This window comes from Nostoc sp. (genome assembly GCF_036917575.1).
Lineage (GTDB): Bacteria > Cyanobacteriota > Cyanobacteriia > Cyanobacteriales > Nostocaceae > Nostoc.
The window spans coordinates 57,672-173,014 of record NZ_JBALDC010000039.1; the positions used below are offsets into that span (position 1 = coordinate 57,672).

Genomic DNA, 115,343 nt, shown 5'->3' on the forward strand with positions numbered 1-115,343 from the left:
ATATCTAAACCAGCAGTTCTAGCTTTATCTTCTGCCCTTACCAGCATATAGGGTGATAAATCCAAACCAATAACTTCCGCTTGGGGGAAAGCCTGTTTTAACATTAAAGTAGTGGAACCTGTGCCACAGCCTAAATCGAGTATGCGTCGTGGTTTTACCTTGATGGCATCAACTAAAGCTTGACGGACAATAATTTCATTCGGTGGCACAACATATTGGGTAATCGGATCGTAAGTAACTGCTGCACCGTAATTGAGATATCCGCCAGCAATACCGTGAAAGTTTTGATTACTGTAGTACCACGGAATTATGACATCATCTCGTCGATAGCGATCGCACTCTTTCTCCCAATCAATACTATCAGCGTAACGCCGTAATCCATCTTCATCAATCAAAAGACGCACTACTGGTGATAAAAAACGTTCCCAGATTGTATCTTGACGCACTGCCATATTGTGTCAGAACTTTAAGAAGCTATTTAAACAAACTCATTTTCTTTACAAATTTTAATACATCTGGCAATTATCTGCTTTCTCTGTGTGGTGATGGCTTGACTTTTGTAAGATTATACACTACATTTATACTACAAACAGATTATTCTTATGAGTAGTTCTTCAGCTTCAGGAAAATTGAGAGAGCCAAATGAAAAACAATACAACATTTAAATTGCTACAACTAACTAAGTAGTGAGTTATAAACTATAGCGATAATTATCGGTGCCATATACTTAATCATTACGAGTGACGCTCCTTTGTCGCTAGCGCTGCGCTAACGGTAGTTGCTCATCAGGGAAACCCAGACATTCTCTACGAGACGCTATACCGTTGGCGTACTTTTACAAAGAAGCAAGCTACGCGCAGTGTGTCGCAGACAAGCCTCTTATTCGCGTTAGCGTCTTTGTTCGCGCAGCGTCTCCAACAGAAGAAGGAGAAAAGAAGGTTTTACGCTGCGCTATCGCCAAGAAATAAGACCGTACTGCCTCACCAAAATCTAAAATTTAAAATCTAAAATAGAAACGATTATGCCCTACGAAAAGTTAGAAATTACCACACCAGCACCCGTCTTATCTTGGGCAAATCACTCTTTGGGGCCAGAAGAAACCAAGATGGCCAAGAATGTAGCATCATTACCATTTGTATTTAAGCACGTAGCTTTGATGCCAGATGTTCATTTAGGAAAAGGTGCTTTAGTGGGTTCTGTAATTGCGACCAAAGAGGCAATTATCCCTGCTGCTGTCGGCGTGGATATTGGTTGTGGGATGAGCGCTATCAAAACAGCATTTACTGCCGAACAACTAGAAGGTAAACTTAAGAAAATCCGCCTGGATATTGAAGCAGCAATTCCGACTGGATTCAACGAAAATAAAGACATTGAAAAATCTGTCAGCAACTGGCAACACTGGGATGATTTTAAAGACTTGCATCGTGGTGTGCAAGACTTACAAACTAAAGCAATGAAACAGATGGGTTCTCTCGGTGGAGGAAACCACTTTATTGAAGTGTGCCTTGATACAGAGAATCAAGTTTGGCTAATGTTGCATTCTGGTTCGCGTAACATCGGTAATAAACTTGCCCAGTGTCATATTCACACAGCTAGAGAATTAGCAAAGATGGCAGGTAATAAATTGCCTGACCCTGATTTAGCTCATTTTGTCGCTGGTACACCAGAATTCCAAGCATACTGGCACGATTTGCAATGGTCACAAAACTATGCGCGTGTCAACCGCGATGTGATGATGGCGCGTTTTAAGCATATAGTTGAGAAGCATCTCGCAGGTGGGAAAGCAACTAAACCTTTATTGCAGGTTAATTGTCATCACAATTACGCTGAAAAAGAAGTGCATTTTGACGAGGATGTATACGTTACTCGTAAAGGTGCAGTCCGTGCCCAAACTGAAGATTATGGGATTATTCCTGGTTCGATGGGGGCAAAGTCTTTCATCATTAAGGGTAAAGGTAATGCCCACAGCTTTTGTTCTTGTTCTCACGGTGCAGGGCGTTTGCTGTCTAGAAAGAAGGCCAAAAATGTCTATACACTTGATGATTTGATAGAGCAAACAAATGGTGTAGAATGCCGCAAAGATGAGGGTGTGTTAGATGAGATTCCTGGTGCTTATAAACCGATAGAACAAGTGATGGAAAATCAAGCAGATTTGGTTGAGGTTGTAGCAACACTTAAGCAAGTTCTTTGTGTAAAGGGATAAATAAGTAGGGTGGGCAATGCCCACTTTTTTCTTTTATAAACGCAGAGGTACGCTGAGTAATAAATAAGTATAGCGACATAAATAATTGTAATTATGACAAGGCAGGAGGCATGAGGGAAGAGGTTTTTAGCTATTTTTACCTTAATTGATATAGTTAAGTTTATTTGTCTCTTCCTACTTAATTGTTTGAAGTGAATCGACTGAGCAAATTAGAGTCATTTACTAGCGCTAGCGAAAATAAATTAATAGTGTAATTTGTCACGCATTAGTTTACTATCTTTTTTGTAGTAGCTCAAAAGTTAGTAAGCAAGATGAAATCTGAACAACTTTCAGCCATTGATGTGGCAAGCGGAAATATTGTGCCGATGAGTAGCAAACCTCCTAATAGCAAAAGAGTATCGTCAAAAAATTGAAGCAGAGGCAACAGAGCAAGGTGCTTGGTATGAAAATCTGACTTTTTTTGTAACTGGTCGAAAGGTTTAGACAAACTCTAATTTTCTATTGTATTTAGCCAATCCATTAAATCAGCCTCACTGGCAAAATCTAGTAATACTTCACCCAAGTCCTCTAACTGAGCCAAGGACAACTCTTGCAATCGAGATTGTAACTGAGAATTAATTGAACCAAGCCGACGAGTTAATAAACGTATCACTAGCCTTAGTTCTGATTGTCTTCCTTGTTCAATGCCTTGTTCAATGCCTTGTTCAATGCCTTGTTCAATGCCTTGTTCAATGCCTTGTTCAATACCTTGTTCAATGCCTCGTTGTCTACCTTCTTGTAGTCCTTCTTCAAGAATTTCTTGATAAATGGCAGATTCTCTCATATCTTGTCTCCTCAAAAACTGACGAATTAGTTCTGGCTCGAATACCAACCCTGCTAGAAGTTGGGTACATACCGAGATACTCTGCTTGGTGGCTTCTTCTTCAATCATACTCACTTGAACTGCTACCTGTTGGAGTAAGCTTTGAGGAGAATCTGTTCGCGCCAAAGTTGCCAGAGGTAATAAACCAGGAGATAACAATAAAGGTTCTGGATCTTGTTCCCAGATTCGGATAATACGGTAACGGTGGGTTGTATTGCGGGTAGTAAATTGATTTACAAATACAGCTTCTGAAGTTGTAGGTTTAAGGAAAATCACCACCTGCTCGATATCACAATTGTATTGTCGATATAGCCGCACCCAATAGTCCAACATCCTTAGTGGCAAGGGTGGAGTCGATGCTGGTAAGGTTTGAAACTCTAAATGCAGTATTTGATTAGCAGTTTGCAAAAAGGTTACTGAATCAGCACGAATTGGTTCTTGATTTAATTCTGTTTTGAGAATCTGGATATCCGTTACCTCAGATGCAAGTAAGTAGCGGATAAAATCTTCTGGATACTGCTCAACCAGATATTTAAGAGTATTGTCGTATGTCACTTTGATATCAGTTTAGACATAAACTTATGTAGAGATATGATATCGATACATAGTTTGTCCATCAAAAATTTAAGTCTACGTATTGTTTATTGTTAGCGCTACTTTGCAAAAAACTGCTGCTCGCTAATAGCGCTAACGTTTAAATTTGGTGTCTTTTCAAAACTACAGTGTCAAAGATTGAGGATTTGTCTCAATCAATTTTGCCAAATCTTGCAAGAACGCCGCAGCATGGGCACCATAAATAATTCGGTGATCTGAAGTAATATTGACTTGCATTTGTTGGCGCACGCCAAATAAACCATCGGGTGTTGCTACCACTTGCGGACGGGATGCCCCGATCGCTAAAATTGAACCTTGTCCAGGCGGCAAAATTGCATCAAATTTATCCACACCAAACATCCCCAAATTTGACAGGGTAAATGTACCGCTGTTGTATTCTTGTGGCTGTAATTGTTTTGCCCTGGCACGTTCTACCAAAGACTTCCAAGTACGCGATAGAGAATATATATCCACTGCGTCTGCATTTTGCAGCACAGGTGTAATCAATCCGCCATCATCCATCGCTACTGCTACGGAAATGTTGATATCAGAATGATAAACAATACCCTGGTCTGAGTAGCTAGCATTTAACAATGGGTGTTTTTGCAATGTCACTGCTACAGCTTTCGCCAGTAGCGCTGTCATTGTCACGCCTTTGGATTTAATTTGTTTATAAAGTTTGTCTAATCCATCAGTGGTAATTGTATAACCGACACGGAAGACGGGCACGGATATGGTGGCTACCATGTTCCGCACGACAGCATTTTGGAAGGTAGTTAGAGGCACAGTTTGACCAGGAACAGCTGCCACCACTGGTGTAGGTGTGGGTGCTGGTGTCCGAGGTGCTGGGGGTGTAACTGGGGCGCTGGTTGGTACGGGTGCTGGTGGGGCAACTGGGGCAGGGGCGGGTTGTTTGCCTTTATTAGACAATGCTTCTACATCTTCGGCGACAATGCGCCCGTGGGGGCCACTGCCTTGGAGTGTAGTTAAATCAACTTTGAGTTCTTTGGCTAACTTGCGGGCACGGGGTGAAACCACAAGCCTTCCTTCTTTGTGGTTAGAACCGTTTTGAGACGCTAAGACAGGTGTGGCGGCTGAGGCTGTGGCGGCGACTGGTTCAGGGGAAGAGGTTGGAGTAGCCGCTGCGCCGCCGGAATTAGCAACAGATTTGGCAGTTTCAATTTCAGCTTCCGTTTCGGCGATAAAGGCGATCGCAGATCCTACCGGGGCAGTTTCACCAGCTTCAACTATGATATGGGCAAGAAATCCCTCATAGAAGGTTTCTACATCCATATCTGCCTTATCTGACTCTACAACCACCACTGTTTCGCCTTTTTCCACTTTGTCCCCTGGTGATTTCACCCAAGAAACGATTTTGCCTTCCGTCATGGTGGAACTCAGCGCCGGCATAAATACTTCGTGAATGCTCATAGGGTGGTTTGGAAATCAATGGTTTATGGACTTTAACAGCTTTTGTCAGATCGAATTGTATCTTGATGGGAGAGTTTTAGACTGTTTATATTTTAGGTTGGAGATTAGGAATTGGGCATGGAGCCAAACAGTTACGTTTGCGGATAGCTAAGGTTTAGTCTGTTCTGAGTTATCAGTAAATAAGTAAAATTGCTTACTCAATACATCACTCTTGAAGGGCATAGGGTATTAGCTTTTGACTAATGACCAATCGATTGACTTTAGGAACCTAAATATAGCTTAGAGGTCTATAATACAGAGCTATCCTCTATGGTTAACCAATATCTCAATATCGTTTTAGTCATTGACTTGCAAAAACCACTACGAGTTTCTCACAGATTAAATGGGATTGCTATTTAATATTCCTCATAACCACTACTTAAGATACAGCAAGCGAATCAAAGGTTAGGACATCTTGAAAGCCTGGATGTTAGGAATAGTAATGTTTTACCTCCTGCCTTCTGCCTCCTGCCTTCTGCCTTCTGCCTCCTGCTATACAAGAGCTTTTCACGGATAGAGGATATAGGATGTAGTTCAATCTAGAATTCAAAACTGGTAATAAACCTATTTGAAATTCCTGTTTATTTTTATGTCGGCAAAGCTGAAATTCTTTTTGATTGTGATAGTGAGTATCTCTGCCACGGCTGGTGCAGGAGTTTATATTATCCAGCACCAGCAATCTGCAACGATTGTTGAGGCTAATGATGAGCAAACTCAGCAGATAAGAGCAATACATCAGTCTCAGGAAGTTGCAACATTCTCAGAGCGTTCTGATTATCAAACTATACCTTTAGAAAAGCTCGACTCATCTCTCCAAGGCAGTAATCCTACTACCCTAGCTCTGAATGCCTTTGAGGATATAGCAGTGGGAGGAACGCGAAAAATAGATGTAGTTTATCCGCAACCAAATCAAGCGTTAGTGACGATTACGCAAATCAAGCGGGGTAATAATTCAGTTGGGACGGTTAAATATCGAGTTGAGATGACAACCTTTGGGCGATCGCTTTTTATTAGCTCACCTCCAGTGTGGGAAATTGTTTGGGCTGGCTCCCAGGCAGAATGTTGGGCTGGGAGCCGCTCTCACACTAAGTTAAATCACATCTGTCATTAATCATTGGTTATTGGTAACAAAACAAATGACTAATGACTAATGACAACGGACAAGTTAAAAATTTAAATGTCGCCGCGAATTTCTTCGACAACGCCATCGCGTAGAACGATTTCGACTTGCATTTTGCTAATCAGGTTATCACCGATTTCTACTCGGAAAAAGCCTTCCATTTGAAATTGGTTGACTTCTTGATCTTGCTGGAGAAACTGTACTTGCTGGAGGTTTTGCAGCAACTGGTTTTTTTGCTCCAAAAATTCACTTTTCTTTTGATTGACTTGGAGTTGGATATTGTCAATTTGTTGGAGAGTCTGGGGGCCAGGTGGTTGCAGACTCTGCTTTTGAATTGCCGCGATCGCTCTTTGTCCTTCAACGTCTAGCTGTTGCAGTTGCTGATCGAGTTGATTGATCTGGGTTTGCAGCTGCTGTTGTACTTCCTCTTTCCAGAGGGGAGTCACAATAACTTTGACGTTAACGACGCGTTTGAGAAGCAAATTAGATTTGGAGACATCCATAAATATTTCACGTTCACTCTTTACAGTTAGCAGGTGGAATGATCAAGCAAACATGCCGTCAATAATATCGCGATAGCGTTCCGTGACGATATGTCGGCGAACTTTTAGTGTTTGTGTCATCAAGCCATTTTCGATGGAAAATGGTTCCAAGATGAGTTTAAACGTTCCGATGCGGTCATCCGGTCGATAGCCTGGACGATTTTGGACTTCCCGATTCAATTCTTGGCGAAATAAATCCTGGATCATTCTACTCTCGAAGTCAATTTTTTGACTATCTGAGGAAATTTCTTGATCGTTGGGCGTATCCAGCGTTAGATTTTGACTTGCTGCCCATTTTTCTAAGGCTTCGACATTGGGGACAATTAAGGCTCCCAGGGTGCGCCGATCTTGGCCGATGAGCATAATTTGATCGATGTATGGCGATCGCAAACACGCATCTTCGATCGGCTGTGGCTCGATATTTTCCCCGTTAGTCAATACAATCGTATCCTTAGACCTGCCAGTCAGCACTAAGTCGTCTTGTGGTGTCAGCCAACCCAAATCGCCGCTATCAAACCAACCTTCAGCGTCAATTGCTTTCGCTGTCGCTTCAGGATTTTGGTAATAGCCTTGCATAATCTGCGGGCCCTTCAACAATACTAAGCCCCGCTTCTCTATTGGTAAAGGCACTTTTGTCTCAGGATCAACGATTTTAGCTTCTGTTGCTGGAAGTGGTTGTCCTGATGCGCCAATCAAATTCCGCCAAGGACGCCGCACATGGGTGACAGGAGAAGTTTCTGTCAAGCCATAGCCTTGCAAAATCTGCACGCCAATAATTTCAAAGAAATTATCTATGTGTCTGGGAAGCGCACCACCACCGCTAATCATCTGCTTAACTTGTCCTCCTGTGGCTTCCCGAACTTTGGCGTAAACCAGTCGTTCTCCCAACGCATGGAGGGGTAATAAAGCCGATGCTTGTATCCTAGCTGCTAATTGTTCGCTACCTGAAGCATGAAGATTATTTAAGCTCAACCCTTGAGCAACTCGCCGCGCTTTGATATATTTCTCGCTACTGCCCAATAAAAAGTTAACTAGGCGTTGCTTATTCGCCGGTTGTTCGCGGAATTGCTTTTGCACTCCTTCATAAATCGATTCCCACAGGCGGGGTACACCCACCATGTAATTGGGTTTAAATTGTCTCAAATCCCCTTTTACAGAGCGCAAATTCGTATAAACTTGGGTGCAACCTTGAGATAGTAGGTAATATTCAACAGTTCGTTCATAGCTGTGCCACGAAGGTAGAATACTAAGAACAATATCACCAGTATTTGGTTGCAATACTGTCCCAAATGTTGTTACTTGGTGCATCAAGTTACTATAAGACAGCATTACACCCTTGGGTTTACCCGTAGTACCAGAGGTATAAATTAGGGTTGCCAGAGCGTCACGATTTTGCTTGACTGGCACAAAATGATGACTTTTTCCAATTTCGAGCAACTGTGTAAAGTTGAGTACCTTTAGAGTTTCGTTTGTTGGTGGTGCTTCATCCGAAAGTAAGATCACCACTTGAATTGGTAAATCTTTGAGACGATCTTGTAGTTTTTTAAGTGTTTTTAAATCTTCTAATATGATCGCTGTACTGCCGCTATTAGTGATAATAAATAGCAATTCTTCTTTTTCGGCTTGGGAACTACGCACTGCATCAACGCCTCCAGCAGTCATTATGCCTTGATCGGCAATAAACCACCGAGGACTATTGTCAGCAATTAGAGAAATGCGATCGCCTACCTTTACTCTCAACGCCTGTAAGCCAGCAGCAAATAGTTGCATTTGCTCTGCCAACTGGGTATAAGTAATCACTACTTCTGGTTTAACGTGAGGATTACGCAGAGCGACAATATCACCAAATCGTTGAGCTGCCAAAGGCCAAATTTCTGGTAGCGATTCCACATTTGTGTAATCTACCAATCGCTTTAATGCCTGTTGTTCTCGCTCACTGATGTTAGATAAAAAAGAAGATGTGGTTTGGGTTGTTGACATAATACCTTACTTAAAGATTTTAAACTGATCGTTTTCCAGCTTATTTTGTTATTACGCTACAATATCCAACCTTATTATCCACATACTCTTCTGTGTATGATAATTCCAGGAATTCCACGTTTATATTTACAAAAATTTATGTTAAACTTAATTTATATAGAGTGCAAGCAATGATTGTGTTTGCATCAAAGAACAGCGATCGCCTATATTTTACAGGAGATGATTACCTATGAATTTTATCGACGCCATAATGCTAACGTTGCTCAATATTGCTGTTTGCATGGTGTTACCAAAGCTTTTAGCTATCCTTTTGGATGATAAAACCAAACTTACTGAAGCGTTGGTGAATACTTCCAAATTACAAACAGCCAAAATTGAACTTACAAGTTTTCCTTATTGTACAGCTTACCAATTGACAGGTAGCCAATACTGTAAATTCAGTCCTGATTTTTGTGCCAGGTGTTCTCCGAATTGATGGACTATTCACTAGGAAAAATTCCTCAGCACTTCCGACAACCAGTAATTAAATTAATTCTTCAGCACATATTCATTCTCATTTCAACAGCTTGAAATCCCCGACTTCTTGAAAAAGTTGGGGATATTTTTGTTCCTAACTCCTGCAAAAATTACTAAACTTCGTTCATATTTATAGTTAAACTTGTCTCTGTAGTAGGCTCTTTAGGAAACTCGGAGCAATCTGCTTCAGCATCAAATACTAGTACAGCGGGCGTATAAATAAACATACCCTACCCTTCGGGAACGCCAAGGGCGAACGGGTGACGCTCTCTACGAGACGCTGCGCGTAGCTTGCTTCTCTGTAAGAGTACGCAGGCTCGCTAACGCTACGCTAACGGCAGTTCCTCATGGGGGAACCCCCTTTCTGCGGACTGCCAAACCATTTCAAATGGCGCAAGAGCTTGGAATACAATTATGGGTGACTTTTTACTTCCGCCTTGCGGTACTAGCGGAACATGACGTTAGTCGATAACCATAAGGCGCGCATTGCTCGAAGGTATTAGGATTTTCATTACTACGAGAAAGTTTAATTAAATTTACATTGCGTAATATAGGCTCTATTATTCTTGCCTACTTAGTTAAATTCAAGTAATTTTTTAACAGAGTCAGTATAATTACTAATTGAAATAAAGCTACATATATAACTAATATAACAATTATCAAATCTATTACATGACGGTCAAGCAGCTTGTGATGCCCAAGCAGCAGGAAGTTGGTCAGTTCATTTAGAAACTTCACAAACTTCTAGTAGGCTATCAAGTCAAAGATGCTGGGTAAATCAGTTTGTAGTCAAGACCTTAGTTCTGTGTTGATCACTTAAGTGTTTACTACGTAGCAGGCAAAGTTAGCTTAATAAATTACTAGAGTTCATGTCATTAATTCTGATAGGTAAGGGCTAGGAGCTACTCGACTTTTTGAAGAAGTCGGGGATTTCGCAACCCCGCAAAATTAATCAGACACATTCTATTAGTCTGTCAAGCGAAGTTTGAAGGGTAAAAGGACGAACCACAAAGACACGAAGTATACATAAGGAAGAAGAGAAATTGAAGAATTTATCTACTTTTCAAAGTTAACTTGACAGACTATGAGTAAGCTGTCCATCAATAAATTATAGGTAAGAAGAGTATTGACAGAAGCTTAATGAAATGGGAGAAAAAAGTAATAGATTGCTAAAGAAGTATTTAACGAGTTAACCATTAAATTAAAATAAGATTGCAAAATCTTCGGTAATTTTTTTTGATAGCCAACACATTAACCTATTAGTTCCAAATAACAGGTTTCATTATGAATCAGAAGCAAATCGCAGAGTTTTATCTCAAAGATGGTACGAAGTTTTTAGCTGAAGTTGATGAGCCAGAAAATAGCAATGCTCTTGTACGTGTTGCTAGACCAGATACAGGACAAATGGTAGTTGAAGCTAAAAATAAATTTGAGGACGTATTAGATCAAATACAACCTGTAGCTTCAGCAATTATTATCAAACTGAGTCAGCTTAATACACCTGCTAATGAAGTAGAGGTTAAGTTTGGTATTAAGTTAAATGCGGCAGCAGGTGCAATTTTTACCTCTGTAAGTGGTGAAGCTAACTACGAAATTACCTTGAAATGGAAGCAAGACAAGGCATAGTATGGTAGCGAATACAGATAATTATATTCAAGCTTTTAGGTCAGCGATCGCCCGGATTTTTCATGTCAATGGTGTGGTAGTTGGTGTAGGTTTTTTAGTCTCTGGGCAAACTCAAAATTACATCCTGACGTGCGCTCATGTTGTCACCTCAGCCCTATCTTTACCAGAGGATATAGTTGAAGCTCCTAGTAATGATATTTATTTAGATTTCCCCCTAATTGCATCAGGGCAACAACTAAAAGCTAAAGTTATTTTTTGGCAACCCGTTGTCAGCAATGCATCAACCTCTGAGCCTGAAGATATTGCCGGGTTGCAAATTGAAGGGCAGTTGCCTAAAGGAGTCCAACCTATCCAACTAATAAGAGCTAACAATATTTGGCAGCATCCTTTCCGCATATTCGGTTTTCCTAACGGACATAATGATGGCGTTTGGGCCACAGGCGTGTTGCGAGACGGACAAGGAAAAGGATGGGTGCAACTGGAAGATAGTAAAGTAACTGGCTACAGAATAGAACCGGGTTTTAGTGGTGCGCCGATATGGGATGAAACTCTTGTAGGAGTGGTTGGAATGGCAGTAGCAGCGGAGAAGCGGCGAGAAGATATCAAAACTGCTTTCATGATTCCTGCGGATGTATTGATTGAAGCATGGGATGAAATCGGCTTGTCGATTTCGTCAAATACACATATCCAGACTATTTCCAGCAGAGTGCAACAACTCAAAATCAAAACTTTGCAACAACGTTTTGACGTTCTAAGTAGTGATTATGAGGCGGCTTACAATCAACTTAACTATACACTCAGTGCAAGCGATCGCAATATTATTCAACGGCAAATCAACACCATACTACAAGAAATTGAGCAAGTAGAAAGCGAACTTAATGCTATAAGCTATTAATTCAATACCTAAATAAAATGAAAAGCTCTTTAGATTTACAAAAGAACTATCTAGAACAGTTAATAGCTGATTTAAAAACTGAGATTCAAAGTCTCAGCAATCAAATAGGGTGGACGCTTAATGATGTAGATAAAAGTAAATTGCAAAGACAACTTAAGGAAAAATTCGATGAAGTAGGAAAATTTGAATCAGAATTAAGCAAGATCAATCAACAATCTCTAGAGCTTGAGCCGGATAAAATCCCATTCACTAATCGTGATGCCGCAATCAATGAGATTACAGCAACTAATTCTCCTCCTTATCGTCTGGTGACAGCCCCGGAAGGTTATGGTAAAACAGAATTTCTCAAACAGATAATGGGACGATTTCAAAAATTACAATGGTCTTGTGCTTACGCTTCTATCTCTGGCTATGAAAATATTGAAGATTTAGAAAAACGATTAGCAAATTCTTTGCAACTTACGCTCCCAGAAGGGCATGATTTAAGTTGGGGAGAACGTTTAGGCTCACTATTGCATAGAAATTGGGCTAAATGGCAATCACAAGGCAAAAAAGGTATTGTGCTGCTAATCGATCTGAATGGCAGTGCCCCACAAAAGCAACGTTTAAATGAACTTTTTAATGACTTTAAGGAATTTGCATGGAGAATTGAAAAATGTTTGAAGGAATTACAGTTTTTTAAAGATAATTCTCGGAGACTTCGAGTTGTAATTGCAGCTCGCTGTTTGATCGATCTCCCATTAGACCGAATTTTTCCTAAACTAATACTGTCTCCTTTTAACTGGGAAGTGATTCAAGATACAGCAACAAATTATCTCAAGCCTATAGAAATGACTTCTGAAAGTCTTGCTTTACTGGCAGGACACTTACTCTATTTAACTGGTGGACATCCAGGAGGAATTGCCGAAGCACTAAAAGTTTATAGAGATGGTTGTTACACAGTTAGTTGGCTTTTAAATAGTTATGGCAACCAATTATGGGAAAAACACCTCAAAAAGTGTAGAGATCAGATTAAAGAAAGTTTGACAAAAGAAAATAATCATTTATACGAATCTATTGAAAAATTGAGTATATTTCCCATACTCAATGGGACTTGGATATTAAAGGAAGCCGTTCGGAGATTTAAGTTACCTTTTAGTGATGATAGTTTTAAATTAAATGCTGAATTGACAAAGACATCTATTTTTACTCGTGATAAAACGATTATCAAAGATGGTATGACACGGCGGCTGCTAGTTATTGGTCTTCTCCGAGAAACCTCGCCTGATAACTTTCGCTCACTTTGTAGCGAAGCGGCTCAAATATGTTGGGAATATATTCACGAACTGAAATCAAAGAATAATTCTGCTATTGCAGGTACTTGGTCTATGCAGTATTTTTTTCAAAGTCTTCAACAACACGCTGGATTTATCAACTATGGCCCTAATAGTCTGGCTTATCGACAAGAACTCCATAATAATTTCTTTGATAAAATTGTTGAAGAAACTCTAGGAATATTCCGTAATACAGATAAAGAGCAATTTCATGAATTTATTTATACGCTAAAATCTGAAGTGGAAAATGACTGGGAATTTCAATTTTTGATCAATTACTATCTACATAATGAGGAATATAATGACGCACCATATCGATATTTAATTCAGAAGCTTGATGAAGCAATTCAAAACAACTAACTAGAGAATAGATGTGTACTGATTTTTCAACAATTAAATAGGAGTCTATGATGTCTGAACTAAATAAATTAGAATTTGTTGGTCGTGCAGAACATCTAAATCGAATTATTTCCCTTATTCAGGAGTCTAATAAACTGCGTGTAGTTTTAGTAGAGGGTAGAGGTGGAATTGGCAAAACTTGGTTGCTTCATGCATTAAAATCTCGTTTAAACCAAGTTCAAATTGGAACAACTGAAATTATTGATTGCGATATTCCTGTTTTTAATGATGCAGGAGATTTATACACTCAAATTGCCAAACAATTATACGATTATACATATAAAGAATGGTTGATCCGGTTAAGACAACTGCGAGAAGATGAAAACCGCCTCAGTCAAATTGCATACGAACAAGAACGCAGACAACTTGAAAAGTTCTTAGTCGATGAAATAAATCGAAAATCTAGCCAACAGAGATTAGTATTTTTAATTGATACAGTTGAGAAGTTAGGACAAGTAGATATCAGAGAGCAAGTTTGGGAGTATATTAGCAATTTATGCCATAAACTAGATAATGCCATATTTATTTTAGCAGGTCGCCCTAGTATTGCTCGCAATATTTTAGAAAAATCATTTAAAGAAGAAGAATTAACTTATTTAGAATTAAATGAATTTACTCATGAAGATGTGCAAACATACATTCGTTGCAAGGAGGAGCAGCTACACTTTACCTTGGGACAAGAATTGGTTAAAAAGATCATAGTTCTTTCTGGTGGTAGCCCGATTATGATTGAATTTGGAGTAGAGTATGCTTATCGGGAAGTCATACCAGATTGGTTAGAGATTGAAGATATAAAAACTATTCCCAGTAGGTTAGAAAAAACTGGTGGATTTGAAGCTGAGATGGTTCGACATATTACGCAACTTCGGACATCAATGGATCGGCTAACCCTGTTGCTTTCACGTATCTACCCATTAGATAGTTCTGATATTGGTAATTTATTAGAACTATCTACAGAAGAGGCTCAAAGATTATTTATTGATGCACAAAGCTACTTTTTTATAAAACCAGTAATAGGTGGTTCGCAAATATCATTACATGATATTGTGCGAGACTTGGTTGAGAAATATGTATGGAAAGATATTGACCCAGATTTTGAATGGAGAAAACGAGATAGTCGAATTGCTGCCAAATATTTTGAGCAAAAAGATTATCAGCTAGGCCCACAAAAAAGAAGATTGGAGACTCAACGTCACTTTGATGATTCTCATCAAGTCGCTAATATCGAGTTTCTGATTGAAGAAGTTAAACATCTGCGGGAATTCAATACTACGCGATGGCTATGGAATGCTTTATATGCCGATTTTACAACAGGCTTTAAAACTTGGTATGAAGTAACCAACACGATTCGCACTCAAGCCAAGAAATTTAGCTTCGTAAATCAACTATTGGCAATTGCAAAGCAGTTTGAAAAAGAGTTAAACGCAGGTCAAAAACTTCAACTGATTATTTTTGAATCAAAGATTGTTCACGCCCTTAAAGACAAGAGTACAACAGAAGATGAGGTGAGAAAGTTAGAGGGAATACTATCAAAACAATCTTCTAATTCTTTCCATCAAGCAGATATATACAACGTCTTGGGAATGCTAAATACTAAGTTACACCTTTATGAAGAAGCTTTAAAATATCAGCAAGAGTGTTTGTCCTTAGTTCAAGGCAACAACCTATCATCTATTCCTGGTGTAGCTAATCTAGTTGGTTATCTGTATCGACAACTCAACAACTTTCAAGAAGCCGAGAAATATTACAAACTAGGTTGGGAGGCTGCTATGGAAATTGATACTCCTGACAAAGGCTTAACTCTAATTATGGCTAGCATTCAGAATAATTTGGGATTCTTGTACGGACTACAAAAAGATTATGTAAAGGCTGAACAATGTTTTAAGGCTGCTATTGATATGTGGTTGAGTGTTGGGAGTGAGCGCGAAATAGCTAACGCTGAAATTGCCTCTGCTACGATTTCGGTAGATAATGGTAACTATGTTAAAGCTAAACAGCTACTTGAACAAGCTTTAAGCCGTTGCGACAATGAAGAAAACGATAATCAAATATTATGTAGGGCATACTTTCAGTTAGGCTTAAATCAGTGGTTTAGTGCTGAGGTTGTAAATGAAGCCGTTTGGGATGTAACACAGGTAGAGTGGGATCTTAATTTGCTCAGTCTTGCTCAAGATGCTTTAGAAAAAAGCCTGAAACTGGCAGAGAAATATGGACTTGAAGAGGAATTACCTAGAATTTTGCACCAAACTGCTAGTGTCTATTGGCATCTTGGGTTTCAAAAGTGCGATCGCACGCTACAAGACCAAGCTTTAAAACTCAACGATCGCTCTTATCAGACTAGTTTAGAGTACAATGACATGCGGTATGCCATCGATAGCCTAGTAGGTAAAGCTGAGTTTGATTATTATGCAAAAGCCTACGAGCATATTTCAGATTATGCACAAGAACTTAGCGATCGCTTTCAATCATATCAAAATATCCATACACTATACTTTGGCCGCATGTTACGCATAGAAGGTGATGTTGCATTTCAACAAGCTAACTACAATTTTGCTTTTAGTAAATACGCTCAAGGAATACCCCAAATCTTTCAACATGGAGGTTTCGGGCCGTATTCAATCAAACATGAGCTAAATCTGCTCCAAAAGAAAATTGAACGGTTGCCTATAGAACTTTCTAAAACTTTGATTCAACAACTAAAATCTCAGTGGAAAGATCACAAAGCTCTCAAGGAATGGTGCGATCAACAAATGTTTTTGACTAGAATACGTGCCACAAAACAGCCCTCTTCTCATGCTTAGTAAAAAAATCGACCGGCCCCAAATTTTAGTTTCTTTTAATTCTACTTATGTACCAACTGGGCAATGTGACTGTGATGGAGGAGATTGTGCCTGTGATTTATCACCTTTAGCAAAATTAAGCTCAGAAATTCGATTATCTTTAGGGATGTTGGACACAGAATTTGTGAGAGTTCCCAACTCGCAGATAATGAATTTAGATGATACTTATTCTATTTGTTATGGTACACATCATAAAGTAGTAGTTTTGAATCAATCAGCGATATTTTTACTCGAAAAATTTACAAATCCTCATAAATTAAATGATATTGCAATCGAGCATCCTGACATTGACCCAATAGACTTACAGTCAGCTATTCAGGAACTATATCAAGCACGTTTAATTGCACCCAATAATTATTCATCATTTAACTTAAATGAAATACCAGAAACTTTAACAGCATGGTTGCATATCACCGATCGCTGTAACTTAAGATGTGACTATTGCTATCTTCCGCACGAAGCCAAGGATATGTCAATAGATATAGGTAAAGCAGCTATTGAATCTACATTTCGCTCTGCAACCTTAAATCATTACCGCCGCGTCAAACTGAAATATGCAGGAGGAGAAGCATTACTCTGCTCTCCTTTAATTAAGGATCTCCATTTGTACGCTCAATCTCTTAGCAAAGAAAGAGACATTATATTAGATGGAGTGGTTCTCAGTAATGGAACATTGATTACGCCTGAGATTATTGAGATGCTACAAATCTTGAATCTGCGTCTCATGATTTCACTAGATGGATTATCAAATTTCCACAACATCCAACGTTCTTATGCAAGCGGAAAGGGATCGTTTGAAAATGTTGAACGAGGTATTAAGATTGCCTTACAAAATGGTTTAATACCAGATATTTCCATCACAATTAGTGGGCGGAATGCAGAAGGATTACCCGATCTTCTGGAATGGATATTAGAATATAATCTGCCATTTAGTTTAAATTTCTATCGAGAAAACGAACTGTCAGCTTCTTATGAAGACTTGCAACTAGAAGAATCTCGGCTAATTGAGGGAATGTTGGCAGCATTCAAAGTTATTGAATTGAAATTACCTAATCGAAGCTTACTAGGTTCATTGATTGATCGTGCTAATCTAGCGTCTCCTCATAAACGAACTTGTGGAGTTGGGCAAAGCTATCTCGTCTTTGATTACAAAGGGCAAATTGCTAAATGCCAGATGCAGCTACATAAAACTATATCTTCATCTAACACTCAAGATCCTTTAACTGTTGTGCGACAAGATAAAGCAGGTATTCAAAATTTGTCAGTTGAAGAAAAAGAAGGCTGTCGTACATGTGAGTGGAAATATTGGTGTACAGGTGGTTGTTCTCTGGCAACCTTTAGAGCTACAGGTCGTTATGATATTCAATCTCCAAATTGCAATATTTACAAAGCTCTCTATCCTGAAGCTCTCAGACTAGAAGGATTACGCCTAATCAAATATAGTTCTCCAACTAAGTTATAACTAATTATATGGACATGATATGATTTGAATTTTTCAGGTTTTGATAAATATATAACGAAGAGATTGTATTTAAATCTACTTCTTTTTGCTCATTTTCATCCTCATTAGTATTTTTAAATAGGACTGTAAATGCACCAGCCCCTAACCTATCTTGAGGAAATATCCGATAACAAGGCATTGTTGTTAAATGCGATTGATATTTGGCTAAATTACTAATTTTTATGGCTTGAAACTGGGGAAAACGTTCTAAAAACCATTCGCAAACTTGCTCATTTTCTTCAGGTGAATATGTGCAAGTCATATAAGCAAGATAGCCTTGTGGTGAAACAAGTTTAGCAGAATTAGCTATAATACGCTTTTGCCGATTGGCACTTTTATTAATAGCAGTTGGGTGAAAACATCCTGGTGCTTTTTCACCTTTGGCAAGTAAAGATTGTCCAGTACACGGAGCATCTACTGTTACTAGATTGCTAGAGCCAGGAAACATTTCAGCAAATATGCTCGAATCTCGATTAACCACTGCACTAGGGCTAACTTGGCAACGTTTCAAATTAGAAATTAGCATTCCCAGGCGTTTACCAATTACTTCATTACTAACGAGCAATTCAGGTTTTAAAGCTCTCCACGCAAAGATGCTTTTACCTCCTGGTGCAGCACACATATCAAAAACTAAATGAATTGACTCAGGAATAGCTAACAAAGTAGTAGCTGCAAACACCGAAGAAAAATCTAAACAATAGAAATATCCTTTTTCATGCAAAGGATGCTGACCAGGTTTTTCTCCCAGAGATAAGCGGTCTATAAATTGTGGTTGCCAAGAGGTTGGTGTTTCCACTGCAAAAGGTAAAATATCTGGCTTTTGTTGACACCAAAGAATACTAGGTGAAAAAGGCTGAGGATTTATCAAAGCCTCGATAAATTTTTCTTGCTCATCTAGATTGGCAAACAAACGCCGCGAGACTTTAAGTAAGAAATTAGAAGGTTTTTCCATAAAAATTATTAATTACGAATTACGAATTAGTACGTTGTATTTGAATCAAAATCAAACTGTTACACAAGAACAATGTAATTAAGGCTTTTGGCTTCATACTCAAAAGATAATGACCGCCATTGGGATCGCAATGGCCAAGCTACCCCACTGCACCGGAGAAGGTCATGTTCTTAGATAGTTTTCGGCAAAAATTACGCAAAGAAGCACAATTATGGAGGGATGAAGGATTAATTAGTTCTTCGCAGTATGAGCAGATAGCAGAACGTTATCAATTTAAAAACCTGGAAGCTGCTGCACGCGATCGCAATAAAGCGATCGCAATCGCTATCGGCAGCATACTTTTATGCTTAGGCATAATTACTTTTATATCAGGAAACTGGCAGGGAGGATCGCGAGAAATCAAAATTATTTTGATGATGAGTTTATTTTTTGCGATCGCCATCACAGGATTTTACAGCTGGAGGCCACCTGACGGAAAGAAGCCAGAACGAAGCAAACGCCTACTGGGAGAGGGATTACTAATTTTAAGTGCCTTCATCTTCGGTGCAAATTTACTGTTGATGGCCCAGATGTTCAATATTGTCGGTTCAGTTTCCCAACTGTTTCTCGCTTGGGGATTCGGTGTTGTGGTCATGGCCTTCAGTTTATCCTTAAATTCTTTAGGAATTCTGTCAATTGTCCTCGTGGAAATCGGCTACTGGACTGGACTAGAAGACTTGTGGTACGCAACAGGTGAGTTAACTTGGTCGCGGCTAGTAGTGCAGCATATGCCTTTGTTGGCATGGCTGGTATTTGTACCCTTAGCCTACTTCTGTCGATCCCGTTGGATTTTTGGTCTAGCAGCCTTTGTTTTTGCTAGTTCCTTACAAGCTAATCTTAATCCACTGCCACTGCTGAATTATGCTGATATAGCTCCTTGGGTGGCATCTTTTGCTTTTGCACTGCCACCTGCATTATTCTGGAGTTATGATGACTTACTGTTTCCAACCATAAATTACAGATTGTTTCAATTTTTAGCTCGTAATTTAGCGTTGGTATGCTTTGGTGTTGTCTTTTACGTTTTGTCTTTTCGTTGGGTCTGGGAATCTCCAAATTATAGTTATAATCAGCCAACGAATTTAACAAACTTATTCGAGTCTCTGCCGATTATCGATTTGGGGATTCTTAGCGGCTTGGCAGTGTTACAATGGTTGTTCCTACTGCGCCAAAGAAATAACCCTCCGCGCCGCGAAGTTGTTTTTACAACTGCTGTCATTAGTACATTTCTTGTCTTTATTGCAATAGTACCTTTTTGGCATCAAACTATCAGCCGGATTGATGAACTTGGCATTTTTATTTTCAATGTACTTCTTGCAACATTAGCTTGGGGACTAATTCAAGAAGGATTGAAATTAAGCAACAGAAGTTCCTTTTGGAGCGGTATGCTGTTAGTAACACTGCAAATTATCAGTCGCGTACAGGAGTACGACACCGACTTACTTTTTAAGTCGCTGGTTTATGTCCTGTGCGGTTCTGCTTTAATTAGCGCTGGACTCTGGTTTGAACGCCGCTTACCTGGTGGCTCTAGCTCTACAAGTAAAAGGTAGGGCAAATTTCGCATTCAGAATTCTGAATTCAGGAGTCAGAATTCAGGAAAAGTTCACTAAATCTAAAATTGAATGATTCCTAACTCCTAACTAAAAATCTCTGTGCGTCAAAATTTTTAAAGTTTCTCTGCGTTAGTCCTAATATCGTTACTTTTGAACTCCTCAAGACCTTTGTTTTTTAGGACTACGCTCATGACTAATACCTCTTCTGAATCTAAGAATAAACCCTTGTCTCCCGAAGCCGAATTTTCCAATAAGGTAACTTTTCGGGATTACTTGATTGCTACTGAACAAAAATCGAATAAGCCCTTACCTTTTTGGCGGTTACTTGCTCCCCTGGCGCTGCAAACAGGGTTAATTATGGCAGTACCAGCCCAAGCAGTTTATACAGACGTAACAGGTAAGACGGTGATTTTGCAAACTGTACCTGTAGACCCTAACAATGTACTAGAAGGTAATACCTTAGCGTTAGATTACAACATATCTCGGATCTCAAATTTGAGCAGACTACCTGGCTGGCAAACAACAGTTAGCAAAGGTCGTGGAAGTGGCCGAATATTGCCTGAAGGAACCAATATCTACGTGACTTTGCAAGAGCAATTCTCTACTGGTGGCGGTGTTCCGAGAGCTTGGAGACCGTTACGAGTAAGTAGCGATCGCCCCACAACTCTTAGAGCTAATCAAGTAGCCTTAAAAGGTGTTTATCAGGATGGTTCTGTTAACTACGGCTTAGAAACATATTACATCCCAGAAAACCAACGGCAACAGATTCGGAACGACTTACAAGCCCAACGCGCCCGCAGAGGACAAGTACCACCGATTGTAGTAAAGGCGAAAGTAGATCCCCAAGGTAAGGCAGTGCCGGTTAGTATGTGGGTGCGCGATCGCAACTATCGCTTTTAAGTAAAGCGTGAAAATATGCAAGCTTTGTCTCTAAAGTTCTGAGCGCTGACTTCCGGCGCTCAGAATTTTCTGTTTATCATTAGATATTTGATGCGTGGTGTTCAGCTCCCCGACTTCTTTGAAAAGTCGGGGAGCTAATTTTTCAATAATTTTTTTAGCGATCGCACACAAATTTACTAGTATTCCAAAACACACTGCTAAGGCACAATCAGCACTGGGCAAGGTGAAAGGTTAATCACGCGACTTGTAACACTATCATCCGCTCCCTCTTCAGTCAAACCTAGCCCGCGACAGCCCATGATAATTAAATCTGCCCCGATTTCATCAGCGACATCGCAGATCGTAAAAGCTGGTTTGCCTCGCCTTTCCAAGATTTCAGATTGAATTCCTTGTCCAGAAAATAAAGATTGGGCATTTTCCAGTAATTTCGCAACTACCTCTGGCGACCCCATCGGATCGTCTGCGCTAGGCGCATCTGGAGGCGGTTCTTCTACCACAGACAGCAGCACCAAGCGACTGCTGTACTTTTTAACTACGTTGGTTACAACATCAGCAGCTTCCCGCGTTTCCCGGCTTTGATCGATAGGAAATAATACTGTCTTAAATATATCTGTCACTTGGGTACCCCTGACTCCGGTAAAATCTTGATGGTTCTACTTTCAAAACAATAACAAAAAGGCAATCAGGAGAGTTTGGTGTGTCCAAAAAAAGTTTAGCAAGTTTATCTTCGGCTGATATCTCTGGGAAACGTGCCTTAGTGCGGGTTGACTTTAATGTGCCTGTGGACGATCAAGGCAACATTACCGACGATACTCGCATTCGCGCCGCTCTACCAACCATCCAAGATTTGACGCAGAAGGGAGCTAAGGTCATTCTCACTAGCCATTTTGGCCGTCCCAAGGGTGTGGATGACAAATTACGCCTAACTCCCGTTGCCAAGCGTCTGTCTGAGTTACTGGGGCAAGAAGTTGTTAAAACTGATGACTCCATTGGCGATGAAGTTGCAGCTAAAATTGGCGCGTTGCAAAATGGCCAAGTGCTGTTACTCGAAAATGTGCGTTTTTACCCAGAAGAAGAGAAAAATGACCCAGAATTTGCCAAAAAATTGGCAGCTAATGCTGATTTTTATGTAAATGATGCTTTTGGTACGGCACACCGCGCTCATGCTTCTACTGAAGGCGTAACTAAATTCCTCAGTCCTTCTGTGGCTGGATATTTGGTTGAAAAGGAATTGGAATATCTGCAAAACGCCATTGAAAAACCCCAACGTCCTTTGGCGGCAATTATTGGTGGTTCCAAAGTTTCCAGTAAAATTGGCGTAATTGAAACGTTGCTGGAGAAGTGCGACAAGCTGATCATCGGCGGTGGAATGATTTTCACATTTTACAAAGCCCGTGGTTTAAATGTTGGTAAGTCGTTGGTGGAAGAAGACAAGCTAGAACTAGCGAAATCTTTGGAAGCTAAAGCCAAGGAACGGGGCGTTACCTTCTTGTTACCCACAGATATCGTATCAGCAGATAAATTTGCTCCCGATGCTAATGCGACAACCGTCAGCATTGAGAACATCCCCGATGATGGTATGGGTTTGGATATTGGCCCAGACTCAATAAAAGTTTTCCAAGAAGCCCTTGCAGATACCAAAACAGTAATTTGGAATGGGCCAATGGGTGTGTTTGAGTTTGATAAGTTTGCCGCAGGTACAGAAGCGATCGCTCATACCCTCGCCGAAATCGGCAAAACTGGCACAACTACCATCATTGGCGGTGGCGACTCAGTAGCGGCTGTGGAAAAGGTTGGTTTAGCCGATCAAATGAGCCACATCTCCACTGGTGGCGGCGCTAGCTTGGAGTTACTTGAAGGCAAGGAATTGCCCGGAATTACAGCTTTAGATGATGCTTGAGAAAATTAGCTCTTAAGCTACTGAAAAAAATCTGGTAGTTTTTGACAATTGTGGTGAGGGTGCGGTATATCGTACCCTTACTATATTTATTAGCATTTTTGGCAACCATACCACCAAAATTGTGGAGGTGAAAGTGTAATGGCAAGAATTGAAGAAATTTCTGTCAAAAACTATAGGGTTATGCAAAATATTACCCTAAAAGATATCAAACCTTTTTCTGTTTTCCTTGGGCCTAATGGTAGTGGCAAGACTACTTTTTTTGATGTGATAGGTTTTCTTTCAGATTGCCTTACTACTAATGTTCGCAAAGCTCTAGAAAAGCGAGGAAGATTTCAAGAAGTTATCTCCCGTGATTGTCAAGGTCAAGAAATTGAAATTGTAATTAAGTATCGGGAAGATAATAAATCTCCTAAAATCACCTATACAGTTGCTATTACTTTACAAAATGGAGCGCCAATTGTTTCAAGAGAAACTCTTAAATGGAAGCGCGGTTCTCATGGAAAACCATTTGATTTTCTTAAGTTTGAAAATGGTGGAGGTGAAGTAATTAGTGGTGAAGATCCCGAAATTAATGACAAAAGAATTCATTATCAAATGGATGATCCCAGTTCCCTGGCTATTAAAACTATAGGTCAATTATCAGATAACCCACGCATTGCTAGTTTGCGCCGTTTTATTGAGGAATGGTTTCTCTCTTATTTCATACCAGATCAAGCTCGTCAGCTGGCGACTGCTGGTGCAATGGAACATCTCTCTCGTGAAGGAGATAATATTGCCAATGTAGTTCAATACCTTGCTGATGAACATCAAGAAACTTTATCCAAAATTTTGAAGTTATTAGCTAGCCGTGTTCCCCAGTTAGAAAAAGTGGAGTCAGAGCCAACAATTGATGGCAGACTGGCTCTTTTATTTAAAGATGCACCTTTTAGTAAACCATTTTTAGCAAGGTTTTCCTCAGACGGGACACTAAAACTACTAGCGTATTTAATATTATTAAATGACCCTAATCCTCCTCAGTTACTTTGCATTGAGGAGCCTGAAAATGGACTGCACCATCGACTTCTTGATTCTTTAAGTGAGGAAGCTCAGGCTTACTCGCAACGTGCACAAGTATTTGTTTCTACCCATTCGCCATTTTTTGTTAACACAATAAAAGATGCTAGACAACTCTGGATTTTCCAACGTGATGATAAGGGTTATGCAACTGTTACAAGGGCTGACCAAATCCATGATGCTAAACATTTTATAGAATCTCAAGCAGGCTTAGGTGATCTCTGGTCTGAGGGATATCTTAGAGGATTACCTTACTAGTAGTAGCAATTATGCATATAGAGTTTTTAGTAGAAGAACCTTCAACTGAAGTGGCTTTAAATTTTATTGTTCCTAAAATTATAGGTGAGACTCATACACTGAAAATTCATAACTTTCAAAATAAAGATAGACTTTTAAAAAGACTGCCAGAGCGGATGAAATCTTATGCTAACTTTGTGCCTGATGACTGGCGAATCGTGATTCTAGTAGATGAAGATAGATGTGATTGCCAAGAATTAAAGAGGAAACTTTGTGATGCTAGCAGTGTTGTGACTAAACACAAAGGAAATATTGTTCTCCATAGAATTGCTGTAGAAGAACTGGAGTCATGGTTTATAGGTGATGTGACAGCAATTAGGGCTGAATATGAAAAGATTCCTGTTTCTTTATCCCAGCAAGCCAAATTTCGGAATCCAGATACTATCAAAGGTGGTACATGGGAGCAACTAGATAAGATCCTAAAAAAATATGGCTATGAGACAGGCTTACAAAAAATCGACTTTGCTGAGAAAGTTTCTCCACACATGGATGTAGAAAACAACCTCTCTAGAAGTTTTCAGATTTTTCGAGATGGATTAAGAAGCATTGTCAAATAAAATTTATTAATCATGTACTTGCTTGCACTAACTTACATAAATTTGGTAAAAACTGTGGAACCAAAATGGCTGGAATGGGGACAGAAGTTACAAGCGATCGCTCAAAATGGTCTAACCTATTCTGAAAACCCTTTTGATATCGAACGTTACAAACAATTACGAGCGATCGCCACGGAAATCATGGCGAGTTATTCAAATGTAGAACACAGCTATGTCCTCGATTTATTTAGCCGTGAATTAGGATATGCAACTCCCAAAGTTGATGTGCGAGGAGCAATTTTTCGTGATGATACTATATTGTTAGTCAAGGAACGAGTAGACGGCTGTTGGACTTTACCTGGTGGATGGGCTGATGTTGGTGAGTCGCCCAGTGAGGTAGTTGTGAAAGAAGTATATGAAGAATCGGGATATCTAGCACGCGCTATCAAACTCTTAGCAGTCTATGACAGAAACAAACAGGGACATCCACCATTACCGTTTTATGTCTACAAGCTGTTTTTTCACTGTGAACTTATTGGTGGTTCTCCATCATCAAGTATTGAAACTGAAGAAGTAGGTTTTTTTCCTGAAGGTGCGTTACCAGAACTTTCTCTCGGACGTGTGACACCAGCACAAATAAATCGACTTTTTCAACATTATCGCCAACCATATTTACCGACAGACTTTGATTAATAGCTGCTTTAATATTTAATATATTTTGCCAACTGTTTTAGGTAAGATACTACTACCCAAATTTCTTATTTACACTGATTAACTATATAGTTTGCTCCCAAAATAAATGTATAACAATGACTCAAATTACTACTCAACAACAGCCAATCCAGCATCACCCAAGACTCGGAATTGAAGTCCTGTACGGTTGCAATCTTAACTGCCTCACAAATCTAGAGTCGTGTGAATTAAAAGAATCACTTTGGAAACATGGCGTTGTAGTCGTCAGACAGCAACAGCTTACCGCACAACAATTAAAAGAATTTGCCAAGCAGACCTTTGGCGATTTTATGTTTGGCGGCCCTCCGAAAACGTTAGATCCTGATATTAGTCCAGACTTACAAAGCCAACATGTTTATATATTGGGCAATCCTAAGGGGCCAGTTCCCGATGCAGCCGGGAAATATGCGTGGCAATGGCATCATGATAAAGATGGTCTCCCCAGTACAGAGGGACTAGATATGAACGCATTATATGTTGTAATGCTTTATGGAATACAAGTGCCGGAAGGTGTAGATGGGCAACCTCACACTACCGAGTTCCTTGATATGGTAGAAGCTTACAATAATCTAGATCCTCAACATCAGCAGCAATTAGAGCAGATGTCGATGTATCACTCGCCACCAATGTTTTCTAAAAAACCCAATGTAGAGACTGATATACCGAAGAAACTGCATCCGATTGTGTCCACTCACAAAGTCACTGGTAAAAAGGGATTATATTTAGGTTCGGACACTGCGATCGCAGTTGATATGGAAGATCGACCAGAAGAAGCAAAACGTTTCTGGGAAGATTTGTTTGCGACTGTTTTAGACTGCACCCCAGTCTTCTCCCATGTTTGGCAGCCAGGAGATATTCTTTTTTGGGACAACTCCCAGGTGATGCACAGAGGCAGACCCTACGATCCAATGAAGCACCAGCGAATTGCGTTGCGTTTAGGTGTAGTAGAGACAGGTTGAAAGACACTACTATAGAAAGGGACTGGGAATTAGGGACTGGGGACTGGGTCGAAAGTCTTTTTGTGTCTAAGTTTTACCATCTGTTGATGTCCTATTTAAACAAGCAAAAGCCTTGATATACAAACTTTTGACTTCCGCCTTGCGGTACTAGGGCGTTGTCTCAGGAGTTGGTATTGGTGTAGGTTCAGGTGTGGAGGTTTCTGTAGGCGTAGGTATTGGCGTTGGCGTTGGCGTGGGAGCTGGTGTTGGCGTGGATGTTACCGTGGGGGTTGCTGTTGGAAATGGGAGAGGAGTGGGATTTTCTGCTGTAACAGTGAGTTGATAATCTATTGGTTTGGTTGCTGTAGAAACTACGACAAATTCATAAAATCCATTTTCTGTTAGTTTAGTTGACAAACTACGCTTAGTAGAATCTTCTAAAAATCGAATTTTGCCAGAAGGTGAATAGACTGATAACAAAACTTGAGAATTTGCTTCTAACTTCAAGTCTAGAGATTGGTCTTTAGCAAGTCCAGCAATGAATACTTTACCGCCACCAGGTTGGAGAGTACCGTTGACTGTTTTGCCAGTAGCCCCCGGATCGAAGACAAGTTTCTCAAAAGCGCTACCGTCAAGGATTGCACTGAGTCGATCGCTAACAAATCCGTACCAAACTTGTCCAATGGGTTGACTTTGGAAACTTTTACCCTGTTGCTCAGGAAATACACGTAAAAAAGCCGCATCTCCTAAATCATACAAAGAACGACTACCAACGTTGACTTTCTTGACTTCCCCTTTCCAGCGATCGCGTTCAGCAGTTGTGTAAGTTCCCAGTTTTTGGCGTGCATTATTACTCAGTGGTGCAAGCTTTTCTAGCAATTCCGAAGCTGTTTTATCCCATTCTGCGCGTAAACTTTCATCTTCTGGGCCATTGCTGATAGTACGTCCCCGTAAACTGGGATTTCTGTCCCAAAAAACTTGATTCACCAAGTTCACGTAGAAGTTAGAGTCAATACCCAACTGTTGACGGCGATCGCTTAATCTTTCTTTGCGTTCTCTTTCTGCTGGCGAATATTGCGCTAAAGGATCGGTTGATTGTTCGCTAGTTGGAGTCGGGCTGGCTGTAGGGTTAGGTTGGACTTGTCCGACATCTCGCCTGTTATTCAATCCCCACCAAATTAATCCCACACTACCAACTACTAGCGCCGTCACCAAGAAGGTTTTTGTTGGTGTCCACCAGGAGGAAGAGGGGGAAGATGAGGGATATGAGGGATATGTAGCTTTAGCTTCCTGCGGGGTAGGAGTTGGGGAAGGTGGGGAGACGGCGACGGTGGCGGATGTGGGTTGTGGTGGAGTGGGATATTGAGTTGGCGGATAGTTAGCCGAGGGCGGGTTGAGGGCTTGGAGTACTTGACGGGCTGATTGATAGCGATCGCTTGGTCTAGGAGATAGCATTTTATCTAATACCTGTGCCAAATTTTCACTCAGATTAACTTCCCGTCGCCATTGCCAACTGAGAGTATAAGTATCAATTAATTCTTGAGGTTGTTTCCCTGTCAGTAAAACCAACATTGTTGCGGCCATTGCATACAAGTCGCTGTGGGGAGATACTAACCCTGTTTGCATTTGTTCTGGGGGCGCAAATCCGATTTTACCTAATAAAGTTGGTGCTGGCGGAGGTGCAACCATACCGGGTTGGTAATATTCGGAAGCCACGGTTGCTACTACTTGTTTGACACCGCCAAAATCAATTAAAACTGGCAGTTTGTCAACAGTGCGAAGCATTAAATTATCTGGAGAAATATCTCGATGAATTACCCCTAGAGAGTGAATATATTCCAATACTGGCAAAATTGAAAGCAGAAGAAAGCGTATTTCCGTCTCTGTAAAGCGCAAACCCTGTTGTATCCGGGCATTTAACAAAGAATTGTAAGTTTCCCCTTCTACATAATCTTGCACCAAAAACAGATATTCTTTGCCCCCTAAATTTAGCCGTAGCAGTTCCCGAAAGCGGGGAATTTGAGGATGTTGCAGTTTATAAAGAACACTCGCTTCTCTTTCAAAAAGTTCTTCAGCTTTTTGGACAACGTAAGCGGTTTGAACTTGCGGTGAAAATTCTTTTAAAACACAAAGTTCGCGGAAACGGTTGATATCCTCAGCTAAATAAGTACGTCCGAAGCCACCTTGGCCAATTTGACGCACGATCGCATAACGATCGCCTAAAGTCTGTCCCGGTTGTATACTATAACTCATGGGCGCATCCAACAAATTTTCACCACACTGAAGACAAAAGCGACTTTCTGGGGAATTTTTATGTCCTTTAGAACAATATATTTTAGTCATTTGTCATTTGTCATTTGTCATTTGTTACTATTCCCCAATTCCTAGTCTTCTGTCATTTGTCATTTGTTACTCTTCCCCAGTCCCTAGTCCCCAGTCCCCAGTCCCCAGTCTGCTTATTTGCCAGATTGTACTTTACTGACTCGATCGGCTGCGATCGCATACCAAATTTGACCAAAAGTCTGTTGATTGAGTTTCTTACGCTGCTGATTGGGAAACAAGCGATCGAATTTTTCATTTGTGTCTTTGGTCAACTGATCGATTGTATAGTCCCCAAACTGCCCCGTTCGTGCTTGTCGTCTCCATGTATCGTAATCTTTTTGAGTATAGTTACCCAATTTCTGACGAGCTGCTGTACTCAAGTTAGCCTGTTCTAATTTATCCAATAAATCGTCAGCGATACCAGACCATTCATCTCGTAAACCAGTGTCTTCAGGTTTAGATGTCAGGCTTCGTCCTTTTAATTCTGGTTTATTTGTATAAAATAAATCATCTACTGTGCGAATAAAAAATCCTTCAGTAATTTCTAACTCTTGACGACGATTGATAATTTTCTGGAGGTTGCTATTTTTTCCTTTGTCGCTACCTGGTTTACCACTGGGATTGGGAAACTGAGGAATTTGCGGTAATGAAATTGACGGGATAGTAATTGAAGTTACACTCTTAATCACTGCATTTACCACCGCCCAAGCACCTGCACCAGTTAAGACAATTAAAGCCGTTCCCCCTAAACTCATCATAAAAGGGCGAATCCATACAGGGAAAGATGCTGGTTTAGCAATCGCTTGCGTTTGCCTCTGGAATCTACTTACAACAGCACTGGCGCGTTGTCTTCCGGGAGCAACTACCATTGTTTTAATCTTGGTGGTAATATGATTACCTGAAGATTTAATCGCAGTTGGCGATGGTAAATCTCTGAGGATTTGCTCGGCTCGTTGGTAGCGATCGCTCGGTCGATAAGCCAGCATCTTTTTTAACACTGCTTCCAGTTGGGGACTAACTTGGATTTGCTTTCCCCAGCCCCAAATTCCCTGATAGCTGTCGTATAGTTTCTGCGGTTGTTCACCTGTGAGCAACACTAATGTTGTCACCGCCAAAGAATATAAATCACTACTAAAAAATGCTTTTCCCTGCCGTAGCTGTTCTTCTGGAGCGTAGCCTTTTTTACCCAGCAGAGTATTATTTTCAGCCAACTTGGTACGCCAAAAGCCTTGAGAAGCTGGCAATTGCTTAACGCCACCAAAATCAATTAGCACTGGCAAATTATCAGAACGCCGCCAGATTAAATTATCGGGAGAGATATCACGGTGAATTACATCTTGTGAGTGGATGTATGATAAAACAGGTAAAATTTGTTGCAAGAGGGTGATTACTTCCTCTTCACTAAAGGTTTTTCCTTGACTTTCACGCTGTTCTAATAACTGGTAGTAATTGTCACCATCCACATAATCTTGCACTAAAAAGAAAAAATCTTTAGTGCCTATCTTCACTTGTAACGAGGCGTGAAAACGGGGGATCTGTGGATGCTGGAGTTTTTTTAAGACACTCGCTTCTCTCTCAAATAACTCTTTAGCTTTTTGTAAATCTTGATTTTCTTGTACTTGGGGTGCAAATTCCTTCAGCACACAAATTTGATGGGATTTATTGATATCTTCCGCCAAATAGGTGCGTCCAAAGCCGCCTTGTCCTAGATGACGGATAATTTGATAGCGATTATCCACAACCTGTCCCACAGCAAGAGGTAATGGTTCACCACAATGGGTACAAAAGCGGTTACTATCATTATTCGTGTGTTGTTTACTGCAATAGACCTGCATGGTGCTGAAGGATAAATTAAGGTTTTATTGAATGATTACAACGCGCATATCCTCATTTTCGGATATTCTACAAATTACGAATTACGAATTACGAATTATTTTAACGGTATTGGTTCTACTTAAGGATAAATAAGCAAGCGTCATGAACGGCAAATTAAGACAGCAGGAAGTAATTAAAGCATTTGAAAATTTTTTGTCTACTCCTCTAGAAACCATACTGCAACGGCATCTCAAAAAACAAATTCCGTCAGCTTTAAGTTTATTTTACGATGTGGCGGAGAATGTACCAGCCTACAAGGCGTTCTTAGCAGAAAGGGAAATTAATCCCGCGACTATTCAAACCTTAGAGGAGTTTCAGAAATTACCAGCGATCGCTAAACAAAATTATATACTGCGTTATCCTCTAGCTGAGTTGTGCCGTAACGGCCAACTCCAAGAGTGCGACATGATAGCTGCTTCATCAGGTTCTAGTGGGAAACCGACATTTTGGCCTCGTTTTTTCACAGATGAACTCCAAATCGCCACACGCTTTGAACAAATTTTTCACGATAGTTTCTATACAGACACCAGACGTACCTTAGCAGTGATTTGTTTCGCTTTAGGCACTTGGGTAGGTGGGATGTTTACCACTAATTGCTGTCGTTATCTTGCTAGCAAAGGTTATCCCATCACTGTAATTACTCCTGGTAACAACAAAGAAGAAATCTTGCGAGTTGTGCAGGAACTAGGCTCAGGTTTTGAGCAAGTTGTGTTATTGGGATACCCGCCATTTTTGAAAGATGTGATTGATACTGGTATCGCTCGTGGTGTGGAGTGGCAGCAATATCAGATTAAATTAGTGATGGCGGGAGAAGTATTTAGTGAAGAATGGCGGAGTTTAGTTGGCGAAAGAGTTGGTTCGCGAAATCCTTGCTATGATTTTGCATCACTCTACGGGACTGCGGATGCCGGAGTTTTGGGTAATGAAACACCGTTAAGTATCTGTATTCGCCGTTTTTTGGCAGAAAATCCCGATGCAGCGAGAGCTTTGTTTGGGGAATCGCGTTTACCCACATTAGTACAATACGATCCCTTCACTCGCTTTTTTGAAGTTCAAGATGGCGGATTGCTGTTTTCAGGAGATAACGGTATTCCCTTAGTGCGTTATGACATCTTGGATACTGGGGGGATAATTAGTTATGATGCCATGCTGCAATTTTTAGCAGAATGGGGATTTAACCCGCTAGAAAATCTGCGTTCTGATATTCAAGAATCACCTAGAGGTATTCATCAGCTACCTTTTGTTTATGTCTTTGGGCGTTCTAACTTTACAGTTTCCTACTTTGGCGCAAATATCTATCCCGAAAATGTAACGGTGGGATTAGAACAACCAGTAATTCAAGAATGGGTAACAGGTAAATTCGTGTTGCAGGTAAAGGAAGATGCTGACAAAAACCGATTTTTATCTGTAGTTGTGGAATTAGCAGTAGGGGTAGAGGGTAGCGAAGCTCAAAGAGAAGCGATCGCATCTTCGATTCTTTCACAACTGTTACGCCTCAATAGCGAGTTTGCTAATTATGTTCCAGTAGAATATCAAACACCACAAGTTACATTAGCGCCAATGGGTGATTTTGAATATTTTCCCATTGGGGTGAAACATCGTTATACCCGTCAATAAAACAATAGTTTTTTGTTAGAGGTAATACGCGATAGTATTATACAGATTTCCTACTGCAAAATTAAATTTCAAACCACTTCACAAACTAACGTCAAAGGTAATGTAAATGTATGCCGAAAACGTCAAAGTTAAATGAGTTATTTGTGCAATAAAACAGCACTAACTACAAATTGAAAACTGAAATTAACTGAAAAAATCGATTTAGGTAGGTAAAAAGTTATGGCAAATATCAATGGCACTAACGGTAATGATACCCTCTATGGGACAACCAGTCGTGACTTGATTAATGGTTTAGCAGGTGACGATAAACTATATGGCAATAGAAGCTACGACATCCTTAACGGTGATGCTGGTAACGATTACTTGAATGTTTACTATTCATCAGGCAATACTACCCTCAACGGTGGCACTGGTGATGATACCTTGAATGCTGAATATTCATCAGGCAAGAACTTGCTCTTGGGAGGCGATGGCAATGATACTCTCTTGACCTCTGGCGTGACCTCTAACTCCGATATCATCTATGGTGATAACACCCTCAATGGGGGGAATGGAAACGACACTTTTTATACTAAAAATAGTCGCTTTTATACTACCTTTACGACTGGTGGCGGCGGCAAAGATAAGTTTGTTTTCGCTCTCGACAAGAACAGTGGTGATATCATTATCACTGATTTTGGTGGCATTGGTAAAGACTCAAACCCGTCAGTGGCGGTGATTGCTGAAGTGGATACCTTGCAATTTACAGAATCTGAGCAATTCACTGCCAGAAATTTGCAATTAACTCAAATTGGTAACGATTTAAAAATCACCTTTGAAGGGGAAAATTTGGCCAAAGTGGTCTTGCAGAACTTTGCCTTGGAAAACCTAGACAATTTAGCCCAGGTTGGTAATATCGTGTTTAATGGGCAAACTAGCATCAGTGACAGCTTTGATGTCTTTAATGCCAACTCCACTCAAAGCACTATCTTTAACAAGAACACAGTCACCTTCCTTAACGACCTCAACAACAATGTCAACGGCTTTGACAACTCAGACGATGTAATTAATGGTCAGGGAGGTGATGACATTATTGACGGTAGGAGTGGCAACGACTTGCTTAGGGGTGGGCTGGGCAATAATACTCTCATTGGTGGTGCGGGCAATGATACTCTCGACAGTGGCACGGAGAATAATACCCTCAACGGTGGCGATGGTGACGATTTCTTAAAAGTTAACGATCCACTATACCAAAATGGTTACGATTCTCGCGATCCAATAGTTGAGAACTTGCTCTTCGGAGGTGAAGGCAATGATACTCTCTTCGCCTATGAGACCTATAGTAATAATACTCTCAACGGTGGCAATGGAAATGACACATTTTATAGTAGTGGGTATTTCTATCAAACTATTGGTTTGGACAATCAAATTTTAACTGGTGGCGGTGGCAAGGATAAATTTGTTTTCAAGCGGGATTATTTTGATAGTGGTGTTATTACCATCACGGATTTTGATGGCATTGGTCAAGACTTAAATCCATCAGCGGCGGTGATTGCTGAAGCGGATACCTTGCAATTTACAGGAGATTATTCTGATGGATATTTTCCTGACCCATTAACTGCAAGAAATCTACAATTAACTCAAAATGGTAACAATACAGAAATCTCTTTTGAAAAGGCGCTTAATTTCAAAGTGGTGTTACAAAACTTTGCCCTGGAAAACCTAGACCATTTAGCCCAGGTTGGCAATATCCTGTTTAATGGGCAAACTAGCAATAGTGACAGCTTTGATGTCTTTAATGCCAACTCCACCCAAAGCAGCATCTTCAAAAAGAACACAGTCACCTTCCTTAACGACCTTAACAACAATGTCAACGGCTTTGACAACTCAGACGATGTAATTAATGGTCAGGGAGGTGATGACATTATTGACGGTAAGAGTGGCAACGACTTGCTGCGGGGTGGTCTGGGCGATGATACTCTCATCGGTGGTACTGGTGACGATATTCTATTGGATGATTCTAATGGCAATTATTTAACAGGCAATAATTTGCTCTCTGGGGACGATGGCAATGATTTTCTCTCTGCCTCTAGCTCAACTATTTACGCATACTTGTATGGTGACTATATCTCTGGCAATAACACTCTCAACGGTGGTGCTGGTAGTGATACCTTGCTTGCTGACTATTCAAGAGGCAATAATTTGCTTTCCGGGAACGATGGCAATGATTCTCTCTCTGCTTCTGGCTACTACCAGTTTGAACAAACATTCATTGAGGTTTATGGCAATAATACCCTCAACGGTGGCACTGGTAACGATACCTTGCGTGCTGACTACTCAACAGGCAATAATTTGCTCTCTGGGGACGATGGCAATGATTTTCTCTCTGCCTCTGTAGCTATCGCTAGCGACCTCTCCCCAGAATATGCTGCTTTCGTCGCGGCCTCTGGCAATAACACCCTCGACGGTGGCGCTGGGAACGATTATTTAAATATTGACTATTCAAAAGGCGATAATCTACTCTCTGGGGGCGATGGCAATGATTCTCTCTTTGCGTCTGGCTACAAGGATGACTATGAGGGCAATAATGCTTCTGGCAATAACACCCTCAACGGTGGCGCTGGTAACGATTACTTAAATATTGACTATTCCAGAGGCAAGAACCTACTCTTTGGGAACGATGGCAATGATTTTCTCTCTGCCTCTAGCATAATTATTAACGGAGCCTTGTATGATGGCTATGAGTCTGGCAATAACACTCTCAACGGTGGTGCTGGTAGTGATACCTTGCTTGCTGACTATTCAACAGGCAATAATTTGCTCTCTGGGAACGATGGCAATGATTCTCTCTCTGCTTCTGGCTACTATCAAGCTGAAGCAGGATCCGTTAAGGTTTATGGCAATAATACCCTCAACGGTGGCACTGGTAACGATACCTTGCGTGCTGACTATTCAACAGGCAATAATTTGCTCTCTGGGGACGATGGCAATGATTTTCTCTCTGCCTCGGTAGCTAGCGACGTCTCCTCAGAATACTCTTCTTATAACGCTGCCTCTGGCAATAACACCCTCGATGGTGGCGTTGGGAACGATTATTTAAATATTGACTATTCAAAAGGCGATAATTTACTCTCTGGAGGCGATGGCAATGATTCTCTCTTTGCGTCTGGCTACAGGGATGACTATGAGGGCAATGATGCTTCTGGCAATAACACCCTCAACGGTGGCGCTGGTAACGATTACTTAAATATTGACTATTCCAGAGGCAAGAACCTACTTTTTGGGAATGATGGCAATGATTTCCTCTCTGCGGTATCCGCCTCAGAGAAGAACACGCTTGATGGTGGTAATGGTAATGATACCATCAAGGGTGGCAATGGTAATGATATCATAAAGGGTGGTAACGGTAGTGATAGCCTCTATGGAGGGGATGGTATAGATACCTTTATTTTCAATAATTACAATGAAGGTGTTGATACTATTTATGACTTCAACGCCACTAATGAACTGATTCAATTATCGGACAATGGTTTTGATCATCAATTAAAACCTTCACTTTTAGATAGTCAATTCACCATTGGAATATCTGCAACAACAAGCAATCAGCGATTGATCTACGACTTTGACACAGGTGCACTGTATTTTGATCTTGATGGAAGTGCGAGTACCTTTACTCAGGTAAAATTTGCACAATTATCTGCTGGATTATCACTAACCAAAAACAATTTTGTGGTTGTTTAATCGTGATTAACGCTTTGCCATTATTCTAAATATGGGTTGCGAGGTGCTATTCTAAGCACTTCGCAAACGATAGTACTCAATACAAGTCATTTTGTTGAGTAATTCAGATGTTACGCCATTGTTTTATTGTCCAAGCAATTGAGCCATTTGAAGACAAACTGCCGCGATCGTGTCTGCTAACTTTTGTCTACCATACTTTCACTAATCTCAGGCGATCGCTTTTAATAGGCGATCGCAATTATCATGAGATTTATAGCAAGGACTAGGGATTGGATGAAAAATCACCTGTTGATGTCCTAACCACTTTGGCTATTGCTATACTTTTAGTCTACGTCCTAATCAACTAGACGGTTGCTATACTATCGCCGTAGTCACATAGGTTAGGACATTTTAAAAGAGTGAAAGCTAGGAATAGTAATAGTTTTATCTCCTGCCTTCTGCCTCCTGCCTCCTGCCTCCTGCCTCCTGCTATATGACCCGGTTAAAATCAACCGCAGACTCAAAAACAGCTTCTACACAGACAGCGTAACAAGCAACAAATAGGCATCATTCACGGTGGAATGATGCCCATGTTTGGCGTAGGCGTAGCCCGTCGTAGACATCGCTGCTGACTATATGCGGATATAAATTCTAATACAAAACCTGCTGCTGAGAAACCACTACTGGCAATTGCTAGTTTTTCATTTTACCAATATTACGCTTGAGAATGCGGATTGGTATCACTCTATAAGCTCGCCCATATTAAAGTCTATTCTTATCCAACCTTTGAGTTTTCGTAAATTATCAAGAATGAGTATGGGAATCTGCCAGTGATGTACTATCAAAAAGGGTAAAGGATCGCTCACTTCAAAAACTGCTTCTTTCCCTCGCCTGATGTTTCTTACCCAAGTTTGCAGTTGCTTAAACGATCTAATTTCATTCAGCCGCCAAACTTCGTGGTACAGCCAGTAGGTTGGCTTACTATCAGCAAGAGGCTGCAAAGATTCAGCTAGAGGCTCATTACCAAGATAGGCATCCGCTACTCCTGGATGATTGTAAAACATCGTAATGGCGGAGTGAGTCCGAGGATTACACTCAATTGCGTAAACAGTTCCGTCTTCTGCCTGGATGAAGTCAAAGGAAAGTTGCCCAGTTTTTCCCAGTTCTTTGGTAAAATGACTCGCCCATTGCATAATTTCTTCCTGCTCAACGTTTTCGTAGTTGACTTGAAAGGCGGATGACTCACAGCAGCAGTACATTCTTGATTCTCCATCTCGCGCCGTAGTATGAGTGCAGTATTCCTTTCCAGGAATAAATTCCTGCATAATCCAGGGATTCTCCTCACTGATAGGCAGACTATTGACAAATGCTGCTGTTTGTAATTCTGTATCGCAAGGTAGCTTGGTGAGATTCAAGCGACGTATTTGATCGTAGGGGATACTTTTAAGAATGTATTTGCGCTTCTCCTGAGAAAAATCGAAGTTGAGGACTTGTTTAGGATCGGTAATTTTGAAGGATTTAGGGACAGATAAACCGAACGATCGCGCTGTTTCGGCAAAGGCAAATTTGTCATCCAGGCTCTTGGTGACATCAGCATCGAAGTGGAAGAACTCACAAAACTCTGGTAATGGTGGCTTGCCTCGATCGTAGTGGATGACGGAAAAAATCGCTACCGGAATAAAAAAGTCGATCTTTTCTTTTTTGGCGATCGCGTGTAAACTTTCAACGTAGCCTTCTAAATCTTTGCTGGGATCGGGAACGGTATAAAAGCCTGCAACAGAGTTGGAATATTTATTACCACTTGACCAGAATTTCTCAATGTCAATTATAATAACCCGATGCCCTGCTGCATGAAATGAACGCGCTAGTTGAAGGGTTTTAGTCATTCTAGCGCCAGCAATCAAGATATTTTTAGAATTGGGGTTAACAACAGTTGACTTACTGAATGGTTGCTTAAGAAAGCTCCACAGTAGCGATGTTAAGACGACGATGCAGTTTAAGGGAAATGCGATCGCTAGTAATACAAGAGTGCCCAAGTTTTGGAACACTACAAAAATATGCTTTCTCATAATTATAATTGTGACATAATAGCGTAATTACTGGCTGGTAGATAGGAAAAGGTTAAGGAGACAGGCAGATACAATTGTGCCCTTGCTTGCAAACTTTCCTACACTTGCATATTTGCTCCTCAAGCCGTCTAAAATTTGCGCCGAACACTTGCTCAAACTCTGGAATAATCTTTGACGATGCGATTGTAACAAGCGATCGCCTCTCTATTTTTGGCTTGCTCCTTTGAGCGCAAGTCTACTTGCACTTGAAGCAATGTGTCGTCTACCCAGAAGAATTTATAATAGACAACATATTGTCGTTTTCATTAATTCTCTAAAGTTCGCGCTCAAGCAAATAATTTTGGTTCTTATTACTTAGGGGTTGTAGAAGTAGAGGTTTTATATTTTACGTCTTCTCCAAACTGTATGAGTTTCCCGATACAAAAATCAATCCTCACCCAAGTTCTTAAGGAGCGCAAACTATCGAGTAACAGTAAAGGAATGTGCCAGTGATGTACCATTAAGAACGGTAGTGGATCGTTAATTTCAAATATTGCATCTTTTCCTCGCCAAATATTTTTAAACCACTTTTGCAACTGCTTTAACGATCTAATTTCATTAAGTCTCCAAAGTTCGTGATAAATCCAATAAGTAGGCTTACTATCACTCAGGGGTTGCAGAGGTTCAGCCGGAGGCTCTGGACTGAGATAGGCATCCGCTAAACCGGGATGGTTGTAATACATTGTAATTGCAGAGTGAGCGCGAGCATTGCACTCGATTGCATAAATTGTCCCATCTTCTGCCTGAATGAAGTCAAAAGAAATTTGTCCAGTCAGTTGTAATTCTTTGACAAAATGACTCACCCACTCCTGAATTTCTGGGCAATCAACGTTTTCGTAATTGACTTGAAAAGCAGATGATTTGCAGCAGCAGTGTACCGTTAATTCTCCATTTCTGACTGTACTGTGAGTACAGTATTCTGTTCCGGGAATAAACTCTTGCAATATCCAAGGGTTATCTTGACTTATTGGCTTACTTTTAAGATGAAGCGCCATTTTTTCGGGAGACTCCATTGGTAGCTTAGTCAGATCCAAGCGTAAAACAGAGTCATAAACAATACTTTTGAGAATATATTTGCGCTTTTCGTTGGCAAAGTCGAATTTCAGAACTTGTTCGGAATCTGTTATTAGGAAAGTTTTCGCGACAGATAGCGAGAGTGAGGCTGCTTTTTCTGCAAAGGTAAACTTGTTATCCAGCATCTTCATTGTCTCAGCATCGAAGTGGAAATTCTCGCAATAGCCTGATAACACTGGTTTGCGCTCAGAGTCAAAGTAGCTGGCTGCAAAAATGCCTACTGGAACAAAAATGTCTATATTTTCTTTTTTGGCGATCGCTCGCACGGCTTGAGTATAATCTTCTAAGTCTTCTTGCGAGTCAGGAACTGTGTAAAAGCCAGCCACAGAGTTGGAAAATCGATAACCACTGAACCAATATTGGTGGAGATCAAATAAAATAACTCGATGCCCAGCAGCGTGAAACGATCGCACTAGCTGAAGGGTTTTGGTCATTCTACCACCACCGATTAAGATATTTTTCGGATTCTCGTTCAAAACTACTTGCTTGGCATCCGATCGGCTGAAAAAATTCCACAGCAACGATGCAAGTACGAGGGTGCAGTTAAAGGGAAATGCGATCGCCAGTAATGCAAGAGTGCCCAAGTTTTGGAATATTGCAAAAATCTGCTCTCTCATAGTTGTAATTGTGACATGATAGTGGAACCTTTAGCTGATGGCGAATCAGAGGTTAAAAGAACAAGGTGAGGCGCGATCGCAAAACGTCGAATACTCAACTAGCTTCCAAGATAATTCTTGAAATAGCAAGCATCTTTATCAATCAAATACTCAATGACCAGTACCGAATCAGTAGATAAATTTAAATCTTTACTAGATAAGCTATTGAATCAAAGAAAGTTAGTGATTAAGTGGCATCGCTGGATAAAATAAAGGAAATAAGCAATATGTTGTAGCTTCAAAGCTTATTAGCTTCTTCTAAGTTAGAAGAAAGCTAAAAAGGTGATTTCCCCGACATCAGTTCATGCTCAACGCTTGATTGATCATCGTCATAAATAACTCATCTAAAGGAATTCCCATTTTGTTTGCCGTACAGGAAATCACCGCATTGCGGTCAAAAATACAAAACAACCCGGCTTCTAAAAACCAAGGTTGTCCCTGCGGGTCGATTCGGAAGTCAAATAAACTATAATGGCGACAGCCCAAAGCCAAATGACACTTCTTAACTTCTTGCTGAACTTTTTGGGTGATCGGGTCATTAATATCTACAATCCAACCTGGGACATAATTTTTAGCAGTTGAAGCCAAGTCACCCTCAATGGGTATTTTGAATTTGTCAGTATAGCTGCGGATTGGTCTGTTTTGAGAGTCTATCTGATACTCTTCAAGGGGTAAACCGATTAACTCTCCATCTTTAACAATAGCGCCGCATCTAACTTCTCGACCGGGTTCAATGAATGTTTCTACAATCACCTCCGAAGCAAATTCAAATGCTTTCTTCAAGGCAGCGTCATACTCGCTCTTTTCTTTGACTAATGACACCCCTAAAGAATTATCGGCATTTGCAGGTTTGATGACTACTGGAGGTGTAATTGTCGGAACGTCTCCTTGGCGCAGCAGTTCTCCAAAAGGCACTTTCACTCCTGCTGCTGCAACAATTGCTTTAGTTTTGGCTTTGTCAGCCGTTAATGCCATGACATCCGCAGTATTACCTATGTAAGGAATCTTAAGCAGGTCGAATAGTGCCCGGTACTCAGTCATTCCAGGAAGACAAAACATTTGTGGCAACATAACGTCAATGTTCTGCGCCGTTATAAACTCTATGGCCTCTAACAGAGAAATCGGTTTGGCGACAGCAATATCTTCAAGACTGAGGGAGGAAGGAAATCGCCATTGACCATCAGGTGTGATGTATGCAATCAGAAAGTCATACGATGGATTTGCTGTGGCTATTATACAGCTTTGGGCGTAATTGCGTGACAATTCACAATAAAAATCATTGTATGCAGACCCAGCTAAATGAAGGATACGAATTACTGGCATGATTCATCTTCTAGTTACTGTTATATTTTATATAACAACTGCAATTGTAAAAAATAACTTGAGGTGAGAAGATTTTGAAAACTGGATCGGAAACTATAAAAACAAGAGTCATAGGTAAATTGCATCGCCATTTTACTATATAAATATACTTTTAAACTGAATAATCTTTAGTTGTTACTGGAGTTTAGACTAGTTAGGAGTGAGAAACTGCTAAAAAAATCAGATATAAAAGCTTATTAATAATCAATAGTTGGTACATGCAACTATTAATTATTAATGAACTTCAGTGAGTATGGAATTTAGTCAAAGAATTTGCGTCGGCGTTGCTTGCGCGTCTTGTAGAGAAGCCCGTCTGTAGACATCACCTTTCCATTGGAGGGAATCTTTAGACTGGTTTCAACAATAAAGAAAATCTTTTGTATTGTTGGTAGTTCCATAAAACGGCTCAAAAAAGCCGAAACCCTATTGTGGCAAGGGCAAGCGGAGGCAGCCCAAGCTTTGTTTACTGATTTTTTGGTAAGCAATTGCAGACAATGTAACAATAGCGATCGCAAGCCAATCCTTTTAGCCATACCCACCAGTGAATCCCCCTACCAATATCTCTGCACAAACTCAGAATCGCAAAGCCGATCATATTCGGATCTGTTTAGAAGAAGATGTTCAGTCTCATCAAATCACCAATGGACTGGAACGTTATCGCTTTATCCATTCTTGCTTACCCGAACTCAACCACGACGAGATTGATATCAGTACAGCGTTTCTAGGAAAACACCTTGACGCACCCTTGTTAATTTCTTCCATGACTGGCGGAACAGAACAAGCCGCAATCATTAACCAACGTTTGGCCGAAGTCGCACAACACTACAAAATTGCAATGGGTGTCGGTTCCCAAAGGGTAGCGGTGGAAAAACCCCAGGTGGCTGATACTTTTGCTGTCCGCAAGTATGCACCCGATATTCTGCTATTTGCAAACTTGGGGGCTGTGCAACTTAACTATAAGTACGGCTTAGATGAATGTCTGCGGGTAGTTGATATTTTAGAAGCTGATGCCTTGATTTTACATATTAACCCTTTACAAGAGTGCATTCAACCCAAAGGTGATACAAATTTTCGGGGTTTACTTGACAAGATTTCTACATTATGTAAAAAATTGCCAGTACCAGTGATTGCAAAGGAAGTTGGTAATGGCATTTCAGCAGCGATCGCCAACAAACTCATTGCCGCCGGGGTAGCAGCAATTGATGTGGCGGGTGCAGGGGGTACTTCTTGGGCAAAAGTAGAAAGCGAACGGGCAGAAAATCCCTTGCAGCGTCGCTTAGGAATGACATTTGCCGATTGGGGCTTACCGACAGCAGAGTGCATTACAACTATTAGAGCGATGTCTACGACGGGCTACGCCTACGCCAAAGATGTGCCTTTAATTGCTTCAGGAGGTTTGCGTCATGGATTGGATGTCGCCGCCGCGATCGCCTTAGGAGCAGATATAGCTGGTTTAGCAATGCCTTTTTTACAAGCAGCAGCAACATCAGAGACAGCAGTTGCGGAACTCGCTGAGGTATTAATTGCCGAAATCACCACAGTCTTATTTTGTACTGGCAATGCTACTTTGTATCAGTTAAAGCACTCTGGTAGTTTACAGCGCATAGAATAAATTAAGTAGGTCATCAGTCATTTGTCCTTTGTCAATGCCCCATACCCAATTCCCAACTTCCAATAACTAATGCGTAATTTTATCAAACAAACTTTTGCTAGTTTAGTTGGCACTTTACTAGGACTAATTATTTTCGCTGGTCTAGGAACTACTGGACTATTCTTGCTAATATTGGCTGCTAGCTCCTCTAAAGATACTGGGCCTTATGTGAAAGATAAGTCAGTGTTGGTTTTTGACTTGTCAATGAAAATTACTGATAGCGAACCTAGTTCAGGCGAACTGTTTCAAAACACAATATCAGGTGTGGATGAAGATCGGATGGCACTCCGCAAAGTTGTGGAAACTTTGGAAAAGGCGCGGCGAGATCCGCGAATTGTCGGCATCTATTTGGATGCAACAAGCACAAGCCAAGTTGGTAACGTCGGCTATGCCTCTTTAAAAGAAATTCGGAAAGCGCTGGAGGAGTTTCGCGCTGCGGGGAAAAAGATTGTTGCTTATGGTAGTGATTGGAGTAAAAAGGAATATTACCTTAGTTCAGTGGCAGATTCCATTGTACTTAACCCTCTGGGAATGATGGAAATCAACGGTTTGAGTTCACAACCAATGTTTTTAGCAGGAGCATTGCAGAAATATGGTGTTGGTGTTCAAGTCGTGCGAGTCGGGAAATTTAAAGGAGCCGTTGAACCGTTTATTCTCACAAAATTGAGTCCAGAAAACCGCGAACAAACTCAGAAATTGTTAGATGATGTTTGGGGAGAGTGGCGCACTGCTGTAGGCGCAACTCGGAAAATTGAACCCGATAAATTGCAAGCGATCGCAGATAATCAATCCTTACTAGAAGCCACACAAGCCAAAACTAGCGGTTTAGTTGATCGAGTAGAATACCCCGATGAAGTTGTCGCTGATTTAAAAAAGTTGACAAATAGTGATAAAGAAGACAAAACATTCCGACAAATTAGCCTGAATAGCTACGCACAAGTTTCTGGTAAATCTCTGGGTGTAGAACGTAACTCCAAAAATCAAATAGCCGTTGTTTATGCTGAAGGCGAGATTGTCGAAGGTAAAGGAGAAGATGGGCAAGTAGGAGGCGATCGCTTTGCCAAAATCTTTAACAAGCTGCGACAAGATAAAGATGTGAAGGCTGTGGTATTACGAATTAATAGTCCTGGTGGTAGCGCTACCGCAGCCGAAGTCATGCAGCGAGAAGTGAAATTAACTCGTCAGGTAAAACCAGTTGTAGTGTCAATGGGTGATGTCGCCGCCTCTGGTGGTTATTGGATTGCTAGTGACTCTAATCGCATTTTTGCAGAACCAAATACCATTACAGGTTCTATAGGGGTGTTTGGAATGCTATTCAATGGGGAAAAGCTGGCCAATAATAATGGTATTACTTGGGATTCAGTGAAAACTGCACGCTATGCTGATAGTCAAACAGTTTCGCGTCCGAAATCGCCTCAAGAGTTGGAAATTTATCAGCGCAGTGTTAACCGTATTTATAATATGTTTCTCAATAAAGTTTCTCAAGGTCGCAAACTCCCAGAACAAAAAGTAGCAGAAATTGCCCAAGGAAGGGTTTGGTCGGGTGAGGCGGCTAAAGAAATTGGTTTGGTGGATGAAATTGGTGGTTTGAATACTGCGATCGCATACACTGCCAAACAGGCAAAACTAGGAGAAGACTGGGAAGTGCAAGAATATCCTCGCACTAGCAGTTTCAGAGAACGCTTTTTTGGGCGTGCAACAGAAGAGGTGCGGACTGCTTTCGGGATTGAAGGGACGCAACTCAAATCAGCTAATCCCCTCACCACCGAATTCCAAAAATTGCAACAGGAAGTTGAGATTCTACAAAAGATGAACGATCCACAGGGGGTTTATGCCCGTTTGCCTTTCAACTTGAAGATTGAGTAGATGTTTTTTGAGCATCAGTGGGCAACAACTCACCGAATACTACATCAAACTAGTTTTGAGGATTTGTAGTCAGGATTTTAGTCCTTGTTTTCTCAAAACTAAAGTCCTTGCTACGAAATTGTGTACCGATCAATTTAAAGACAATATTACTAGGACGAAGCGCATGAGTTTACCTCACCAGCCATAAACCAGCTGACATTTGCTGTCTTGATGTGTAAAGTAGTTTAAAGTCAACTACAATTTCCAACCTTTGACAGAATTTTAGATTTGGAATTTTGCTGAAGCAGCCTGGTTAAACAGTGGCTCAAGTATGGAAAAATCTAAAATTTTTTATCCAGACCAAGTGTATTTACATACGAACCCACTTTAAAGTCTAAAATACGAAATTGAGTAAAACATCCATCTATGGCTAGAAAAACACAACGTCTTTTACTGCTAATTGTTTCTTGTAGTATCACTGGTGTAATTTTAGGAGGTACTGCTGGTTGGGCAGAAAGTAGTCTCTGCTTGGATGACAGTAAAGTTACAAGCGAGTGCTTAACCCAAGATCCATTCCAAAAAACTATCCAAGGAATGAGTACTGGATTGTTAGCTGGGGCTGGGGCTGCTTTTGGTGCAGTCTGGCAGTTACGAAATGAAGATTGAGCATGAACTACCACTAACCCGAAACTTCGGGTTAGATTAGGTTTCTGTACTAATTAGCCAGTGCCTACACTTTGAGGATCAATCATCTTGATTTATATGGCTTTGGAAGAATACCGATTTATTAATGCACGAGCAAATTTCTGGTGTTGTTCAGCTAGATATTGAGGAGAAATGAACTGAGCATTGCCCATGAAGCGGTACACCCAGCGACAAAACTCCTCCAGCGATCGCTTAAGCAATTTAACAACATAATCTACGTAAGTAGGTTTGCCATCTTTCCCCTTCGGGCATAGTTCAATTTTTTGCTTGAGATGTCGCTTCTCGCCCTCTTGGGGAACTCCAAATATAAAAATACTCAACTACTTTTTGTGGGGTGGGCGTCTCGCCCGCCCCACAAGATTGGATAATTTATTTGTTGGAAGTCTCTTGGATAAATTCTATAACTTCAGGAAAAAATTGAACTTGAATAGATGACAGCAAGGCATTGTTTGATTACTGGCATGACCGAGTTCGCTGAAAAACAATGAGTTAATTGCAACTCCTGAACACGTCAAAATCCAGGATCATTGTCTAACTGTGCTAACACTTTACTGCAACAGACTGAATCGATATTTGGGTTGGGATGCAAAGAAGCAAACGTCTGGACGCATTTGCATTGTTGATGCCTTATAGAGAATAATCACAGATAAAGCAGCTTTAGTGTCTTCGTGCGAGAGAATAAATATAAAATATGGCGATCGCAATCGATTTTGGTACTAGCAACACAGTCATTGCTCGTTGGAACCCTGTTACCCAGCAGCCAGAAACCCTAACTTTACCAGGTTTATCAATTAAACAAAGTCTCAATCCGCCACTGATTCCTAGTTTGGTTTATGTTGAAGACGCAAGTCAAAATAAAGTCTTAGTCGGGCAACAAGTACGCGATCGCGGTTTTGACCTGAAAGGCGAAACGCGATTTTTCCGCAGTTTCAAACGCGGTATTGGTGCAGATATTCAAGGTTTTTTACCCGAACTAGATGGGCAAATTGTCACCTTTGAACAAGTAGGGCAATGGTTCCTTACTCAAGTAATTGCAGAACTAGCGCCTCTAGAAGGTGGGTTAGATTCTTTGGTGTTAACCGTACCTGTAGACAGTTTTGAAGCTTATCGTCACTGGTTGGGAACAGTTTGTCAAGCCCTTCCCATCGAACAGGTACGAATGCTGGATGAACCCACAGCCGCCGCCTTGGGTTATGGCTTGGCAGATCAAGAAATTCTCTTGGTGATTGACTTTGGTGGCGGTACTTTGGATTTGTCACTTGTTCGATTGGATCAAAGTGTGCAAGCAACCACCAAGCCCCTGGGATTTCTCCTCAAATGGGGTAATAAGTCTTTGGCTGAAGATTCAAAACAAAAAGTTAAAACTGCCCGTGTCCTGGCGAAAGCTGGGCAAAATTTAGGTGGTACTGATATTGATAATTGGTTAGTAGATTACTTTGCCAAAACTCAAGAGTTGGCGGTAAGTCCTTTGACAACAAGATTGGCAGAACGAATAAAAATTCAGCTATCAGCTCAAAATCAAGCTAGTGAAGTTTATTTTGATGATCAGACATTTGAAAGTTATGAACTGGAACTAAACCGCGATACTTTTGAAAATATCCTCAAAGAACACGCCTTTTTTGAGTTATTGGATGAGTCGATGACAACACTATTGCAGCAAGCAAGAAGGCAAGGGATAGAACTTCCAGATATTAGTGCAGTTTTGTTAGTTGGTGGGACAGTGCAATTACCAGCAGTGCAGACATGGATCAAACAGTATTTTGAGCCAGAAAAAATCCGTTGCGAACGTCCTTTTGAAGCGATCGCTCAAGGTGCATTACAGCTAGCACAAGGGATACAAATCAAAGACTTTCTCTACCATAGTTATGGTATTCGCTACTGGGATCGCCGCAACCAGCGTCACAAATGGCATTCTTTAATTAAAGCTGGACAGGCATATCCAATGACTCAGCCAGTGGAATTAGTTTTAGGCGCTTCTGTAGAAAATCAGCCTAGTATTGAACTAATTATGGGAGAATTGGGAGCAGATACAGGTAGTACTGAAGTTTATTTTGATGGCGATCGCTTAATTACTCGCCGTATGGACAATAGTGAAACCAGCGTCAAACCCCTTAATGATCGAGAAGGCGCGAAGACAATTGCCCAACTCACACCAGCCGGATATCCTGGAAGCGATCGGATCAAAATTCTCTTTCAAGTTGATGAACAAGGCTTTTTACGAATCACCGTTGAAGACTTGTTAACGAATGACACACTTTTGGAGAATCAACTTGTGGCACAGTTGAGTTAATTAACTAAAAGGATTTAAAAGTGGGATACCGCAGCCATCAAAATTGTGGATGTTGCGTGTTACTAAGGTCAATTGATGAATTTGAGCAGTAGCAGCAATCATCATATCTGCTTGAGTGTGTGTTTTCCCACTTAATCTTAGTTGACCTCGCAATTCACCAGAGCGTTTGGCAATTTCAATGGTGATGGGCAATACCTGGCTTTTGAATAATTTCTCCGTTAATATATTCACTTGCAGGCTTTGTTTCTGGGAGCTTCAGAAACTCTTCCAATGTGAGAGGTTGAGTAATTATCATGCTCATAGCTCCTAAATCCCTCAAAAATGTGTTTTTAGTCTAGCAAGTATAGACAGGTGCTTAACTTTGCGATCGCACCTGTCCATATATCAAAGGAAAAATTGCAGATATTGATTACAAATTACTGATTATCTCCGCACTACTACTAAAGTTCCTGTTGAAGCCCAGTTGTAAAGATTGCGAGCTTGTTTAACAGGTAAATTTACGCAACCATGACTGACTGGAGTCCCAAAACGGTTATGCCAATAAGCCCCGTGGATGGCATACCCTCTATAGAAATACATTGTGTAAGGAACGTCAGGAATATTGTAGCCTCTGCCTCGCATCCGGTGAATACGATACTTAGAATTAATCCGAAATCTACCTATGGGTGTAGGAGTCGATCGCTTACCTCCAGAAATGAGGTATGAATAAACAAGTTTATGACCTTCCCATGCACGTAAACGTTGTTCAGACAAATCAATTTCAATCCAGCGAAGTTGGTTAATACTATTAGTGCTGTTTTGATCGACTAAGGTGGCTGTTGCTGTAGTCGAGTTGGGTATAACTGTAAGCGGTGATGACCAAGAGAATAAAGTCACTACCATTAGCGCCATACCTGTACAAAAAGTTCTTGAAGAACGAATCCCAGTTTGCATTATGCCTCATCTTCTAAACTACGCAAAATCATCAAGTGAAGTAATTTTCTGGAAAACTACAAAATTCCAAATCGACTACTTACTTTCTGTGAAGGATTTACGCAATTCATCCGCTAATGCTTCTCGACACAAGTCCTAAGTTAATCCGCATCCAATTTACACATTTGTTATTTGTGCATAATTAAATGATGAGTTCTAACTAGTGACTAATGAGCAATGACTAATTACAAAGGACAATCTTGACAAAAATCTGTCATTTAAATGCTTAAATACTAACTTTCCCCAAGTTCATATTTGCATTTGTAATTTCGTAAAGGAGTTGTCAGGATTTTCGCTGATTTTTTGGGCAACTTGTTAAATACCCTTTTCTAGATTTTATTTCAAATTCAGTAATTCCGACTCCGAAGATTCCCAGCATAAAATATTGCTGGGAATTACTTAATTGTCTTGATTTATTGTTATTTATGATTTTACCTAAATTGCCTTTTGGCTGCTTCACCTATTATTTCTGAATGACTATTGGTGTCCCTACTGATGCCCACTCAAATAGCCATTTTGCATGTTTAGGTGCAATATTCACACAGCCGTGACTTACTGGAGTACCAAATCTTTTATGCCAGAAAGCTCCGTGAATAGCGTAATTACCTTGGTAAAACATCGCATAAGGAACGTTGGGAACATTGTAGTTTTCTCCCTGCATTCGCGTAGTTTTAAACTTGGATTGAATTTTAAAAGTACCAACAAGAGTAGGAGTGGCTTTTTTGCCAGAGGAAATAGCACTTCCATAAACTACTTTGTCACCTTGCCAAGCTATTAATCGTTGCTTTGTAAGGTTAATTTGAATCCAGCGCTGATTTGATTGTTGTAATGTCTGGATTTTTTGGGCAATTACTTGATTTTTAGAATTCGCCCAAACTTCACTGGTTCCAGTAGTAGTAAAAACACTTAAGGATAGTACTGTACCAGTGAGGATTATTTGTAAGCGACGCACCCAGTCAGGAGAAATTTGTCTTTTCATTTTAGATACACTTACACTCAAATTATCGGGTTTAGAGAAACCCATCGGTTTTCACCCTTATTTCCCTATCTATTACTTCAATAGACGTGAATTTTGATGATTTGATTCTAAGTTAACTCAACTGTTGCATTAGATTTTTTGCCTGATTTGCGATCGCTAACCAATTTCCCTCTGTAACAAGCTTTTTAGGAAATAATTCCCCGCTCAAACCAACAGCGATCGCTCCAGCTTGCAAAAATTCTTTAGCATTTTCGAGAGTCACGCCGCCAGTAGGAATTAAAGGTATCTCACCCAATGGCCCTTGCAAACTTTTGATATAATTAGCCCCTCCCACTGCCTGCACCGGAAACACTTTTACACAACTAGCACCCTGACTCCAAGCGGTAACAATTTCTGTAGGAGTCAGCGCTCCTGGTATGATAGGCACATTTTTTTCTTGTGCTGCTTGAATCATTGCCGAATCAACGTGGGGTGTGAAGAGGAATTGCGCCCCAGATGCGATCGCATCTTCTAACTGCTGCATATTAAATAGCGTACCAGTGCCAATGATACAAGTTGGTAATTCCGAACGTAGTTGACTGATTAATTCCCCGGCGCGATCGCTATTCCAGGTAATCTCAATCAGCTGCATTCCCCCAGATGCTACAGCCATTGCCATTTGCTGCCCTATTTCGATTTTAGGGGCGCGGATAACTGCGATCGCTCGGTGTTTTTGCAACTGTGATAACCAAATTTCATTAGGCATTTTGACTAGAGATTGGGGACTGGGAGTAGGGATTGGGACTAGAGATTCAATCTAGTAAATACCTAATTTTTAATACTAATGCCCAATGCCCCTCAAGAGTTCTGAGTGGGGAATCTCGCTTTTTTACCCGATTCCCAATCCCCTTAAAACTTGCTTATTGCATCAGGCTATGAGATATTATACAAACAACAAATACTCTATCGATTTACCGTATTTTAAAATATATACCCCAGTATTTGGGTTTAAAGGAGTAATTCAAATGACAATTGCACGACAAAACACAGTAGCATCCTTACCAATCACCATTCACGATTCTAAAAGCGCTGATATAACTAACTTATGGAAGCTTGTGCAATTAGGTGCAAATAGCTTTTGGTGGCGCACTAAGCCATATACAACGATTATCGGCGTTATGCTGCTAACCTTAGTAAGTCTGATTTTTCTAAGTATGCATTGGTATTACCGCAGACTGTTCTCATTTCTCAGCCATCAAGTCATTGGTAGCAATCATTGAGATGGACATGAAGTTGCAAAGGAATAGGTGATCGTCTCAATCGCCCGATTTTGTTTCCTTTACATTACTTTAGAAACAGTCTATAAAAACTCAGCTTAATTCTTCTAGTAGAGGAGAGAGCTAATTAAAAATGCATATACTGCAATTACCAAGCAATAGTTTGCATAAGCCCCTAGTAAAAGACCTACTAGGAGCTTTTTTTTAATTGACTATCTACTTCAAATGGCTAATATGGCAGCGATCAGACAGTTTAGAATATTGGCAAATTCTCAGAAAACGGCTGTTACGCCTACCCATAGCTAACTTGTCTTAACTAGGATGGTAGCCGCGATATAGTAGCAATTAAACTATTCCTAATGGATATTTATAATTAATTCTGATGGTAGATTAGGTCTGAAATGAAGATCGTTAATATAAATGTAATGTAAGTCGAAAACGTTTACCAACTTAAAAACAATGAATATTCTTGCTTGGATTGTTTTAGGTCTAATTGCTGGTGCGATCGCAAAAGCTATCTACCCTGGTCATCAAGGTGGTGGAATTATAGGAACGATTGTATTAGGAATTGTCGGTGCTTTTGTTGGTGGTAGTTTAGGTGTATTCTTCAGTACGGGAACCTTAGCTCTAGCCGCTCCTGGTTTTAGTATTCCAGGTATTGCAGTAGCAGTTCTTGGTGCGATTGTTGCAGTTTTCTTGTGGAATTTAATAACCAACCGCAGTGCTGTATAAAAAATTGTGATGAATCAATCACAAAGATTTAACAAATTCATTTAACTATTTTTAACTGTGAATTAAATTAAACAAATAGCGCTAGTCTGTCATAAGTCTAGCGCTGTTTTGTCGTTATATCGGTTCTCGGTTGAGTCCAATATAGACTTAACCTCAAGCTTTTTCCATTATTAGGTGCATTATAACGTTCCTTTTAACTTTTCTACCTGTCAGGTTAGAGGAAAATTTCTGTATTAGGCTCAATTTTTGGACAAATATTAGTAAAAATTTTATAGCAAGATTAGCGATCGCTAAGTGCAAACTTATCTTAACAAGTCTTAATTAGCTCTAAGAACTCCTATACCAGCTTCTCTTTCAATATAATCTGCTAAGTTGATAAAATCTTCACGCGGGTAGCATCTTCCCCCAACTAAATCAAAGGCTAATCTACTGCCAGGATTTTCTGGATTTTCGAGTATATGTATACCCCAGTAGTAAAGTAAGTCGCTAGTCCGAATACAAACTTCTTCTGGATCTATACAATGAAATTTTTTATCTATTCTACTAATTTCTTTATAAGCATTAGAATAGACTTGTTTTAAAAGCTTTAAGCGCTTAATACCAGGGTCTTTAAAGTTGTTAACTAATACAAATAAATGAGTTAGATTATTGATTTCACGTATTTTTTTAACAGTATCTTGAATAACTTTACCATGCTTATTTATTCCCAATGGATTGAAGGTTGTTGGGATAATACAATAATCTAATCGCTTAACTAGCTTTAGGGGATTACGCTCTAATGCTGGTGAGCAATCGCAAATTACTATTTGACAGTCACGGGCAGCATCTTCATCCCAATCATTTCCATCAAAAACTTGAATAGTTGTACCTACCCCTTTAGGATTGGGAACAAAAACCCCATCACCTACTAATTTTTGCAGATTTTGTTCTGGGTCTAAATCCACAAGTGCTACATTAAATCCTTGCAGTGCTAATGCTCCTGCTAAATGACCTGCTACAGTTGTTTTTCCTACTCCGCCTTTACAGGTAAAAACTCCAAAATAAACTTTTTTTGGCGTAGTTCCTTCGGGAGGTTCAAGATTCTCTCTACCCCCAATGACGTAATCACCATCAATCCCAACCAACTTATTTTCATGGGCAATCCCACAGCGAATTTTAGTATCTTTACCCCAGGTTCTCATTAATGCCAATGCTGGGCCGCTAAATCCTTTTGTAGTTATGAACCAACCAAAATTAAATTTTTTGCCTTCGTCAGAATCTAAAAAGTCAGCAAACTTTAAAAGCTGTGGTGCTGCTACGTTACTTCTTAGCCATTTCACCTGAACAACACCAACTAGGTTTCCTTTTTTAACCACTAGATCATAGCCAGGTTGATTGGTCTTTGCAGTTTCAACTGTCCAATCTGCTTTATGGAGCAATTTTGCTACGTGCTGCTCAAAGTGGGTAAAATCCTGGATAAATTGTGGCTCTAATAATGACGACATAAACAGCCTTAGACGTTTTGGTTCAACGTGGTAGTATGTAATACAATATACTTTACCCAAATAAACTCACATAATTAACAGCAAAGTTACGTCTGATTTTAACTAAGTATAAATACACTAAAATATACAGCTTTCATAAAATTTTCAATAAGTTGCTCTGGTCGCTACACACAAACCAACAATGTTCAGTTAAGCTGTAAACGCTATGATTGAGCTTTATTGAACGTCTTATGCATTGGTTGTTATCTGGACCGTTGAGTATAGAGAAATTGACGGTTAACATTGCAGGGTTGCCTGCATCGTTACAAGGTAAGAAGCTGGTGCATTTATCAGATTTTCACTACGATGGTTTGCGGCTGTCGGAAGAGATGTTAGAAAAAGCGATCGCACTTACTAACGAAGCTGAACCAGATTTAATTTTATTAACTGGTGACTACATAACTGACGAACCGACGCCAATTCACCAACTGGTACTTCGACTCAAAAATCTCCAAAGTCGCAGTGGTATCTATGCTATTCTTGGCAATCACGATATTTATTACAAACAGGCAAAAGCCGAAGTTACAAAAGCCCTTACTAGTATTGGAATTCACGTCCTTTGGAACGAAATTGCTTATCCACTAGGAAAAGAATTACCACTAGTTGGACTTGCTGATTATTGGTCACGGGAATTCTACCCCGCACCAGTTATGAACCAGCTAAACTCTGACACACCCTGCATCGTTTTATCCCACAACCCAGATACTGCCGAGATTTTACAAGCATGGCGAGTCGATTTACAATTATCTGGTCATACTCACGGTGGTCAAATCGTGATTCCCGGAATTGGTCCTGCGGCGTTGTTTTACGAAAAGCTTGTAAAAAAAATACCCAGAAAAGTGCGGCGTCGATTCCCGTTTTTACAAGTAAATGTTTCTGTAGTCAAGCATTGGGAATGGACGCAGGGTTTGCATCGGCTAGGTAAAAATCAGCTATATGTCAATCGTGGTTTGGGAACTTACCTCCCAGGACGCTTATTTTGCCGCCCAGAAGTTACTATAATTACCCTACAAGGTGAGTAGGTAATTCCAAATTTAAAATCAAATAACGCAATTATAGCAGGTATTCTGGCTAATGAGTGCTTGCAAATTTAGTTAGAACCTGCTTACTTTAATCGGATAATTTAAATCAATGAATTAATTGTATCTGGAGTAGATAACATAAATTATTGCATTTTATCAAGTTACATTTTTATTTTTGGTAAGCTGTAAGCGCTGGTATGAGGAGTATCGGTTGACTTATGCATTGGTTGTTTACAGGACATTTAAGAGTAGATAAAATAACAGTTAAGATTGCGGAACTTCCTGCATCTTTACAAGGTACAACGTTAGTACAGTTGTCAGATTTTCACTACGATGGTTTGCGACTGTCAGAAGATATGTTAGAAAGAGCGATCGCACTTACTAACGAAGCTGAACCAGATTTAATTCTATTAACTGGTGACTACGTAACTGACGATCCTACGCCAATCCGGCAATTGGTGCTTCGACTCAAACATCTGCAAAGTCGCTGTGGTATCTACGCCGTACTTGGGAACCACGATATCTATTACAGCCACTCCAAAGTAGAAGTTACACAGGCGTTAACTAGCATTGGGGTTCACGTGCTTTGGAATGAAATCGCCTATCCACTAGGAAAAGAATTACCACTAGTAGGGCTAGCTGATTATTGGTCACGGGAATTCTACCCCGCACCAGTCATGAATCAACTAGACTCGCTTACACCGCGCATCGTTTTATCTCATAACCCAGATACAGCCAAGATATTGCAACAATGGCGCGTAGATTTGCAACTATCAGGTCATACCCACGGTGGTCACATCGTCATTCCTGGCATTGGGCCTGTAGTACTTTATTATAAAAAGCTCCTAAAACAAATTCCCAAAAAATTACGGCGTTGGGTAATATTTTTCTTAGGAGACTGCTCGAAAGTAGTGCGATATTGGGAATGGGCACAAGGGTTTCACAAGGTAGAAGAAAATCAACTATACGTTAATCGTGGTTTAGGAACTTATAAACCAGGACGTTTATTTTGTCCGCCGGAAGTGACTGTAATTACTTTAATTCGTCATTAGTCATTGGTCATTGGTCATTGGTCATTGGTCATTGGTTTAAATAAAGGATAAAGGACAAATGAAAAATTACAGCTTTCACTGGTCAAAGTGCAATCTAAATACATAAACTCAAAGCAGAAACTTATTGAGCTACAAGACACCTTTACTAAACTTGAAGACCATTAATTTATTGCAATAATGCAGAAATATTACTTAAAAATTTTCCCACTTGGTAATGTTGGCATTTACGACAACATTACCAAGTGGACTGAAAGTTCAGAACTCGTTATTGAGCAGAATCGCCTGTGGTAGAAGAACCGCTATTAGATGTACTGCTTGACTTGTCTACTCCCTGAGGTGTAGTAGTTTTAGAGGTGTCACTTTTCGTACTTGGAGCAACAGTATCAGTAGAACTATCGTTCTGCGAAGTCGGAGTCTTAGTAGTCGGAGTATTAATAGTTGAACTCGTAGCCGGACTTTGTGTTGCTTTCGAGGCTGGCTGGGTTACAGAAGGTGCTTTTTCTGCCGCAGGCTGCTGGGGTGGAATAGTAATGTTAATATCCGGTTGGCGAGGTGTAGACGGAGGTGCAATTTGCTGTTGGGGAACAGGAACAGGAACAGCAACAGGAACAGGGATTTCCTTAGTTGTTTCGATTATTTTCGTTTGTGGTTGAGGAGATGTACTGGGAGTTGGATTACTCTTACTCGGTACAGGAACCACGACGGGCACAGCATTGTTAACTGCTGCGTTATTCTGGTTGAAGTACCAAACCCCACCTATAACCAAACCAAGCAGGGAAGTAATGATAATACCCAACAGCAAACCACCACTAGCATTGTTTTCATCACGCTGGGCTAAATCTGCTTGCTGGTAGTTACGTTCAACATTTCGACCTTGTACGTAACCGTTAGTGTAAGAGTTGGGATTAGCTGTGCTATTTTTGACTGTTTCAGTGGTTTGTGTCAAGTCAGTATGAGTATTACCATTAATATCAGTGTAAGATTCTTGCTTGACTTCACTGTTTTTGATTTCGCGTTTATTGGGAATAGACATAGCGGTTGATTTAACTCCTCAGATTAAAATATTGACTAACTAAAGCTTTGTGAAAACAAAAGGTTTTAATGAACTGAAAATATATGTTGCTGATAAATTTTGAGTCTTATTTGCTACTCAACTGTTGGTAATCTCAGAATAACCTCTGCCCTGAAACAAGTGGCTCTATCTCCAGAGAGTTAATATTTAATCAAGAGAAAGAGTATCCCAAAGATAGATGTTATTAAACTGTCAGTTAATGGATTGATCGAAAAATCTAATAATTTGCTGCAATTCTCTAAATTTTTAATTTGTTTTTATATATCGCATCGCCAAAGCTTAATGGTCATATCTCGACTACCGCTAACCAAAGTTTTGCCATCAGGACTGAAAGCGACAGAGTTAACCCAATCTGAATGGTTATCCAAAGTGTAAAGTTCTTGTCCTGTGTTAACATCCCATAGCTTCACAGTATGATCTGCACTACCGCTAACAAGATGCTGACCATCGGGACTAAAGGCGATCGCACAAATATAGCTGCGATGTCCGGCAAGAGTGTTAATTAGCTTACCTGTACTACTATCCCATAGCTTGATAGTTTGGTCATAACTGCCACTAGCTAAAATTTGCCCATCAGGGTTAATAGCAACACACATCACCCAACCTGAATGTCCGTTAAGAGTTTGCAGCAGTTTGTTACTCTTCAAATTCCACAGCTTAATGGTATTATCCGCACCACCACTGACAAAAATCTGTTGTTTTAGGCAAATAGCAAGGGAATAAACTAAGCCAGAATGACCTTTGAGGACTTCCAGTAATTGCCCCATCTCTATATGGGAAATCTTGATAGTAGTGTCTGTACCGCCACTCAGGATAGTTTGACCATCTGGACTAATGATTACAGAAAAAACTGGAGTTGAATGTACTTTGAGGTCTTGAGTAATTTACCTGTAGACATTTGCCAAATCATTATGCTGCTGTCATCACTGCCACTAACCAGAGTTTGGCTATCTGGGCTAAAGGTTAGGCATCTTACCCATTTGGTATGACTAGTGAGAGTATGTAGTAATTTCCCTGTGCCGAGATGCCAAATCTTGATAGTATTATCACTACTTCCACTAGCCAAAGTTTGCCCATCTGGACTGATTGCAGTTGTAAAAACCCAGTTCAGATGAGTCAGGGTGTGTACACATTTCCAGGGTGAAGGTTGAGACTGTGATTTAGGTGGTGGCGGCGTTGGTGGCTTTAGTGGTTGCGATGTCGGTTGGGGTGGTGGTGGCGGCGTTGGTGGCGTTGGTGGCTTTGGTGATTGCGATGTAGATTGAGTTGGTGGTGACGTTGGTGGCTTTGGCGGCGGTGATGTAGGTTTGGGTGGTGGTGGCTTTGGCGATGTTTTTTTCTGTTTCAGTTCCAGTTCTATGGCATTTTTAAAATCTGACTTGGCTCTATTTTCATATCCTAGTTTCGAGCAAGCAAGCCCTCGGTATTTGTAGGCTTCAAAGTAGTTGGGGTTGAGACGAATCGCTTGGGTAAAGTTTTCAATTGCTTCAGTATATTTTCCTTTTTGAGCTTTCTCCATGCCCAGTTTGTAGAAACTTTCAGCGTTAGATGCAGTGAAATCAATTTTGGTAGAAGTGGAAGCAGATTGATTTGTCTCATTTGGCTGATAAGACTTTAATCTTACATAAGCTTGATTGATTTCTTTGATTTTTTCTTCTGCTTCTAGCTTTTGCTGCGGTTCAATAAAACAATCTGGATGCCAAGTTTTAGCCATCTGGCGGTAAGCTCGCTTGACCTCATCAGCAGATGCACCTGGTTTTAACCCAAAGATATCGTAAATATGATTTATATCGAAGCGATCGCTCATACGATGAATACTAAGAAATCAGCAGCAAATCTTATTACACTTAGTATTCCCAAGTATAAGTATTATCTAACTTCATCCCTAGTATCGCCGTCTGAAGTATTAAACTATATCCGCTCCTTATCTTCAACGCCGATTTAGCCGTAGTAAACTTTTTATTTTCTGACAAAATCTTTCTACCAAAGGTCTAGGTTTTGATACATATCTAGGCGATCGCGATCTACGGGTATTCCCCGGATTTCTTAACTCTTCTTCTATTTGTGCAGCTTTATTTAAATCTGAAGCGGCTCTATATTCATATCCTAATTGTGAGCAAACTAGCCCACGATATTTATATGCATCAACATAGTAAGGATTGAGACGAATTGCATGGGTAAAATCTGCGATCGCATCCTCATATCTGCTTTGTGTAGCATTTTCTACTCCTAAATTATAGAAAGTTTCTGCATCCCAACGATTGACAGATATTTTTGGGGGATTTTTAGGCGAAGATGAAGATGGATTTTCCGGAATAGGAGGCTCAGGTGGAATTTCAGATTTGAGCCTGTTGTAAGCTGCGTTGATTGATTTGATTTTTTCCTCAGCTTCCTGTTTTTGCCTTTGATCGACAAAGCGATCGGGATGCCAAATTTTCACCAGTTTACGGTAAGTTCGCTTCGCCTGTGCTTGAGATGCACCAGGTTTCAGCCCAAGAATTTCATAAGCATCATTAATATCGAAGCGATCGTCGCGCATACTGAAAAAATCGACAATTAGATAAATCTATGTTAACTATTCCTTTAAATTCTCTCCAAACACCCCATTCTGGCTATCACTGGGATGGTAGTAATCGTCGCTTCTTTGAAGGCTGGTATTACCGCGTCACACTGCCGGAAATTGGGCAAACATTCGCCTTTATGTACTCCATTGAAGATCCCATCGGCGGTAAACCTTACAGTGGCGGTGCAGTTCAAATCCTCGGCCCGGATGATCAGTACCTCTGCCGTACCTTTCCTGATGTCAACAAATTTTGGGGTAGTCGGGATGTTTTGGGTTTAGGTCATTGGGGTAAAAATAATTTGCAAGTTTCTCCTTTATACTTACTTCCAGCAGAATTTGAGTATCATGTCCAAGAAGGATATCAAGCTACAGCCACCTTGAATCAGGGAATAATTCGCGAACCCGCCACCAATAATTATTGCCATTGGCAGTATGAAATTCAACCAGTATACGGTTGGGGCAATCAAAATGCCATTCAGCAATCAACCGCAGGCTGGCTGTCATTCTTGCAGATTTTTGAACCTGGATGGCAAATTTTGATGGCTCACGGTTTAGCCAGTGGGAAGATTGACTGGAATGGCAAAATCTACGAATTCACTAACGCCCCAGCTTACGGAGAAAAAAATTGGGGTGGTGCTTTTCCGCAGAAATGGTTTTGGATAAATTGTAATTGCTTCCAGGGCGAACCCGACTTAGCATTAACTGCTGGCGGTGGACGGCGGGGTGTGTTGTGGTGGATGGAATCTGTAGCGATGATTGGACTGCACCATCAAGGCAAGTTTTATGAATTTGTTCCCTGGAATTCACAAGTAGAGTGGGAAATTCAGCCTTGGGGTAGGTGGCAAATGAAAGCTACCAACTCTAGTTATGAAATTGAATTAACCGGAACCACGAATTTACCTGGTACACCTCTACGGGCGCCAACAGCAGAAGGTTTAAGATACTGTTGCCGGGACACTATGCAAGGAAAACTAAATTTAGAGTTACGAGAACTAAATGGGAGAAAATCTCAAATAATTCTAAAAGCGGAAAGTTTTCTTTGTGGTTTAGAAGTAGGCGGCGGCTCTTGGGATAATTATTGGCAGTCTCCCTAAAACTACTGCTATAATTATATATGCTTCGCAGTTGGGGTTGTAGCTCAGTTGGATAGAGCGGACGCCTCCTAAGCGTCAGGTCGTGCGTTCAAGTCGCACCAGTCCCGTTATATTTAGATAATTCATATAAGTAGAAAGACACAAATAAACTTAACTATATGAATTAAGGGCAAAATAGCTAAAAACCTCTTGCCTCCTGCCTTGTCATAATTACAATTATTTATGTCGCTCTACCTATATAGCAATTCATGAGGTAACAGCATTGCCAGTTTGCCTAAGTCCGCATATCCGCAGCTATCTTTAGATTTACTTTATAAATAGCCTCTCAATACCCTTTTTCTCTATTTATCGTTAAATTTCTTCAATTTTGTTTCTTGAAAGTTATGATATTCTTTGTGAGAAGCGACGTAAAAGGGTAGCTAATTTACTGTCAGGTTATGGGCAGCGTGTTCAATATTCTGTATTTAAGTGCTATTTGACTACAGAAAAATATCAAGATTTACGTCGTTGGTTAAGAAAAAAGTTAAAACTTAGGAGATAATTATGGACATTGGAAACTTCTCTTTCTTGACCGCACTCACTGATGAAGATGCTAGCAAAGTCAATGGTGGTTACATTGATTATGATAGCTTTGCGGATTCTACATTTGAATCGTATGCATTTATAGGCAACTTTCTTGATACCGTAGGTTTCGATGGTAGTTCCTGGTATGAAGCAGGTTTGAATTACTTTTAATTCCAGCCCCATCTCTTAATGATTTAGAATCTCTGTAAAGGTTATAATTCTTCTAAAAATTAATTATTTCAGCACTCATAAATATTATGAGTGCTTTTTTGTATTGACATGATGCGTTTGCCCTGGTTAGAACCCTTTGATGAATCGTCCGATATCGGTTAGGATAATCCATCAATTACATCAATTAGAGGAAAAACTCCAAGCACGCTTAATCGCGCTGTTATACGAAAACCAACCAAATTTATATTTGGGCAAATTCTTTAGAAGTTTGCTACTCTACTATGAATTGTTTTTTCTTATATCCAGAGAAAATTGTGTACTAAGTAAATTAAGTTATTGAGCCTTGAATAAGCTAGTCTTTACAAATAAATCTTTTCGTTTTATGGCTTTTGTCCTACCAATAATTACATGGTGGGGATACAAAGAAGTACAAAACCAATTTGTGCAGCCGCAAGCAGTTGTAGTGTTAGGTGGTTCAACGAGACATTTAGAGCGAGAAAAATTTACAGCAAAGTTTGTTCGCGAGCATCCAAATATACCAATTTGGATTACAGGCGGCAGTCCACGTACATTCACCCAAAGAGTGTTTACCAAAGCTGGTGTTGATCCTCAACGTTTACACTTGGATTATGAAGCAGTAGATACAGTTACTAATTTTACTACCTTGGTAGATGATTTGCAAGCTCGTGGCATTAAGAGCGTTTATTTGATTACTTCAGATTTCCACATGCGTCGGGCTTGCGTCATTGGCGAAATTATTTTGGGTAGTCGGGGTATTTATTTAAAACCAGTACCAGTGCCGTCAGAAAAACCCCCTGAATCTATCGAAAAATCTATTCGTGATGGAGCTAGAGCGATTATTTGGTTAGCAACTGGTTACACTGGTGTGGATGCCGTTAAAAATAGACGGTAAATAAAACTAATTTTGGATTTTGACCAATTCAAAATCCAAATGACTAGTGACCGCCGTCACTAGTCACTTAATATAGTTCGGGAAAAAACGCCCCAAATTTTCCCACAATTTGATACCCTAGCTTAAACAGATTTGAGTAAAGTTAAAGCGTGGAAATTCAACTTGGGCGGGGAAAAACAGCTCGCAGAGCTTACGGAATAGATGAAATTGCTCTAGCCCCTGGTAACAGAACACTAGACCCTAGTTTGGCAGATACTAAGTGGCGTATTGGCAATATTGAGCGAGAAATCCCGATAATTGCTAGTGCTATGGATAGTGTAGTAGATGTTCGGATGGCTGTACGTTTGTCACAGTTAGGAGCATTAGGTGTCCTCAACTTAGAGGGTATTCAAACTCGCTATGCCGATCCAGAGCCAATATTAGATCGGATTACCTCTGTGGGGAAAGATGAATTTGTTGCCCTAATGCAAGAACTCTATGCCGAACCAATAAAACCGGAATTAATTGAACAACGTATTCAGGAAATTAAACAACAAGGTGGCATTGCGGCAGTGAGTGCGACTCCAGCCGCTGCAAGTAAATATGGTGAGGTAGTGGCAAAAGCGGGAGCAGATTTATTTTTTGTCCAAGCTACAGTAGTTTCTACTGCACATTTGTCACCAGAATCTTTAGTACCACTTGATTTAGCAGAATTTTGCCGTTCCATGCCCATCCCCGTGGTGTTGGGTAATTGCGTGACTTACGAAGTCACGTTGAATTTGTTGAAAGCTGGGGCGGCTGGGGTACTGGTGGGAATTGGGCCTGGTGCGGCTTGTACTTCTCGTGGGGTATTGGGTGTAGGTGTGCCACAGGCGACTGCGATCGCAGATTGTGCCGCAGCACGAGATGATTACTACAACGAAACTGGCAACTATATTCCGATTATTGCTGATGGCGGTTTAATCACCGGTGGTGATATTTGCAAATGCATCGCCTGTGGTGCTGATGGTGTAATGATTGGCTCCCCTTTTGCCAGAGCCGCAGAAGGCCCAGGACGAGGTTATCATTGGGGTATGGCGACTCCTAGCCCAGTCTTGCCCCGTGGTACTCGCATTCGCGTAGCCACTACTGGTAGCCTCGAGCAAATACTCATTGGCCCAGCAGGGCTAGATGATGGCACTCACAATCTTGTAGGAGCCTTAAAGACTAGTATGGGCACTTTGGGAGTGAAAAATATTAAAGAAATGCAGCAAGTGGAAGTTGTGATTGCACCTTCTTTATTAACCGAGGGTAAAGTTTACCAAAAAGCTCAACAATTAGGTATGGGGAAATAAAATTGCAGACTGGGGACTAGGAAAGATTTATTTTAATTCTAATCCTTAATCTTTCAATAAATTTTTCTGGCCCCCTAAACAATTGCTGGAAAAATCCGATATGTCCCTTACAATAGAGATAGCGGAGACGAATGTTTCCGTTCACTCCTCACACCACACTCCGCCCGGACTACTGTTCGGGCGGTTCCTTATGTTTGTAAATAAAATAAGAGAGCTTCTTAGCAAATGTACATCCTCCCACTCCCAAGCTGAGGTTTTTGCTATGGTAGAATTTTCACCAAGTTCAGATATTATTGGCGAAGGTTTTAGGCATGTCAACAGCCGCACAAGTTACCGATTCTAGTTTCAAGCAAGAAGTACTCGACAGCGATGTACCCGTTTTAGTTGACTTTTGGGCACCCTGGTGCGGACCATGCCGTATGGTAGCTCCTGTTGTCGATGAAATCTCCGAACAGTACAAAGGTCAAATAAAGGTCGTAAAAGTCAACACAGATGAGAATCCGAATGTTGCTAGTCAGTACGGCATTCGCAGCATTCCCACATTAATGATTTTTAAGGGTGGACAAAAAGTGGATATGGTGGTCGGCGCTGTGCCTAAAACTACATTAGCTTCCACTCTTGAAAAGCATCTTTGAAACTCAATCGGCAATAAAATCCTCTTGAGTTATCCATTTTGTTTTAACTTTAAGTTAATTTTCATAAACAAGTTTGAGAGGTGCGAATTTCCTGTCTCTCAAACTTGTTTACATTTGTATACAGTCTAAAAATATTTTTAGGAATTTTCTAGCTCAAAAATAACTCCCTAATTCCCCCACTACCAATTTCTACCGCTAGCGCCGCCAACAGAAAGCCCAAAAGCTGAGTTACAATTACTCCACCTTCTGCACCAATCCACTGCTCAATCAGATTTGCCAAACGCAAAATCAACCAAGTGACAAACATTGCCCCTAATATACCCACCACAACACCAATATGCGGACTCTGTGATTTCGACATCAGTAACATCACCGTCGTCAAAGTCCCCGGCCCCGCTAGTAACGGTAAAGCTAGCGGTGTAATTGCGACATCACGTCCTTCTTCAATAATCGGCTGATCTAATTCTCCCCGCAGCATTTGCAAAGCAATTAACAGCAACAATAGTCCTCCTGCTACTCGCAAAGAGCCGATACTGATTTCCAAATAATTTAAAATTACTTGCCCTGCAAAGGCAAATAGCAAAAGAACTGCGATCGCAATGATAATTGCTTTATCTATAACTTTGTTTCTTTGGTCTGGCATCATGCCCTTAGTCAAAACTAAAACAATTGGTATATTGCCCACTGCATCTGCCAGAATAAACACAGCGATAAATGTTTGAATGAGAATAGGAATATCCACAGCAGGTAGCTTTAATCGGAGTTTAATCACAACCTAATCTTAATCTTGCTCAGTTTGCTAGAACCCAGAGGAAGATTAAGATCAGCAATAAAACAAGGCTGTAAAAAAAAGCAACACTTACACATTTCTAATTAAGTTCCACAGATTTTGAAGTAGCGATATATTTTGATAATCTATCTTCCATAAATCAACTGTTCATTGTTGAATCTATGAAGTCTTATTTAGCCGCCGCTATTCAATTGACCAGTGTGTCCGATTTACAGAAAAACTTGGCACAGGCAGAAGAATTAATAGAACTTGCCGTGCGTCAAGGTGCTGAATTGGTAGGTTTGCCTGAAAACTTTTCCTATATGGGAGAAGAAAAAGATAAACTCGCACAAGGTGATGCGATCGCTCTTGAAAGTGAAAAATTTCTCAAAAAAATGGCTCAACGCTTTCAAATTACCATCTTGGGCGGCAGTTTCCCACTTCCTGTAGATAATACAGGCAGAGTTTATAACACTACTTTACTTATCGACCCCAGTGGTCAAGAGCTTGCCCGCTACTACAAAGTACACCTATTTGATGTTAATGTCCCTGACGGCAACACCTACCGCGAGTCCAGCACAGTTGTGGCGGGTACGCAACTACCCCCCGTATATTTTTCAGAAAAGCTCGGTAATTTAGGGCTTTCTATTTGTTATGATGTCCGATTCCCAGAACTGTATCGTCATCTGGCAGATAAGGGAGCCGACGTTATCTTTATTCCCGCCGCTTTTACCGCTTTTACAGGTAAAGACCACTGGCAAGTACTACTACAAGCCAGAGCCATCGAAAATACCGCCTACGTCATTGCTCCCGCCCAAACGGGCAATAACTACGCCCGTCGTCTAACCCACGGTCACGCGGTCATTATCGACCCTTGGGGTGTAATTTTAGCCGATGCTGGAGAAAAACCGGGAATTGCGATCGCAGAAATCAAGCCCACTAGGCTCGAACAAGTCCGGCGTCAAATGCCCTCTTTACAGCATCGGGTATTTTAGCTATTGGGGAGCAGGGAAATAACTAATACCCAATGCCCCATTCCTAAACCTGAATGAATAAAATAAAAAACCGGGTAAATACCCGGTTTCTGACAACATTAAAACCCTCTATTTTTGAAGAGCATAGCTGTACTGTGCCCCAATTTATTTGTTGTCAAAATTAAACTTTAGCCGCTGATTTGGTAACAACGTTAAGTTCACCTTTAGCATACTTAGCAGCAAAGTCTTCCAAAGAAATTTGCTTAATCTTACTAGCGTTGCCAGCTGTGCCAAATTGCTGGTAGCGTTCAGCACAAACCTTCTGCATATATGTAATGGAAGGCTTGAGGAAGTGACGGGGGTCAAACTCCTCTGGTTTCTTAGCCAAAGCTTCACGCACAGCAGCAGTAATTGCCAAACGGTTGTCGGTGTCGATGTTTACTTTACGTACACCACTCTTAATACCTTTTTGGATTTCTTCTACAGGTACACCGTAAGTTTCAGGAATTTCACCACCATATTGGTTAATCAGTGCAAGTAAATCTTCAGGTACAGAAGAAGAACCGTGCATTACCAAGTGGGTGTTAGGCAGACGGCGGTGAATTTCTTCAATGCGGCTGATAGCCAAAATTTCCCCAGTCGGCTTGCGGGTAAACTTGTAAGCACCGTGGCTTGTGCCAATGGCAACAGCCAAAGCGTCTACTTGGGTTGCTTCTACGAAGTCAACAGCTTCATCAGGGTCGGTTAGCAGTTGTGAGTGGTCGAGTGTACCTTCAAACCCGTGACCATCTTCAGCTTCACCAGCACCAGTTTCTAGAGAACCCAAACAACCGAGTTCACCTTCAACGCTGACACCCAGAGCATGAGCTACGTTTACAACTTCGCGGGTAACATTGACGTTGTACTCGAAGCTAGCGGGAGTTTTCGCATCAGCTTCTAAAGAACCATCCATCATCACGCTGGTGAAGTTGTTCTTAATCGCTGAGTAGCAGGTAGAAGGTGCATTACCATGATCTTGGTGCATGACAATGGGAATATGAGGATAGGTTTCTACGGCTGCCAAAATCAGGTGGCGTAGAAAGTTTTCTCCTGCATAATTACGAGCGCCGCGTGAAGCTTGTAAAATCACGGGGCTATCTGTCTCGACAGCAGCCTTCAGGATCGCCTGAATCTGCTCCAAATTGTTAACGTTGAAAGCTGGGATGCCGTAACCGTTTTCAGCTGCGTGATCCAATAGCAGCCGCAGTGGTACAAGCGCCATAAATAGTCCTCCTAATGTGGTTGTCAGCTAGTTTGTGTGAAAGAAGCGTAATAATCACGCTAAATCTTAAGAGTTTTTTCAACTTATAGGAAATTATAACTAGTGTCGTGTGTCTATGTTGAAAAAGTTTACGCCATCGTTATTATAAATGTGTTCTATACTGCTGTACTATCCGCCATAGTTGCTCTGTATTGCTGTACATTTAGTTACCCTACAGCTAGTAGCTTTGGTAGCCCAGTATCCAAAATTGGTCATTTAAAAGCGATCGCACCTTGGCTTTAAAAATCTGATCGATAAGCGATCGCTTTAAGCTAAAGGCACTAACTTCTGGCAAATGCTCTGAGGATGTTTTCTCCTGAGTGCTGCATTTGGGATTAGATTATGCGTCGCTTATGGAATTAATGAAATTTTACCCGAAACGGGCGATGTCTCACGACAAGCCGCTTTGGGTCTACACTCTGACTGCAATTAAAAAGAGTATAGGCGTAGCCCGTTGTAGACATCGCATAAACACTTAGGTAAGGTACGTTAACTTTCTTCGTAATGTACCCTAACAAATCCAGCAATTATACTGATATTAATCAGTTTTCTATGAACGGCTAATACGATAGGTAAGTGTATAGTCCCAGGTAGACCAATTACTACCCTCTTTTTTGGACATTATCCAGGTTCTCTCTTCACGGGAGGGTCCTGTGGAGGAAATGTCTAATTCGGTAGTACCCAGTAAGTCATCTTTATGTAAATTAGCAAAAATGCCTCCTACGGCTGTAGCTGCTGAAAGTATGGTTCCCGCAATAGCTCCTTGTGAACCTGTTGTTGCTATAGCACCTGAAATAGCAGTACTAATCTGTTCAACTGTCTGACCGTATTTACTCCAGTCTTTTCCAAAATCTTCGTCGTAAGCTTTTAGTCCGCCTTTGACGCTTTGTCCTTGTGGGATTTCGCCCTCAAATAAAACGGCTTGGTCTGGTTTGAAAGATTTCCTTTGTTTATCATTGATTTTAAAAGGAGTTGTCAGAATTGCCTTGGTGGTTTGTCCTCCAACCAAACCACCCACGAGATAAAAATCGTCAGCACCGGTTACATCTTCGGTATCTCGGCAATAAACGTCAACTAATTCGACTTTTACCTTTGTCATAAATTTCTTGGTCTGTTGTGTTTGGTGTTGTGTTCAGAATGGCACTCTGTTAATAAAAATCTGAATGCCTTTTTCAGTTATTCACCTTCACCCCGTATTTAAATAACCGTAAAATCACTGAAATCCGCTAATAAGTAGTTAATTTCTCTTAACCTGTAATCTTTTTTTATCTTCAGCAAAAAGCGATGTCTACGACGGGCTACGCCTACGCTCATGTGAGAATTTTATTCCCCAGAGCGATCGCATTCACAATTTTTTTGATAGCGATATATCTAGCCTCGACTTTTATCTTCAAAGACTTACTAAGTCTTCAAATTCAGTAGACCGAAAAGTTCTGTATTAAAGTAAAATTAGATACCTAAATTTATAAAACATTGTTTATACAGTTATGTCGAATCGGGATCTCAATCACAAACTCGGTTTCCCGATCGGGTATGGAATAGCACCGCAATGAGCCATTATGCTTCTCGGTAATAATCTGGTAGCTAATCGACAACCCCAATCCAGTCCCCTTGCCAACTGGCTTAGTGGTAAAGAATGGGTCAAACAATCGTTCTTGAGCGAATTTTGGGATACCTTGACCGTTATCTACAATCCGAATCTGTACATGATGTGAATCAAGCATCTTAGTGCAAATCAGAATTTGACTGGGCTGTTGCTCAATCTCGCTAAATGTACGCTGTAAATCTCGTTCTTCAAGGGCATCGATTGCATTGCAAATGATATTCATAAATACCTGGTTCAGTTGAGAAGCCTTGCACTCAACCAATGGTAGGTTGCCATAATTCTTAACCACTTTAATTTCCTGGTCAAACTTGCCTTTCAAGCGATGCTGTAAAATCATCAGCGTACTATCAATGCCCTCATGAATGTTGACCTGTTTAATCTCAGCTTCGTCCATACGAGAGAAGTTCCGTAAAGAGCGGACAATCGTTTGAATCCGCACTGCTCCAACTTCCATTGAGGAAAGTAACTTGGGCAAATCTTCTAGCAGGAAATCTAGGTCGATCTCTTCGCTTTCGGACTGGATTTCCGCCACTGGACTGGGATAATGCTTTTGATACAACCGCAGCAGTCTTAATAGGTCTTGAATATACTCATTGGCAGGCTTGAGGTTGGCATAGATAAAGTTTACTGGGTTATTAATTTCATGCGCTACCCCAGCGACTAACTGCCCTAAACTAGACATTTTCTCATTTTGCACTAGCTGAGTTTGCGTTCGCTTCAGTTCAAGTAAAATAGTTTCCAACTCAGTTGCTTTCTGACGCAGCTGAGCTTCCGACTCTTGCAAAGCTTTTTCAACTTGTTTACCAGCACTGATATCACGAGCAATTTTAGAGACACCAATGATTGTACCTGTCGGATTTTTAATCGGAGAAATTGTCAGCGAGATATCAATCAGTGTCCCATCTTTGTGTTGACGCACGGTTTCAAAATGTTCAACTCGTTCTCCTTGCCTCAATTTCTGAAGAATTTGGGCTTCCTCATTGATGCGATCGGTAGGAATAATTATTGTCCCAGGTTGACCAAGTACTTCTTTTACCTTATAGCCAAATATTCTTTCTGCACCAAGATTCCAGCTAATAATTACTCCATCTAAAGTTTTGCTGATAATAGCATCCTCAGAGGACTCTACAATTGCCGCTAGGCGAAACAAAGCTTCTTCAGCTTGCTCGCTTGTAAAATTTTCCATATTAATTTACTTCTTAAATTAATAGATAAAGGGCATACCCAAATTCTTGACTATTGTCTGTTTCAAATACTCTTTTTTTGTTCCTATAAAAGGAAAAGAGTTAGCTTTACACAACTTTAATTAGTATTCCCTTAAGTATTAAATAATTAACATCTAAGTTTTTATGATTTAAATATTATTAATGTATAATTATAGTTGTGTTTCTTCTTAAGAACTACAAGATAATACGGACAAAAGTATCTATCTAACAGCGAACAATGATAAATCAGTATCTACAAGCCGCGATCGCACAAGTAACTGTAAAATCACCGAAATAGGCAGACAACTCAGTTAATTTCGATTAATTTGTAATCTTTCTTTTATCTTCAGCAAAAAGCGATGTCTACGACGGGCTATTCGGCGTCGCTCATCCAAAAATTTTTTATTCCCCAGAGCGATCGCATTCACAATTTTTTGATCGCAATATAGCTAGCCTCGACTTTTATCCTCAAAGACTTAGCAAGCATTTTTTTATTGAATATGGGTCGCCCGGGATTCGAACCCGGAACTAATCGGTTAAAAGCCGAGTACTCTACCGTTGAGTTAGCGACCCTTTCGCTGCTTTTCGCAACTTTGCCATCATAGCATATATGTCTGTAGATTTGTAAAGGAGTTTAGAAAAAATTAGCAATCAACCTGACAGATGCTGTATGGCTAGCTCCTGGTGCTAACACAGTCAGGTTATCACCAGTATTAAGAGAGTTACGGGTGGCACTCCACGGTTCTAGACAGTAGAATTCTTTGCCTTTGACTGTCCAAAATACCAGGTAGGTAGAGAAATCATCATAATCCAAGGTGAGTTTTAACTTACGGCTACGATCTATCGCAGTGGCCGATTGACTCGTTAGCTGTCCAAAGGCAAAATCAATTTCATCACGGCTAAAGTCAAAATTGCCGTCAAAATAGTGAAATTCCTTAGTTTGATTATCTTGATACTGCTTAGAGGGAATTTCAAGCTCTAACTGAGTTTTATCACCACAGAGAAAGTAGGGATGGAAACCAGCTGAAAAGGGCATTGGTGTAGATGACAAGTTTTTATACTGCTGGCGGACTTCTAAGATATTACCTTGAAGTTCGTAGGTGAAAGCCAGTTGAAAATCAAAAGGATAAACAGCCTTAGTTTGCTCATTGCTATTCAGAACGACAGTCAGGCTAGCTTTATCTTTAGTTTGTTGTTCTGTTGCTTTCCACGGCAATTCACGAGCAAAACCGTGTTGTTTGAGAGTATATTTTTGCCCGTTATAAGTGTAAGTATTATCTGGTAGATTGCCACAAATAGGAAACAAAATTGGATTTCCACCTCTGACACTCAACTGAGGATCAGTAAAACGTTCAGTATCCATGTAGAAAATTTCTTGCCCTTGAATGCGCCAACGGGTGATTATCCCACCGCGTTCAGGTACGACTTCCAATTGAGAACCAACGGCTTCGTCAGAAAGAATATAGGTTTTGTACTGTTGCTGTTGAATGGCAATGCTAAACACAAATTTTAGTCCTGGGATTAGGGATTAGGGATTGGGGATTGGGGATTGGGGATTGGGGATTAGGGATTGGGGTTAAAATAACTCTTTCCCAGTCCCCATAATTTATTCGTCTTCTGCAAACACGAAACGATATAACTCGCTGGGGTCTGGTTCAGGGCTGCTTTCGGCGAACTTAACCGCCTCGTCGATTACATCCTGAATTTTACGGTCAATTGCTTTGATTTCTCCCTCATCCGCCAGGTTTTGCTCTAGCAAATAAGCTGCCAACTTTTTAATTGGGTCACGGGCGAACCAAAATTCTTTCTCCGCTTTGCTTCGCATTTCATCTGGGTCAGCCAAGGAGTGACCCCGGAAGCGGTAAGTAAGCGCCTCAATTAATGTTGGGCCTTCACCTGCACGGGCACGGGCTACAGCTTCTTGAGCCACGGCTCGGACTGCTAGTACATCCATGCCATCTACTTCCACGCCCACCATGTTAAATACACTGGCTTTTTTATAAATCTCTGGCTGGGAAGTGGCTCGTTCGTGAGACATCCCAATAGCCCACTTATTATTTTCCACTACAAACAGAATTGGCAGTTTCCATAAGGCTGCCATATTTAGGGTTTCAAAAAACTGACCGTTATTAGCTGCACCGTCGCCAAAAAAGCAAGCTGTAACTTGGTCAGCATTTTTATCTTTCAGCACTTCGCGGCGGTATTTGGTTTGAAAAGCCGCTCCGGCTGCTACAGGAATTCCCTCAGCCACAAAAGCATACCCACCGAGCAAGCGATGTTCGGCAGAAAACATGTGCATGGAACCACCGCGCCCTTTGCTGCAACCTGTGGCTTTACCAAATAATTCTGCCATTACCTCTTTTGCTGGTACACCCGCACTCAGAGCATGAACGTGGTCGCGGTAGGTACTGCAAACAAAATCTTCACCTGGTCGCATTGACTGCACAATACCACTGCAAACGGCTTCTTGACCGTTGTACAAATGGACAAAACCAAACATTTTGCCTCTATAGTACATTTCAGCGCATTTGTCTTCAAACAAGCGCCCTAATACCATGTCCTCATAAAACCGTAACCCTTCTTCCTTAGTAATTTGCGTAGTAGCAGGATTAAAAGTGGGTAAAGTACGCTCTTGAACCATTATTTTTGAGTATCCCTGTTGTACAACTTAAAGTTACGGTCTTAAATAAGTTGGTCTGATAACACCTCAGCTTTTAACAGGCTAGCGTTTATAAGACTCAACAATCAAACTTTATTTATGCACCAAAAAAGGGTCTTAGGGAACAGCTGAATTTTTAATTTTGCGGAAAGTCTGAGCTAAGGCTTCCTTATATCAGAACTTTGCAAGACAGATTTTTAACTTTTCAGCTCATACCCCGTGAGGATTTGACTTTAACGGCAATATCTGCCGCTTTAGGTTTTCTCTCTTATTGAAACAGTGGTGATTGCTGAGTACCGTTAGCGTCAGCGGAGCGTTTAGCCCGTGCTGAGTAAAAAGTAAAATTTAGACCGATAAGGCATCAAATCAGTTAGAAGTAGTAAGTACTTAGGAAAAGATTCACAAATACTACGTCTTACTCATTACTTATTGCTCAGAACTCAGCACTCCTAAATATTCCCTTTCACAGACTAGCAATCAAGATAGACTGCTTTCTGCATATCCATTAACAATTTCAAAAAAAGCAGGCAAAAATTTATAATACCCAAATAGGTAATTGTAATGAAGAGTAAATTATGATATGATCTTTTTCTCGTGTTATCAGGGGAAATCCTCAATAGTGGTATTTTTGTTACTAGCTAGTGGGAAAGTCCCAAAAAAATCAATCATCAATAGATTCTTCCAGCTACAACAATTATGCCGTGATTAAAAGTGGTAGTTGTGGTTTGTGGTATCGAAGGCTGATAATAGTTGTGTTAAACAAAAATACTAAAAATTAAAACAAACAATTGAGGCTTTCTAGGTGAAAGCAAAAAATTAGTACTAAAATGTGACTCAAAATTTCGGGAAAGTACAAAACAAGTTGTTGCAATATACACTTGTAGAGTAAATTCTATACGGCATTTTTATGGCACAGTTTTACAGGCCTGGAACGCTCTAGGTGAATTATGTTGATCGCGGTGCAGGGGAAGTAGGCTGTGCGAATTCCGCTAGATTACTACCGAATTTTAGGACTACCGTTAGCGGCAAGTGATGAACAATTGCGGCAGGCATACAGCGATCGCATTGTACAATTGCCACGACGTGAGTATTCTCAGGCAGCAATTTCTTCTCGTAAACAACTCATAGAAGAAGCTTACGTGGTTTTATCAGATCCAAAACAACGCAGTACCTACGATCAGCTTTATCTTACCCACGCCTATGACCCTGATAACCTTGCTGCTGACGCAGTAGCACTGGAAAATCGTCCAGAAAGCACCAAAAGGGGTAGTGACACCCAGAGTCTGGGGATCGAAATTACCCAAGACGAATTAGTTGGCGCTTTATTAATTTTGCAAGAGTTGGGGGAATACGAACTTGTACTAAAACTAGGTCGTCCGTACCTGGTAAATAAAAATGGTGCTACAAGTGCAAGAAAGGGCAATAATTTAGCAGACGAAGAAATACATGAAAATGCTGAACATCCAGATGTTATTCTCACTGTCGCCCTTGCTTGCCTAGAATTAGGTCGGGAACAGTGGCAGCAAGGTCACTATGAAAATGCCGCCATATCTTTAGAAACTGGTCAAGAACTACTGGTACGCGAGGGGTTCTTCGCCAGTGTGCAAGCGGAAATTCAAGCGGATCTTTACAAATTGCGACCATATCGAATTTTGGAGTTGCTGGCACTACCTCAAGAAAAGACTGCCGAACGAAGCCAAGGTTTGGAATTATTGCAAAACCTCTTAGAAGATCGGGGCGGCATTGATGGCACAAACAATGATGACTCTGGTTTAAACATAGATGATTTTTTGCGATTTATCCAGCAGTTACGTAACCACTTAACAGTCGCAGAGCAGCACAAGTTATTTGAAGCCCAAAGCAAACGTCCTTCTGCTGTTGCTACTTATTTAGCTGTTTATGCCTTGATAGCACGAGGATTTGCTCAACGTCAACCTGCTTTAATTCGTCAAGCGAGGCAAATGCTCATACGTCTGGGCAAGCGCCAAGATGTACATTTAGAACAGTCGCTATGTGCTTTACTTTTGGGACAAACTGAAGAAGCAACTCGGGTTTTAGAACTTAGTCAGGAGTACGAAGCTTTAGCTTTTATTCGAGAAAAGTCTCAAGACTCTCCAGATTTGTTACCAGGGCTGTGTCTATATGCAGAACAGTGGTTGCAACACGAAGTATTTCCCCATTTTCGAGATTTAGCAAACCAGCAAGCTTTTCTAAAAGATTACTTTGCTAACCAACAGGTACAAGCTTATTTAGAAGCACTGCCAACTGATGCAGAAACAACTAATGAGTGGGCTGTAATTAACCCCCAAAAATTTTCCCAGCCAAAGACAAATAATTCCCCTTTCCCTAACAATTCAAATAGGACTCCAGGGCAGTTTAACCACAGCAGAATACCAACACCTGATCTAGATTTGCCAGACACGCCCGAATATTCAAACTTCTCACCACATATATGGAATTCATCTGAAAGTGTAAAATCAGAGGTTCCTGCTGCTGAACGGACGAGCAGAGGCACTAATCAGCATTTGAACGGTTCAGCTAAAAGTGCGACATCTGCTCATCACCAAAAGCGTCGGCAAAGAAAATCTACTCCATCTGCTATCCGGGAGCGTGTACCGAATAATCGTCCCCATTCTCGTCGTCCTCGGCGGCGGCGAACTTTTGCTAACACCATCGAAGGGAAAACACGGTTAGTATGGAGAGTGTTTATTTCTTTGGTGAGTCTATTAGTTTTCTGGGTGTTAGTTACAACAGCTTTTGGATGGTTAAAAAATCTGTTTTTTCCTACACGATCTGTACTTAATTCACAGTTGTTTGTACAAATAAATCAACCACCAATATCTATTCCCGATCCAAATAGTAAACCACAAGGACTAGATGGCCCTTTAACAGATACAGCAGCAGAAGAAATCATTCGCACTTGGCTATCTACTAAAGCCGAAGCTTTAGGGGCGAATCATGAGATTAATAACTTAGAGCAGATTTTAACTGGTTCAGCTTTGTCTCAATGGCGGGAGATTGCTCAACAGGCTAGGTCTGACAACCGCTATCGCAAATACGACCATAGCGTAAAGGTAGAATCTGTAGAGAAAATTGATTTATTTGCAGATCGTGCCGCAGTCGTAGCTACAGTGAAGGAAGCGACGCAGTTATATGAAAATGATCAGTATAAAAACTCTTCTAACGAGAATTTGCGAGTTCGGTACGATTTGATTCGGGAACGAGGGAAATGGCGTATTCAGAGTACATCTGTTGTGAATCAGATAATTAGATAAGTTGGAGTTTTTTGGTGATGTCTACGACAAGGTAAGGATGATTCCGCCAATTACTAAATTAATAGCCATTGGAGAGTTAAAGACCCTCACTCACGTTACATCCTTATAAACCTTGCTACGATGTCCAATTTTTACAACCGTTACCAATAGAACATCATCAAAAATCTCGTATAAGATGCGGTAATCGCCTACTCTAATTCTATAAGTATTTTCTTTACCTTTTAGCTTTTTTACACCGTTTGGTCGGGGTGATGTGGCTAGCTCATCAATTTTCACTTGTATGGGTTCTTGAACTTAAAGCGAGAATTTTTTTAATTATCCCTCTTCTGTCACTCTCCGAAAACATTTGCCATTTCTGAGTTCTAGAGCTTTTGTATAGCAAATGTAGGCTAGCAAGCACCGCAGGCATCGTGCGATTATTTTCTAATAACAAATACAAGACCAATTTTTTTCTAATAGTATAGCTTGTATTCATTGCCTCATTAGGCTTAAGCGCGATAGCCCTCTGGGAAAGTGACAGAAGAGGGCTATAAGACTCTAAAAATTCCTTTAGTTTGGGATGTACCTGAACTTCTCTGGTATCCTGTCCTTCCTTGGTTGTTATAGGCTCTGATAATCAGCTTGGGTCTAATGCCCCTGGAGCCGATGATATCTCCACGCTGCAAAGTGCAGCTCTCGTTAATTCTGGCAGCAGCATATAGGCAGATGCCAAATAAAGTGCGATCGCGCTCAAGAGCAGGTTAATCTGGGGCTGAATGCTTTACTGTCAGTACCATTTGCTAATGACTATAACAGTCTACATCCGTGACAGAACAGCAACCTTGGATTGCTTATCTTTATCCAGCCCTTGGAGTTCATTCAGATGTAGCCAGCCTTCTTTAACTAATCCAGCAAAGACAAACAGCAGAACCGAGTATTGGTAGTCATACTTACCCTCAACTTCATGCCTTTTAGCACTCAAAAAATCGTGTAACTGCCAGAGTTCACTCAAGTCCACAAGCGTACTTGCCTGCTTTTGAACTTGTTTAAGTAAAGCCTCAATTTCTCGTTCGTAGGCCTTATCAAAGGCAGTTCGAGCTATCTTCTTCTCAATGTCCGTCCATTCAGCTTCACTTGCTTGCATGATTCAACCTGAAATTTCTGCGATAGTTATTTGCTTAGGATTGTTCCGTTTGCCCAGATTAATTGAGCGCTATAGGTTAAGAAAGCGCTCAGTATGAGCATCGGCGAACTTGTCTGTTGCGTCTGTTTAGTAGTTCACCAACCCCAAAATAACGCCTGTATGTAAGTCGGGTAAAGGGGAAAGGAAATAAACCTTTCCCCCTTTACTAATAAATCGCTTTCGTTAACGAAAGCGATTTATTAGCGAACTAGGTTCAAAAGTTCTTTGGGAGAAGCTAATAAGTCAATGGCTACGAAAAAGATATTACCTTGCGGGTTGAGCAAGAATCGCCAAGCCATGTTCATGCCTACTGCTGCACCAAACCAAGGGGTTTGAACCTTGCCTGTCACTTTTACCTGAGTATAGCCATCGTCTGTAGGTTCAGCGACACCGCGTTCTGGAAGCAAACTCAGGTTCTGGCATTCTTCCCGGAAGAATCGCAAGATCGCATCTTTGCCCACGATCGGTCTTTGGAAGGGAGGCTGCAAAGCACCGTCTGCCACGAACAGTTTGATCAGCTCATCAAAGTCATTTGCATTCAATAGGTTCATGTAACTCAACACGGTTGGGTTGTCGATATCTTGAATGGTGACTTGAGTGCGCTCTTGCATTTGTTTGGGCGCGACCACAGGTTCAGAAATTCTGGTGTAGCCGCCTAGTTTACTTGCATCAAACCCCATGTCCACAACGGAGTTCCGCAACACGGTAATCTGTTGTCCTTGATCCAAGCTTTTGAGAGTTGACAATACAGCATTAGCGTTAGCTGATAGCTTATAGCCAGGCGGAATTGGCGCGACAATTCCTTGCTCCATCCATTCTCCAAGCTGATTCCAGAAACCTAACTTAATATTAGGCGACCAAGTAGCATAGGTACGGCAAATAGTTGTATCTGCATGGTTTGCCAGATCGCACATCACCTGAGTTTGCTCAGGAAATGTCATTTGCTTAATTTGCTTCAGGGTTCCTTCTGCAAACTGCATACTGGCTGCGCCAGGAGCCGCAACCGTCACGGTCTTACCCATCTCCAAGAAAGCGAACCATGTCCATGCAAGTTGATCTTCGGCGCTAAGTTGGTTGAATCGAGCAGTTAGAGCTGGCACGGCATCAGCCGACAGTGTATTGGGGAAAATGCCACGAGCGGATTCGATAGTAATTGCCATATAGAGGATTACCTCACTAAGTTTTCAACTGACACAACGTGGAGCAAGACACACAGCTTACAGTTCTGCTCCTCAACAAAAATATCACAAATCTTTACAAATGTTAAAATATGTTTACATGAACTAGTGCAACTTACTTCCGTTGTCAGCTGTTATACCGCGTCGGTAATCTCGCCAGTTATAGTTGATTCTTTAATTCGCTGAGAATAACGAGCTTTGCGTTCTAGTACAGCCAGCGTTATTTCCCAGAACTTTCCAACACCCCTAACAAATTCTTCAACATCAAATAAGCAGAAGTCCCTCCTGGATCTTGATGCCCAACACTCCGTTCTCCGAGGTAGCTAGCTCGTCCCTTTCTCGCCTGCATCGGTATAGTTTCTTGCAACCCCCTTTGGGCTGCTGCTACAGCCTGTTGCATAGCTTCCACTGTCCCCTTACTTTCTTCTAAAGCCTTCCCAAAAGCAGCTACAGCCGGAGACAGTACATCCAGCATCGTTTTGTCTCCTAGTTGCGCTTTGCCACGTTGCAGTACGCCGTCTAAGCCTGCTTGGAGTATTCCCAAAACATCTTGGTCTGTTAATTCTTGCTTACCAACTACTGCTGTACTTGCTCGTAAAAACCAAGTGCCATAAAGAGGGCCACTCGCACCGCCAATAGAAGAAATTAAAGTCATACTTACAGCTTTGAGAATGCTGCTGATGTCCTTGTCTATAAGAGTTGGTAACTGAGCGCTTACCTTTTTAAAGCCGCGCTCCATATTGATCCCGTGGTCGGCATCTCCGATCGCAGCATCTAATTCTGTCAAATATGCTTTATTCTCTTCTATCTCGGTTGCATAAGCCTGCAACCATTGTAATATCTGCGCTTGAGTCAACATAATTCGTAATTCGTAATTCGTAATTCGTAATTATGAAATTCCCCAGCACCAACTCGGCGTTTTTACTGGTGCATCCCATAGCCGGATCATCTCATCATCTAATTTCAGCAAGGTAATGGAACAACCTTGCATTTCTAAAGATGTGATGTAAGGGCCTATCAAGTTTCGCACAATTTGCAATCCTTGCTGTTCGCAGATTTGGGCGAGTTTACGGTACACAATATACAGCTCAGAAATTGGAGTTCCACCCATACTATTGACAAAAGCTAATAAGCGATCGCCTTTGGCAAATGGTAGACTTGTTAGCTCTACATCTACCCATTCTCCTTTGTCTTCATCCCACTCTCGTAGTGTGCGGCTGTATGCTGCATCTTCAATGAGCGATCGCGTTAAAATTTCGGTAATTTCATCTACTGATTTAATATCTGTACGTTGTGTTCCTGGCTCACCGTGAATACCGATACCTAATTCTATTTGGCGATCGCTTAATTCAAACGTTGGTGTTCCATTAGCTGGGACTGTACAAGATGTTAGAGCAATTCCCATACTCCGCCCATTTAGATTTACTCGGCGACATAAATTTGCTATTTGTGGCAAATCATACCTTGCCTCAGCCGCGGCGCCACAAATTTTTTCCGCCAGTATTGTTGTTCCCACACCCCGCCGTCCTTGGGTATAGAGACTATCCTTGACTGCTACATCGTCATCAATCAAAATATTTAGCGATCGAATGCCTTCACTACGTGCTAACTCGGTTGCCATTTCAAAGTTCATCACATCGCCACTGTAATTCTTGACGATATAAAGGATACCTGAGCCTCCATCTACAAGCTTTGCTGCTTCTAGCATTTGGTCAGGAGTCGGTGAAGTGAAAACCTCACCGGGACAGGCTGCATCCAGCATTCCTTTGCCGACGAAGCCAGCGTGCATTGGTTCATGTCCACTGCCACCACCAGAAATAATTGCTACTTTACCCGGAATAGGTGCATTGGCTCGATAGACAAAGGCGGGATCGTAGTTCAGTTTAATTAAATCGGAATGAGCCGCCGCCATACCTTCTAGACTTTCTTGCACAAAGTCTTCCGGCTTGTTGATCAGCTTTTTCATAATCCGTGTTTGGTTAAAAGGGTGCTAAAACCCAGGTTATACCAATTCATAATTCAAAATTCAAAATTAAGAATTTAGACAGGATAAGGTTTTGGAGATGTGTATCTGTCGCATTCTTTTTTCAAATTGGTATTAAGAGGTTGGGTTTTTCTAGATGACGTGAAAAGTCAGTTATTTTTTGATGTCAATTCCAAGATTCCATCAACTCAATACACTTGTGCATCTGCTGCTGCATGGTTTCCTGATCGGCATGAAACCTTCGTCCATGACCTGGTAGCACCCACTCAAAAGAGTAATTAGCCAAGTTACGCATTGATTTAGTCTGTTCTGACCAAGAATACCAGCAGAAATCGTGGAATGCAGTTAGTTGGTGCAAGCTTTCTGACCAAGCGAGATGGTCGCCAGTGAACAGAAACTTATTTTTGTAGAGTAAAACAGTTTGTCCTTTGGTGTGACCAGGAACTGGGATAATTAATAAATCTGGAGTCAAAGTAAATGGTTCAGAACCAGTTAGCTGTATTTCTACATTGCGAGTACCCGCAGTAATATCATCAATGTGGAGGATGCGATCGCACTGAAAATGCTCGGCAAATTTTTGATGATCTGCCACATCATCCTTATGAGTCAGGTACATATAACGAATTGGTCCCAGTTCCTCTAAACGCTTGACTAAAGGCGGCGTAAACCGGGGAGAATCCACTAAAATATTACCTTCTGGAAGTTGAATCAAATAGCTAGCAGCACCATAAGATTTTTCGGAATGATAGCCACAATGGTAAACATTTTCCGCTACTAATATTGGAAACTTTTCTTGAGCAACTTTGATATCTTTTGGTTTCTCAACTGTGCCAATAGAACTAGTAGGACAAGCTAAAAGTGCTTCTAGCGCGGCTAATCTTTCTGTATTATTTATAGGTTGATGATAAACAGCCGATTGGTCATCAACATCATAAAATACTTCAGGAGCCATCCAGCGACAGGTATCACAATCAATACAAGTAGTATCTACATAAAAATCGCCATTGGCATTTTGAGGACGACGCTGATTTAAATGAGCCATATTAATCCTTTTGCTCCCAAGTGCTTTCTGGGGAGCGATAAACCTTATATCACTACGTTAGCAAAAGTAACTTGAGACTGTAGACGCCGCTATAAGTAAATCTGTTCAAAAATATCGAGACTCGTGAAACCCAGTAAGCAGAAATTGGTAAAACTTAACATAGACAAAACAATCAGATTTATCGGTTGATTTCTTTTCTATGAGTCAAAGCAATATTCTGTACTACTATTTGATTTGACGCTCCCCAGAGAAAGCATTTACCACTTTCTGGGGTAGAGAAAAAAAGTTGATTTTTAGTTCTTCTGGCGCTTAGGGAATTTTTTCTCTCTTCTCAGGTCTTTGTCAGGTTTTATAGATTGTAAAATTTAGTAGTTATGGTAAAGATTAGCTATGACTGAAATTGTATTTCTCGTTGAAGATGATCCAGATGGTGGTTATACAGCTAGAGCTTTAACCGAGTCAATTTTTACTCAGGCTGACGATATAGAAACATTAAGGGAAATGCTGCGTGATGCGGTTCACTGCCATTTTCCTAATGAACAAAACCGTCCTAAAATCATTCGGTTACACATAGTTCGTGATGAGGTAATCGCTTCTTGAAGCTTCCACGAGATTTATCTGGTTTAGAATTAATTAACGCTCTTGCTCGTCTAGGATACGAGGTCAGTCATCAAAAGGGTAGCCACATTCGGTTAACTACTCAACAGAATGGCGAACATCATATCACGGTTCCCGCCCATGACCCGATTAAAATTGGTACTCTTAACGCCATATTAAAAGATGTTGCTGCTCATGCTGATTTAACTTGTGACGAATTACTTGTGTTGCTTTTTCCATAGCTATTAAAAATGAACAAATAGATGTGTGATTTGAACAAGAATTCTGTTCGATAAATGTTTAATAAATTTACTTATGGCCGAAAACTTTACTTGCGTAGGCGTAGCCCGTCGTGTACATCGCAAATACGCCAAACTCTAATTATTATGTATACTTTTTAATTTCTAAAAATGCGATCGCGCCCTTTTACTAAACGCGATCGCTAAGTTTTGCATCCCCTAAGCAATCAAATGCAACTGCTCGATCGCTGCATTAATTAGATTATGGGTGACAGGAAGGCTATCCACTACCATCCCCAGACACAACAGCATCATGTATGAGATGGAATAGAGAAACAAATCTCTAGCTACAGTGCGATCCTCTGGATGTTGCAACAACCGCCAAGATTTGTAGATAAACAATCCTCCCAGACTTAGGGCGATCGCAGCATAAAGAATTCCACTTGTGCCCAAAGGATAAACCAATAACACGGTTGCAAACACTGTCACCAGCGTATAATACCAAATTTGCTTTACGGTTACGGTATCACCTTCAATCACAGGTAGCATTGGTATCCCCACCTTTGCGTAATCGTCCCGAATCATCAGAGCTAAAGCCCAGAAATGGGGTGGTGTCCACAAAAAGACGATGGCAAAAATTAACCATGCTGACCAGCTTAAAGTGCCCGTGACAGCAGCCCAACCCACTAACGCCGGAATTGCCCCAGCCGCACCACCAACAACGATATTCTGAGTGGTGTGGCGTTTTAGCCAGTGGGTATAAACCAAAATATAGAAGACGATGCCAGAGAAGGCTAGCAGCGCGGCTAACAAATTGGCAAATACTGCCAAAAGTGTAAAAGAAATTGTCGCTAGTGCGATCGCAAAAATTAGAGCATCACGCGGCTGTACCTTACCGGAAGGCATCGGACGATGGCGCGTCCGCTCCATGTCATAATCAATATCCCGGTCATAAACACAGTTAATTGTCTGGGCGCTTGCAGCAGCCATTGTGCCACCAGTGAGAGTTACTAGCAGCAGCAATGGGTCTACTTCTCCCTTAGCAGCAATCCACATACTTCCAGCCGTGGTAATCAAAAGCAACGGAATAATCCGAGGCTTCGTTAGCTGGTAATAACTTTGAACTACCTGGAAAAATGTTTCGTGGTGGCGAGAGACATTAGTCTCAATCATTTTGGCTCTGGTTCCTTATTTTTCAACAACTTATATGCAGCCCCCGCTCAAGCTGTCTATTTCAGGCAAATGAAAACACAGATTTTCTGCACCTGCGTGGGTCGCATCATCAGTGCTGAGTGCTGAGTGCTGAGTTGGGAGTTAGAAATTCTTCCTCTGCTTCCTCATTTCCCTGATCTCCCCCAGTCTCTACTCAGCACTCAGCACTTGTGAATGAGTACTCACTGAGTCACGCAGTGCGAGAACTGTGAAAGCCACCAAAGTACCTAACAAAGTAGCTCCTATAGCTTGATGAGAGACGGTGAGAGGCTCGACTTGGAGGTGTAATTTGAAAGTGGCGACTCCCAACAAGATTTGTAAAATTAATAACGCACCAGCCATATTTGCCAGTCGCCGCAAGGCTGGATGTAATGCTGGTGTCCGCCAACAGATAAATACTATTGCCAAGGTTGCCACTGTTGGCGGTACCAAACCAGCAATATGGCTATACATTACAGTACAAAGTTGAGAACCGCCGAGGCATTGATGTAGCGCCCAGCGAGAGCCTACCAAAGCACCTAGCAAACTTTGCAGGTAAACTAGAACAGCAGCAGTTAAACCGACCCAAGGCAACTTACCAACAGTTCCATTCCCTTGATAGGGTGTGAGTGCTGTGCCGATAATCAGGAGAGTAGTAAAAAACAACAGCGCCGTTCCTAAATGGGCGGTAACGATATCAAACCGCAACAGTTCGGTAACGGTGAGTCCCCCTAAGATGCCTTGGAAGACGATCAGAAATAGGGCGAATGTAGATGCCCAAGGCAGCCAAGAGGGTAAAAAACGACGACGCCACCAGGACAAACCGAAAAGTGCGATCGCGCTTAAACCAATTAAAGCCGCATCCAATCTGTGAAACCACTCCAAAAACACTTGGAGATTCATTTGCTTGGCTGGCACAAGTTCGCCATAGCATAAGGGCCAGTCTGGGCAAGCAAGCCCAGCATTCATCACCCGGGTGGCGCTGCCTATTGCCATCAAAATTAAGGTGGCTATGCATATTTTCCACACCAAGCGACGAATCATTTCCTTGGGCTTTTGCTGCTCAATTGCCGCTTCATTTTGTTGTTGTAGGACAAATTCGCTCATGAAGGATACCTTCTGCCCGCTCTTGGTGGATCTGTTAAAATTTTCAATTTTCTTTTAGTGTCCCATCTCCACCCTAGCGTATAGGCTATGGGTTTATAGATTAGCACTCACTTATACTTTTACTTTGAATCACTCCAGCAAGGTTTTGCCTGAAGCTTTAGGTATTTTTCAAGATGTCAAAAATTGATTAATCACGATTAATTTCTGCATTCTAAATTTTTCCTTAAATTTTTTTACTGATTTGCATCTATTTTTGGCGTTGTATGATAGTAAATTCATACTCAAAATTGGTGAAATAGCCAAAAAAATTAATAAAAATTTCAGACCTTTGTCCCCTATGTCTGACAGCCTAGACTACCTTAGTAAGTGAGCAGCTTTAAGATAACGTAGTAAATTCAATTAAGTAAGCCGTGAATATTCCAAGTTCAATCTGGACATTACTCATTGGCATCGTGCTAACGCTCGCCAGCTTTTGGTACGGTCAAAATCACGGTCTGTTGCCAGCAGCAGCCACGGATGAAGCCGTCTTGGTGGATGGTTTGTTCAACGCGATGATGATCGTTTCTACAGGTATATTCCTGCTCGTTGAAGGTATTTTAATTTACTCTGCATTTAAATATCGTCAGCGTGCAGGTGACAATGAAGACGGTCCACCAGTTGAGGGCAATGTACCTTTAGAAATTCTCTGGACGGCGATACCAGCAATTATCGTTATCGGTATTTCTGTTTACAGCTTTGATGTCTACAACGAAATCGGTGGCTTTGATCCCCATGCTATCCATGAAGCACCGATGAATCAGGAGTCGATGGCAATGCCTGGAAGTGCTATGGCAGCAACTTTAAACGATACTCCTCCCAGCACCGAACCGAACCTCAATCAAGAAAAATCTGATGAGGCAATGCAAGACCCAGCTACGGCAGAAGTTCGTAATGCTGACCAAATTCCCCAACTACGGAATGCTCCTGGTGTTGGTAGTGTTGCTCCAACAATTGGCGGAACTCCTGATAAAGCAGGTAAACCAGCAGGATTACAGGTCAACGTCACTGGTCTACAATATGCCTGGATTTTCACCTATCCTGAAACTGGTATAACTACAAGTGAAATGCACGTACCCATCGGGCGAGAAGTGGAAATCAATATGACAGCCAACGATGTCATCCACGCCTTTTGGGTGCCAGAGTTCCGCCTGAAACAAGATGCGATCCCTGGTAGGCAAAGCGAGATTCGCTTCACACCTAAAAAAGCAGGCGATTATGCCTTGATCTGCGCTGAACTTTGTGGCCCTTACCACGGTGCGATGAGAGCAACAGTAGTCGTTGAGACACAAGAAGCCTTTGAAAAATGGCAGCAAGAGCAGCTAGTTGCCAGCAAAGAAACGCTAAATCAAGCCGTTGCTGTTAACCCTGCTGATCTATCCCCAAATGAATTTCTCGCTCCTTACACCAAGGACATGGGAATTGAGCCAGAAATCCTCCATCAAGTTCACAAATAGTCATTGGTCATTAGTACTCATACAAAGGACAAGTGACAAAGCGCAAAGTCTGAGCGGAGGTTTCCTCCGATTAGAACTTTGTAAGAGAGGACAAATGACAAAGCGCAAAGTCTGAGCGGAGGTTTCCTCCATTGGCGTAGCCCGCCGCAGGCATCAGACGGCAGTTCCTTTAAGCGGGGGAACCCCGCCAACAGACTGCCTCAACTTTGTAAGAGAGGACAAATGATAAAGGACAAATGACAAATGACCCAAGCTCAAGTGCAAGAAACTGCCAACGCCCCTGCTCTTGTTGAGGAGCCAGGGATCAGAAAATGGCAAGACTATTTTAGTTTCAACACTGACCATAAGGTGATTGGGATTCAATACCTAGTCACGACCTTTGTTTTCTACTGTATCGGTGGCGTGATGGCTGACTTGGTTCGTACAGAACTGCGAACGCCAGAAGTAGATTTTGTTACCCCAGAAGTCTACAACAGCTTATTTACGCTGCACGCCACGATTATGATTTTCTTGTGGATCGTGCCAGCTGGTGCGGGTTTTGCTAACTTCCTCATTCCTTTGATGATTGGGGCAAAGGATATGGCATTTCCGCGCTTGAATGCTGTTGCTTTTTGGATGATTCCCCCTGCGGGTTTATTGTTGATCGCTAGTTTAGTGGTTGGCGATGCACCGGATGCAGGTTGGACTTCCTACCCTCCTCTAAGCTTGGTGACAGGTCAAGTGGGTGAGGGAATTTGGATTATGAGCGTTCTCCTACTAGGTACGTCATCGATTCTAGGAGCAATCAATTTTCTGGTAACATTGCTCAGGATGCGTATCCCCGGTATGGGAGTTCATCAAATGCCCTTGTTCTGCTGGGCGATGTTTGCTACCTCGGCACTGACTTTAGTATCTACACCAGTGCTAGCAGCTGGTCTAATTCTGCTGGCTTTTGACTTATTGGCAGGAACGACATTTTTTAACCCAACTGGGGGTGGCGACCCTGTTGTGTATCAGCACATGTTCTGGTTTTACTCCCACCCTGCGGTTTACATCATGATTTTGCCCTTCTTTGGGGCGATTTCAGAAATTATCCCAGTGCATTCCCGTAAGCCGATTTTTGGCTATAAAGCGATCGCCTATTCGTCTCTTGCGATTAGCTTTTTGGGGCTAATTGTTTGGGCGCACCACATGTTTACCAGTGGTATCCCCGGCTGGCTGCGGATGTTCTTTATGATCACCACCATGATCATTGCCGTACCTACGGGAATTAAAATTTTCAGTTGGTTAGCAACCATGTGGGGTGGGAAAATCCGGCTTAACAGTGCCATGTTATTTGCAATGGGCTTTGTTGGCACTTTTGTGATTGGCGGGATCAGTGGCGTGATGTTGGCAGCAGTGCCCTTCGATATTCATGTTCACGACACCTATTTTGTGGTAGCCCACTTGCACTATGTCCTGTTTGGTGGTAGCGTTCTCGGCATTTATGCAGCGATTTACCACTGGTTCCCGAAAATGACCGGACGGATGCTGAACGAATTTTGGGGTAAGGTTCACTTTGCTTTAACAATAGTGGGTCTAAACATGACCTTCTTACCCATGCACAAGTTGGGATTAATGGGCATGAACCGCCGTGTTGCTCAATATGACCCCAAATTTACCTTTATCAACGAAATCTGCACTTATGGCGCTTACATACTGGCAGTTTCAACATTCCCCTTCATCATCAATGCCATTTGGAGTTGGTTATACGGTGAGAAAGCTAGTAATAATCCCTGGAGGGCACTTACCTTAGAGTGGATGACAACCTCACCGCCTGCGATCGAGAATTTTGATGAACTCCCAGTATTAGCTACGGGGCCCTATGACTACGGTTTGGAAAAGGCTAATGAAGGTGTACCCTTATCTGATCCCAATCCAGTCTTGTCTGGCGGCCCGAACTCTGTGTTAAGAGCAGAACCCGACCCAACAGTTGCTGCCAATCCCGAAGACCGGAAATAAACTGGGGACAAGGGACTGGGGACTGGTTAATTAATTCTTTTCCCAATGTCCCATGCTCCATGTCCAATCCCCCATGACGCCAGTTCGCACAAGTCGGGAGACCCGCCCATGCGACTGGCTCCCCAATGCCCAATTCCTCACTTATCAAAATTTATGCAAAGTCAAACTATTGACCCAGCTAAAACCGAATTAAATCATCACCACGCAGCACAAGCGTCCGTCGGTCATCACGAAGAACATCCAGACCATCGTATATTTGGGCTAATCGTCTTCTTGGTTGCTGAAGGGATGATTTTTATGGGGTTGTTCGGAGCCTATTTGGCTTTCCGTGCTACCTTACCTGCATGGCCGCCAGCAGGTACCCCAGAGTTAGAACTATTGCTACCTGGAGTCAACACCATCAATCTAATTTCTAGTAGTTTTGTCATGCACAATGCCGATACTGCGATCAAAAAGAACGATGTGCGGGGTGCCCAGATTTGGTTAGCAATTACTGCTGCAATGGGTGCTATTTTCCTGGTGGGTCAAGTATATGAATATACCCATTTAGAATTTGGTTTAACTACCAATTTATTTGCTAGTGCATTTTACGTTTTGACTGGTTTCCACGGATTGCACGTTACTATTGGCGTTTTGGCAATTGTTGCTGTGTTATGGCGATCGCGCGTTTCCGGTCACTACAGTAACGAAAAGCACTTTGGTATTGAAGCAGCCGAAATCTACTGGCACTTCGTTGACGTGATTTGGATTATTTTGTTCGGATTACTGTATCTACTGTGAGTATTAATTAATTAGTTGTTTAATCCACGCGGACAACTTAATCAGCCCCCTTAGCGGGGGCTTTTTTAATTAACAGAATAAAAATATCAGTAAAAAAGATCAGTAAAAAGATTGTGTAAAGGTAGCACTGCTACCTCTTTACTAAGGTGATGGATAACGCATATTTATCGTTTGCCGAAACAAGTTAAATAAAAACATATATAAAAACAAGCTTAGACTATTCCCACTATTACTTTTGCTAGATGCAAATGAGTAATTGTAAGTGATATGTATGCAATTGAAGTAAAAGGTAGGAAAAGTCTGAAAAGTAGGATGTTTTAGAGAAAGTATTGAATAAGCAGTTAATATACTGTAAATTGATATCTGAAGGACTAAATAAACCAATAAATAAAGAAAGTTCGCAAATTTATGCGGATTTAATTTCAGGAAATGCAGTCCTAATATTTCTTCTACTCATAAAAGTGGAAACTTAAAGTTATTCGAGAGATTGCAAGCATTATAATTCCCTATTTTGCTTTCTCATTTGAGTAGCTTTTACCAATTCAAAAAATGTTTACTACAGATAACCCAACCTGCACTATCGTTTTGTTAAGGGTAGGGTAGGGATGGATTCTTTTTTAACAATTGGTATCAGATATTAATTTTGGTATTTCAGAGAAGCGAATACGCATTACAGATTTGCCAGAATTATAAATAGATCGAGATTGTGAAATGTGTGAGTGATTGAAAAGTTACACCTAATTTACCTCAAAAACCATAACTCGGTATTTACCTCAAAAACTTATCCAATCTTTTGTAAGAATTCATGAGTCAGAATACATTTGTCTGAATAGTTAAAGAATCAGAGTCAGATTTGGTAAATGAATATCTTATTAATACTAAACTCCTTAGAAATTCTGACTTCTGACTCCTGGGTGCTGAATTCTTACAATCTTTTTTAGTTTTATCGTCGAATTCCCATTGATCTGATGACTTGATCGCGGTTAATAATGCCTGAAATCTGGTAAATAAAATTGGGGTGAACACTATCAGGGTATTTGTGCCTTAAAATTTTACTGTTCAAGGTTTTGTCAGTAATCAGACTTAACAGTTATAAACAAGTAAATATCCTGATTACTAAATATTATTTTCTGCCCACAGTCTAAATACTGTAGACTAGTGTTAAATTTACTTAAGTGATAAAATTACAAGAGTATTTCATGAATTAATTTTGTATTAAGATACCAATAAAGGTATTAAATCAAGCAATCAAGCAACTAAGCATCTAACTTATCCAAAGCATAGGTCGCCCGAAGGCTAACTGCCGCAAATACCAGCAAATCTACCACCAGCAAGCAGTTATTCATAACCTTACCCAAGCTCTGAATGGTCAGTAAATTAAGAAGTAGTATACGCCACATGAGCCAGAACCCTCTAGTCAGAAAAACACTCCGAAGTCGCTTTGAAACTGTCAAAGTGATGGGAAACGGAGAATCTGATAATACTTACTTATTAGGGGGTGCTATACGTAACAGAAATCGATACTCTTTCATTAGAAAAACACTTCGGAATCGCTTTGAGATTATCAAACACTTAGGAAGTGGAGGTTCTGGTGATACCTACTTGGCCATCGACTTGGACTTACCAGGACAACCCCATTGTGTGGTCAAACATTTCCATCCGAAAGATACCAGCCCTACTGTTCTACCCATTGCTAAAAAGCTATTTGATCGGGAAGCGGAAGTTTTATACCAGCTAGGCAACGATCACGATCAAATTCCGAGACTGTTTGCCCATTTTAATGAAGATGGGGATTTTTATTTAGTCCAGGAATTTATTGACGGTGATCCGTTGACTCAAGAAATTGTCCCAGGTCAGTGTCTGAAGGAAAATACAGTTTTAAATTTATTAAAAGACATCCTAGAAGTACTGGCTTTCGTCCACCAACACGATATTGTTCACCGAGATATTAAGCCTCAAAACTTAATGCGACGGTCGTGCGATCAGAAGATTGTGCTAATTGATTTTGGAAGTATCAAGAAAATTGGTGCTTTCGGAGCAGGCTTAACAATTGCTGTTGGAACTCCTGGCTATATGCCAAGCGAACAGGCTAAAGGAAAACCAAAACTTTGCAGCGATATTTATGCTGTAGGGATGATTGGCATTCAAGCTTTAACAGGTTTAATACCTGAGCAACTACCAGAAGATCCTAGTACTGGAGAAGTTATCTGGCGCGACAAGGCACGGGTAAGTGATAGTTTGGCAAATATTTTAGATACAATGGTTCGCGATCGCTACAGCCAGCGTTATCAATCTGCCACAGAAGCTTTGCAAGCCTTTAATGATGTAATGTTGTCAGAGTCTTCACAATCTGCTGACATCAACCATAAGGCTGATAATACCTTTTTGCTAACTTATAGAAACTTTATTTTGCTGCTGGGCATCGGTCTTGGTGCAACCACTAGTTTGATAGTAATAGTTTTAATTTACACCTTTATTAATACAGGGTCATCGCTTCAAAATCAACCTACTCCACTAAAAAGTTTTCTAGAAAGATTTGTGGAGTTACCGTTAATTAATAAAAATACTCTCCTAGCTAAATCAACATCGCAAAGAAGAATCTGTCAAAGTAATTGCACCGTTGCAGAAGCTACCAAAGAGTAGATTCATCTCAAAGAAAAAATTAATTATCTAGCAACAATCATAAAACTGCTTATTAACTAGCCATCAGAGATTTACTTTAAATTTAAATATTTCAAGATTACTGTAGAATAAATACCTAGATATTCCTGTAAGATAAATACAACGAAACAATATTTAAAAATATGGACAATACAAATCAAAGAAAAGCTTTAATTAATGGCGAAATCGCCCTCTTTCTCAGAGGTTTGATTATTGGTAAAGTTTTGACAATTATAGTTATTGGCGGATTACTTTGGTGGTTTTTGAAGCCAGGTAGATTGTTGTCTGGCAACAGTATTAACTCTTCTTCTGCTCAAAGTCTCAAGAGCGTCTCTAATAATGTCTCTAATAATAATGAATCAACTTTTCAGACAGTTGCTGATGTTCCCACTGCCTCATTCAATTATGGAGGTAGTACAGCTTGGGCATCTATCCGGCGACTGGTAGATTCTCAGATCCAGAGCGATCGCCCGGAACTACAATTACGCTACGTAAACCCTGTTAATGGTAGCCCTGGTTCTAGCTCTGGCATTCGGATGTTGCTTGATGGGAAAATAGACTTTGCTCAGTCCTCCCGTCCTCTTACGAATGAAGAAAAAGCTATGGCAAAAGAGCGAGGCTTCACCCTTGAGGAACGTCAGGTGGGTAAAGATGGGATAGCAGTGGTAGTCAACCCATCACTGAATGTGCCTGGTTTAACTGTTGACCAATTGCAGCAAATTTATTTGGGGAAAATTACTAATTGGAATCAAGTCGGTGGGCCAAATCTACCCATTACAGCTTTCTCCCAACGGCCAGAGGACGCAGATACAGTAATATTCTCTAGTAACAGCGACTTAAAGGAGCAAGCACTTGGCTCGAATGTGCAGTATGTCTACTCTGCTACAGATGCAGTGCGCCAACTCAGTAAAACCCCTGGTGGTGTGTATTACGCTTCTGCCCGTTCGGTAGTTTTTCAATGTAGCGTGAAGGCTTTGCCATTGGGTCAGACTTCTGGTCAGCTAATTACCCCCTATCGTGAACCGATGGTGTCGCCTGAACAGTGTCCGCGTCAGCGCAACCAGCTAAATACTCAGGCGATCAAAAATGGTAGCTATCCGATGATTGCTAATTTGTCTGTGATTATTAAGCAGAATAAAGGTCGCGAACAGCAGATTGGAAATGCTTATGCCAATCTTTTATCAACTGATCAGGGGCAAAAAGCAATTGAGCAAGCTGGTTTCGTTGGAGTTACCCAGTAGATTTGAAGGACAATTAAGCTTTTTCGTGCAGATCCCCAACTTCTTTAATAAGTTGGGGATCTTCCTTTTCATGAATGATTAAGTAAATCTAAATTAATAATGCTGTTAAGCAGTACGGCGATCGCATCGGTGATGAAGCGCGAAATGTAGGTGATGGCGTTCAAACTGCAACGCAAAAGCTTAGGCAACTGTACGGCGAGAACCAGCAGTACTTAATTTTAGTCAATCCGGGGGCTGTTCAAGCAATTTCGACGGATTACTACCCGATATGAGAAACTTGCTGTAACTTATACAGCTATGATTACGATTGCCTCCATTATTTTGTGGCTATAGTTTGAAAACACGCCCTAGTGCTTCTGATGTTTTACAGCCTTAACTTGTTACTAATGGCTGAAATGAGAATTAAAGCTAGAATCAAGATAGTTATAGCAGCTTAATTCTCAATTCATAACTCATAATTTTTAAGAATGTTGCCACGAGAAGAACTTTTAAAAGGTGTTGAAAATCGAGATAGTGTAGTTCGTGCAATCGATCAAGCAGAGCAAGCAATCAAAACTTGGGAAGTGGTTTTGACAGATTTTCTATCTCCCCCAGAATTGGCAGAAATTCAACGGGTATTTAACAGATTAACAGAAGTGCAATTGGTGGCGTGGGGTGGATATCCGCAAGCTGAACGCCAAAGAATAGCGATCGCTCGTTCAGAACTTCCGTTAGATCCATCTCAAGTCAGCCTTGTAGCTGTGGAAATTGCAGGTAATTTCCTGTTTGATACCGCCTCTCACCGCGACTTTTTAGGCGCAATGTTAGGTACGGGAATTGTTCGTGAAAAAACAGGAGATGTAATTGTCTTAGGAGAACGAGGGGCGCAAGCGATTGTTACACCAGAGTTGGTAGAATTTTTGTCAATGAGCCTCAAACAGGTGCGATCGGTTCCTGTGAAAACTCAGCAGATTGAGCTAACTGAATTAAAGGTTCGGGAACCCAAGAAAAAAGAATTAACTACTGTGGAGGCTTCTTTAAGATTAGATGCGATCGCATCTGCTGGTTTTGGTATGTCCCGTAGCAAAATGGTTGATTTCATTGATGCTGGTGATGTCCGCGTCAATTGGAAGGAAGTTATTCAAGCTAGTTCTCAAGTCAAATCAGGTGACTTAATCGCCATTCGCTCAAAAGGGCGTTTAGAAGTTGGGGAAATCGCCGTTACAAAAAAAGAGCGTTACCGAGTTCAATTAACAAGGTATATATAACAAGGTAAAGAGTGAGGAGTTTTAAATACACCAGTTTATTTAACTTCAAACCTTAAACTCAAACTCCTAACTTGTAGAGACGCGATTAATTGCGTCTCTACATAATTAGACTTTAAAGTGTTTTGCTAACATATTCAGTAGAAGTTTGCGCGGTACAAGTCGAGATAATTTACTTCTAATTTGAGTACCACTATCAGAGCTAATAATAGTTGGATAGCCTTTTTCTAAAGCCTCTAAAGATTCCAAAACCACTTTTTGGGATGAATACACCTTATCTGTACTACTTGCCAGCGCTGGAGGAAAATTAGCTTCTGCAAAAAAGTTTGTTTCTATTGGCCCTGGACAAGTGACTAAAATACGTACACCATACTGATGATTTTCTGCCCATAACGCTTCACTAAAGCTAAGAATAAAAGCTTTACTGGCAGCATAAACAGAAAGGTATGGTATTGGTTGAAATGCGGTAATAGAGGATACGTTAATAATACTTCCAGAACGACGTTGCCGCATCAATGGTAAAAATTTATGAGTTAAATCTACCAATGCCAAAATGTTTAATTGTACAATTTTAACTTGTTTTTCTCCATCCTCTTCTGCAAAGTCGCCATAGTAACCAAAACCAGCATTGTTGATTAATAAGTCAATATTCAACTCTTTTGCTTTCGTGGTTTCAAATACACTAATAGCTGCATTAGGTTCTGTGAGGTCTTTTACTATAACGTCTACTTGAATGTTGTGTTGTTCTTGTAGTTGTTTAGCTAATTGGCTTAGTTTCTCTTCAGAACGAGCAACAAGTACAAGATTTGTCTTGCGTGCAGCTAGTTCTTGAGCAAAGGCTTTACCAATACCACTAGAGGCACCAGTAATTAAAGCAGTTGGCATTCTACATATTTAGATAGTTTTTAAGCGTTTATAAATCTTAGCTATGCTGACTATAAATTTTAACTATCCAAAGTGATATATCCAAAAGGGTAAAAGCAGTACTTAGTACTATGAAATCTGAATGAAGGCTTACTCCAATCATAACTTATTCTTACCTAAAATGTGAGTAGAACACAACACTATTAACTGTACCAGTAAGAGAAATTTCTGTATTACATATATATAAGTATTTTTATTAAACTCTTGCAAAAGTGCCAAATTTCCCTGCGATATATTGCTAGATATCACAACTTCTTTTCCTAATTATGGGTGAGTAGTTTAGTATCAAATATTTTGATTCATGGAAGAAGTTTATTAAGTCCGATGCCACAAGTGATGATTTTTCTTATGGCGATTCAAATTCATTTTGAATTGCTAATTACCATTTTTCAGACCAATAAATAATTTCTGAGTTGGAGCTATTAATAGCAACACCGTAGCTATCTCCATGATTCCACTTAAAGCCAGGTCTACCTTTGTCATCTGTATTTAATACTAATATTTCATAAGTAGCTGGAAAAGATTCTGTAGGAGAGTCACTAGTGTAGAAGAAAGTTGTTGGCACACCGTTAGGTTGATTTATGTGGTCGTTTGTGTTACCACCTTTATATTTGTGCTTGGCACTATTTTTATATTGTGAAAGTAATTTTTCTATCTTCTTTGGTGGCTCTTTTAACCTAATTTGAAAAAAACTACTTCCTTGCAAAACTTGAGGAGAGTATGCAATACGAACGTCTTTAGCATCAGGGGGAATCTCATTAGGAAAATGTTTTACTTGGTCATTATCAGCCCATAGTTGATTACGAATTTCTTTATAACGTGATGTATCAGTTATAATTTTAGGCTCATTAGTACTGCTAAAAGTTGTTCTCAGAAAAAAGCTTCCCCCGACAATACTAAGACTGGCAAGGGCTAATAGAAATTGCGATCGCTTCATCAAGTTGGGTGTGTCTAACTTTCATAGTCATATACCCAACTAATAAACTAAATTCGTACTATTACGGATATCGAATTAGAAATATTAACAGAAACTTTGTGTATTCAGAGAAAAACTGGGATAATTGTAAAATTAATGTGAAGTTAGTCAATGATTACCTAGTCAAATACCGTAGGCGATTCTTCTTGAGGTCAGTACTATCGTTGTAGCTAACAAAATCAATTCCCCAGCTATCCATTTTTTTTTCAATTCTTCCTGATATGGCAATAACTAAAGTGGATATATAAATAGTAGATGCACCTTAATTAAATCATAGCTTTCAGCTTTTAGTTGAAGGCTTTTTTTTATTAATGATAATTTTTTTATTCAATCAAAAAATAAATTAGCTTAAAAGTATAATTTTCCCGGATATGGCAATAAATAAAGCGGATTAATAAATGGTAGATGCACCTTAATTAAATCATAGCTTTCAGCTTTTAGTTGAAGGCTTTTTTATTGAAAAAAATAATTTTACTCATAAGTATAATTTTCCCGGATATGGCAATAAATAAAATGGATTAATAAATGGTAGATGCACCCTAAGAATTACAGCCCTCAGCCAAAAGCTGGAGGCTTTTATTATTTCAATATTGATGGCAGCAAACTGGGAGCTAACCACACAGCATAACCAATAAATCCAAACAGCAAGGTAATCAGAACAGTAATGCCGTAGCTGATGCAAATTAATAAACCATCAGATTCGATGGTGGCAACAGTAAAAAGTAAAATACCGATAGTGGGGATAGGATTTGTAAGCGGGATTGGTAATATTAGCAGTACTGTTAATAAAGAGATACAAAATCCATTAATTCGCCAAACTAAAGGATTATAAGCTATTTTTGCTAATCGGGGACGGGCGATTTTCTGAAAAACCTTGGTAAGCCGTCCCAAATTTTGCAAAAGTAACTGGGCGAAGGCACGAGGAAATTTGTAGTTAGCGATTCTTTTCGGTAGCCAAGGCGATCGCCTTCCTAAAAGCATTTGCACTGACAACAGTAAACAAGCACCACCAAATGGACCAGTTAATCCCGGTGGCATAGGAAATAAAAAAGGCAAAACTAATAATGTAATTACCAGGCTAAAGCCCCGTTCTGAGGTTTCTATCAGAATATCACCTAGAGTTAGAGGTTGTTCAGCTAGGCGTTGTAACAGGGACTTTATATCTTGAGAAAATCTCAGATGCATTTGGCGTGAGTTGATGCGAGTTCCCACTTTGTAGTAAAGAAAGATGAGGGAGAATAACTTCTAAACTTTGCCAATTTCAGATTTTGGGTTGAAGGAAAATCTAAAATTGAATGACTTCTAACTCCTACTTTTTCGGGGTACAAAAACAGCTATAGCTTTAGGTATAACCCGAAAATGAGCAGGTGTGTAGGTAGTGATTTCACCATCTGTATTGATAGGGCGTGGTTTGCGAGTATGTACCTCTATTTCTTGACCTTGATAGGAGCGTACACTCCGCCAATGTATATGTCGCCCTCGTCGCATTGAAGGTAGTAATAATATAACCTGCCACCAGTGTTCAATCTCCAAGCTATAAAGGTCTAGTCTTTGATCGTCTATTGTGGCATCGTCAGCCACTGCCATACCACCACCGTAATAGCGGCCGTTACCCACAGCAATTTGCACTGTTTTGACGCGAACAAATTTACCGTTGATGCCAATCTCTGCTGTAAAAGGTCTAGCTTCCAAAATCACTTGCAATGCAGTAGCAGCATAAGCAAATACTCCCCAACGGCGCTTAACTTCTTTGGTGAGTCGTTGGGTAATTTTTACACTCAATCCCATACTGGCAACGTTAAAAAAGTGCTTGTCATTTACACAACCCAAGTCGATGCGCTGTAAATGTCCATCTGCAATAATTTTGCAAGCTTCATTGAGGGAATTTGGGATTTCCAAAGTTCTTGCTAGATCGTTGGCAGTTCCCAGAGGTAAGATTCCTAAAGGTAACTGAGTCTCAATTAAAGCATCTACTGCGGCATTTAGAGTACCATCTCCTCCGCCAATAATTACCAAGTCAACTTGATGCTTGTAGCGAAGTATAACTTCAGCAAGATGTTTGGGATCTTCTGTAGACTCCTCAATTAAATCAAAATCAAGTGTTTTCAGATATTGAATCGCTTCCGATAGACCCTTTTGTCCTTGGCGAGCATGACGATTTACTAACAGCAGTGCGCGGGAACTCATGGGTGGTACCTTTTATTGTTGATATGTCCAATTATCCGCATCTATGTATTCTGCTTGATGTTGACTAGAAAAAAGTGTTTATGCTTTTATGAAAGTTATCAGAAATTCATTTTCCTAATACTTATTATATTGTGACTATTAGTTTTTAATTTTTCTTTTTCTTTAGTTTAGCTCTACTAACACTCAGTGTGTTTAACTTCAGCAAATATAATTACTACTCACCAGATAAATAAAATTTATGTATTATTTATTAATAAATAACGAGCTTTTTAAATATTATTATGCTAAATACAAGGGATATTTTCATTAAAATAAATACATATACAGCAGATCGCAAGTTAATGAAGTACAAAAACACCCCTCCCTAACCCTCCCCTTATAAAGGGGAGGGAACAACATTTTTTCTGTTTCCCCCCGTTTATTGGGGGGATTAAGGGGGATAGTTCGACTTGTGTATATACGGCTTTACAAGGAGAGCCACTGCGTTGCGGAGGTTCCCTGCGTTGTAGCAAGTGGCGTGGTATTAAGGGGGGTAAAGAATATACTTCATTTAGATGCAAAATGCTGTATGTATATAGCAGATTGAAACTTGGTGAGGTACAAATTATTTGTAAGGGCACAATATTGTTGTGCCCTTACCTGTGTACATGATTTACTTGAAAAAATCTGTATGCAGCGCTCCTGTGTTGAATCTAATACAATATTAGTTGCTTGCTTAACGGGGGTACATCCCGCAATACATTAGCTCTCTTACTAACGTTGAGGAGTAAGATTTAAAGTCTATTTTCTTTTAAGAAATTGTTATTATAATTGTTTAATTATTGGTTGAGAAAGCAATTGTATTTGTCAACTTATACTGTGACAGATTAACAATTGTCCAAGCTAAAGCGATCGCACCTTGGAAACGGCTTTTTTGGATAAATACCTATCTGCATTTTTAATTTCGCTTTTATGACTTTTTCGGGTCGGTGTCGCCGCCAATAATTGCTTGAAACGTGTCCCCTAGTAAAGATAAAAACGCCCCAACTAACACTACAAGCATTAAACTAGCAAGGGCGGCAAAGGGAGAGATGATAAACAAGATTAAAAGTGCAAACACCAATATATTTAGTAATGTTTTATTCATCTTTTTTCATATTGAATTATACGTGTATTTTTTACAAATAACAGATAAATCAACAATCTGTCACCTGTCTTCTGTTAGATTTAACCTGTGCGTGCTTACTTTTGTGGTCAAGACGTTTTCTTTGAGAACTGCGAGTTGGTTTGGTGGGTTTGCGTTTGATTGTCACGACAACTGCGCTTTGAATGAGTTCTTGAAGTCGTCTCAATGCTGACTCACGGTTGTTCTCTTGGCTTCGGTGTTCTTGAGCTTTAATTACAACTACTCCTTCTTGGTTAATGCGTCGATCATTAAGCTTTAAAAGCTGTTGTTTATAATAATCGGGTAATGATGAAGCAGCAATATCGAAGCGTAAGTGGATCGCAGTAGAAACCTTATTTACATTTTGACCTCCTGCTCCTTGGGAGCGAATCGCAGTAATTTCAATCTCAGTCTGTGGGATGATAACTTTATTGGAAATTTGCAGCATTACTTACAAGGCAAAAGAAAAACTTTTAAATTTGGGATAAACTTTCTCTACTCGGTTTGTTCGGTTGAATCTATCATTACATCTGGGTCTTCATTGTTGTTCAAATTCACTTCTAAAGTCTGTCCTTGAATTGTTACTTTATCGCCTGGTATTAGTCGCCGTCCTCGTCGAGTTTCTAGCATACCGTTTACTTGGACATCGCCACCTTGAATCATCAACTTGGCTTGACCTCCAGTTGGCACTATACCCATCAACTTTAAAAATTGATTTAACTTAATTGTGTTGTCTCTAATTTTCTTCATAGTAAATAAATGTACATAATCTTAATTGTATCGTGACCTTCTCAAGCCAAATGTTTAGGAGGCAGGAGGAACTTACCCTTAAAAAAGTGGTGTTGAAACATTTTTTATACCTTGCTGCAAGTATATAGCGGTTCCCGACCTAGTGAGGTACGTTTTCAAAGCTACTAACCTTGGTAAACAATATTTTGGTGTACCTCAGTAGACTATGAAACGCTATAATTATGTGTTTGAATGGCTTTTAAACTCAAAACTAAAGTTTTAATTGATACTCATTACCTCCTGCCTTTCTTTGTAAATCTGTTACACCACATAATCAGCTAAATACAGCATTTGATTAATTCGTGGCAAATTAAATTTGGCAATCCCTGCAATGCCATCGCGTCGGCTGACAATGCCATCGCGTCGGCTGACAATGCCATCGCGTCGGCAAACAATGCCATTGCATCGGCTGACAATGCCATTGCGTCGGCTGACAATGCCATTGCGTCGGCAAACAATGCCAATGCGTCGGCTGACAATGCCTATGTGTCGGCAAACAATGCTATTACGTCGGGCTGCGCTTAACAAAGTTATGCTTTTTACGCAAAAACTTTACCGATAAATGTGAATTTACACCAGTTTTCATTTAATTGAACTGTATATGTAATAAAAGCACAGCAATGCTGTACCTCTACTGCATGGTGTATTTACCTGAAAATTGCTAATTTTATTAATTACCTGTGGTGGAGCGTGGGCATAGCCCGTCGTAGATATCGCTCTAACAAAAACTGTAATACCAGTTATTATCTATAATGTTGATCGACAAAACTGCCAGATATAGGCTAAAAACTAGTCTGGAAGGTTCTTTTAGTGTGTTCAGGGGACTGGATCTATGATTAAGCTTGGTTTATTGGTACAGTCCCAGAATAACTCTTTGGGTATCGGAAAAGTTACAGAAATATCTGATACCAATGCAAATGTTGAGTATTTCTGCTCTATAGGGCAACGTCTCCAAAAAACTTTACCTCTAAATTCTCTCTCTCAAGTCAAGCTGGAACCCCAGGCTCGATGCTATATTAAGTCCCAAACTCAAGATAAATGGATAGTTGGCAGAGTTTTTATCTGGGATGAAGATACAGAAATGTATCAAATTGATTTACCAGATAAAAAAACTGCGATCGCTTCTGTTGAAGACATTTACGTTCGTTGTAATCTACCAAATACAGACCCTATCCAAACTCTGGCGATGAAGAGTCATGAAACGCCCTATTTTCATGACAAAAGATTAGCTTTCGTGAAATCCTTGATTCAGCAACGCGCTGTGAGTCGTGGGATGACAGGACTGATTTCGGCAAATATTAATCTTTATCCTCACCAAGTTGAAGTAGTGCGGCGGGTATTGGAAGACCCAATTCAACGTTACTTGTTAGCAGACGAGGTGGGACTCGGAAAAACCATCGAAGCGGGTGCGATTCTGCGTCAATTCCTTCTCGATGAACCGAAAAAAGGTGCGGTGGTGATAGTTCCGCAATATTTGCTCAAACAATGGCGAGCTGAGTTAGAAAACAAGTTCTACATCTCCCATTTTCCCAAACGGGTAGTGGTGCTAGCGGTTGAAGATATCCATAAAATCAATCTGAAAGCAAAGATAGGTTGCTTAATTTTAGATGAAGCCCATCATATTGCAGCAATGGCGACCTCTAAGGATGCAACAGTGCGCCAGCGTTTTCAGACTTGCAAAGAACTTGCTCATAAAAGCGATCGCTTACTTTTATTATCTGCCACTCCGGTTCTCAATCACGAGCAGGATTTTTTGGCAATGTTGCACTTACTCGACCCGACAACCTATAAACTGGGCGATTTAGCAAGTTTCCGCACCAAAGTTGAAAGCCGTCAACAAATTGGTAAACTTCTGCTTTCTTTTAAAGAAGGTGCAGAATCAGAAGTTCTCAAAAGCAACTTGCAGCAACTACGAAACCTCTTTGCGAAGGATGAGTATTTACTAAAGCTGGCGGATGATTTAGAAAATTGTTTACAAGCGAATTCTACCAAGCAAGAGCAAATCATCCAAGCAATTCGCGTCCATGTCAGCGATATCTATCGATTACATCGGCGAATGCTTCGCAACCGTCGCGCTGCCGTGGAAGATGTGATATTTGACCGCAACTTTACGCCAAAAGAAGAGTATGATTTAGACGAGCGATCGCTTGATATTCACGAACTCCTCAATCAGTGGCGGAGTGTTGCTCCTGATGAAAAGCAATATCAGCGAATTTTTCTGCTGTTATTTCTCGCTGCTGGTACTTGGTTAGGAATTTTAGAGCAGGTAATTACGGCGCGTTTAACTGCAAAACCTCATGCTAAACTCATCCAAGAGTTTAAAGAAGATGATGTTCGCTTATTAACTACAACCCCTAAATTTTCAGGGGAAGAAGAGATTCTCCAATCCTTACTAAATATTGTTCGTCAACCTCAAGAAGACGGACAACGGACGGAAAATTTGAAAACAGTACTGCTGAATCAGCTAGGTACATACTTCAAAATTCCTGCAAACGTTCGGAAGAATCAAAACGAATTCATCACCAGAATACAGCAGAGAATCAAAAGACCAATTACTGGGGACATTCTGCCCAAATTTGTTGTATTTACTAGTTTTGTGCAAACTTGTGGCGAAATTGTTCGGTATTTATCTAATACCTTTGGTGCAGAGACAATAGCCAGCCATCAATTTGGAGAATCGCCAGACAAAGTTGAGGAAGGCTTAAATAGGTTTAAGGATAACCCAAACTGCTTTATTTTAGTATGCGATCGCTCTGGAGAAGAAGGGCGTAATCTCCAGTTTGCCGATTGGTTAATTCATTTTGACCTTCCTTGGTCGCCTAATCAATTAGAGCAGAGAATTGGCAGACTTGACCGCATTGGCAGCAAAATTGGTATCCAATCTAGTGCCTTGATTGGCCCTTACTTGGAAGATAGCCCTCACAATGCTTGGTATAAAGTCTTAAAAGATGGGTTTGATATTTTCCAACAATCAATTGCCAGTCTCCAGTTTTATGTCGATGAGAAACTTGCAGAATTAGAAACAGTTTTGTTTCAATCCGGTGCTGCTGGATTGTTAGAGATGGTTTCGCCAATTCAAAAGCAAATTGAAACAGAAATAGCCAAAATTAGCGAACAAAATGCACTAGATGAAATTGATGCAAACGATGAAATTGCTACCGAGTATTTTCAAGAGCTAGATAATTACGATGCTCGTCATCTAGAAATTAGGCGAGCAATTGAAGGCTGGATTTGCGACGCACTGGGATTCAGAGGACTTAGTAACCCAGATTCATCAGAGATGCGACGTTATCAACCGACAACGCGTACCTTGGTTCCGATAAATGAGTTAAAAAACCGTTTTGCTGAGAGTTCCCTAGACCAATTTGGTACTTATAATCGCAGAGTAGCAAACCAAAATGCTGGTGTTAAACTCTTTCGAGTTGGCGAAGGGTTTATCGAAGCACTCTTGAACTATATCAACTGGGATGACCGAGGTGAAGCCTTTGCTTTGTGGCGTACTGACGCATCTTGGGACGCGAAAGAAGGAAAGGAATGGTTTGGTTTTCAATGTAATTATGTAGTTGAGGCAAATTTAAAAATTGCCAAACAAGTTTTACTAGATAACAAACTAGATAATTCTCAATTCAAAAACTTACAGCGACGTATTGATGCTCTATTTCCACCAATTATAGAAACTATCTATGTTGATGGTCGCAAAAAGCCAATACGTGCTGTTGAAGATAAAGCTCTTTTAAATATTCTGCAACGTCCATATAAAGATAAAAACAATAATCAAGGACGAGATTATAACCTAGCAAAAGAACGCTTAGGAATTATTGATGATTTTGTTGACCCTAGTAAATGGCAAAATTTTTGCTATCAAGTGCGTAACACTTCTTCAGAATTACTTTCCAATCGTCCCGAATTTATTGACTTGTGCCAAAATTATGCTAATGTTGCCGAAAGGAAATTAGCCAATAGAGTAGAACAATTGCGCCTACGTCTGAATCAGCAAAGTTGGGATAATGCATTAGCTGAAGAATTGAAGATAGAAACTGCTTTAAATGCAGCCATTCTAGAGGGAATTCGCCAGCCGCTTTTAAGGCTTGATTCTGTAGGTTTTATTGTTGTATCGGGGCGATCGCTTGTGCAATTTGAGTGATATTATGTGCGATTAAACAGCTTTGGAAATCAATAGGATTACCAAAGATTTAGAGCTTGAAATCCCCGACTTATTTAAAAAATCGGGGATCTTTTTGTTATGGTGTTATTGATGACATTGCTGTAAAAACATATATAGCATATTTCAAGTAGATGATATACAAAGTGCAGAACTCACACATCAGATATAAAAGTTTGTACTTCCTTCTGAATTCTGCCTTCAAACCCGTAGCTTTGTATTTCATGTAAAAGAAATTAGTATTCACCCCAACGATGCCACTGGTGAAAATCTGTTCCGGCACTCACAGCTAAACCAATTTGGTGCTGTGAAGATAGTTCATCGTGGCCACCTTCGTTTGCGCCAATGTAGTACATACGAAAACTGCCATCATCCATTGCGACTACACAAGGCGTGCCTACAGCCCTTGCATCCCAACGACCAGAACCCTTTTGAGCATGAGAAAAGATAGAACCTCCAACTTGCTGTCCTTGATGTTTTTGCCAATGAAAACCATCGCTAGACACAGCTACACCGATGGAGTGATAACCATTGTTGTTAACACCTTCATAGAACATTACGTACTCTCCGTTTATTTTCAGAACATTGCGAGTACCAATACCTCTCTCATCAAAACTTCCAGGCTCACCTGGTTGTAAAATCTGACCAACTTTTTCCCAATGAAAACCATCGCTAGACACAGCTAAACCGACTAAGAATCCTTTGTCAGGATTTAAGGTATGGTAGTACATTTTCCAGGTTCCATCATCATCAGGCAAGACCTGTGGCCAGGCGCAAAATAAGGCATCAAACTCCCCTGCCTTACCTAAATCGAGAAAAGCTCCTTGATAATTACCTTCCAACCGCACCCAATTTATGCCATCACGGGAGATAGCACAGCCAGGGCGCATATTTAACCCTTTAGCTTTAAAGCTTCCTATCTCAACAACTGTGTGGTCTCCACCGAAATACCACATCCAATAAAGACCATCGTGGAAGTAGACATTGCTTACACCAACATGGGCTGAGTCAAACCGACTAGAATTTTGGTGAGGCTCAAAGACAGCCCCCATAGTTAATAATCCCTGGACGCGTTGCCAATGAATTCCATCATCAGAAATCGCTAAACCACAGCGACCAGTGGGCAAATTGATTTGCCGATCAAACGACGCATCCCGACCGTAATACCACATTTTCCAAGTTCCATCGGGACAGTACAAGACCTGTGGCGAAGAAACTCGTTCGGAATCCCACCAGCCTTCGGCTCCAGGCGTTAAAACCAATCCTGGTTGATGATTTGGGGTTTTTGGATGATTCATATCTAAATCTAAAATCTAACTTAAAAAATCTAACTTATTGAACACTGAAGTTTCATACTTGACAAATTAGCTATTAATCCTATCGCTAAATTAGGTTTTTATTGAGAATCAATAATGAACGAATAAGGTTTATAAAAAACGCGAGTATTAGTCAGGGTGTAGTCCATCGCAATACCAAAGAATTTCCAAACAAAAGGAGAACCGATGACTGATAAAAAGGTCGTACTAGTAACAGGAGCATCATCTGGATTTGGGCAGCTAACTGCTCAAAAGCTTGCTCAAGAAGGTTACTGGGTCTTCGGTACCAGTCGCAAGGAACATCCAACTTTACAAGATGTGGAAATGTTGACACTCGATGTTACCTCTGACTCTTCAGTACAATCATGTATTAAACAGTTGCTCACGCGGACTAATCACATTGATTTATTGATTAACAATGCTGGACAAATTCATGCCAGCATGATTGAGGAAACTTCTTTAGAACAAGCCAAGGAGGTTTTTGAAACCAATTTTTGGGGTGTTGTCCGGGTTAGCAATGCTGTTTTGCCAGCTATGAGACAGCAGCGTAGTGGGCATATTATTAATATCAGTTCAGTGGCAGGATTGATTGGCGCACCAGGTCAAGGTTTTTACAGTGCAAGTAAGTTTGCACTCGAAGGTTATAGCGAAGCATTGAGTGTGGAACTAGACCCCTTCAATATTAAAGTGTCTTTAATTGAGCCTGGTTACTTTAAGACCAACTTCAACCAGGCTATGTTGTCACCCACATTGAATTACGCTGATTACGACAATGTACGCGATGTGATTCGTTCAACTGTTAGTCAAGCAATTGCACAAGGCGACGATCCGGAAAAAGTTGCACAGACGATTCTATTTGCGGCTCGTAGTCGGTTGCCACGATTACGCTATCGTGTTGGCAATGAGGCACAATGGTTGCCTCGCTTAAAAGCAATATTGCCAGATAACTTATTTCGATTTGGTGCGCGTAAGCGGTTGAATTTACCATAAATTACAGCCAAATCTATAACGCCGCGATGTTTGGTTAAGGCAAGTTTTTAGCCAGACACGATATTACACGCTCAAGGAGGGTGCTAGGGCTAAAGTTTTTGTCAAATCGGTAAGGAGAACGCGATCGCACAAGTTAAACAGTTCTGCCTCAGTAGAAGTCTGTCGCATTAACCGTAAAAAATGACCTTCAGTGTCAACATTCAGAGCAATGTAGTTGAGGAACATTTTCAGATAGCCTACGCGCGATCGCTCTGGCATAGATGATGCTGTTGGGGTTTGCCATAAACGATCAATATAGTTGCGTACCTCTGCTAAAGGAACAGGCGCGATCGGCTCGAAACGTAAAGCTTGCCGAATTTGATTAAAAAGCCAAGGATTACCGATCGCCCAGCGTCCTACCATCACACCCGCCGCGCCCGTTTGAGAAAGCACTTCAACAGCAGTTGTTGCCGAGTTGATATTGCCATTAGCCAGCACTGGACAATGGACTTGTCTGACTGCTTCAGCGATCAAATTATATTTCACTGCCCCATGATACATATCTTTGACGGTGCGACCATGCAAAGAGAGCAAATCAATACTGTGGCGATTGATTATATCTAGAATTTTATAGAAATTATCTGTATTTTCAAAGCCTACACGCATCTTCACAGTCAAAGGGCGATCGTTGACAGCAGAACGCAGTTCTCCCAAAATCCGATCTACTTTTTCTGGCAAGAGTAGCAATCCACCTCCAACATTTTTGCGATAAATTCTGGGTGCTGGACAGCCCATGTTCAAGTCTACTCCGGCAATATTATAATTGCAGAGTTCCTTTGCTGTTCTTACTAAGTCTGGAATACTTTCGCCAATCATTTGAGCAAAAACGGGGCGACCTGTGTCGTTTTCGGTGATGGCTGCCAGAATGCTACGATTAAGCCGTGAGGTATCATTGACGCGGAAATATTCGGTGAAAAAATAGTCAGGGCTGCCGTAGTGGGCAATCACCTTCATAAACCAGAGGTTTGTCACATCCTGCATGGGTGCAAGAGCGGTGAGGGGTAGGTGTGGATGGAGCGATTGAGGGAGCGATACCTGGGGCATAAAGATGAAGACAGCGATCAACAAAGCATCACTGTTAAGTTATACCAATTTTAAAAATAATTACGACAGATGGATTAATAGAATCCAAACAGAGAAAGCGATTCCCAATCCAAAATCTAAAATCTAAAATGGTATTAATTGGTATTACTGCACAAATGGAGAGGTTTTGTGTACTTAACGCTAGTACCGCAAGGCAGAAGTCAAAAGTCAAAAGTTAAAAGAATTGTATTTCGGGCTTTTATACTATTTCAAATGATATGTTTATTTACGCCGTGCTGTACTAATACATCTACTATGCTTTCTATAAAAGTTTTTGGAATTAGGCAATATAACAAGTAGGTTTATTAGTAATCTTATCCAACAATCTTTTTTATCAAAACTAACTAATACTACAAGCTGCTAGTTTTTCAGCTAAAGCATCCGGGTAGCGCCACGGTTGAGAACCACCAATCCAAATACGTGAAGGTAAATGACCGATTGGTGCTTTGAGACTAAAATTGAATTCCGAATTGGCATAAGTATAATTGTATAGATGCCAACCAACTTGATTGCAAAAAATTCCATAGTCTCCATTCACGTTTTTGTAAATAAGTGTCTGGACGCTAAAACCAAAGCGTTTATGACTGTAATTCATCCATAAAAGGTCAATGGTCTGCAAATCTTGACAGGGAAGTTTCTCAAGGTCACTACTAAATATATAGCTACCTTTAGACTTTGCTATGGCTTGACATATTATTTCCCAAGTTTCTCGATCTGCTAATTGCCATTTTCCTTTTGCTAATAAATCACGCAAATGCGTATAATCAATAGTAATTGCTGTACGATAATTAGAAATATTTACCAATTTATTTGGTTGTTGCTCCAGCATCTGTAAAACTTCTGTTGCAGATTGGAAGCGTTGTGAAACAGCATTTTGTAGAAGTTTATCTAATATTTCACACAGGTGAACGCTAACAGTATTGTTTGCTGGTAAATGTTCTTGCCATATCCAGCGATCGTTAGTAATATCGAACAAATAAAAGGGAGAAACATTGGTAAGCAAGTAAATGCATGTTACACCCAAGCTGTAAAGATCGCTAGCTGGTAATGCCTTTCCTCGTATTTGTTCGGGAGCAATATATTCTGGACTACCTACTATTGTGCCTGTACTAAGTTGCTTCATGTTATTGGCGAATTTAGCAACTCCAAAATCGATTAAAACAAGGTCTCCTAGAACCGAACGACGCATAATATTTTCCGGTTTAATATCTCGGTGAATTACTTGTCGAGAATGGATAAATTGTAATGTGAGCAATAAACTTTTTAATATTTGCCAAATTTGCGGTTCTGGAAAAACGCCTTGTTTTTGTAATTCTTGAGCGAGTGTTTGTCCATCTACTAATTCCTCAACGATATAAAACTTTTGATTTTGTTCAAAGTGCGCTAGTAATTTGGGTATTTGAGAATGTTTTAGCTCATTGAGACGAAGCGCTTCTTGATGAAATAATTTGACTGCCTTATCCCAAGTCTCAGGATTTTCCTTTTGAAAACATAGTTGTTTGACCGCACATTTGGGTTGTTTTGGAAGATGTTCATCAATAGCTAAAAACGTTCTCCCAAAGCCACCGCGTCCAATCACGGCGAGTGGACGATATCGCTGCTTAAGCAATAATTCCTGACCACAACTATTGCAAAAACGAGAACTGTCAGAATTTTGTGGACGTAGGCAATCAATATTGGTACAGTAGCTCATACTACATGAGTTTTATTTGTTGCAATTACTATATATAAAGTATTCCCATAAGAAGGGCACTCTTATCTAGTAGAAAAGACAGCGATGCCTACGGCGGGCTACGCCTGCGCACTCTGGAAGTTTTAGCATAGTAGTAGTGTACTGGCTATTCCAAGCGATCGCTGCTTTAGTGCAACTTTGACTCTTTGAATTTTTTGTCAGATACAAGGATGCTATAACCAAATATAAGTGTCAAAAGCTACTTAACCCAACGTTTAGTTGCCTCTGCAATACGTTCCCCAAAGCGTAGTGAAGTCAGATAATCACCCGAATTTAGCACTGGTTCTTTGCCACTCATATCGAGTTGACTTTCACCCATTACACCTAGAAATCCTCCTAATCGATTTATCCCATCATCTTTACCAGATAAAAAGCTTTGCAAGTCTCCCACATTTACCCAAATCATCCCATGTTGGGCTGCGTTGGTAGCTAAATAGAGGAGTGTGCCTTGTTTATCGCCACTAGGAGAGCTGGAATGGGTAAAACCCCCAGCGATTTTGTCTTTCCATCCATGTCGGAACCAAACTTCGCTAGCAGCATCAATAAATGCCTTGAACTGAGCTGCGACACCACCCATGTAGGTAGGAGAGCCAAAAACAATTGCATCAGCTTGATTGAGAGTTGCTATTCCCTGCTCATTCTTCCAACGACCATTGACTATCTGCTCTCCAGTAACCCGTAGCAGCTCAACAGTAGTGTCTTTAACTTTACTTGCACCTTCAGCAATAGCTTGGGCCATAAGATGAGTATGACCTGCACCAGAAAAATAGATAATCACAACGCTGGGCATAGGAGGTTTGGTTAAAATTTTGACTGAAACTGAACGAGAAATATCATAAGGATTACAGCTTATAAAGTAAAGTAGTCAATCTTAAAGTCATGCAAATCCCAGCAGGTTTTTTCTGAAGCTATATCTGTGTACTGGAACTTAAGGCTAATCTATTATGTAAAAAAACATAAAAATAGATTTTGTTAGTCTCTAATTTATTCTTCTCTGTTATTCTTCTAAAAGAAAATTCTTTTGCTGCAAGTCTTTCTCTTATTTATGTCAACCAGGTATGTGTCTCAATAATGTAGTGATTGACCGTGCCAGCCTCAATGATGTTACTGAAATCGTCAAGTTGGCCCAAGCCAATGATGCAGAACATGGTGGTATGTTATTAGGTCATCTTGAGCCAGAGGCTGTAATGATGACTATCTCTCAAATGCCGAGCGTTGTAGCCCGTAAAGATGGTCATATTGTAGGATTCTTACTCAGTTGGTCAAAGACAACTGCTAATTTACCAATTATAAAGGTGATGTTACAAGCCTATCCTGGTACAAAAGATGCTTATTTGTATGGCCCCATTTGTGTTGATGAAACTATGCGTGGGCGAGGTATTGCTGCGGTAATGTTTGCTAAGTTGAAAGATTTTCTACCAGAGCGGGAAGGAATACTGTTCATCAAGGCAAACAACAAAGCATCACTTCAGGCGCATCAAAAGATGGGTATGTGCAAGATGACAGAGTTCATCTATGAAGGCACTAAATTTTTGATATTTGCGTATAATAGCTAACTACTTGATAAGTTCTCAAGGCTCTAAGCTTTAGCTTACCAACTTGAGCTAGGTCAATTTGAGTGGTGTCCAATCACTAAACATTCATTTTGGACTCTGGTAAGCATATCGTTAAAAGCTGGAGTATAACAACCATCTTGATCAACAACCTTACGGAGAGTATATTCACCAGCCCGAGAAAGTCCGCCAAACCAAACGTTCTTTCTGTGCCAAATATCTCCATTGAGAGAATTTTTGTCTTGGGACATTGTCAAACTGACAATCGATTTTGAAATTGGTATTCCGAGCAAAATAGGTATAATTTGAGCTTGTTGCAAAGTTTCATCTTCAAACTGAATTTTGTAACTTAGTTGAAACCATTGAACAAAACGTAGTAATATCGAACCTGCAATCGAGTTATGAAAAGTCCACTGTAGCGGTGCAAAAACTGGTAAAAGCAAAGTTATATTTTGTATATCCCATTCTAAATTGTACATAGTAATGCAAGTATCTGGTAGAGGATTGCCATCCAGAAAAAACACACCTTTCAGGGCAGATGGTAAGTTTGTTTCTTTGATTGGAATCATCCAGGTTGCAATATTATTAAGTTGCTTTTTCTCAATTAATTCAACCATATAATTTGTAATTACTTCCTTTGGGCTAAATGAACACCTAAATTTTTAAATAACTGAGTCCGAAAAAAGATGAGTAATCTTACACTAGAAAAAAAGTAAAATCAACTCAAAAAACCATATCAATTACCAAATTATAATTCAGGAATGCCACTTACTTTCAGCTTACTTAATCGAGTATGAGAAGTAGGGGCGCACAGTTGTGCATCCCTACAATAGGATGTTTTTTTTATTGGAAGTCCCTTACTCACAGTCGTTGAGCAAAACCTTGTAGTACTAAATTATTAGGAGTAACAGCAGTCACTTTTTCAAAATCCCACTTGACTTCTGTAATTGAGTCCCACTGATAGTTATGGAACAGATGTAAACAGAAAATTTTGATAAAGCCAATTGATAAGGATTTACCAGGACAGGCTCGCTCATGCTCTTCACCGTTCCAAGATAAGATATCTGAAAAACTTCGTGTTAGGTCAAAATCATCTGGATTTTGGTATCTATTGGCATCCCGATTAGCTGTAAGAATAGAGCCAAGCAAGCGAGTACCTTTTTGAAATGGACATTTTTGTTCTCCAATCTCAACTTCACCTGCTTCAGTGGTGAGTTGGCTAACAAATCGTACAGGTGGATAAAGACGAGCCGTTTCTAGAATCACTTGATTGAGAAGTGTTAACTTTTCTAGAGCATCTTGATCTAAATTTTTCTTGCCATTCCAGACTGCATTGATTTCTGATACTACATCCTTTCTAAGGGTATTATCTAAGCAAAGAACACCAATCACAGATCCCAAAAGCGCACTTGTGCCGGCAGTACCAGCGATATGAATCATATCGAAAAGGGTATTAGCGATTTGGTGTTCGTTCAACTGATACTGAGCACCTGTTTGAAAGTAAGCTGCCCATAAAGCTGATTGTTTATATTGCTTAATTAGATATTGACGATGCCGAATTCTTGGCGCTGTTAAGATTGCTAACAGATACTTGCTGATAAAATTAGGTAAGGATGCCAGAGCCAAACCTTTAATGTAATTATCGGATGCTGTGATTTCTTCCTCAGATAAAGATATCTGAAAAACCAGTTGATGCAAAATCGATAGTATGATCTTTGGCAAATCGTTGCCGATATGTAATTTGCCTTGTTTAACAGCTTCTAACAGCCTTTGCTCAACTAGATTTCCTAAAAAGTCTATTTTTTGAGACGGTTCCGGTAAGGCTTGTAAGATTACAGTACGTAGTCCTGTATGTTCGTTACCGTTTGTTCCCAAGCTCAGAGGATTGTCAAGCAAGTAGCTAGGAGCTAATATTCTGATGATGCCTAAATCATTTCCCCGCAGTTGTGGTTGGGTTTGCATTAGTTCTCTTACCTGGGAGTGAGAGGAATGCATAATTGCTTGGTCTACTGCAAAATACTTGTCTCCAATATTGTCCTTACGGATGTAGAGAAAGTCTCGCCATGCGTTGAGCATGATTGACGCATCCATGTAATAAAAAATCAAGCGTAGAAACTTGCCGATCGCAGTGTCGTAACCTACTTTAGCTAGTATAGGTACAAGCCAAAGCTGGCGATCGTGACCTTTGAGGACTTTATCTTTAAGTGTCATGGTATTTATTTTGAGTCATTGGTCATTGGGTATTGGGCATTTATCTCCAATTCAAATATTGATGCTCTGAGGAATTTTAGAAGGAAGTAGATATTCATAGGGTGGACGGTGCAAATTACGTTGCTTGATGGTGTCTTCTACCTGCTGAAGATGACTGTGGAATGCTTGTAACAACGGTTTTACTTTTTGGTCTGTAAAGTATCCTTGCTGATAATCGCCCAGCTTGTTGTAGTACATAGACCCCAACAAGCTGAGTATGTTGTATTGCCGTTGTGCCTGATCTAAGGGAGGGAGCAAATTAAGGTAGTCTTGCTCAGTAACTTCTCTTTTGAGAGTTGAGGCTGGTAAATAACCTGCCAATGGAATCGCTGCGGCGTAGCCCATCAAATCTTTTTGCGGAAAGTTAACCGCAGCGTGTTGGGCGCTGGCAGTGAAAATAATCAGCGTAGTGGCATCAATTAGATAATTGCGCGTTTTAATGCTCCCATCTTCGCCAAAATCGGGGATGCGACCACCATCGTAAGCTGAGATTTCTGCTGCCCAGGCTTGCAGGGCTGTATCTTTTTGAATGTCTTCATCCGTGGTGTAGTAAAGATTCACGTAGTCCCAAACCCATTGATGAATGGCATCCCAGACTAGTAGTGCATCATCCCGGTAAGGATAAATAGGCAATAGGTTAGGATCGTCTACACCGCGCTGTTGGAATTGCTTAGGTAAGATGGCGCTGTTAAAACCATAGCTTTGTAATGCTAGTACTGCTAAAACGCGAGAGTTATCGATTGTTGCTGAGAGTAATCTATCGACACCACCGCTTGGAGCTATGAGAATACGTTGAGCGGCATCGTTAATTGCTAAAGTGCTGTCAAAATGCGGGTGTAGTAGAATTCTTAAAGGATGGGTGAGTGGCAGTTGTCGAGCAGTGGCGATCGCAAAAGCACCAATTAACAAGTGAGTTCTTGCTAGGTGAGTAACAGCTTCGTGGAAGTTGGCATCTGCTATTTGGACTATTGTTTTGGCAAAAAGCCAAGAGTATTTACTGGAGTTAGGGGTAACAATCGGATAATCTGGGCCTGGGGTTTGACCGCATTGAATGGCTATCGGACGCAATAGACGGGTGGGGTCTGAGCCTTTGGGTAAGGCAAACAGTGATAGGGGAGCATAGAGATATTTTTGCTCGTGTGGGAATGTACCGTTGACCGCACCATCTAAAATTTTATAATCAGCTAAGTAAAGCCTGCCTTCAAGTCCGGCTGCTGCTAATGAATCCTCAGTTCCCATTACTCCTTGGTAATGTTCGTCTGTGACTGGAAAGCGATCGCCTAAAGTAGTTACTCGCTCGATTGTGACGGGATTGTAGCCAGCTACTCGCATGTAGGCAAATACTTCATCTGATTGGTAAGTTTTAGCGATCGCTGGTACACCAATCACTGGAAACAAATTTTCGTAGTCCTTGAGACTGGTTGCATGTCCTGTAGGCTGTCCTTCATATAGAAGGTTAATTATCCTATTTAGAGCATCTCTGAGGATCACAAGTCCGTTTTCTTTCAAAATAGAATAAAAAATATCATCAAGTTCTCTAAGATCCTTAGATATGCCATTGAGGAAAAACTGAGGGATAATTTGCAATATTCTTGTCAGAATGCTGATTCTGATTGGTATTGCTCCCTTGAGCAAGGCTTCTAAAATAAACTTTGCGGCATCATCACGAATCGATTTAGAACCTTGATTACCTCTGTTAACAATTAAGGTATTGATAAACACAACTCGTAACTGCTGGGCTAATAAAAAATACCAGTTAGTGGTGAACTCTTCGGCAATAGAAAGCCTATCTAGCATCGCAATAGGTGGTATATGGATGTAGTTATATTGATACTGTTGCCTAGCTATATCTAAAGTATGAGTACTTGATGAACTGATTGAATTATCTGGTGATGAAGCAGTCATTGACTCTACTCATGTTTAGTATGGGGAACTTTAATAGTTTAGAATAAACAGGTTTGAGTTAGCTAAACTTATTATCGCAATCAAGTTTAAAATTACGATTTTTCTCCAGAAACTTTTTGGATTTTATCAACTCCTGAACTATGCACCAAATATTTATAAATTTTGCAAGGAATATTTAGCAATACAAATAATATTTGCCAAATTTAGAAACAATTCTCAAAAAAGTTTTTCTTACTAAGGTATTGTGTTTGAGTTGACATTTGAACCACTGAAACAATACCAAGAATACGACTATCAGATTCTTCCTCTGCTGCCGATGTCTCTAATGCTTCCTCTGCTTACACAGCCGCATATTTTTCTATTACCTTCCTTTATCAAAAATCTATCTCTACCTCACTGCTTTTATCCTTCAACAGTTAGAAGTAGCGAATTTTGCTTTATGCAAAGCTATGAAGGCAAGTTCTCATACTGTGGCAAAAGGATAAATTTGTGGATATTAGCAGACGAAATTTACTGAAGGTAGTTTCTGCTTCTAGTTTAGGTGGAGCCGGGGTATTTGCTTTACAAGGTTTAACCAAACAAGTTTTAGCGCAAAATCAGTCTACCTCACCCCAGATTAAAAAAGGTGAAATGCTCTACAGGCAACTAGGACGCACCAAAGAACAAATATCTGTAATTGGTCTAGGTGGTCATCATATTGGTAGACCAAAAGACGAACAAGAAGGTATTAGGCTGATCCATGCTGCTCTCGATCGCGGGATTAATTTTATGGACAATAGCTGG

General features: G+C 40.6%; 98 protein-coding genes, 2 tRNA genes and 3 pseudogenes (2 of these 103 cut by a window edge). 50 read left to right on the plus strand and 53 right to left on the minus strand.

Features of this window, described 5'->3' with window-relative positions; translation table 11 throughout:
- Positions 1 to 452, minus strand: the 5' portion of a protein-coding gene (locus V7K79_RS08950) for a class I SAM-dependent methyltransferase (protein ID WP_335046726.1). The gene continues 433 nt to the left of window position 1, outside the view; only the first 452 of its 885 coding nucleotides appear in the window; its start codon is at positions 450 to 452; its stop codon lies off the left edge, out of view.
- 569 nt (positions 453 to 1,021) lie between these two features.
- On the opposite strand from V7K79_RS08950, the gene V7K79_RS08955 reads away from it, so the two are divergent.
- A complete protein-coding gene (locus tag V7K79_RS08955; RefSeq protein WP_335046728.1) occupies positions 1,022 to 2,203 on the plus strand; it encodes an RtcB family protein in 1,182 nt (393 codons plus the stop codon).
- 490 nt (positions 2,204 to 2,693) lie between these two features.
- Here the strand turns inward: V7K79_RS08955 and V7K79_RS08960 are convergent, their stop codons facing one another.
- Positions 2,694 to 3,620, minus strand: coding sequence for an Rpn family recombination-promoting nuclease/putative transposase (locus V7K79_RS08960; protein ID WP_335046729.1), 927 nt, complete (start codon positions 3,618 to 3,620; stop codon positions 2,694 to 2,696).
- Between the two features lie 162 nt (positions 3,621 to 3,782).
- Positions 3,783 to 5,090, minus strand: coding sequence for a dihydrolipoamide acetyltransferase family protein (locus tag V7K79_RS08965; RefSeq protein WP_335046731.1), 1,308 nt, complete (start codon positions 5,088 to 5,090; stop codon positions 3,783 to 3,785).
- Between the two features lie 628 nt (positions 5,091 to 5,718).
- On the opposite strand from V7K79_RS08965, the gene V7K79_RS08970 reads away from it, so the two are divergent.
- Positions 5,719 to 6,240 carry a hypothetical protein gene (locus tag V7K79_RS08970; protein WP_335046733.1) on the plus strand — a complete coding sequence of 174 codons (522 nt, stop codon included), beginning with the start codon at positions 5,719 to 5,721 and terminating at the stop codon, positions 6,238 to 6,240.
- A 62-nt stretch (positions 6,241 to 6,302) separates the two neighbouring features.
- On the opposite strand, the gene V7K79_RS08975 is transcribed toward V7K79_RS08970, so the two are convergent.
- Positions 6,303 to 6,752 (minus strand): YlqD family protein, encoded by a 450-nt coding sequence (locus V7K79_RS08975; protein WP_012412623.1) that lies wholly within the window; start codon positions 6,750 to 6,752, stop codon positions 6,303 to 6,305.
- A gap of 42 nt (positions 6,753 to 6,794) precedes the next feature.
- Complete coding sequence (locus V7K79_RS08980; protein ID WP_335046735.1) at positions 6,795 to 8,771, minus strand: AMP-dependent synthetase/ligase; 1,977 nt, start codon at positions 8,769 to 8,771, stop codon at positions 6,795 to 6,797.
- A gap of 180 nt (positions 8,772 to 8,951) precedes the next feature.
- Between V7K79_RS08980 and V7K79_RS08985 the strand changes: the two genes are divergently transcribed.
- The 6 genes from V7K79_RS08985 to V7K79_RS09010 all read left to right on the plus strand — a co-directional run bounded on the left by V7K79_RS08985 (position 8,952) and on the right by V7K79_RS09010 (position 17,822).
- Positions 8,952 to 9,089: a hypothetical protein gene (locus tag V7K79_RS08985; RefSeq protein ID WP_335046738.1), complete on the plus strand. Its 138-nt coding sequence runs from the start codon at positions 8,952 to 8,954 to the stop codon at positions 9,087 to 9,089.
- A 1,482-nt stretch (positions 9,090 to 10,571) separates the two neighbouring features.
- Positions 10,572 to 10,913, plus strand: a complete 342-nt coding sequence (locus tag V7K79_RS08990) for a CU044_2847 family protein (RefSeq protein WP_335046740.1) — start codon at positions 10,572 to 10,574, stop codon at positions 10,911 to 10,913.
- 1 nt (position 10,914) lies between these two features.
- Complete coding sequence (locus tag V7K79_RS08995; RefSeq protein WP_335046742.1) at positions 10,915 to 11,808, plus strand: trypsin-like peptidase domain-containing protein; 894 nt, start codon at positions 10,915 to 10,917, stop codon at positions 11,806 to 11,808.
- A gap of 17 nt (positions 11,809 to 11,825) precedes the next feature.
- The gene (locus tag V7K79_RS09000; RefSeq protein WP_335046743.1) at positions 11,826 to 13,481 is read left to right on the plus strand and encodes a hypothetical protein; all 1,656 of its coding nucleotides are present in this window, start codon (positions 11,826 to 11,828) and stop codon (positions 13,479 to 13,481) included.
- 47 nt (positions 13,482 to 13,528) lie between these two features.
- Positions 13,529 to 16,321, plus strand: a complete 2,793-nt coding sequence (locus tag V7K79_RS09005) for a tetratricopeptide repeat protein (protein ID WP_335046745.1) — start codon at positions 13,529 to 13,531, stop codon at positions 16,319 to 16,321.
- Complete coding sequence (locus tag V7K79_RS09010) at positions 16,314 to 17,822, plus strand: radical SAM/SPASM domain-containing protein (protein ID WP_335046746.1); 1,509 nt, start codon at positions 16,314 to 16,316, stop codon at positions 17,820 to 17,822. Before V7K79_RS09005 ends, V7K79_RS09010 begins: the two co-directional genes overlap by 8 nt.
- A gap of 4 nt (positions 17,823 to 17,826) precedes the next feature.
- Here V7K79_RS09010 and V7K79_RS09015 read toward each other — a convergent pair whose 3' ends face one another.
- Positions 17,827 to 18,813: an RsmB/NOP family class I SAM-dependent RNA methyltransferase gene (locus tag V7K79_RS09015; protein WP_335046749.1), complete on the minus strand. Its 987-nt coding sequence runs from the start codon at positions 18,811 to 18,813 to the stop codon at positions 17,827 to 17,829.
- A 164-nt stretch (positions 18,814 to 18,977) separates the two neighbouring features.
- On the opposite strand from V7K79_RS09015, the gene V7K79_RS09020 reads away from it, so the two are divergent.
- Together V7K79_RS09020 and V7K79_RS09025 are read left to right on the plus strand one after the other, a co-directional pair.
- Positions 18,978 to 20,399 carry a DUF2157 domain-containing protein gene (locus tag V7K79_RS09020; protein WP_335046752.1) on the plus strand — a complete coding sequence of 474 codons (1,422 nt, stop codon included), beginning with the start codon at positions 18,978 to 18,980 and terminating at the stop codon, positions 20,397 to 20,399.
- Between the two features lie 192 nt (positions 20,400 to 20,591).
- Positions 20,592 to 21,302, plus strand: a complete 711-nt coding sequence (locus V7K79_RS09025) for a GDYXXLXY domain-containing protein (RefSeq protein WP_335046755.1) — start codon at positions 20,592 to 20,594, stop codon at positions 21,300 to 21,302.
- A gap of 197 nt (positions 21,303 to 21,499) precedes the next feature.
- On the opposite strand, the gene V7K79_RS09030 is transcribed toward V7K79_RS09025, so the two are convergent.
- Positions 21,500 to 21,910, minus strand: coding sequence for a universal stress protein (locus V7K79_RS09030; RefSeq protein WP_335047046.1), 411 nt, complete (start codon positions 21,908 to 21,910; stop codon positions 21,500 to 21,502).
- An 89-nt stretch (positions 21,911 to 21,999) separates the two neighbouring features.
- On the opposite strand from V7K79_RS09030, the gene V7K79_RS09035 reads away from it, so the two are divergent.
- The 5 genes from V7K79_RS09035 (at position 22,000) to V7K79_RS09055 (ending at position 26,779) form a co-directional block, all read left to right on the plus strand.
- Positions 22,000 to 23,202: a phosphoglycerate kinase gene (locus V7K79_RS09035; RefSeq protein WP_335046757.1), complete on the plus strand. Its 1,203-nt coding sequence runs from the start codon at positions 22,000 to 22,002 to the stop codon at positions 23,200 to 23,202.
- A 138-nt stretch (positions 23,203 to 23,340) separates the two neighbouring features.
- Positions 23,341 to 24,513, plus strand: a complete 1,173-nt coding sequence (locus V7K79_RS09040) for an AAA family ATPase (RefSeq protein ID WP_335046758.1) — start codon at positions 23,341 to 23,343, stop codon at positions 24,511 to 24,513.
- Positions 24,514 to 24,524: 11 nt separating this feature from the next.
- On the plus strand, positions 24,525 to 25,109 hold the full coding sequence (locus tag V7K79_RS09045; protein WP_335046760.1) for a DUF4276 family protein: 585 nt from the start codon (positions 24,525 to 24,527) through the stop codon (positions 25,107 to 25,109).
- Between the two features lie 54 nt (positions 25,110 to 25,163).
- Entirely contained in the window at positions 25,164 to 25,781 is a 618-nt protein-coding gene (locus V7K79_RS09050) for an NUDIX hydrolase (protein WP_335046762.1), read from the plus strand.
- Between the two features lie 116 nt (positions 25,782 to 25,897).
- On the plus strand, positions 25,898 to 26,779 hold the full coding sequence (locus tag V7K79_RS09055; protein WP_335046764.1) for a TauD/TfdA dioxygenase family protein: 882 nt from the start codon (positions 25,898 to 25,900) through the stop codon (positions 26,777 to 26,779).
- 147 nt (positions 26,780 to 26,926) lie between these two features.
- Here V7K79_RS09055 and V7K79_RS09060 read toward each other — a convergent pair whose 3' ends face one another.
- Together V7K79_RS09060 and V7K79_RS09065 are read right to left on the minus strand one after the other, a co-directional pair.
- Positions 26,927 to 29,101, minus strand: a complete 2,175-nt coding sequence (locus V7K79_RS09060) for a serine/threonine-protein kinase (protein WP_335046767.1) — start codon at positions 29,099 to 29,101, stop codon at positions 26,927 to 26,929.
- A gap of 113 nt (positions 29,102 to 29,214) precedes the next feature.
- Positions 29,215 to 30,915: a serine/threonine-protein kinase gene (locus V7K79_RS09065; RefSeq protein ID WP_335046768.1), complete on the minus strand. Its 1,701-nt coding sequence runs from the start codon at positions 30,913 to 30,915 to the stop codon at positions 29,215 to 29,217.
- A gap of 142 nt (positions 30,916 to 31,057) precedes the next feature.
- On the opposite strand from V7K79_RS09065, the gene V7K79_RS09070 reads away from it, so the two are divergent.
- From V7K79_RS09070 to V7K79_RS09080, 3 genes are all read left to right on the plus strand, one after another.
- Positions 31,058 to 32,572, plus strand: a complete 1,515-nt coding sequence (locus V7K79_RS09070; protein ID WP_335046771.1) for a phenylacetate--CoA ligase family protein — start codon at positions 31,058 to 31,060, stop codon at positions 32,570 to 32,572.
- Positions 32,573 to 32,791: 219 nt separating this feature from the next.
- Positions 32,792 to 36,292, plus strand: a complete 3,501-nt coding sequence (locus V7K79_RS09075) for a beta strand repeat-containing protein (RefSeq protein ID WP_335046773.1) — start codon at positions 32,792 to 32,794, stop codon at positions 36,290 to 36,292.
- A 107-nt stretch (positions 36,293 to 36,399) separates the two neighbouring features.
- Complete coding sequence (locus V7K79_RS09080) at positions 36,400 to 36,558, plus strand: hypothetical protein (protein WP_335046775.1); 159 nt, start codon at positions 36,400 to 36,402, stop codon at positions 36,556 to 36,558.
- A 453-nt stretch (positions 36,559 to 37,011) separates the two neighbouring features.
- Here the strand turns inward: V7K79_RS09080 and V7K79_RS09085 are convergent, their stop codons facing one another.
- From V7K79_RS09085 to V7K79_RS09095, 3 genes are all read right to left on the minus strand, one after another.
- A complete protein-coding gene (locus V7K79_RS09085) occupies positions 37,012 to 38,340 on the minus strand; it encodes an ATP-grasp domain-containing protein (RefSeq protein ID WP_335046777.1) in 1,329 nt (442 codons plus the stop codon).
- Between the two features lie 350 nt (positions 38,341 to 38,690).
- A complete protein-coding gene (locus V7K79_RS09090; RefSeq protein WP_335046778.1) occupies positions 38,691 to 40,070 on the minus strand; it encodes an ATP-grasp enzyme in 1,380 nt (459 codons plus the stop codon).
- 336 nt (positions 40,071 to 40,406) lie between these two features.
- On the minus strand, positions 40,407 to 41,432 hold the full coding sequence (locus V7K79_RS09095; protein ID WP_335046779.1) for a D-alanine--D-alanine ligase family protein: 1,026 nt from the start codon (positions 41,430 to 41,432) through the stop codon (positions 40,407 to 40,409).
- Between the two features lie 379 nt (positions 41,433 to 41,811).
- Between V7K79_RS09095 and V7K79_RS29965 the strand changes: the two are divergent.
- The 4 genes and pseudogenes from V7K79_RS29965 to V7K79_RS09115 all read left to right on the plus strand — a co-directional run.
- A pseudogene (locus tag V7K79_RS29965) lies at positions 41,812 to 41,963 on the plus strand (ISKra4 family transposase); the annotation flags it as partial.
- A 49-nt stretch (positions 41,964 to 42,012) separates the two neighbouring features.
- Positions 42,013 to 43,083, plus strand: a complete 1,071-nt coding sequence (fni, locus tag V7K79_RS09105; protein WP_335046781.1) for a type 2 isopentenyl-diphosphate Delta-isomerase — start codon at positions 42,013 to 42,015, stop codon at positions 43,081 to 43,083.
- 69 nt (positions 43,084 to 43,152) lie between these two features.
- The gene (gene sppA, locus V7K79_RS09110) at positions 43,153 to 44,988 is read left to right on the plus strand and encodes a signal peptide peptidase SppA (RefSeq protein WP_335046784.1); all 1,836 of its coding nucleotides are present in this window, start codon (positions 43,153 to 43,155) and stop codon (positions 44,986 to 44,988) included.
- A gap of 405 nt (positions 44,989 to 45,393) precedes the next feature.
- Positions 45,394 to 45,633 carry a hypothetical protein gene (locus V7K79_RS09115; RefSeq protein ID WP_335046787.1) on the plus strand — a complete coding sequence of 80 codons (240 nt, stop codon included), beginning with the start codon at positions 45,394 to 45,396 and terminating at the stop codon, positions 45,631 to 45,633.
- Between the two features lie 92 nt (positions 45,634 to 45,725).
- Here the strand turns inward: V7K79_RS09115 and V7K79_RS09120 are convergent, their stop codons facing one another.
- A complete protein-coding gene (locus V7K79_RS09120) occupies positions 45,726 to 45,992 on the minus strand; it encodes a hypothetical protein (RefSeq protein ID WP_335046788.1) in 267 nt (88 codons plus the stop codon).
- Between the two features lie 371 nt (positions 45,993 to 46,363).
- On the opposite strand from V7K79_RS09120, the gene V7K79_RS09125 reads away from it, so the two are divergent.
- Positions 46,364 to 47,962, plus strand: a complete 1,599-nt coding sequence (locus V7K79_RS09125; RefSeq protein WP_335046791.1) for an Hsp70 family protein — start codon at positions 46,364 to 46,366, stop codon at positions 47,960 to 47,962.
- Here the strand turns inward: V7K79_RS09125 and V7K79_RS09130 are convergent, their stop codons facing one another.
- The 5 genes and pseudogenes from V7K79_RS09130 to V7K79_RS09150 all read right to left on the minus strand — a co-directional run bounded on the left by V7K79_RS09130 (position 47,963) and on the right by V7K79_RS09150 (position 50,658).
- Complete coding sequence (locus V7K79_RS09130; protein ID WP_335046794.1) at positions 47,963 to 48,193, minus strand: PIN domain-containing protein; 231 nt, start codon at positions 48,191 to 48,193, stop codon at positions 47,963 to 47,965. It abuts the gene before it with no gap.
- Positions 48,159 to 48,263 (minus strand): annotated as a pseudogene (locus V7K79_RS09135) (Uma2 family endonuclease); the annotation flags it as partial. The gene V7K79_RS09130 and the pseudogene V7K79_RS09135, both read right to left, overlap by 35 nt.
- Before the next feature lie 122 nt (positions 48,264 to 48,385).
- Positions 48,386 to 48,895, minus strand: coding sequence for a L,D-transpeptidase (locus tag V7K79_RS09140; protein ID WP_335046796.1), 510 nt, complete (start codon positions 48,893 to 48,895; stop codon positions 48,386 to 48,388).
- 502 nt (positions 48,896 to 49,397) lie between these two features.
- Positions 49,398 to 49,913, minus strand: a complete 516-nt coding sequence (locus V7K79_RS09145; RefSeq protein WP_335047047.1) for a L,D-transpeptidase — start codon at positions 49,911 to 49,913, stop codon at positions 49,398 to 49,400.
- A gap of 112 nt (positions 49,914 to 50,025) precedes the next feature.
- Positions 50,026 to 50,658, minus strand: a complete 633-nt coding sequence (locus tag V7K79_RS09150; RefSeq protein WP_335046798.1) for a bifunctional 4-hydroxy-2-oxoglutarate aldolase/2-dehydro-3-deoxy-phosphogluconate aldolase — start codon at positions 50,656 to 50,658, stop codon at positions 50,026 to 50,028.
- A 259-nt stretch (positions 50,659 to 50,917) separates the two neighbouring features.
- On the opposite strand from V7K79_RS09150, the gene V7K79_RS09155 reads away from it, so the two are divergent.
- Together V7K79_RS09155 and V7K79_RS09160 are read left to right on the plus strand one after the other, a co-directional pair.
- The gene (locus V7K79_RS09155; RefSeq protein WP_335046799.1) at positions 50,918 to 51,172 is read left to right on the plus strand and encodes a hypothetical protein; all 255 of its coding nucleotides are present in this window, start codon (positions 50,918 to 50,920) and stop codon (positions 51,170 to 51,172) included.
- 456 nt (positions 51,173 to 51,628) lie between these two features.
- Positions 51,629 to 51,901 (plus strand): GlsB/YeaQ/YmgE family stress response membrane protein, encoded by a 273-nt coding sequence (locus tag V7K79_RS09160; RefSeq protein WP_335046801.1) that lies wholly within the window; start codon positions 51,629 to 51,631, stop codon positions 51,899 to 51,901.
- A 317-nt stretch (positions 51,902 to 52,218) separates the two neighbouring features.
- Here the strand turns inward: V7K79_RS09160 and V7K79_RS09165 are convergent, their stop codons facing one another.
- Positions 52,219 to 53,385, minus strand: coding sequence for a nucleotide-binding protein (locus tag V7K79_RS09165; protein ID WP_335046803.1), 1,167 nt, complete (start codon positions 53,383 to 53,385; stop codon positions 52,219 to 52,221).
- Between the two features lie 230 nt (positions 53,386 to 53,615).
- Between V7K79_RS09165 and V7K79_RS09170 the strand changes: the two genes are divergently transcribed.
- Together V7K79_RS09170 and V7K79_RS09175 are read left to right on the plus strand one after the other, a co-directional pair.
- The gene (locus V7K79_RS09170; protein ID WP_335046805.1) at positions 53,616 to 54,446 is read left to right on the plus strand and encodes a metallophosphoesterase; all 831 of its coding nucleotides are present in this window, start codon (positions 53,616 to 53,618) and stop codon (positions 54,444 to 54,446) included.
- A gap of 218 nt (positions 54,447 to 54,664) precedes the next feature.
- Positions 54,665 to 55,498 carry a metallophosphoesterase gene (locus V7K79_RS09175; protein ID WP_335046806.1) on the plus strand — a complete coding sequence of 278 codons (834 nt, stop codon included), beginning with the start codon at positions 54,665 to 54,667 and terminating at the stop codon, positions 55,496 to 55,498.
- A 265-nt stretch (positions 55,499 to 55,763) separates the two neighbouring features.
- On the opposite strand, the gene V7K79_RS09180 is transcribed toward V7K79_RS09175, so the two are convergent.
- The 4 genes from V7K79_RS09180 to V7K79_RS09195 all read right to left on the minus strand — a co-directional run bounded on the left by V7K79_RS09180 (position 55,764) and on the right by V7K79_RS09195 (position 59,109).
- Positions 55,764 to 56,531 (minus strand): hypothetical protein, encoded by a 768-nt coding sequence (locus V7K79_RS09180; RefSeq protein WP_335046808.1) that lies wholly within the window; start codon positions 56,529 to 56,531, stop codon positions 55,764 to 55,766.
- Between the two features lie 296 nt (positions 56,532 to 56,827).
- Positions 56,828 to 57,337: a WD40 repeat domain-containing protein gene (locus V7K79_RS09185; protein WP_335046810.1), complete on the minus strand. Its 510-nt coding sequence runs from the start codon at positions 57,335 to 57,337 to the stop codon at positions 56,828 to 56,830.
- 71 nt (positions 57,338 to 57,408) lie between these two features.
- Positions 57,409 to 58,377: a DnaJ domain-containing protein gene (locus tag V7K79_RS09190; protein WP_335046812.1), complete on the minus strand. Its 969-nt coding sequence runs from the start codon at positions 58,375 to 58,377 to the stop codon at positions 57,409 to 57,411.
- Between the two features lie 123 nt (positions 58,378 to 58,500).
- Positions 58,501 to 59,109: a DnaJ domain-containing protein gene (locus V7K79_RS09195; protein ID WP_335046814.1), complete on the minus strand. Its 609-nt coding sequence runs from the start codon at positions 59,107 to 59,109 to the stop codon at positions 58,501 to 58,503.
- A 29-nt stretch (positions 59,110 to 59,138) separates the two neighbouring features.
- Between V7K79_RS09195 and V7K79_RS09200 the strand changes: the two genes are divergently transcribed.
- The 7 genes from V7K79_RS09200 to trxA all read left to right on the plus strand — a co-directional run bounded on the left by V7K79_RS09200 (position 59,139) and on the right by trxA (position 63,823).
- Complete coding sequence (locus V7K79_RS09200) at positions 59,139 to 60,227, plus strand: tocopherol cyclase family protein (RefSeq protein ID WP_335046816.1); 1,089 nt, start codon at positions 59,139 to 59,141, stop codon at positions 60,225 to 60,227.
- Positions 60,228 to 60,260: 33 nt separating this feature from the next.
- Positions 60,261 to 60,334 (plus strand) — tRNA-Arg (locus tag V7K79_RS09205).
- A gap of 260 nt (positions 60,335 to 60,594) precedes the next feature.
- Positions 60,595 to 60,768, plus strand: a complete 174-nt coding sequence (gene cas2, locus V7K79_RS09210) for a CRISPR-associated endonuclease Cas2 (protein WP_335046819.1) — start codon at positions 60,595 to 60,597, stop codon at positions 60,766 to 60,768.
- 26 nt (positions 60,769 to 60,794) lie between these two features.
- On the plus strand, positions 60,795 to 60,962 hold the full coding sequence (locus tag V7K79_RS09215; protein WP_335046822.1) for a hypothetical protein: 168 nt from the start codon (positions 60,795 to 60,797) through the stop codon (positions 60,960 to 60,962).
- Between the two features lie 382 nt (positions 60,963 to 61,344).
- Positions 61,345 to 61,875 (plus strand): YdcF family protein, encoded by a 531-nt coding sequence (locus V7K79_RS09220; RefSeq protein WP_335046823.1) that lies wholly within the window; start codon positions 61,345 to 61,347, stop codon positions 61,873 to 61,875.
- A 149-nt stretch (positions 61,876 to 62,024) separates the two neighbouring features.
- Positions 62,025 to 63,188, plus strand: coding sequence for a GuaB3 family IMP dehydrogenase-related protein (locus tag V7K79_RS09225; RefSeq protein WP_335046825.1), 1,164 nt, complete (start codon positions 62,025 to 62,027; stop codon positions 63,186 to 63,188).
- 311 nt (positions 63,189 to 63,499) lie between these two features.
- Positions 63,500 to 63,823, plus strand: coding sequence for a thioredoxin (gene trxA / locus V7K79_RS09230; protein WP_104909616.1), 324 nt, complete (start codon positions 63,500 to 63,502; stop codon positions 63,821 to 63,823).
- A 148-nt stretch (positions 63,824 to 63,971) separates the two neighbouring features.
- Here trxA and V7K79_RS09235 read toward each other — a convergent pair whose 3' ends face one another.
- The gene (locus V7K79_RS09235; RefSeq protein WP_335047049.1) at positions 63,972 to 64,565 is read right to left on the minus strand and encodes a MarC family protein; all 594 of its coding nucleotides are present in this window, start codon (positions 64,563 to 64,565) and stop codon (positions 63,972 to 63,974) included.
- A gap of 209 nt (positions 64,566 to 64,774) precedes the next feature.
- Between V7K79_RS09235 and V7K79_RS09240 the strand changes: the two genes are divergently transcribed.
- Positions 64,775 to 65,587, plus strand: coding sequence for a carbon-nitrogen hydrolase family protein (locus V7K79_RS09240; protein ID WP_335046826.1), 813 nt, complete (start codon positions 64,775 to 64,777; stop codon positions 65,585 to 65,587).
- Positions 65,588 to 65,747: 160 nt separating this feature from the next.
- Here the strand turns inward: V7K79_RS09240 and fba are convergent, their stop codons facing one another.
- Positions 65,748 to 66,827 carry a class II fructose-bisphosphate aldolase gene (gene fba, locus V7K79_RS09245; RefSeq protein WP_335046828.1) on the minus strand — a complete coding sequence of 360 codons (1,080 nt, stop codon included), beginning with the start codon at positions 66,825 to 66,827 and terminating at the stop codon, positions 65,748 to 65,750.
- Between the two features lie 102 nt (positions 66,828 to 66,929).
- Between fba and V7K79_RS09250 the strand changes: the two genes are divergently transcribed.
- Complete coding sequence (locus tag V7K79_RS09250; protein ID WP_335046830.1) at positions 66,930 to 67,109, plus strand: hypothetical protein; 180 nt, start codon at positions 66,930 to 66,932, stop codon at positions 67,107 to 67,109.
- Positions 67,110 to 67,416: 307 nt separating this feature from the next.
- Here the strand turns inward: V7K79_RS09250 and V7K79_RS09255 are convergent, their stop codons facing one another.
- A complete protein-coding gene (locus V7K79_RS09255) occupies positions 67,417 to 67,965 on the minus strand; it encodes a hypothetical protein (protein ID WP_335046832.1) in 549 nt (182 codons plus the stop codon).
- A gap of 185 nt (positions 67,966 to 68,150) precedes the next feature.
- Between V7K79_RS09255 and V7K79_RS09260 the strand changes: the two genes are divergently transcribed.
- Positions 68,151 to 68,288, plus strand: coding sequence for a hypothetical protein (locus V7K79_RS09260; RefSeq protein WP_335046835.1), 138 nt, complete (start codon positions 68,151 to 68,153; stop codon positions 68,286 to 68,288).
- Positions 68,289 to 68,329: 41 nt separating this feature from the next.
- Here V7K79_RS09260 and V7K79_RS09265 read toward each other — a convergent pair whose 3' ends face one another.
- The 4 genes from V7K79_RS09265 to pdhA all read right to left on the minus strand — a co-directional run bounded on the left by V7K79_RS09265 (position 68,330) and on the right by pdhA (position 72,318).
- Positions 68,330 to 69,658, minus strand: coding sequence for a PAS domain S-box protein (locus V7K79_RS09265; RefSeq protein WP_335046836.1), 1,329 nt, complete (start codon positions 69,656 to 69,658; stop codon positions 68,330 to 68,332).
- 520 nt (positions 69,659 to 70,178) lie between these two features.
- Positions 70,179 to 70,250: transfer RNA gene (locus tag V7K79_RS09270), tRNA-Lys, on the minus strand.
- 61 nt (positions 70,251 to 70,311) lie between these two features.
- A complete protein-coding gene (locus V7K79_RS09275; RefSeq protein ID WP_335046838.1) occupies positions 70,312 to 71,181 on the minus strand; it encodes an aldose epimerase family protein in 870 nt (289 codons plus the stop codon).
- Positions 71,182 to 71,283: 102 nt separating this feature from the next.
- Entirely contained in the window at positions 71,284 to 72,318 is a 1,035-nt protein-coding gene (gene pdhA / locus V7K79_RS09280; protein WP_335046840.1) for a pyruvate dehydrogenase (acetyl-transferring) E1 component subunit alpha, read from the minus strand.
- 995 nt (positions 72,319 to 73,313) lie between these two features.
- Between pdhA and V7K79_RS09285 the strand changes: the two genes are divergently transcribed.
- A complete protein-coding gene (locus V7K79_RS09285) occupies positions 73,314 to 75,611 on the plus strand; it encodes an IMS domain-containing protein (RefSeq protein WP_335046843.1) in 2,298 nt (765 codons plus the stop codon).
- 90 nt (positions 75,612 to 75,701) lie between these two features.
- Here V7K79_RS09285 and V7K79_RS09290 read toward each other — a convergent pair.
- From V7K79_RS09290 to V7K79_RS09315, 6 genes and pseudogenes are all read right to left on the minus strand, one after another.
- Positions 75,702 to 75,905: pseudogene (locus V7K79_RS09290) on the minus strand (type II toxin-antitoxin system RelE family toxin); the annotation flags it as partial.
- Positions 75,906 to 76,407: 502 nt separating this feature from the next.
- Positions 76,408 to 76,734 (minus strand): hypothetical protein, encoded by a 327-nt coding sequence (locus V7K79_RS09295; protein WP_335046845.1) that lies wholly within the window; start codon positions 76,732 to 76,734, stop codon positions 76,408 to 76,410.
- Positions 76,735 to 76,973: 239 nt separating this feature from the next.
- On the minus strand, positions 76,974 to 77,933 hold the full coding sequence (locus V7K79_RS09300; protein ID WP_335046846.1) for an orange carotenoid-binding protein: 960 nt from the start codon (positions 77,931 to 77,933) through the stop codon (positions 76,974 to 76,976).
- Between the two features lie 238 nt (positions 77,934 to 78,171).
- On the minus strand, positions 78,172 to 78,810 hold the full coding sequence (gene dhaL / locus V7K79_RS09305) for a dihydroxyacetone kinase subunit DhaL (RefSeq protein ID WP_335046848.1): 639 nt from the start codon (positions 78,808 to 78,810) through the stop codon (positions 78,172 to 78,174).
- A 30-nt stretch (positions 78,811 to 78,840) separates the two neighbouring features.
- Positions 78,841 to 79,917, minus strand: a complete 1,077-nt coding sequence (gene dhaK, locus V7K79_RS09310) for a dihydroxyacetone kinase subunit DhaK (protein WP_335046850.1) — start codon at positions 79,915 to 79,917, stop codon at positions 78,841 to 78,843.
- A gap of 184 nt (positions 79,918 to 80,101) precedes the next feature.
- Entirely contained in the window at positions 80,102 to 80,977 is an 876-nt protein-coding gene (locus V7K79_RS09315) for an MBL fold metallo-hydrolase (RefSeq protein WP_335046852.1), read from the minus strand.
- Positions 80,978 to 81,367: 390 nt separating this feature from the next.
- Here V7K79_RS09315 and V7K79_RS09320 point away from each other — a divergent pair, with 390 nt between their 5' ends.
- Positions 81,368 to 81,577, plus strand: a complete 210-nt coding sequence (locus V7K79_RS09320; RefSeq protein ID WP_069071816.1) for a 2-oxoisovalerate dehydrogenase E1 subunit beta — start codon at positions 81,368 to 81,370, stop codon at positions 81,575 to 81,577.
- On the plus strand, positions 81,574 to 81,816 hold the full coding sequence (locus V7K79_RS09325; protein WP_335046854.1) for a type II toxin-antitoxin system HicA family toxin: 243 nt from the start codon (positions 81,574 to 81,576) through the stop codon (positions 81,814 to 81,816). The genes V7K79_RS09320 and V7K79_RS09325 overlap by 4 nt, the downstream gene beginning before the upstream one ends.
- 216 nt (positions 81,817 to 82,032) lie before the next feature.
- Here V7K79_RS09325 and V7K79_RS09330 read toward each other — a convergent pair whose 3' ends face one another.
- Together V7K79_RS09330 and V7K79_RS09335 are read right to left on the minus strand one after the other, a co-directional pair.
- Positions 82,033 to 82,986, minus strand: a complete 954-nt coding sequence (locus V7K79_RS09330) for a heme o synthase (protein WP_335046856.1) — start codon at positions 82,984 to 82,986, stop codon at positions 82,033 to 82,035.
- 189 nt (positions 82,987 to 83,175) lie between these two features.
- A complete protein-coding gene (locus V7K79_RS09335; RefSeq protein WP_335046859.1) occupies positions 83,176 to 84,111 on the minus strand; it encodes a COX15/CtaA family protein in 936 nt (311 codons plus the stop codon).
- Between the two features lie 410 nt (positions 84,112 to 84,521).
- On the opposite strand from V7K79_RS09335, the gene V7K79_RS09340 reads away from it, so the two are divergent.
- From V7K79_RS09340 to V7K79_RS09365, 6 genes are all read left to right on the plus strand, one after another.
- Positions 84,522 to 85,604: a cytochrome c oxidase subunit II gene (locus V7K79_RS09340; protein WP_335046861.1), complete on the plus strand. Its 1,083-nt coding sequence runs from the start codon at positions 84,522 to 84,524 to the stop codon at positions 85,602 to 85,604.
- A gap of 243 nt (positions 85,605 to 85,847) precedes the next feature.
- On the plus strand, positions 85,848 to 87,584 hold the full coding sequence (gene ctaD, locus V7K79_RS09345; protein WP_335046863.1) for a cytochrome c oxidase subunit I: 1,737 nt from the start codon (positions 85,848 to 85,850) through the stop codon (positions 87,582 to 87,584).
- 153 nt (positions 87,585 to 87,737) lie between these two features.
- Entirely contained in the window at positions 87,738 to 88,364 is a 627-nt protein-coding gene (locus V7K79_RS09350) for a cytochrome c oxidase subunit 3 (protein ID WP_335047051.1), read from the plus strand.
- Between the two features lie 1,398 nt (positions 88,365 to 89,762).
- Positions 89,763 to 91,007: a serine/threonine-protein kinase gene (locus V7K79_RS09355; protein ID WP_335046864.1), complete on the plus strand. Its 1,245-nt coding sequence runs from the start codon at positions 89,763 to 89,765 to the stop codon at positions 91,005 to 91,007.
- Positions 91,008 to 91,168: 161 nt separating this feature from the next.
- Positions 91,169 to 92,266 (plus strand): PstS family phosphate ABC transporter substrate-binding protein, encoded by a 1,098-nt coding sequence (locus V7K79_RS09360; RefSeq protein WP_335046865.1) that lies wholly within the window; start codon positions 91,169 to 91,171, stop codon positions 92,264 to 92,266.
- 467 nt (positions 92,267 to 92,733) lie between these two features.
- Complete coding sequence (locus V7K79_RS09365) at positions 92,734 to 93,513, plus strand: photosystem II S4 domain protein (RefSeq protein WP_335046867.1); 780 nt, start codon at positions 92,734 to 92,736, stop codon at positions 93,511 to 93,513.
- A gap of 105 nt (positions 93,514 to 93,618) precedes the next feature.
- Here V7K79_RS09365 and V7K79_RS09370 read toward each other — a convergent pair whose 3' ends face one another.
- The 8 genes from V7K79_RS09370 to V7K79_RS09405 form a co-directional block, all read right to left on the minus strand.
- Positions 93,619 to 94,395: an SDR family NAD(P)-dependent oxidoreductase gene (locus tag V7K79_RS09370; RefSeq protein ID WP_335046870.1), complete on the minus strand. Its 777-nt coding sequence runs from the start codon at positions 94,393 to 94,395 to the stop codon at positions 93,619 to 93,621.
- Positions 94,396 to 94,813: 418 nt separating this feature from the next.
- Positions 94,814 to 95,371, minus strand: coding sequence for a hypothetical protein (locus V7K79_RS09375; RefSeq protein ID WP_335046872.1), 558 nt, complete (start codon positions 95,369 to 95,371; stop codon positions 94,814 to 94,816).
- A gap of 618 nt (positions 95,372 to 95,989) precedes the next feature.
- Positions 95,990 to 96,595 carry an exopolysaccharide biosynthesis protein gene (locus V7K79_RS09380; protein ID WP_335046873.1) on the minus strand — a complete coding sequence of 202 codons (606 nt, stop codon included), beginning with the start codon at positions 96,593 to 96,595 and terminating at the stop codon, positions 95,990 to 95,992.
- A gap of 117 nt (positions 96,596 to 96,712) precedes the next feature.
- Positions 96,713 to 97,597 (minus strand): lipid kinase, encoded by an 885-nt coding sequence (locus V7K79_RS09385; protein ID WP_335046875.1) that lies wholly within the window; start codon positions 97,595 to 97,597, stop codon positions 96,713 to 96,715.
- 949 nt (positions 97,598 to 98,546) lie between these two features.
- The gene (locus V7K79_RS09390) at positions 98,547 to 98,723 is read right to left on the minus strand and encodes a hypothetical protein (protein ID WP_335046877.1); all 177 of its coding nucleotides are present in this window, start codon (positions 98,721 to 98,723) and stop codon (positions 98,547 to 98,549) included.
- A gap of 49 nt (positions 98,724 to 98,772) precedes the next feature.
- Complete coding sequence (gene arfB / locus V7K79_RS09395) at positions 98,773 to 99,189, minus strand: alternative ribosome rescue aminoacyl-tRNA hydrolase ArfB (RefSeq protein WP_335046878.1); 417 nt, start codon at positions 99,187 to 99,189, stop codon at positions 98,773 to 98,775.
- A 47-nt stretch (positions 99,190 to 99,236) separates the two neighbouring features.
- A complete protein-coding gene (locus tag V7K79_RS09400; protein WP_335046879.1) occupies positions 99,237 to 99,491 on the minus strand; it encodes an RNA-binding S4 domain-containing protein in 255 nt (84 codons plus the stop codon).
- Between the two features lie 300 nt (positions 99,492 to 99,791).
- Complete coding sequence (locus tag V7K79_RS09405) at positions 99,792 to 100,058, minus strand: hypothetical protein (RefSeq protein WP_335046881.1); 267 nt, start codon at positions 100,056 to 100,058, stop codon at positions 99,792 to 99,794.
- A 304-nt stretch (positions 100,059 to 100,362) separates the two neighbouring features.
- Here V7K79_RS09405 and dpdE point away from each other — a divergent pair, with 304 nt between their 5' ends.
- Entirely contained in the window at positions 100,363 to 103,674 is a 3,312-nt protein-coding gene (gene dpdE, locus V7K79_RS09410) for a protein DpdE (RefSeq protein ID WP_335046884.1), read from the plus strand.
- A gap of 254 nt (positions 103,675 to 103,928) precedes the next feature.
- On the opposite strand, the gene V7K79_RS09415 is transcribed toward dpdE, so the two are convergent.
- Positions 103,929 to 104,990 (minus strand): glycosyl hydrolase, encoded by a 1,062-nt coding sequence (locus tag V7K79_RS09415; RefSeq protein ID WP_335046886.1) that lies wholly within the window; start codon positions 104,988 to 104,990, stop codon positions 103,929 to 103,931.
- A 204-nt stretch (positions 104,991 to 105,194) separates the two neighbouring features.
- Between V7K79_RS09415 and V7K79_RS09420 the strand changes: the two genes are divergently transcribed.
- Positions 105,195 to 105,998, plus strand: coding sequence for an oxidoreductase (locus V7K79_RS09420; RefSeq protein ID WP_335046888.1), 804 nt, complete (start codon positions 105,195 to 105,197; stop codon positions 105,996 to 105,998).
- A 63-nt stretch (positions 105,999 to 106,061) separates the two neighbouring features.
- Here the strand turns inward: V7K79_RS09420 and V7K79_RS09425 are convergent, their stop codons facing one another.
- From V7K79_RS09425 to V7K79_RS09435, 3 genes are all read right to left on the minus strand, one after another.
- Complete coding sequence (locus V7K79_RS09425; protein WP_335046890.1) at positions 106,062 to 107,081, minus strand: tRNA dihydrouridine synthase; 1,020 nt, start codon at positions 107,079 to 107,081, stop codon at positions 106,062 to 106,064.
- 379 nt (positions 107,082 to 107,460) lie between these two features.
- A complete protein-coding gene (locus tag V7K79_RS09430) occupies positions 107,461 to 108,813 on the minus strand; it encodes a serine/threonine-protein kinase (RefSeq protein ID WP_335046891.1) in 1,353 nt (450 codons plus the stop codon).
- A gap of 238 nt (positions 108,814 to 109,051) precedes the next feature.
- Positions 109,052 to 109,642 (minus strand): flavodoxin family protein, encoded by a 591-nt coding sequence (locus tag V7K79_RS09435; RefSeq protein WP_335046893.1) that lies wholly within the window; start codon positions 109,640 to 109,642, stop codon positions 109,052 to 109,054.
- A 268-nt stretch (positions 109,643 to 109,910) separates the two neighbouring features.
- On the opposite strand from V7K79_RS09435, the gene V7K79_RS09440 reads away from it, so the two are divergent.
- The gene (locus tag V7K79_RS09440) at positions 109,911 to 110,408 is read left to right on the plus strand and encodes a GNAT family N-acetyltransferase (protein ID WP_335046895.1); all 498 of its coding nucleotides are present in this window, start codon (positions 109,911 to 109,913) and stop codon (positions 110,406 to 110,408) included.
- Between the two features lie 53 nt (positions 110,409 to 110,461).
- Here V7K79_RS09440 and V7K79_RS09445 read toward each other — a convergent pair whose 3' ends face one another.
- The 3 genes from V7K79_RS09445 to V7K79_RS09455 all read right to left on the minus strand — a co-directional run bounded on the left by V7K79_RS09445 (position 110,462) and on the right by V7K79_RS09455 (position 114,560).
- On the minus strand, positions 110,462 to 111,022 hold the full coding sequence (locus V7K79_RS09445; RefSeq protein ID WP_335046896.1) for a hypothetical protein: 561 nt from the start codon (positions 111,020 to 111,022) through the stop codon (positions 110,462 to 110,464).
- A 244-nt stretch (positions 111,023 to 111,266) separates the two neighbouring features.
- Positions 111,267 to 112,616 carry a cytochrome P450 gene (locus V7K79_RS09450; RefSeq protein WP_335046898.1) on the minus strand — a complete coding sequence of 450 codons (1,350 nt, stop codon included), beginning with the start codon at positions 112,614 to 112,616 and terminating at the stop codon, positions 111,267 to 111,269.
- Between the two features lie 51 nt (positions 112,617 to 112,667).
- Positions 112,668 to 114,560 carry a lipoxygenase family protein gene (locus V7K79_RS09455; RefSeq protein WP_335046900.1) on the minus strand — a complete coding sequence of 631 codons (1,893 nt, stop codon included), beginning with the start codon at positions 114,558 to 114,560 and terminating at the stop codon, positions 112,668 to 112,670.
- 489 nt (positions 114,561 to 115,049) lie between these two features.
- On the opposite strand from V7K79_RS09455, the gene V7K79_RS09460 reads away from it, so the two are divergent.
- On the plus strand, positions 115,050 to 115,343 hold the 5' portion of the coding sequence (locus V7K79_RS09460) for an aldo/keto reductase (protein ID WP_335046902.1). It continues 744 nt past the right edge of the window; 294 of the gene's 1,038 nt are visible here — the first part of the coding sequence; its start codon is at positions 115,050 to 115,052; the stop codon falls past the right edge of the window.

Bases quoted from the DNA above. Each gene is read 5' to 3' on its own strand.
- V7K79_RS08955 (WP_335046728.1), top strand. From the start codon at position 1,022: ATGCCCTACGAAAAGTTAGAAATTACCACACCAGCACCCGTCTTATCT.
- V7K79_RS08965 (WP_335046731.1), bottom strand. From the start codon at position 5,090: ATGAGCATTCACGAAGTATTTATGCCGGCGCTGAGTTCCACCATGACG.
- V7K79_RS08970 (WP_335046733.1), top strand. From the start codon at position 5,719: ATGTCGGCAAAGCTGAAATTCTTTTTGATTGTGATAGTGAGTATCTCT.
- V7K79_RS08975 (WP_012412623.1), bottom strand. From the start codon at position 6,752: ATGGATGTCTCCAAATCTAATTTGCTTCTCAAACGCGTCGTTAACGTC.
- V7K79_RS08980 (WP_335046735.1), bottom strand. From the start codon at position 8,771: ATGTCAACAACCCAAACCACATCTTCTTTTTTATCTAACATCAGTGAG.
- V7K79_RS08990 (WP_335046740.1), top strand. From the start codon at position 10,572: ATGAATCAGAAGCAAATCGCAGAGTTTTATCTCAAAGATGGTACGAAG.
- V7K79_RS08995 (WP_335046742.1), top strand. From the start codon at position 10,915: ATGGTAGCGAATACAGATAATTATATTCAAGCTTTTAGGTCAGCGATC.
- V7K79_RS09000 (WP_335046743.1), top strand. From the start codon at position 11,826: ATGAAAAGCTCTTTAGATTTACAAAAGAACTATCTAGAACAGTTAATA.
- V7K79_RS09005 (WP_335046745.1), top strand. From the start codon at position 13,529: ATGATGTCTGAACTAAATAAATTAGAATTTGTTGGTCGTGCAGAACAT.
- V7K79_RS09010 (WP_335046746.1), top strand. From the start codon at position 16,314: ATGCTTAGTAAAAAAATCGACCGGCCCCAAATTTTAGTTTCTTTTAAT.
- V7K79_RS09015 (WP_335046749.1), bottom strand. From the start codon at position 18,813: ATGGAAAAACCTTCTAATTTCTTACTTAAAGTCTCGCGGCGTTTGTTT.
- V7K79_RS09020 (WP_335046752.1), top strand. From the start codon at position 18,978: ATGTTCTTAGATAGTTTTCGGCAAAAATTACGCAAAGAAGCACAATTA.
- V7K79_RS09025 (WP_335046755.1), top strand. From the start codon at position 20,592: ATGACTAATACCTCTTCTGAATCTAAGAATAAACCCTTGTCTCCCGAA.
- V7K79_RS09040 (WP_335046758.1), top strand. From the start codon at position 23,341: ATGGCAAGAATTGAAGAAATTTCTGTCAAAAACTATAGGGTTATGCAA.
- V7K79_RS09045 (WP_335046760.1), top strand. From the start codon at position 24,525: ATGCATATAGAGTTTTTAGTAGAAGAACCTTCAACTGAAGTGGCTTTA.
- V7K79_RS09055 (WP_335046764.1), top strand. From the start codon at position 25,898: ATGACTCAAATTACTACTCAACAACAGCCAATCCAGCATCACCCAAGA.
- V7K79_RS09060 (WP_335046767.1), bottom strand. From the start codon at position 29,101: ATGACTAAAATATATTGTTCTAAAGGACATAAAAATTCCCCAGAAAGT.
- V7K79_RS09065 (WP_335046768.1), bottom strand. From the start codon at position 30,915: ATGCAGGTCTATTGCAGTAAACAACACACGAATAATGATAGTAACCGC.
- V7K79_RS09070 (WP_335046771.1), top strand. From the start codon at position 31,058: ATGAACGGCAAATTAAGACAGCAGGAAGTAATTAAAGCATTTGAAAAT.
- V7K79_RS09075 (WP_335046773.1), top strand. From the start codon at position 32,792: ATGGCAAATATCAATGGCACTAACGGTAATGATACCCTCTATGGGACA.
- V7K79_RS09080 (WP_335046775.1), top strand. From the start codon at position 36,400: ATGTTACGCCATTGTTTTATTGTCCAAGCAATTGAGCCATTTGAAGAC.
- V7K79_RS09085 (WP_335046777.1), bottom strand. From the start codon at position 38,340: ATGAGAAAGCATATTTTTGTAGTGTTCCAAAACTTGGGCACTCTTGTA.
- V7K79_RS09090 (WP_335046778.1), bottom strand. From the start codon at position 40,070: ATGAGAGAGCAGATTTTTGCAATATTCCAAAACTTGGGCACTCTTGCA.
- V7K79_RS09095 (WP_335046779.1), bottom strand. From the start codon at position 41,432: ATGCCAGTAATTCGTATCCTTCATTTAGCTGGGTCTGCATACAATGAT.
- sppA (WP_335046784.1), top strand. From the start codon at position 43,153: ATGCGTAATTTTATCAAACAAACTTTTGCTAGTTTAGTTGGCACTTTA.
- V7K79_RS09115 (WP_335046787.1), top strand. From the start codon at position 45,394: ATGGCTAGAAAAACACAACGTCTTTTACTGCTAATTGTTTCTTGTAGT.
- V7K79_RS09125 (WP_335046791.1), top strand. From the start codon at position 46,364: ATGGCGATCGCAATCGATTTTGGTACTAGCAACACAGTCATTGCTCGT.
- V7K79_RS09140 (WP_335046796.1), bottom strand. From the start codon at position 48,895: ATGCAAACTGGGATTCGTTCTTCAAGAACTTTTTGTACAGGTATGGCG.
- V7K79_RS09145 (WP_335047047.1), bottom strand. From the start codon at position 49,913: ATGAAAAGACAAATTTCTCCTGACTGGGTGCGTCGCTTACAAATAATC.
- V7K79_RS09150 (WP_335046798.1), bottom strand. From the start codon at position 50,658: ATGCCTAATGAAATTTGGTTATCACAGTTGCAAAAACACCGAGCGATC.
- V7K79_RS09155 (WP_335046799.1), top strand. From the start codon at position 50,918: ATGACAATTGCACGACAAAACACAGTAGCATCCTTACCAATCACCATT.
- V7K79_RS09160 (WP_335046801.1), top strand. From the start codon at position 51,629: ATGAATATTCTTGCTTGGATTGTTTTAGGTCTAATTGCTGGTGCGATC.
- V7K79_RS09165 (WP_335046803.1), bottom strand. From the start codon at position 53,385: ATGTCGTCATTATTAGAGCCACAATTTATCCAGGATTTTACCCACTTT.
- V7K79_RS09170 (WP_335046805.1), top strand. From the start codon at position 53,616: ATGCATTGGTTGTTATCTGGACCGTTGAGTATAGAGAAATTGACGGTT.
- V7K79_RS09175 (WP_335046806.1), top strand. From the start codon at position 54,665: ATGCATTGGTTGTTTACAGGACATTTAAGAGTAGATAAAATAACAGTT.
- V7K79_RS09180 (WP_335046808.1), bottom strand. From the start codon at position 56,531: ATGTCTATTCCCAATAAACGCGAAATCAAAAACAGTGAAGTCAAGCAA.
- V7K79_RS09185 (WP_335046810.1), bottom strand. From the start codon at position 57,337: ATGGGGCAATTACTGGAAGTCCTCAAAGGTCATTCTGGCTTAGTTTAT.
- V7K79_RS09190 (WP_335046812.1), bottom strand. From the start codon at position 58,377: ATGAGCGATCGCTTCGATATAAATCATATTTACGATATCTTTGGGTTA.
- V7K79_RS09195 (WP_335046814.1), bottom strand. From the start codon at position 59,109: ATGCGCGACGATCGCTTCGATATTAATGATGCTTATGAAATTCTTGGG.
- V7K79_RS09200 (WP_335046816.1), top strand. From the start codon at position 59,139: ATGTTAACTATTCCTTTAAATTCTCTCCAAACACCCCATTCTGGCTAT.
- V7K79_RS09220 (WP_335046823.1), top strand. From the start codon at position 61,345: ATGGCTTTTGTCCTACCAATAATTACATGGTGGGGATACAAAGAAGTA.
- trxA (WP_104909616.1), top strand. From the start codon at position 63,500: ATGTCAACAGCCGCACAAGTTACCGATTCTAGTTTCAAGCAAGAAGTA.
- V7K79_RS09240 (WP_335046826.1), top strand. From the start codon at position 64,775: ATGAAGTCTTATTTAGCCGCCGCTATTCAATTGACCAGTGTGTCCGAT.
- fba (WP_335046828.1), bottom strand. From the start codon at position 66,827: ATGGCGCTTGTACCACTGCGGCTGCTATTGGATCACGCAGCTGAAAAC.
- V7K79_RS09255 (WP_335046832.1), bottom strand. From the start codon at position 67,965: ATGACAAAGGTAAAAGTCGAATTAGTTGACGTTTATTGCCGAGATACC.
- V7K79_RS09260 (WP_335046835.1), top strand. From the start codon at position 68,151: ATGTCTACGACGGGCTACGCCTACGCTCATGTGAGAATTTTATTCCCC.
- V7K79_RS09265 (WP_335046836.1), bottom strand. From the start codon at position 69,658: ATGGAAAATTTTACAAGCGAGCAAGCTGAAGAAGCTTTGTTTCGCCTA.
- pdhA (WP_335046840.1), bottom strand. From the start codon at position 72,318: ATGGTTCAAGAGCGTACTTTACCCACTTTTAATCCTGCTACTACGCAA.
- V7K79_RS09295 (WP_335046845.1), bottom strand. From the start codon at position 76,734: ATGCAAGCAAGTGAAGCTGAATGGACGGACATTGAGAAGAAGATAGCT.
- V7K79_RS09300 (WP_335046846.1), bottom strand. From the start codon at position 77,933: ATGGCAATTACTATCGAATCCGCTCGTGGCATTTTCCCCAATACACTG.
- dhaL (WP_335046848.1), bottom strand. From the start codon at position 78,810: ATGTTGACTCAAGCGCAGATATTACAATGGTTGCAGGCTTATGCAACC.
- dhaK (WP_335046850.1), bottom strand. From the start codon at position 79,917: ATGAAAAAGCTGATCAACAAGCCGGAAGACTTTGTGCAAGAAAGTCTA.
- V7K79_RS09315 (WP_335046852.1), bottom strand. From the start codon at position 80,977: ATGGCTCATTTAAATCAGCGTCGTCCTCAAAATGCCAATGGCGATTTT.
- V7K79_RS09320 (WP_069071816.1), top strand. From the start codon at position 81,368: ATGACTGAAATTGTATTTCTCGTTGAAGATGATCCAGATGGTGGTTAT.
- V7K79_RS09330 (WP_335046856.1), bottom strand. From the start codon at position 82,986: ATGATTGAGACTAATGTCTCTCGCCACCACGAAACATTTTTCCAGGTA.
- V7K79_RS09335 (WP_335046859.1), bottom strand. From the start codon at position 84,111: ATGAGCGAATTTGTCCTACAACAACAAAATGAAGCGGCAATTGAGCAG.
- ctaD (WP_335046863.1), top strand. From the start codon at position 85,848: ATGACCCAAGCTCAAGTGCAAGAAACTGCCAACGCCCCTGCTCTTGTT.
- V7K79_RS09350 (WP_335047051.1), top strand. From the start codon at position 87,738: ATGCAAAGTCAAACTATTGACCCAGCTAAAACCGAATTAAATCATCAC.
- V7K79_RS09355 (WP_335046864.1), top strand. From the start codon at position 89,763: ATGAGCCAGAACCCTCTAGTCAGAAAAACACTCCGAAGTCGCTTTGAA.
- V7K79_RS09360 (WP_335046865.1), top strand. From the start codon at position 91,169: ATGGACAATACAAATCAAAGAAAAGCTTTAATTAATGGCGAAATCGCC.
- V7K79_RS09365 (WP_335046867.1), top strand. From the start codon at position 92,734: ATGTTGCCACGAGAAGAACTTTTAAAAGGTGTTGAAAATCGAGATAGT.
- V7K79_RS09370 (WP_335046870.1), bottom strand. From the start codon at position 94,395: ATGCCAACTGCTTTAATTACTGGTGCCTCTAGTGGTATTGGTAAAGCC.
- V7K79_RS09375 (WP_335046872.1), bottom strand. From the start codon at position 95,371: ATGAAGCGATCGCAATTTCTATTAGCCCTTGCCAGTCTTAGTATTGTC.
- V7K79_RS09380 (WP_335046873.1), bottom strand. From the start codon at position 96,595: ATGCATCTGAGATTTTCTCAAGATATAAAGTCCCTGTTACAACGCCTA.
- V7K79_RS09385 (WP_335046875.1), bottom strand. From the start codon at position 97,597: ATGAGTTCCCGCGCACTGCTGTTAGTAAATCGTCATGCTCGCCAAGGA.
- V7K79_RS09390 (WP_335046877.1), bottom strand. From the start codon at position 98,723: ATGAATAAAACATTACTAAATATATTGGTGTTTGCACTTTTAATCTTG.
- arfB (WP_335046878.1), bottom strand. From the start codon at position 99,189: ATGCTGCAAATTTCCAATAAAGTTATCATCCCACAGACTGAGATTGAA.
- V7K79_RS09400 (WP_335046879.1), bottom strand. From the start codon at position 99,491: ATGAAGAAAATTAGAGACAACACAATTAAGTTAAATCAATTTTTAAAG.
- dpdE (WP_335046884.1), top strand. From the start codon at position 100,363: ATGATTAAGCTTGGTTTATTGGTACAGTCCCAGAATAACTCTTTGGGT.
- V7K79_RS09415 (WP_335046886.1), bottom strand. From the start codon at position 104,990: ATGAATCATCCAAAAACCCCAAATCATCAACCAGGATTGGTTTTAACG.
- V7K79_RS09420 (WP_335046888.1), top strand. From the start codon at position 105,195: ATGACTGATAAAAAGGTCGTACTAGTAACAGGAGCATCATCTGGATTT.
- V7K79_RS09425 (WP_335046890.1), bottom strand. From the start codon at position 107,081: ATGCCCCAGGTATCGCTCCCTCAATCGCTCCATCCACACCTACCCCTC.
- V7K79_RS09430 (WP_335046891.1), bottom strand. From the start codon at position 108,813: ATGAGCTACTGTACCAATATTGATTGCCTACGTCCACAAAATTCTGAC.
- V7K79_RS09435 (WP_335046893.1), bottom strand. From the start codon at position 109,642: ATGCCCAGCGTTGTGATTATCTATTTTTCTGGTGCAGGTCATACTCAT.
- V7K79_RS09440 (WP_335046895.1), top strand. From the start codon at position 109,911: ATGTGTCTCAATAATGTAGTGATTGACCGTGCCAGCCTCAATGATGTT.
- V7K79_RS09445 (WP_335046896.1), bottom strand. From the start codon at position 111,022: ATGGTTGAATTAATTGAGAAAAAGCAACTTAATAATATTGCAACCTGG.
- V7K79_RS09450 (WP_335046898.1), bottom strand. From the start codon at position 112,616: ATGACACTTAAAGATAAAGTCCTCAAAGGTCACGATCGCCAGCTTTGG.
- V7K79_RS09455 (WP_335046900.1), bottom strand. From the start codon at position 114,560: ATGACTGCTTCATCACCAGATAATTCAATCAGTTCATCAAGTACTCAT.